Genomic DNA, 115,343 nt, shown 5'->3' on the forward strand with positions numbered 1-115,343 from the left:
CGATGTTCAGCGGACGTACGGTGCGAGTGTCGCGGCCGTCGATACGTGGCTTGCCGTTAACGATGTTTTCGCGAACGGTGCGGTATTCGATTTCACCGAATGCAGCTTTGACGTCGCTGGAAGAAGGCTGGCCTTCCTCACCGGACAGCTTGGCCACAACCTGATCCTTCAACTCGCCCAGGCGAGCGTAACGGTCGGCCTTGACGGTGATGGTGTAGGCATCGGAGATCGCTGCGCCGAACTCGGAGCGGATAGCGCCCAGCAGTTCAGTCGCTTCAGCTTGTGGAGCCCAGGTCCAAGTCGGCTTGGCAGCTTCGGCAGCTAGTTCTTTAACAGCGTTGATCACAACCTGGAACTCGTCGTGAGCAAACAGTACCGCGCCCAGCATCTGGTCTTCGGTCAGCTCTTTGGCTTCCGATTCAACCATCAACACGGCTTCCGAAGTACCGGCAACGACCATGTCCAGGCTCGAAGCTTTCTGTTGTTCGTAAGTCGGGTTCAGCAGGTAGCCGGTGCTTTCGTGGAACGCAACACGGGCAGCGCCGATTGGACCATCGAAAGGAATACCGGAGATGGCCAGGGCAGCTGAGGTACCGATCATCGCAGCGATGTCCGGATCGGTCTTCTTGCTGGTGGAAACGACGGTGCAGACAACCTGCACTTCGTTCATGAAGCCTTCTGGGAACAGCGGACGGATCGGACGGTCGATCAGTCGGGAAGTCAGGGTTTCTTTCTCGGAAGGACGGCCTTCGCGCTTGAAGAAACCGCCAGGGATCTTACCGGCAGCGTAAGTCTTTTCCTGGTAGTGAACGGACAGAGGGAAGAAGCCCTTGCTTGGGTCCGCGTGCTTGGCGCCAACAACAGTCACCAATACGGTGACGTCGTCGTCAACGGTGACCAGCACTGCGCCGGAAGCTTGACGGGCGATACGGCCTGTCTCGAGGGTAACGGTCGACTGACCGAACTGGAATTTTTTGATAACCGGGTTCACGGTGTCCTACCTTCTTTGTGGCTCTTGGGGAACTTGTCTTCTTGCGAAATTCTTGGGCAATGTCGGGAATCGGCCCGAGCCTGGTCCAGGGTAAAACGTGTATCCAGATAAAACTTGAGGCTGGGAGCCTGCCATGGGCCAGCGGGAATCCCACTGACACACGGCAGACAACCAACCTCTAGCGCAATCGCTTATTAGCGACGCAGACCCAGGCGACCGATCAGAGCCTGATAACGACCCAGATCCTTGCCTTTCAGGTAGTCCAGCAGCTTACGGCGCTGGTTTACCATGCGGATCAGACCACGACGGGAGTGGTGATCTTTACCGTTGGCCTTGAAGTGACCTTGCAGCTTGTTGATGTTGTGGGTCAGCAGTGCAACTTGCACTTCTGGCGAACCAGTGTCACCAACAGCTTGCTGATAGTCAGCAACGATTTGTGCTTTTTCTTGAACGTCGAGAGCCATGAGGCAATCCTTTTTTCAGGAAACCACCCAAAGGGCAGTTTCAACAGGCCAGGGACAAATCCCTGTATCTAAAAATGAGTGTTGACCGTGCCTGTTAACAGCCACACTCGTCCGGTCATTCTGACCGAATCAGTCGACGTGGCGCGATGCGCCCGTCTTCGCTCACTTCACCGATACCGATAAAGCGACCGTTATGATCCTGTACCCGCACCATACCGAACTTCGGAGCGTCCGGAGCGCGTACCGGCTGGCCGTTTAGCCAATAGAACGCGCTGTGCTCCGAGAAGTGCAGCAATGGCCAGTCCAGCAAACCGCTGTCCGATGGCATCAGGAAGCGATCAACTGCTTCATTGCCGCCTTCGGCATGTACTGCTTCCAACTCTTCCAGCGTGACCGTCTGGGCAAGGCTGAAAGGCCCTGCCTGCGTGCGTCGCAGCTCTGCAACGTACGCGCCGCAACCGAGCTTTTCACCAATATCTTCCACCAGGGTACGGATATAGGTGCCTTTGCTGCAGTCCACAGCCAAGCGGGCAGTGTCGCCCTCACAGGCGAGCAATTCCAAGCGCGCAATAGTAACAGAACGCGGTTCGCGCTCCACTACTTCGCCCGCACGTGCCAGCTTGTAAAGAGGCTGCCCATCACGCTTGAGCGCCGAGTACATCGGTGGTATCTGACTGATTTCCCCACGAAAACCGGGTAAAGCAGCTTCAATATCAGCACGACCAACGGTCACGTCGCGAACCTGCAAAACATCACCCTCGGCATCGGCCGTGGTGGTGGTCTTGCCCAGTTGCATCAGGGTTTCGTAACCCTTGTCGGAATCGAGCAGGTATTGCGAGAACTTGGTGGCCTCACCAAAGCACAACGGCAATACGCCGGTGGCCAAGGGATCGAGGCTGCCGGTATGCCCGGCCTTCTCGGCGTTCAGCAACCAGCGAACCTTCTGCAATGCGGCATTGGAGGTAAAACCAATGGGCTTGTCGAGCAGAATGATGCCGCTGACGTTGCGACGGATACGTTTGACCTGAGCCACCGCTTACTCCTTGGCGTCTTCAGGTGTGGACGGGTGCTGGCTGTCTTCCGCCACGGCGCGCTCGATCAGTGCCGACAGGTGCGCACCACGCACGACGCTTTCGTCGTAGTGGAAGTGCAACTGGGGCACGCTGCGCAGCTTCATTTCACGGGCCAACTGCATGCGCAGGAAGCCTGCGGCGGAGTTGAGCACCTTGATGCTTTGCGCGATTTCTTCGCTGCTGTCCTGGCCCATCACGGTGATGAAAATCTTGGCGTGACCTACGTCACGGCTCACTTCAACAGCGGTGATGGTGACCAGGCCAACGCGTGGGTCTTTGACTTCGCGACGGATCAGTTGGGCCAGCTCGCGCTGCATCTGATCGCCGATTCGCTGGGTACGGCTGTATTCTTTTGCCATGTCTTGTTACCTGTTACTGCCACACGGTGAAACCCGTGGGGTCTGAAAGCGGCAAACGCCCGGCCTGACAAAAGCCAGACCGGGCGTTGCGTTTAGAGTCCGGACACGGCGCGGGGCATTTGCATGCCCACACGCTGTGTGGCTCCTGAAGTGCGCGAGTTAGAGGCTGCGAGCAACCTGAACCTTCTCGTAGACTTCGATCTTGTCACCAGCTTTGACGTCGTTGTAGCTCTTGACGCCGATACCGCATTCCATGCCGGCACGTACTTCAGAAGCGTCATCCTTGAAGCGGCGCAGGGATTCCAGCTCGCCTTCGAAGATAACGATGTCTTCACGCAGTACACGGATTGGACGGTTACGGTGCACAGTGCCTTCGATAACCATACAGCCGGCAATCGCACCGAATTTCGGCGAACGGAACACGTCACGCACCTCGGCAACACCCAGGATGTTCTCCCGGACGTCACTGCCAAGCATGCCGGTAAGGGCTTTCTTGACGTCTTCGATGATGTCGTAGATGACGTTGTAGTAACGCATGTCCAGGCCTTCCTGCTCGACGATCTTGCGAGCGCCAGCATCGGCACGCACGTTGAAGCCGAACAGTACAGCGTTGGAAGCCAGTGCCAGGTTGGCGTCGGACTCGGTGATACCACCGACACCGCCACCGACAACACGCACTTGCACTTCGTCGTTACCCAGGCCGTTCAAGGCGCCGTTCAACGCTTCGAGGGAACCACGGACGTCAGATTTGAGGACGATGTTAAGCGTCTTCTTCTCTGCCTGGCCCATGTTCTCGAAGATGTTCTCCAGCTTACCGGCGTGAGCACGGGCCAGTTTGACTTCGCGAAACTTGCCTTGACGGAACAGAGCCACTTCACGGGCTTTCTTCTCGTCGGCAACTACGCTCATCTCGTCGCCAGCGTCCGGAGTACCGTCCAGGCCGAGGATCTCGACAGGGATGGAAGGACCGGCTTCTTTGATTGGCTTGCCGTTCTCGTCGAGCATGGCACGTACACGGCCATAGTTCGAACCGACCAGCACCATGTCGCCTTGGCGCAGGGTACCGTCTTGAACCAGTACGGTTGCAACCGGGCCACGACCTTTGTCGAGACGCGATTCAACCACAACACCGCGACCCGGGGCCGATGGCGTTGCTTTCAGTTCGAGTACTTCAGCTTGCAGCAGGACCGCTTCGAGCAGTTCGTCTACACCGGTACCGACTTTCGCCGAGACCGAGACAAATGGCGTATCACCGCCCCACTCTTCGGAAGTCACGCCGTGAACCGACAGTTCGCTACGGATGCGATCAAGATCGGCGCCCGGCTTGTCGATTTTGTTCACTGCAACAACCAGTGGAACACCAGCAGCCTTGGCGTGCTGGACAGCTTCAATGGTCTGCGGCATCACGCCATCGTCTGCTGCAACGACCAGGATCACGATGTCAGTTGCCTTGGCACCACGGGCACGCATTGCGGTAAACGCGGCGTGACCTGGGGTGTCGAGGAAAGTGACCATGCCGCGTTCGGTTTCAACGTGGTACGCGCCGATGTGCTGGGTGATACCGCCGGCTTCGCCAGCAGCTACCTTGGCACGACGAATGTAGTCGAGCAGCGACGTCTTACCATGGTCAACGTGGCCCATTACGGTCACGACTGGCGCACGGGAGAACGTCTCACCTTCAAACTTCAAGGACTCGGCCAGGGAGTCTTCCAGAGCGGTATCGCTGACCAGGGTCACTTTGTGGCCCAGTTCTTCGGCTACCAGCTGAGCAGTTTCCTGATCAAGCACCTGGTTGATGGTCGCTGGGGTACCCAGTTTGAACATGAACTTGATGATTTCAGCAGCCTTGACCGACATCTGATTGGCGAGATCGCCAACAGAAATGGTCTCGCCGATCTGCACATCACGCACGACAGGGCCTGTTGGGCTCTGGAAACCGTGGGCGTTGCGTTTTTTCAGCTTGGCCTTGCCGCGACCACCGCGACGGAAGCTATCGCTTTCTTCGTCGGTAGTACGTGGGGCAACGCGTGGAGCGGGCGCTTTCTCTTTGACCGAGGCACGATGTGGAGCGTTTTTACGCTCGCCATCGCCACCACCACCGCGACGATTGTTATCGTCGGCACGTGGCTTGTCCGGACGACGAGGTTCGTCGCGCTTGCGAGCGTCTGCTGCTGGAGCAGGTGCGGCGGCAACCGGAGCGGCCTCACGCACAGCTTCAACAGGTGCGCTAGGCGCGGCGACCGCTTCAGTACCAGCAGGTTGCGCAGCAGCAGGCTGGCGACGCGCTTCTTCTTCGGCGCGACGCTTGGACTCTTCTTCAGCCTTCTGACGAGCAGCATTTTCTACTGCGCGACGTTCTTCCAGTTCGCGTTTGCGCTCGGCTTCGATTTCTTCCGGGCTGCGCTGTACGAAGACTTTCTTCTTGCGTACTTCAACGCTGATGCTCTTGCTACCAGCAACACGCAGTGTGCTGGTGGTTTTGCGCTGCAATGTAATCTTGCGCGGTTCTTCCACTTTCGCCTTGTGGCTGCTCTTCAAGTGAGTCAGCAAAGACTGCTTCTCACTGTCGCTCACACCTTCATCGGCGGCGGTGTGCGGCAGACCTGCCTCACGCATCTGCTGCAACAGGCGCTCTACCGGTGTTTTGACCTCATCGGCCAGTTGTTTCACCGTGACTTGCGTCATGCACTTCTCTCCTCAGGCCGCGCCTAGTTACTCGAACCAATGGGCTCGGGCGGCCATGATCAACTTGCCGGCACGATCATCGTCAATGCCGTCGATGTCGAGCAGATCGTCAATAGACTGCTCGGCCAGGTCTTCGCGGGTAATTACGCCGCGCACCGCCAGTTCCATCGCCAAATCCTTGTCCATACCCTCAAGCGAGAGCAGGTCTTCGGCCGGATGGGCGTCTGCCAGCTTTTCCTCAGTAGCGATGGCTTTAGTCAACAAACGATCCTTGGCCCGAGCGCGAAGCTCGTTGACGGTGTCTTCGTCAAAGCCGTCGATGTTGAGCATTTCTTCCAACGGTACGTAGGCAATCTCTTCCAGGCTGGTGAAGCCTTCATCTACCAGCACCTGTGCCAGGTCTTCGTCGACTTCCAGCTCGTCGATGAAGTTGCGCAGGATGTCGCCGGTTTCAGCTTGCTGCTTAGCCTGGATGTCCGATTCGGTCATCACGTTCAGGGTCCAACCGGTCAGTTGGCTGGCCAGACGCACGTTCTGACCACCACGACCAATGGCCTGAGCCAGATTGTCTGCGCCAACGGCGATGTCCATTGCATGGGCATCTTCGTCAACGATAATTGCCGCCACTTCAGCTGGCGACATGGCGTTGATCACAAACTGCGCCGGGTTATCGTCCCACAGCACAATATCCACACGCTCACCACCCAATTCGCCCGACACTGCCTGGACGCGTGAACCACGCATACCAATGCAAGCGCCCTGCGGGTCGATGCGTTTGTCCTTGGAACGGACCGCGATCTTGGCGCGCGAACCCGGGTCGCGGGACGCAGCCATGACTTCGATCAGGCCTTCGGCGATCTCCGGCACTTCGATACGGAACAGCTCGATCAGCATTTCCGGCGCGGTACGCGACAGGATCAACTGAGGGCCGCGGTTCTCGGTGCGGATTTCCTTGAGCAGCGCACGCAAACGCACGCCAACACGGAAGGTTTCGCGAGAGATGATGTCTTCGCGGGCCAGCAACGCTTCTGCGTTGTTGCCCAGGTCGACGATCACGTTGTCGCGGGTGACTTTTTTCACGGTGCCGGAGATGATTTCACCCAGGCGCTCGCGATAAGCGTCAACGACTTGAGCGCGCTCGGCTTCGCGAACCTTCTGCACGATGACCTGCTTGGCGGTCTGTGCAGCAATACGGCCGAATTCGATCGATTCGATCTTTTCTTCGACGACATCACCGACCTGAGCCCCAGGGTGCGTTTCGGCAACCTTGCTTGGCCAGGTTTCGATGGCCGGATCATCAAGGTCGGCTTCTTCGACGACCGTCCAGCGACGGAAAGTCTCATAGGCACCGGTGTGGCGGTTGATTTCCACACGCAGATCCACTTCGTCTTCAAAACGCTTTTTGGTAGCAGTGGCCAGGGCCAGCTCCAGCGCTTCAAAAATCACGTTTGCCGGTACGCCCTTTTCATTGGATACCGACTCAACAACCAGCAGTACTTCTTTGCTCATCGTACGCCTCGCCTTTCGCAAGCCATTGGATCCGCGGGATCCGCGTCTCAGTCAAAACTGGGAATAATGTTGGCCTTGTCGATCATATCGATCGGCAACAGGAATTCATGGTCTTCTACCTGCACCACGACATCCTGTTCTTCTACACCGCGCAGAAGGCCCTGAAAGTTGCGTCGCCCTTCGAACGGGGAACGCAGCTTGATCTTCACTTGTTCACCGGCAAATTTTGCAAACTGATCAATAGTGAACAGTGGGCGTTCCATGCCTGGCGAGGAAACTTCGAGGGTATATTCAACGGAGATTGGATCTTCAACATCCAGGACACCGCTGATCTGACGGCTGACAATGGCACAATCGTCCACCAGCACACCGCCCTCTTTATCGATATAAACGCGCAACATTGAGTGGCGACCTTGAGCCGAAAACTCAATACCCCAGCATTCATAGCCTAGGGCCACGATCACCGGGGCCAACAAGGCCTGCAACTCTTCTAGCTTGCTCGACACCTGAACCCCCTCGTGCATGTATGTGCATGCTGTGCAAAATAAAAAAATGGGCGAAACGCCCATCCTTGAAACGCCGTCGAATAGCGGCGTTGAAAGTGTCCAGCTAACAAAAAGCCCCTTAAAAGGGGCTCCGCTAAAACTGGTTGCGGGGGCCGGATTTGAACCGACGACCTTCGGGTTATGAGCCCGACGAGCTACCAGACTGCTCCACCCCGCGACAAAGCTGGGGCGGAAGTATACGACCGATCCCTTACAGGGTCAATGTAACCTTCCACCTACAAGAAAGCCCGCAACAGCGGGCTCTCCTGATAATTGGTACCGAGAAGGGGACTCGAACCCCTACACCCTATGGGCACAACCACCTCAAGGTTGCGTGTCTACCAATTCCACCACCTCGGCAATACAGCGTTTACAACCCTTCTTACTTTTGCTCTTGAGCTGGAGGTACGTCAGTCGCTGGAGTAGCCGACTTTTGCTCTTGAAGCACCGGGACATCATCAGAAGCCGGTTTTGCTTTTGGTACTTCCAACACTGCTGGGTTTGGCAAACCTACTTGAGTCAGCACATGAGCCTTCTCTTTAGCAAAGTAACCTAACCCTAAGCTGGTTATGAAGAAACCGGCGGCAAGTATAGCAGTAAACTTACTAAGAAAGGTAGAGGAACCTTGGCTTCCGAACACAGTATTTGAAGCACCTGCACCGAAAGACGCACCAGCATCCGCACCTTTACCCTGTTGCAACAAAACCAGGGCAACTACGCCCAGGGCAGCCAACAGATGAAAAACGACTACGACTGTTTCCAGCATTTTTTCAGTTTCCCGCGGCGCGACAAATCGCACCGAACTCATCTGCATTCAGGGAAGCTCCACCAATGAGCCCCCCATCGATATCCGGCATGCCGAACAGTTCGACCGCATTGGCCGCCTTCACGCTGCCGCCGTATAGAAGCCGCACACCTTGTGCGACCTCAGAATTCTCTGCCGCCAACTGTGCGCGAATGGCTGCGTGCACATCCTGCGCCTGTTGCGGTGTAGCAGTCAGCCCGGTGCCAATGGCCCAGACCGGCTCGTAAGCAATTACTGCCTTTGCAAACGCACCAACACCCAGCTCCTCGATGATGCTGCCCAGCTGACGCGAGACAACTTCAAGAGTCTTGCCCGATTCGCGTTGCTCAAGGGTCTCCCCTATGCACAACACCGGAATCAAGCCACAAGCCTGTGCCGCTGCAAACTTGCGATTGAGTGTCCCATCACGTTCGCCCATCATCTGACGGCGCTCGGAGTGCCCGACAAGCACATAGGAACAACCCGCATCTACCAACTGACTCGGCGAAATCTCACCGGTCAAAGCACCTTGCATGGGCTCCACCGCAGAATTCTGCGCGCCGACCTGGATCGACTTACCTTTCAAGCCATCAACCACCTGGTTGATATGCAAGCAAGGCGGGAAAACCGCAATATCAACACCGCTAGGCAAGGCCAAGTGACGAAGGCCATTGATCAGCTCAGCGACACTGGCGCGGGTACCGTGCATCTTCCAGTTACCAGCTACCATAGTGCGACGCATGCTGTACCCCGTCGGTCAAAGTGGGCGCAGATGTTACCCAACCACATCATCACTGGCAAGCCGAATTCAGGCGCAAATTTCAGTTACCAGTTTTGCCAGGTCTTCGGCATGGCCGCGAACCTGTGTTTCGTCCTCACCTTCGACCATGACGCGCACCAGAGGCTCCGTGCCGGACTTGCGCAGCAACACCCGCCCACGCCCCGCCATTGCCAGGGTCACGCGCTCGCAGGCGTCTTTGACCGCAGGGTGTTCGATCGGGTTTTCGCCACCGGCGAAACGCACATTGAGCAAAACCTGCGGGCACTTACGCAGAGCCTGTCGCGCCTGAGCGAGGCTCTCCTCACGACGACGCAAGGACAGCAACACCTGCAACGCGGCAATAATTGCATCGCCAGTCGTCGTGTGCTGGAAGCAAACCACATGCCCCGAGTTCTCACCGCCCACCTGCCAGTTACGCTCCAGCAGCTCGGCGATTACATAGCGGTCACCGACATTGGCGCGAACGAAGGGAATTCCAAGATCTGCCAAGGCCAGTTCCAGGCCCAGGTTACTCATCAGAGTGCCAACGACGCCGCCCTGCAACTTGTCACGCTCATGCAGGTCGCGAGCAATGATGAACAACAAATCATCACCATCCACGACAGCCCCAGTGTGATCCACCATCAGGACACGATCACCATCCCCGTCAAAAGCAATACCGAGATCAGCATGCTCAGCCAGGACGGCCGCCTGCAGTTGCTCCATATGGGTGGAGCCGCAGTTTTCGTTGATGTTCAAACCATTCGGCTGAGCCGACAGCACGGTCACATCGGCGCCCAGCTCCTTGAATACACTCGGAGCCACTTTGTAGGTCGCACCATGAGCGCAATCGACAACAATCTTCAGCCCGGCAAAATTGGTACTGGTCGGCACGCTGCTCTTGCAAAATTCGATGTAGCGGCCAGACGCGTCGTTGATGCGCGAGACCTTGCCCAGCTTGCTGGACTCGACCACCGTCATCGGTGCATCCAGCAGCTCTTCGATCATCAGCTCAATCGCATCCGGCAGCTTGGTGCCCTGCCCCGAGAAAAACTTGATGCCATTGTCATCATGAGGGTTGTGCGAGGCACTGATCACGATACCGGCTTCAGCGTGGAAGGTACGCGTCAGGTAAGCGATCGCCGGCGTCGGCATTGGCCCCAGCAGCATTACGTCGGCACCGGCTGCGGACAAGCCCGCCTCAAGCGCGGACTCAAACATGTAACCGGAAATACGGGTGTCCTTGCCCACCAGAATGCGGCAAGCGCCCATGCTGCGGAACGCCATACCTGCCGCCCAACCCAGCTTGAGCATGAAATCAGGCGTAATCGGAAATTCGCCGACCCGACCACGGATACCGTCGGTGCCAAAATATTTTTTAGTCATAAGTGCTCCATCGTTCTTATTCGGCTGATTCTACGGCGGCAAGCATACGCACCACATCGACCGTCTCGGCGACGTCATGCACACGCAAGATACGCGCGCCCTTGGTAACCGCGAGCGCTGCCAGAGCAAGGCCACCGTACAACCGCTCACCCACCGGTCGACTCAATGCGAGCCCTATCATGCTCTTGCGCGAAACACCGACCAACAGGGGCCGACCAAGCGCATGCAAGGCCTGCATATGTTTGAACAGACTTAAATTGTGCTGAAGGGTTTTGGCAAAGCCAAACCCAGGATCAAGGATGATTTTTTCGGCAGCAATTCCAACCTTGGCGCACTGAGCGATCCTTTCAGCAAGAAACCCACTCACTTCACCAACGAGATCGTCGTAGTGTGGACTGTCTTGCATATTGCCGGGCTCTCCCAGCATATGCATCAGGCATACAGGCAGACCGGTTGCCGCTGCCGCATCCAGGGCACCGTCTCGCTGGAGGGAGCGCACATCGTTGATGAGCCCCGCACCCAGGCGCGCCGTCTCGCGCATCACGGCCGGAGTCGATGTATCCACCGAGATGATCACGTCCAACTCACGAGCAATGCGCTCGACGATAGGCGCCACTCGCTCCAACTCCTCGAGAGGAGAAACAACGCGAGCACCAGGGCGAGTCGACTCACCACCGACATCAATCAAGGTCGCGCCCGCCGCCACCATCGCCTCGGCATGACGCAATGCCGCATCGAGTTGACTGAAGCGGCCGCCGTCGGAAAAGGAATCGGGGGTTACATTAAGAATGCCCATGACATGTGTATGGGCCAAATCAAGAACCCGGTTGCCGCAAGGCAACCGGGTTGAGGACAACGCAGAAGTCATTTCAAACCTTAGTGGTCAGCTGCCGGACCGCCGATCGGGGCTTCAGGGCGCTCGTTCTGAACTACTGGCGGAGTGCCAGAAGTGCCCGAACCACCTTCCCAATCGCGAGGCTCACGAGGCGTGCGACCCGCCATGATGTCGTCGATCTGGTCGGCATCAATGGTCTCGTACTTCATCAACGCATCAGCCATTGCATCCAGCTTGTCGCGATTGTCGGTCAGGATCTGTTTGGCCGTGCCGTAGCACTGGTCAATGATGCTGCGCACTTCGGAGTCGATCAGCTTGGCCGTTTCACCCGAGAAGCTGGCAGCTTGACCGCCACCGCCACGACCCAGGAACACTTCGCCTTCTTCTTCGGCATACATCAAAGGCCCGAGTTTTTCAGACAAGCCCCATTTGGTCACCATGTTCCGTGCAATCTGGCTGGCACGCATGATGTCGTTGGAGGCACCGGTGGTTACGCCATCGAAGCCAAGGGTCATCTCTTCAGCAATTCGGCCACCATACAGTGAGCAGATCTGACTGATCAGCGCACGCTTGGAGAGGCTGTAACGATCCTCTTCAGGCAGGAACATGGTGACACCCAACGCCCGACCACGAGGAATGATCGACACCTTGTAAACCGGGTCATGCTCAGGCACGACACGACCAACAATGGCGTGACCGGCTTCGTGATAAGCGGTGTTCTGCTTCTCTTTCTCGGACATAACCATGGATTTGCGCTCAGCGCCCATCATGATCTTGTCTTTTGCCAGTTCGAACTCTTTCATTTCAACGATGCGCTTGCCGGTACGGGCAGCGAACAGCGAGGCCTCGTTCACCAGGTTGGCCAAGTCAGCACCGGAGAAGCCTGGAGTACCACGGGCAATGACGGCCGGAGCCACGTCGTCGCCCATCGGCACTTTGCGCATGTGCACTTTCAAAATCTGTTCGCGACCACGGATGTCCGGCAGACCCACTACCACCTGGCGGTCGAAACGGCCTGGACGCAGCAGCGCAGGGTCCAGTACGTCCGGACGGTTGGTTGCGGCGATGACGATAATGCCGTCATTCATTTCAAAGCCGTCCATCTCCACCAGCAACTGGTTGAGAGTCTGCTCACGCTCATCGTGACCACCGCCCATGCCCGCACCACGATGGCGACCAACAGCGTCGATTTCGTCGATGAAAATGATGCATGGGGCGTGTTTCTTGGCCTGTTCGAACATATCGCGAACACGGCTGGCACCGACACCGACAAACATCTCGACGAAGTCAGAACCAGAAATAGTGAAGAACGGCACCTTGGCTTCGCCGGCAATCGCCTTGGCCAGCAAGGTTTTACCGGTACCCGGAGGACCCACCATCAGCACGCCGCGAGGAATGCGGCCGCCCAGACGCTGGAACTTGCCCGGGTCACGCAGGAACTCGACCAGCTCGCCAACTTCTTCCTTCGCTTCATCACAACCCGCGACATCCGCGAGGGTGGTCTTCACCTGATCCTCGGAGAGCAGGCGTGCCTTGCTCTTGCCGAAGCTCATCGGCCCGCCCTTGCCTCCCGCACCACCCTGCATCTGGCGCATGAAGAACATGAACACGGCGATAATCACCAGGATCGGGAAGCTGGCCACCAGGAGCTGGGTCCAGATGCTCTGCTGCTCAGGCTGCTTGCCTTCAACGACTACATGGTTATCCACCAGGTCGCCGATCAGACCGTTGTCCTGAATTGCCGGACGAATGGTCTTGAAGCTGTCGCCATCGTTGCGTTTGCCGGTAATCACGTAGCCATCAACCGCTACGCGCTCGACCTTGCCATCCTTAACTTGCTGGATGAAGTCGGAATAGTTGAGGGTCTGCGGCTCGTTAGGGCTGGAGAAGTTGTTCATCACCGTCACCAGGACAGCCGCGATGATCAACCACAGGATCAGATTCTTTGCCATATCGTTCAATTAACTACCCTCTGAAGCAAGCTCCGCTACTGGCGCGCGCTTCGCATGATATTCACCGGCCTAACTTACTACATTACCTACAACTCTGGCAGGCGCCGTCTGTAACCCTTTGTGAAACTTTGACTACACAATATTCGTAAAGCTTCATGACGAAAGCGATATAAAAAAACCTATCGCCTTCCTCGAATTCCTCAAAAACGCTCTTCACTCGCCGCACCTTCAACACCGCGGAAGCCGCGGCACAGCAGGTATTGCTCACGAGACCTGTCCCGGGAAGAGTCAGGCTTGCGCGTTTGCACCTTGTCGAACAACTTGCGGATGTTCTTGTGGTACTCGTCAAAACCTTCGCCCTGGAAGACCTTCACCAGAAAATCACCACCAGGACGCAAAACCCGACCTGCCAAATCCAGCGCCAGCTCACAAAGGAACATCGCGCGCGGCATATCAACAGCCGGTAATCCACTCATATTGGGGGCCATGTCGGAAATCACAAGGTCTACCTGCGAATTTCCCACAGCTTCAAGGATCTGTGCGAGCACCGTGTCCTGGGTGAAATCACCATGAACAAAGGTCACATCCGGGATGCTGTCCATTTCCAGGATATCGGAAGCGATCAAGCGGCCTTGCCCACCAATCAGACGACTGGTCACCTGGGACCAGCCACCAGGGGCTGCGCCAAGATCGATAACGCTCATGCCTGGACGAATCAATTTGTCCTTGTCCTGGATCTCCAGCAGCTTGTAGCTGGCCCGGGAACGGTAGCCGTCCTTTTGCGCCTTTTTGACGTAAGGGTCGTTGAAATGCTCTTGCAGCCACTTAAGACTAGTTTTGGAACGGGCCACGGGCCACCTCGAAAATAAAACGGGTCGTGATTAACTGGGCGGTCCCGGACTCGCTCGGGTAAACTGGCCGCCGCTTTTTACAAGATCAGACGCAGGGGTCAGATTATGCCGCTCACTCAAGAGCAGAAGAAACAGTACAAATCCATTGGCCACCATCTGAAACCAGTTCTGATTGTGGCAGACAACGGTTTGACTGAAGGTGTGTTAGCCGAACTTGAACGCGCATTGGGCGATCACGAACTGATCAAGATCAAGGTCAACATCCTTGACCGCGAAGCGCGTTTGGCCGCCATTGCAGAACTGTGCAAGGTCGGCAAAGCGGATCTGGTTCAGGTCATCGGCAAGATGGCGCTGCTGTATCGCAAGAACTTCAGCGTCAACAAGCAACTGTCAAACGTACACCGCTTCAAATAGCTTTCAAATGACAACAAGGGTCACGGGCGTGCTTCGCGCGCCCTGCCACTCCATCCCGGCGCAGGCTGTATAACCAGCACCAGGCCGGAGAACCCTAGCACAAGATAGCTGAATAGCTGCCAGCGCAACGCTTCCGGCAGCCAAACATGCACCACGCAAAACATTGCACATGCATACAGCGCCATCAACAGCAGTTGGCCGCGAATATCCCGCCACAAACTCCCCAAGCCTTCGGCCTTGATCAGCACCAGCACCTGGAGCGTCACGCACGCCGCTGCAAAACCCACCAGCAACGCACTGAGCAATCCATCGAGCTCATCGATCAGCAACGGCGCCAGGCCAATCAGGCCCAACACCGGCAGTACACCAATGTGCAATAGCCACAGGCCACCCACCCAAAGCATCTGGGCGAGCTGCCAAAGCATGGCGCCCGCACGAAGCGGGCGCCGCCTTTCAGACGTGACGAACTTCGACAATCTCGTACTCGATCACGCCACCAGGCGTCTTGACGGACACCACGTCACCCTCTTCCTTGGCAATCAAGGCACGCGCGAGTGGTGACCCGACGGAAATCTTGCCGAGTTTAAAGTCAGCCTCGTCCTCACCCACGATGTGGTAAACGACGCGCTCATCCGTCTCGACGTTGGCGATTTCGACGGTGGTGCCGAAAATCACTTTGCCGGTGTGCGGGATGGTCGTGACGTCGATGATCACCGCATTCTGCATACGGCCTTCGATGTCACGGATCCGCGCCTCGACCATACCTTGCTGCTCACGAGCAGCATGGTATTCAGCGTTTTCCTTCAAGTCGCCCAGCTCGCGGGCCGTACCGATGTCCTGGCTCAGCTTTGGACGTACGACCTTGGTCAGGTGGGCGTGTTCCTCTTCCAGGGCCTTGGCGCCCTGGACGGTCATAGGGTATTTGATCATGCCTTCAATCCTGCGTGTAGATCCTGCAAGCGACGCACGGTCTTTTCCGGACCGAACTTGAGCGCTTCGCAGATAGCTTCGCCTGCAGCAATGGTGGTGGTGCAGTAGATCTTGTGCTGCAAGGCATTACGACGAATGGAGTAGGAATCCGCGATCGACTGGCGACCTTCGGTGGTGTTGATGATCAGGGTAACTTCGTCATTCTTGATCATGTCGACCACATGCGGACGGCCTTCCGTCACCTTGTTCACGCGACGCACTTTCAGGCCGGCAGCTTCGATCAGCTTGGCGGTCCCGGCGGTGGCCACGACTTCAAAGCCCAAGTTGATCAGATCACGGGCCACGCCTGCAACCAGCGGCTTGTCGTCGTCACGCACACTGATGAATGCAGTACCACCGGTCGGCAGCACTTCACTGGCACCCATCTGGGCCTTGGCGAATGCTTCACCGAAAGTGTCACCCACACCCATCACTTCACCGGTGGACTTCATCTCTGGGCCCAGGATCGGGTCCACACCAGGGAATTTGGCGAATGGGAACACCGCCTCTTTCACGCTGTAGAAGTTAGGAATGATTTCCTTGGTGAAGCCGATTTCCTTCAGGGTCTTACCCGCCATCACGCGGGCAGCGATCATGGCGAGGGACACACCGATGCACTTGGATACAAATGGCACGGTACGCGAAGCACGCGGGTTGACTTCGATGACGTAGATGTCTTCGCCTTGCAGCGCCAACTGAACGTTCATCAGGCCGACAACGCCCAGTTCCAGGGCCATTTTCTTGACCTGTTCACGCATCTCGTCCTGGATGTGCGCCGGCAGCGAGTAAGGCGGCAGCGAGCATGCGGAGTCACCGGAGTGAACGCCCGCCTGTTCGATGTGCTGCATGATCGCGCCGATCACTACGTCGGTGCCATCGCAAACCGCATCCACGTCCATTTCGATGGCGCAGTTGAGGAAGTGGTCCAGCAGCACCGGGCTGTCGTTGGACACTTTCACCGCATCACGCAGGTAACGCTTGAGTTCTTCTTCTTCGTAAACGATTTCCATCGCACGGCCGCCCAATACGTAGGACGGACGCACCACCAGCGGGTAACCGATCTTGCTGGCTGCACGGATGGCTTCGTCTTCGCTGCGCACGGTAGCGTTAGGCGGCTGACGCAGGTTCAGGCGCTCAACCATTTGCTGGAAGCGCTCACGGTCTTCGGCACGGTCGATGGCGTCAGGGCTGGTGCCGATGATCGGCACACCGGCAGCTTCCAGGGCGCGAGCCAGTTTCAGCGGGGTTTGGCCGCCGTACTGGACGATCACGCCTTTTGGCTTCTCGACGCGGCAGATTTCCAGCACGTCTTCCAGCGTTACCGGCTCGAAGTACAGACGGTCGGAGGTGTCGTAGTCAGTGGAAACAGTTTCCGGATTGCAGTTGACCATGATGGTCTCGTACCCGTCTTCACGCAGGGCGAGGGCGGCGTGTACGCAGCAATAGTCAAACTCGATGCCCTGGCCGATACGGTTTGGACCGCCACCCAGGATAATGATCTTGTCACGCCCCGACGGCGCAGCCTCGCACTCTTCCTCATAGGTGGAGTACAGGTAGGCGGTGTCGGTTGCGAACTCGGCCGCGCAGGTGTCAACGCGCTTGTAGACCGGGAAGATGTCCAGCTTGTGGCGATGCGTGCGCAGGTTCTTCTCGGTCACACCCAGCAGCTTGGCCAAACGCTGGTCGGAGAAACCTTTGCGCTTGAGGCGGAACATCAGGTCGCGGTCGATAGAGGACAGACCGAGGGTCTTGACCTTCTCTTCTTCCTTGATCAGATCTTCGATCTGTACCAGGAACCACGGATCGATCATGTTCATGCCGAAGATATCTTCGACGGTCATGCCGGCACGGAATGCGTCAGCGACGTACCAGATGCGCTCAGCACCAGGTACGGTCAGCTCGCGCTTGAGCACACTCATGCTTTCCGGATTGCTCAGGTCGAGCTTCTCGTCCAGGCCGCAAACGCCTACTTCCAGGCCACGCAGGGCTTTCTGCAGGGATTCCTGGAAGGTCCGGCCGATGGCCATGACTTCACCAACCGACTTCATCTGAGTGGTCAGCCGTGCGTCGGCTTTCGGGAATTTCTCGAATGCAAAGCGCGGCAGCTTGGTCACAACGTAGTCGATGGACGGCTCAAAGGACGCCGGTGTAGCGCCGCCAGTGATTTCGTTTTGCAGCTCGTCCAAGGTGTAACCGATCGCCAATTTGGCAGCGATACGCGCAATCGGGAAGCCGGTAGCTTTCGATGCCAGCGCCGACGAACGCGATACACGCGGGTTCATCTCGATCACAACCATACGACCGGTGTCCGGGCAGATACCGAACTGAACGTTGGAGCCGCCGGTTTCAACGCCGATCTCACGCAATACCGCCAACGAGGCGTTACGCATGATCTGGTATTCCTTGTCCGTCAGGGTCTGTGCTGGAGCAACGGTGATCGAGTCACCCGTGTGCACGCCCATCGGGTCGAAGTTTTCGATGGAGCAGACGATGATGCAGTTGTCCTTCTTATCGCGGACAACCTCCATTTCGTACTCTTTCCAGCCGATCAGGGATTCGTCGATCAGCAGTTCTTTAGTCGGCGACAGGTCCAGGCCACGCGCGCAGATTTCTTCGAACTCTTCACGGTTGTAAGCAATACCGCCACCGGTGCCGCCCATGGTGAAGGATGGACGAATGATGCACGGGAAGCCCAGCTTTTCGAGTACCGCGTTGGCCTCTTCCATGCTGTGGGCGATACCGGAACGCGGGCAGTCAAGGCCGATGGACTTCATGGCCTTGTCGAAACGCGAGCGGTCTTCAGCCTTGTCGATGGTGTCGGCATTCGCGCCGATCATCTCAACGCCGAACTTTTCCAGGACGCCTTCGCGCTCCAGGTCCAGGGCGCAGTTCAGTGCAGTCTGGCCGCCCATGGTTGGCAGCAGTGCATCTGGACGCTCTTTTTCGATGATCTTGGCAACGGTCTGCCACTTGATCGGCTCGATGTAGGTGGCGTCGGCCATGTCCGGGTCGGTCATGATGGTGGCCGGGTTGGAGTTCACCAGGATGACGCGGTAGCCCTCTTCGCGCAGGGCTTTACAGGCCTGGGCACCGGAGTAGTCGAATTCACAGGCCTGGCCGATCACGATCGGGCCAGCGCCGAGAATCAGGATGCTTTTTATGTCTGTACGTTTTGGCATGGGTTTGTCACTCAAATCCGCAGGTCAGTCGGCAAGCCGTCTTGAACACTCTTTGAAGAGCCTGCGGGGGCCACCGAGGTTCGGGGCCGCCCGCAAGCCAGTCCGTCAGCGTCGCTTGGCCATTTCATTGATGAAACGGTCGAACAGCGGCGCTACGTCGTTCGGGCCCGGGCTTGCTTCAGGGTGGCCCTGGAAGCTGAACGCGCTCTTGTCGGTGCGCTCGATGCCTTGGAGAGAGCCGTCGAACAGCGACTTGTGAATCGCACGGACATTGCCCGGCAAGGTCGCTTCATCCACTGCAAAGCCGTGGTTCTGGCTGGTGATCATTACAACGCCAGTGTCCAGGTCTTGCACAGGGTGGTTGGCACCGTGGTGGCCGTGACCCATTTTGAGGGTTTTGGCGCCGGAGGCCAGGGCCAGCAGTTGGTGACCGAGGCAGATACCGAACACCGGAATCTCGGTTTCCAGCACTTCCTTGATCGCCTTGATGGCGTAGTCGCAAGGCTCAGGGTCACCCGGGCCGTTGGACAGAAACACACCGTCCGGCTGCAGGGCCAGCACGTCGCTGGCCGGGGTTTGCGCCGGCACCACGGTTACGCGGCAACCGCGCTCGACCAGCATGCGCAGGATGTTGTACTTGATGCCGTAGTCGTAGGCGACTACGTGGTATTGCAGGTCAGCAGCAGCGATGGTCTCGTGGCTGTCGGTCTTCAAGTCCCAGACAGTGGAGCGCCACTCATACTGCTTTTTGGTGCTGACTTCTTTCGCCAGGTCCATGCCTTTCAGGCCAGGGAAGCCTTGCGCTGCAGCGATCGCCGCCGCTTCGGAAATATTGTCACCCGCCATGATGCAGCCGTTCTGCGAGCCTTTTTCACGCAAGATGCGTGTCAGGCGGCGCGTATCGATACCGGCGATCGCCACAACGTTATTGGCTTTCAGGTAATCGGACAGCGACATCGTGTTACGCCAGTTGCTCGCAACCAGTGGCAGGTCACGAATCACCAGACCGGCCGACCAGACACGATCAGACTCGACGTCTTCCGGTGTAGTACCGGTGTTGCCGATGTGCGGATAGGTCAGGGTAACGATCTGTTGGGCGTAGGAAGGATCGGTAAGGATTTCCTGATAGCCGGTCATGGCAGTGTTAAACACCACCTCTCCAACGGTTTGACCGTCGGCTCCAATGGCTTCGCCGCGAAAAATGCTGCCATCAGCAAGGGCGAGTATGGCTGGCTTAGTCAAGAAGACCTCCCGTAAATAAAGCCTGAAAGGGCGATCGCAGGTTGTAAAAAAGCGGAGTGACGTATGGACACGTCACCCCGCTTCTTCACTGAATTATTCTGCGCGCTTTTAGTGGACACACTAAAGCTGTAGCTTACAGAAAAAGGCTTTTTTGGTCCACCGCTAATGAGCCTTAAAGGCAGGGGAATGCGACAGGACGTCGCTTAGCGGTTAAAAACGGGGCCTCAGGATAATCCTGAGGCCCCGTTTTAGCTACTGATTAGTGCAGATCCAGCACATCGCGCATGTCATACAGACCAGGCTCGCGACCTTCCAACCAGAGCGCGGCACGTACCGCGCCCTTGGCAAACGTCATGCGACTGGACGCTTTGTGTGTAATCTCCAAGCGCTCGCCTTCGGTAGCGAACAGTACGGTGTGATCGCCAACCACATCGCCACCGCGAACGGTGGCAAAGCCAATGGTGTCACGCGCACGCGCACCGGTATGGCCTTCACGCCCGTAAACAGCAACTTTCGACAGGTCACGCCCCAGCGCATCGGCGATAGCCTCGCCCATGCGCAGCGCGGTGCCAGACGGCGCATCGATCTTGTGGCGGTGATGCGTCTCGATAATCTCGATATCCGCATCCTCACCGAGCACACGAGCCGCCATATCGAGCAGCTTGAGCGACAGGTTCACACCGACACTGAAGTTGGCAGCGAAGACCACCGGGATACCTTTGCCCGCCTCGACCAACAACTGCTTCTGCTCGGCACTCAGGCCCGTAGTGCCGATTACCATGGCCTTACCCGCCTTGCGGCAGAACGCCAGGTTTTTCAGCATTACCTCTGGCAGAGTGAAGTCGATGAGCACGTCGAAATCGTCAGCCACCTTCTCCAGATTGCCCGACAACGAAACGCCAATGCGCCCTAACGAGGCCAACTCACCGGCATCCGCACCCGTCAACGTGCTGCCGGGACGAACAATCGCCGCGGTCAACCCGCAAGCCGGTGAGCGCTGCTGCACCGCCTCGACCAGCGTCTTGCCCATGCGCCCGGCAGCGCCCATTACGGCTATACGTCGCATATTCACTTCCTTACAGGTCGCCGAAGAAGCGCTTCACGCCATCGAAAAAGCCCGTGGTTTTCGGCGAATGGGAGTCATCACCTTCCAACGAGCTGCGGAACTCTTCAAGCAATTCACGCTGACGACGGCCCAGATTAACCGGAGTCTCCACCGCTACACGGCACATCAGGTCACCAGCACCGCCACCGCGCACCGGGGCAACGCCTTTGCCACGGATACGGAACTGCTTGCCGGTCTGCGTCCCCTCAGGAATCTTGAGCTTGACTCGACCATCAAGCGTCGGGATCTCCAGCTCACCACCCAATGCAGCATCGACAAAGCTGATCGGCACTTCGCAGAACAGGTGCTTGCCATCGCGCTGGAAAATCGAGTGCTCGCGCACATTGATCACCACATACAGGTCGCCTGTAGGACCACCCTGAGTCCCCGCCTCGCCTTCGCCCGACAGACGAATGCGATCACCTGTGTCCACACCCGCCGGCACTTTCACCGAGAGGGTCTTGTACTCTTCGACACGGCCTTCGCCGTGGCAGGAATCGCACGGATCGGAAATGATCTTGCCCTGGCCATGGCAACGCGGGCAGGTCTGCTGCACCGAGAAGAAGCCCTGCTGCATACGCACCTGGCCGATACCGCCGCAGGTTGGGCAAGTGATCGGAGAGGAGCCTTTCTTGGCGCCCGAACCGTCGCATGGCTTGCAATTGACCAGCGTCGGCACACGGATATTGACGGTGGTGCCGCGTACGGCCTCCTCCAGATTCAGCTCCAGGGTGTAACGCAAGTCGCTGCCACGCTGGGCACCGCCGCGTTGGCCGCCACGGCCACCACCGAAGAAGTCGCTGAATACATCACCGAAAATATCGGAAAAGTTCTGACCACCAAAACCGGCACCGCCGCCACCCATGCTTGGGTCGACACCGGCATGACCATACTGGTCGTAGGCCGCACGCTTGTTGGGATCAGACAGGCATTCGTAGGCCTCGTTGGCCTCTTTGAACATCTCTTCGGATTCTTTGCTATCCGGATTACGGTCCGGGTGGTGCTTCATCGCCAGGCGACGGTAAGCCTTTTTCAGGTCCGCCTCGCTGGAACCGCGCTCAACACCCAATACTTCGTAATAGTCACGCTTTGCCATAAGTCTTTGCACTCTTAAGGACGTTCGGCCAGACCCTCCTGAGCCTTGCCAAACTCGTTGAGCCCCAATACAGGCCCGGACCCAACTCACGTCAATTCAACGATCCTGGTCATTACTGTTTTTAGCCAGGGACCCGGCCAAAAACGCGGCGACTTTCGCCCGGGAAGCAGGAGCATTCCCAGTCACACCGCCAACATCCGACCCTTGTCGCATGTTGTAAAAATTCGCATACCCCAGACACGCCAACGCGGGAGCAAGCTCCCGCGCGGCGACATCCTACCAGTCACCGCTTGATAGCGGTCAACCGGGCGACCAACTTACTTGTGGTCTTTGACTTCTTCGAACTCGGCATCGACAACGTCGTCGTGCTTGGCTTCAGGCTCTGCGTGTTGTGCAGCACCTTCTGCCGGCTGGCCTTGCTCGGCGTACATTTTCTGAGCAACTGGCGCGGAGACTTTCGACAGCTCCTCAACCTTGGCTTCGATGGCAGCCTTGTCGTCGCCTTTAACAGCGGCTTCCAGGGCAACCAAAGCGGCTTCGATTGCAGTTTTCTCTTCGGCGGTCACTTTATCGCCTGCTTCAGCGATCATTTTGCGCGTCGAGTGAACCAATGCATCACCCTGGTTACGGGCACCGGCCAGCTCTTCAAACTTCTTGTCAGCCTCGGCATTGGTTTCAGCATCACGAATCATCTGTTGAATTTCTTCATCAGACAGACCGGAGTTGGCCTTGATAGTGATCTTCTGCTCTTTGCCAGTGGCCTTGTCTTTAGCACCTACGTGCAAGATGCCGTTGGCGTCGATGTCGAAGGTCACTTCAATTTGTGGCACGCCACGTGGTGCTGGTGGAATCTCAGCCAGGTCGAACTTGCCCAAGGACTTGTTCTGAGCGGCTTGCTTACGCTCACCTTGCAGTACGTGAATGGTCACGGCGCCCTGGTTGTCGTCGGCAGTCGAGAACACTTGCGATTTCTTGGTAGGAATCGTGGTGTTTTTCTCGATCAGCGCGGTCATCACGCCACCCATGGTTTCGATACCCAGGGTCAGCGGGCTGACATCCAGCAGCAGCACGTCTTTCACGTCGCCGGCCAGTACCGCACCCTGGATAGCAGCACCCATGGCAACGGCTTCGTCCGGGTTCACGTCTTTACGTGCTTCTTTACCGAAGAACTCGGTGACCAGCTTCTGAACCAGTGGCATACGGGTCTGACCGCCTACCAGGATCACGTCGTTGATCGAACCAACGTCGATACCCGAGTCTTTCAGCGCGATGCGGCAAGGCTCGATGGTGCGTTGAACCAGGTCTTCAACCAGCGCTTCCAGCTTGGAGCGCGAGATCTTCACGTTCAAGTGCTTAGGACCGGTAGCGTCTGCAGTGATGTACGGCAGATTCACGTCGGTCGACTGAGCGGAAGACAACTCGATCTTGGCTTTCTCGGCAGCTTCTTTCAGGCGCTGCATCGCCAGCGGGTCACCCTTGAGGTTCATGCCGCTTTCTTTCTTGAATTCGTCAACGAGGTAGTCGATCAGACGAATGTCAAAGTCTTCACCACCCAGGAAAGTGTCACCGTTGGTGGCCAACACTTCGAACTGGTGCTCGCCGTCAACTTCAGCGATCTCGATCACGGAGACGTCAAACGTACCGCCACCCAGGTCGTAAACGATCACGGTGTGGTCGCCCTTGGCCTTGTCCATACCGTAAGCCAGAGCAGCTGCGGTCGGTTCGTTGATGATACGTTTTACGTCCAGACCGGCGATGCGGCCGGCGTCTTTGGTCGCCTGGCGCTGGCTGTCGTTGAAGTAGGCCGGAACGGTAATCACCGCTTCGGTCACTGCTTCACCGAGGTAGTCTTCGGCAGTTTTCTTCATCTTTTTCAAGATTTCAGCCGAGATTTGCGGCGGCGACATTTTCTGGCCGTTTACTTCAACCCAAGCGTCACCGTTGTCAGCCTTGGCGATTTTGTAAGGGACCATCTTGATGTCTTTCTGTACGACTTCTTCGTCGAACTTACGACCGATCAGACGCTTCACCGCATACAGGGTGTTGTGCGGATTGGTCACAGCCTGACGCTTGGCCGACTGACCGACGAGGATTTCACCGTCGTTGGCGTAAGCAACGATCGACGGCGTGGTACGCGCGCCTTCGGCGTTTTCGATAACTTTTGCAACGCCGTTTTCCAGCACGGAGACGCAGGAGTTGGTAGTCCCCAGGTCGATACCGATAATTTTGCCCATGATTTACTCTCCCGAAACATGAATTTGGTTGCCGCAGCAGTGGTGGCTAACTGCGGTAGCACTTAAACGCTTGACTTATAAATGGGGGCCTTGCGGCGGATTTCAAGCCTGCTCATCAATAGAAGGTGCAACAGGTGCAGGAGCCTTGCTCACCACCACCATTGCCGGGCGCAGCAAGCGACCGTTGAGCTGATAACCCTTCTGGAACACTTTCAATACGCTGTTCGGCTCAAGGTCATGGCTTTCCTGCATGGCCATAGCCTGGTGATGCTCTGCATTGAACGGCTCGCCGCCTTGCGGATCGATGGCCTCCAACTGATAACGCTTCAGGGTGTCCTGGAACATTTTCAGGGTCAGCTCGATCCCTTCGCGCATCGGGCGAATGTTTTCGTCGGCCGGGTTGGACAATTCAAGGCCACGTTCCAGGCTGTCGATAATCGGCAGCAGGTCATTGGCGAATTTTTCCAACGCGAATTTGTGAGCCTTTTCGACATCCTGCTCGGCGCGGCGGCGGACGTTCTGCAGATCGGCAGCAACACGCAAAGACTGATCCTGCGCAGCGGCCAATTGCTCTTCGAGCACTTGCACACGAGTTGCCAGTTCATCACCGGCAGCCGAATTGGCGTCTGGAGTTTGCGTATCCTGCGTCTGTTCGTCAGCCATAGATTTCTCCTTTCAAAATCATGCGCGAACTAAACTCGCGCTTCTGTTCCGGTATATGGGGCCACAATTTCCAGGTTCAAGGGCGCAGGCGCTTCCATAAGCCTTTCACTTGCGCCAGATCAATTTCCGAGCAGTCATTCCCAATTGCGCTAATAAAGTCATTCGATCAAGCAAATTGAGCTAAGCGCCAGGATTGTCAGCCCTAAACAAAACACTGTATAAATAACCAGACCTAACGCCTGGGAGCGGCCGTCATGCTCGTGCACCTGTCTGTACATAACTACGCCATCGTTGAACATCTGGATCTCGAACTGGATCGCGGGATGAGCGTAATCACAGGCGAAACCGGCGCCGGTAAATCGATCATGCTCGACGCCTTGGGCCTGACCCTTGGCGACCGTGCCGATAGCGGCGTGGTGCGCCCAGGTGCGGACAAGGCCGATATCCTGGCCACCTTTGACCTGGCAGACATTCCCGAAGCCGAAGCCTGGCTGGCCGAGCGCGACCTTAACAATGAAGGCCCATGCATCCTGCGCCGAGTCATCACCGCAGAAGGACGCTCACGCGGCTACATCAACGGCACGCCTTGCCCCCTTGGCGACTTGAAAGCCCTGGGCGAGTTGCTGATCGATATCCACAGCCAGCATGAACACCAATCCCTGCTGAAAACCGACACCCATCGCCGTTTGCTCGATGAGTACGCCGGTGCCACCGATCTGGCCCGACAAGTACAACTTGCCGCCCAGCGCTGGAGACAGACGCGCCAGGAGCTGGAGCGGCTCTCCAACTCCGGCGACGAACAACGCGCTCGTCACCAACTGCTCAGCTATCAGCTCGAAGAGCTCGAAAGCCTGGGCCTGGGCGAAACCGAGCTGGAGCAGTTGGAACAGGAACACAAGAACCTGACCAACGCCGAAACCCTGCTGGGTATCTGCCGGCAAGTGGTGGAGCAATGCAGCGAAAGCGATTCCGGCAACGTGCTCAATGCACTGACCGCCAGCCTCAATCGCCTGTCCAGCGTGAACAATGCATCCGGCTCGCTGAACGAAGCCACAACGTTACTGACCAGCGCACAGATCCAGGTTGAAGAAGCCGTGGGAGAGCTCAACCGCTTTCTCGACCACTTCGATGCCGACCCAGCCCGCCTGCAGGAAATAGAGGAGCGCCTGGATACCATCTACACCCTGGCGCGCAAACATCGCATTCAGCCGACCGAAGTGGCGACGATGCAGCAAAAGCTGCTGGATGAAATCGAAACCCTCAACGCCAACGACGAATCCATTGAGCGACTGGGCGACGAACTCGCCTCTTTCGCCCGACATTACCAAGAAAAGGCCCGCGAGCTGAGCGACCTGCGCCAGCAAGCAGCCACAAGCCTGGCCAGCGCCGTAGAGCAGGAAATTCAGCGCCTTGGCATGCCTGGCGGGCGCTTTACCATCGAACTGCGCACCAACACCAGCAATGAACTACAACCTCACGGCCTGGAACAGGTGGAACTGCTGGTGAGTGCCAACCCTGGGCAGCCGCTCAAGGCACTGGCGAAAGTGGCGTCCGGTGGCGAACTGTCGCGGATCAGCCTGGCGATCCAGGTGATTACCGCCCAGACATCACGGGTACCCACGCTGGTATTCGATGAAGTGGACGTTGGTATTGGCGGGCCGACCGCAGAGATTGTTGGCCAATTGTTGCGCCGACTAGGGGATCGTGGCCAGGTACTGACGGTGACTCACTTACCGCAAGTGGCTGCTCAAGGGCATCAGCATTTGTTTGTGCATAAAGTAAGGGGCAGCGATGCGACGCACACGGCCGTGTCCAAGCTGAACAAGTCGGAACGTGTAGAAGAAGTGGCGCGGATGCTGGGCGGTATCGACCTGACCAAGGAGTCCCTGGCCCACGCGAAGAAAATGGTCGTGGCTACCAAGGCCTGAACCGAGCATTTTTTGCTCTCTTTTCTCTACTATAGAAAGCACGAAGGCGACCCTAGGGTCGCCTTCAATCGTTTCGCAGAGCAAATCTGCGTCGATTTTTACTTTTTCTTACGGATGTACAGCACCAGATTATGGTCCACCAAATCGAACCCATGCTGCTCAGCGATAGTGTGCTGGAGCTTCTCGATTTCCGGACTGGTGAACTCGATAACCTCATTGGTATCCAGGTCAACCATGTGGTCGTGATGACCGCCGTCAGCCAATTCGAACACTGCATGACCGCCGTCGAAATTATGACGAACCACCAGCCCTGCGGCTTCAAACTGGGTCAGCACACGGTAAACCGTGGCCAGGCCAACGTCCTCGTTAGACTCCATCAGCGCCTTGTAAACATCTTCGGCACTCATGTGGCGCTGCTCAGCAGAATCGAGCATTTGTAGAATCTTGACTCGTGGCAGAGTCACTTTAAGACCGGCTTTGCGTAGTTCGCTATTTTCAACCATGGTTAGCTTTCTCGCGGATGCTGCTTCGCAGCTTCTCTTAATACGGGTATGATCGGCGTTTACGTTGTCCCAGCCAAGATAGTGGAAGTCGCCCACCGATGCAAAACACCAAGCTCTTGCTAACCAGTTTCACCCTTGTGGGACTGCTCGCACTCGCCGGTTGTTCATTCCCCGGGGTTTACAAAATCGACATCCAGCAGGGCAATGTCGTCACGCAGGACATGATAGACCAGTTACGTCCGGGAATGACCCGACGGCAAGTACGGTTTATCATGGGCAACCCCCTGCTGACCGACACTTTTCATGCCGATCGCTGGGATTATCTCTACAGCATCCAGCCAGGTGGCGGTGAGCGCCAGCAGGAACGCGTCAGCGTCATCTTCAATGGCAATGACCAGCTTGTCAGCCTGTCCGGTGACTTCATGCCCGGTGTAAGCCGTGATGAAGCCTTGCTGGGCAAGGACAACGGCACCAATGTGACTGCGCCCGCGCAGGAAGCAGAGAAGCCGAAGTCAGAGGTACCGGCCAAGCCAGGCTCGTTGCTGGATCAGATCCAGAAGGACGTGGATGGCGTGCAAACCGTTCCGGTCCCGACGCCACAGCCTCTGGACACCGCCCCGCAATAATTTTGCGGCGCGCAACAAAAAGCCCGGCATGCCGGGCTTTTTGTTGCCTGTCGATTGGCAGCGTTATGAAGGTTGTTGCCTGGCCATCGCGGCCTTGGCCGCGCGCAGCCTGCGCACTTCCTTGGGGTCTGCCAGCAACGGCCGGTAAATCTCAATTCGATCACCCGGCTGCACAGCACGCACATCCGCGTCCGCAACCAACTTGCCAAAAATCCCCAAAGGGCAATCAGCCAATACCAGCCCCGGAAATTGCGCGGCAATGCCCGATGCCTGCACCGCCACCCTCAGGCTTGTGCCCGCAGGCACCGTCACCGCCAACAAAACCTGGCGATCCTCGGCGGCATACACCACTTCAATCTCAACCATGCAGTTGCTTGGCCCGCTGACAGAATGCATCGACCAGCGTATTAGCCGCCTGGTTAAACAATGGCCCCAACGTCGCGCGCACAATTGGGCCTGCATAATCAAATGACAGGTCGAGGCTGATCTTGCAGGCCTTGTCGGTCAGTGCCTTGAACACCCACACCCCATGCAACTGGGTGAATGGCCCTTCCTGCAGATTCATTTCAATGGATTTCCCAGGCACCAGCACATTGCGCGTAACAAAGTGCTGGCTAAGACCGCCCTTGGCCACCCCAACACTGGCAACCATGTGCTCATCACTGCCTTCCAGTACCTCGGCGGTGGAGCACCAGGGCAGGAATTCCGGGTAACGCGCAACGTCGTTGACCAGGTCATAGAGCGCCTGCGCCGGATAAGGCAGTAAGGCCGAACGTTGAATATGCGTCGTCATGTGAGCGTTATTTCCACTGCTGAAGCAAACATCGCGAAAGAACAGCCCGATCCGCGAGAGAAAAAAACCTAAGAACTGCCCGTATTGTCCGGGATTCGTCCAACACGCTCAAGCACGCAGGTTGACCGTAGCCGACACGCTCGCAACTCCCTATAATGCCGCCCCTATGGCTAAACAAAAGAAACACCCTACAGGGACCATCGCGCAAAATAAAAAGGCGCGACACGATTACTTCATCGAACATCGGTTCGAGGCTGGTCTGGTCCTGGCCGGCTGGGAAGTAAAGAGTCTGCGCGCCAGCAAGCTGCAACTGGTCGACAGCTACGTATTGCTCAAGGATGGCGAGGCATGGCTGCTGGGCAGTCATATCACCCCGCTGACGACCGCGAGCACCCACGTAATCGCCGACCCGGTGCGCACGCGCAAGCTATTGCTCAACGCCCGCGAACTGGAAAAGCTCGCTGCCGCCGTACAGCAGAAAGGCTATGCCTGCATCTGCCTGTCCTGGTACTGGAGCAAGCACCTGGTCAAGTGCGAGATCGCGCTCGGCAAGGGCAAAAAGGAATACGACAAGCGCGACACCGAGCGCGAACGCGACTCCAATCGTGAGCTGCACCGCGCCGTGCGCAACAAGGGCAAGGAAGAGTAATCCTTGTGACACTGTAGCCTCGGGTGACTCACCCCGGGCTACATGCCTTTACGCCGCTCCGCCCGCGCCACGCGCTGAACTTCCTGACGCACCTCCTCCAACACTTCCTGCACATACAACAGGTGACGTGTTGAGACTTCCCGCGCCTGCTCGGCACGCCCCTCGATAATTGCCAGGTACAAATCCCGGTGCTGACTGATCAGCATGTCACGGGTCTCCGTACGCTGCTGGTACATGCCGCCGATGTTGGTCACCACGTTCCGCTTGAGCAGATCAAACAGTCCGCGAATGGTGTGCAGCAACACAGCGTTATGACTGGCCTCAGCGATGGCCAAGTGAAACCGCGCATCCGCCGCGCCCTCTTCCACCCGGCTGACCTCATCAACACGCGTATAGCAATCCTGTAACGCTTCAAAAGCCGACGTCAGCCGCTCACGGTCGACCTCGGTAGCCCGCAACGCTGCGTAATAGGCACAGGACGCTTCTAGAGTCTGACGAAACTCGAGCAAATCACGCTGAGCCTCCGGGTTATTTTCCAGCAGGTGCAGCAGCGGATCACTGAAGGTAGACCCCAGAGAATCCGCCACATAGTTACCGCCACCCTGACGACTGACCAACAGCCCCTTGGCCGCCAGCTTCTGAATCGCCTCACGCAACGAAGGGCGCGACACGCCAAACTGCTCAGCCAAAGCGCGCTCGGCCGGCAAGCGCTCGCCCGACTTCAGCGTGCCCTCGAGGATCATGCCCTCGAGCTGCTCGACAATATCGTCAGACAAACGGCGCTGACGCACCTGATCAAACCCCATAACTCACTCTCCACAATCCCGACCACTCGCCGGGGCCTCTATTCTGGCCTATCGCCGCGCTTGCGGCACCTATCAGAACGCCTTCGATAGACCCGAGCAGGACACCTCGGCTACGTCGCTACGACCAAAGTTTCGTCAGCGGCAAATTGACACAGCCACGCCAACACTTTTACTCTAGCCAACAGCGGCTGTAAATTGGTCTTACCAATTATCCAAGCTGACTAAACAGTGCCTGACCAACAACAATTAGGGGCCACCCCACATGCAAACCTGGCAACAGCTCTACAGCCCGCTCGGCAGCCTCGGCCTGTCCGCACTGGCCGCCGTCATTCCGATCGTATTCTTCTTCCTCGCCCTGGCCGTGTTTCGCCTCAAAGGCCACGTCGCCGGGAGTATTACGCTGGCATTGTCGATCCTGGTGGCAATCTTCGCCTTCAAGATGCCGGTCGACATGGCGCTGGCCGCCGCCGGTTATGGTTTTGCCTACGGCCTGTGGCCCATCGCATGGATCATCGTCGCCGCCGTTTTCCTCTACAAACTGACCGTCAAGAGCGGCCAATTTGAAATCATCCGCAGCTCGGTCCTGTCGATCACCGACGACCAGCGCCTTCAGGTGCTGTTGATCGGTTTCTGCTTCGGCGCGTTCCTCGAAGGTGCGGCCGGTTTCGGCGCCCCCGTGGCGATTACCGCCGCACTGCTGGTCGGCCTGGGTTTCAACCCGCTGTATGCCGCCGGCTTGTGCCTGATCGCCAACACCGCGCCTGTAGCCTTTGGCGCGCTGGGTATTCCGATCATCGTCGCCGGCCAAGTAACCGGCATTGACTCCTTCAAAATCGGCGCCATGGCCGGCCGCCAACTGCCGTTGCTGTCGCTGTTTGTACCGTTCTGGCTGGTGTTCATGATGGACGGCCTGCGCGGCGTTCGCGAAACCTGGCCGGCGGCGCTGGTGGCAGGCTTGAGCTTTGCCGTCACCCAATATTTCACGTCCAACTTCATCGGCCCGGAACTGCCGGACATCACCTCGGCCCTCGTCAGCCTGGTAGCCCTGACCCTGTTTTTGAAAGTCTGGCAACCCAAGCGTGCCGCGGGCGCACAGATTGCGGGGGCCACCTCCGGCGCTGCGGTCACCGCCAGCATCGGCGGCTTCGGTCAGCCGCGCCAAACGCTCGCTTCGCCCTACGGCCTGGGGCAGATATTCAAGGCATGGTCGCCGTTCCTGATCCTGACCGTACTGGTCACCATTTGGACCCTCAAGCCATTCAAAGCGATGTTCGCTGCAGGTGGCGCGATGTACAGCTGGGTCTTCAACTTCGCGATCCCGCACCTGGATCAACTGGTCGTCAAGGTCGCCCCGATTGTCGCTAACCCGACGGCGATTCCGGCGGTGTTCAAGCTGGACCCGATCTCTGCAACGGGCACCGCGATTTTCTTCTCCGCGCTGATCTCGATGCTGGTGCTCAAGATCGATGTAAAAACTGGTCTGACCACTTTAAAAGAAACCTTCTACGAATTGCGCTGGCCCATCCTGTCCATCGGCATGGTGCTGGCCTTCGCCTTCGTCACTAACTACTCGGGCATGTCCTCGACCATGGCGCTTGTGCTGGCAGCCACGGGTGCAGCCTTCCCGTTCTTTTCGCCTTTCCTTGGCTGGCTGGGGGTTTTCCTGACAGGCTCCGACACTTCGTCCAACGCCCTGTTCAGCTCGCTGCAAGCCACCACCGCGCACCAGATTGGCGTTAATGACGTGCTGCTGGTCGCCGCCAATACCAGCGGCGGCGTGACCGGCAAAATGATCTCGCCGCAATCGATCGCCGTGGCGTGCGCCGCGACCGGCCTGGTAGGCAAGGAATCCGATCTGTTCCGCTTTACCCTCAAGCACAGCCTGTTTTTCGCCACCATCGTCGGGCTGATCACCCTGGCGCAGGCCTACTGGTTCACCGGTATGCTGGTGCACTGAGACCTGCGCGCAATAGGGTAAGAATCGACGCCGGAACACGGTTCCGGCGTCTGCTATTTCTGGAGGACCGATGAGCCTGCCTGCTGCTTTTCTGAGCGACGCCGCACAACTGATTCCAAAAAATCGCCGCTTCGACGACCCACTTTCCACCCTCGCCTTCGGCACCGACGCCAGTTTTTACCGACTGATCCCACAGCTGGTGATTCGCGTGGAATCGGAAGAGGAAGTCGTGGCGCTGCTGCAACTCGCCCAGCGTGACCGCGTCCCCGTGACCTTCCGCGCGGCGGGCACCAGCTTGTCCGGCCAAGCCATCAGCGACTCGGTGCTGATCGTGCTGGGTGACAATTGGAATGGCCGCGAGATTCGCGGGCAAGGCACGCAGATCCGCCTGCAACCCGGCGTGATCGGCGCGCAAGCCAATGCCTGGCTGGCACCGTTCGGGCGCAAGATCGGGCCGGACCCGGCGTCGATCAATGCCTGCAAAATTGGCGGCATTGTTGCCAACAATGCCAGCGGCATGTGCTGCGGCACCGCGCAAAACACCTATCACACCCTGGCAGGTATCCGCCTGGTACTGGCGGACGGTAGCCGTCTGGATACTGAAGATGCAGCCAGCGTCGCTGCATTTCGCGAACAGCACGGCGCACTGCTGCAGCGCCTGGCGAATCTGGGTCGCGAAACGCGGGCAAACGCTGCACTGGCTGCAAAAATCCGCCACAAATACCGTCTGAAAAACACCACAGGCCTGTCACTCAATGCTCTGGTGGATTTCGACGAGCCACTGGATATCCTCAGCCATCTGCTGGTGGGTTCCGAAGGCACCCTCGGCTTTATCAGCGCAGTGACTTACGACACCGTCATTGATCACCCGAACAAAGCATCGGCGCTGATTGTGTTCCCGGATGTCGAGACCTGCTGCAACGCGGTAACGGTGCTCAAAACTCAACCGGTGTCGGCCGTCGAGTTGCTGGACCGGCGCAGCATGCGCTCGGTACAGGACAAACCGGGCATGCCCGCTTTCGTACAGCAGCTATCGGAAAATGCCTGCGCACTGCTGATTGAATCCCGCGCCGCGTCGCCGGCGTTGCTGCATGAGCAACTGGGGCTGATCATGGCGTCCCTGGCTGCATTCCCTGTGGAAAAACAAGTCGACTTCACCGAAGACCCCGTAGAAAACGCCCGCCTGTGGGCTATCCGCAAAGACACCTTCCCGGCCGTTGGCGCGGTGCGTAAAACCGGCACCACGGTCATCATCGAAGACGTGACCTTCCCGGTCGAGCAACTGGCCACCGGTGTAAACCGCTTGATCGCGCTGTTCGACAAACATCACTACGACGAAGCCATCCTTTTCGGACATGCCCTGGAAGGCAATCTGCACTTTGTATTCACCCAAGGTTTCAACAGCAGCGAAGAAGTCGCACGCTATCAAGCGTTCATGGACGACGTCGCGCAACTGGTGGCGGTGGAATTTGGTGGCTCTCTGAAAGCCGAACACGGCACCGGCCGCAACATGGCGCCGTTCGTTGAGCTGGAATGGGGCAGTGATGCCTATCAGCTGATGTGGCAGCTCAAACGCCTGCTCGACCCTAACGGCATTCTCAACCCCGACGTGGTGCTCAGCGAAGACCCGCAAATCCACCTCAAGCACCTCAAACCATTGCCCGCGGCCGACGAGCTTGTGGATAAGTGCATCGAGTGTGGTTTCTGCGAGCCGGTCTGCCCATCGAAGGGCCTGACGTTGAGCCCACGCCAGCGCATTGTGATCTGGCGTGACATTCAGGCGAAGAAACGTGCGGGCGTCGATACCACCGAACTGGAAGCGGCCTATCACTATCAAGGCATCGACACCTGTGCCGCCACCGGGTTATGCGCCCAACGATGCCCTGTAGGCATCAATACCGGCGACCTGGTGAAAAAACTCCGCGCACGCGATGCCGACCGTACGAAGACCGCCGATTGGCTCGCCAGCCATTTCGCCACGGCCATGCAAGGTGCGCGCTTCACACTGCACGTCGCCAACGGTGCACGGATGCTCTTGGGCGCGCCACGCCTGGCCAAGCTGTCGGCCACACTGACCAGACTGTCCAAAGGGCAGATCCCGCAGTGGAGCAACGCCATGCCGCAGCCGGAAAAAGCCATTCGCTTCAGTCCGGCCGTGACAGACCCGCGCCCGCGCGTGGTCTACCTGGCGGCCTGTGTCTCACGCGCCATGGGCCCGGCAGCGGGTGATAAAGAGCAGATGTCGCTGTACGACAAAACCCGGGGTCTACTGGAAAAAGCCGGTTACCAAGTGGTCTTCCCCGACAACCAGGACAGCCTGTGCTGCGGCCAACCCTTTGCCTCCAAAGGCTACGCCGAACAGGCCGAGCACAAGCGCCAGGAACTGATCGGTGCCCTGCTCCATGCCAGCCGCGGCGGCCTCGACCCGATCTATTGCGACACCAGCCCCTGCACCCTGAGGCTGGTACAAGACCTCGGCGAAACGCGCCTGGACCTCTACGACCCGGTGCGCTTTATCCGCACCCACCTGATGGACCGCCTCGACTTCACGCCTCAGGAAGCCCCTATTGCTGTGCACGTCACTTGTAGCACTCAACACCTGGGCGAGAGCCAGGCATTGATTGATCTCGCGCGGCGCTGCGCCAAAACCGTGGTGATCCCGGAGGGCATCCACTGCTGCGGATTTGCCGGCGACAAAGGCTTCACCACGCCGGAACTCAACGCCCACTCACTGCGATCACTCAAGGACGCGGTGCAATATTGCAGCGAGGGCATCTCCACCAGCCGAACCTGCGAGATAGGCTTGAGCCAGCATGGCGGCATCGATTACCACGGGTTGGTGTATCTCGTGGACCGGGTCACCCAGGCCCGCACACATTAAACCTGCAAAAAAACAGAACCCCTGCGCGCCGGCGTAGTCATCTGCATAGGCCTCGGCGAACGAGGCTCATCAGTGATGTCGCTGGCAGCCGTTGAACGCCAGCAGCGTCGAGCCCTTTTTCGCAAGGAGATACCCTATGAAGCGTTCCGCTCTTGCTGGTTTGTTCGTTACCGCTGCGATCATGGCCTCCCCTGTTTTCGCTGCAGGTGAGCCTGACCTGTGCAGAATCAATCTGGACAAAATCAACAACGGCAAAGCATTGCTAGCCACCGACACCAGCGGCAAAAGCGGCGAAATCGACACCGCCGTCTCCCAAGCCAAGGCAGCCCACGCAGCCGGTGATGACAAGAAGTGCATCGAGATCACGTCCAAAGCACTGCAGGATATGCAGAACAGCGAAAAAGGCGGCCAATAAGCGCCTCACTCGGTCGCGGCCAACCTTCGGGTTGGCCTTCTGTGAGCGTTTGGCGTACACTGCACAGGCTTGTCACTCACTAAGAAACAACGAGTTACAAGCACGGGGCCGTTTAGGATTCGACGCCGGTCGCGAAACTTTAGGTGCATGCCGAGTTGGTAACAGAACTCGTAAATCCACTGTTGCAACTTCTTATAGTTGCCAATGACGAAAACTACGGCCAGGAATTCGCTCTCGCTGCGTAAGCAGCCTTAGCCCTGAGCTTCTGGTACCTTCGGGTCCAGCAATCACCAGGGGATGTCTGTAAACCCAAAGTGATTGTCATATAGAACAGAATCGCCGTGCAGTACGTTGTGGACGAAGCGGCTAAAACTTACACAACTCGCCCAAAGCACCCTGCCCTTCGGGTCGCTGAGGGTTAACTTAATAGAAACGGCTACGCATGTAGTGCCGACAGCGGAGTACTGGCGGACGGGGGTTCAAATCCCCCCGGCTCCACCAATTCGAAGCATCGACAAAACCCGCCTAGTGCGGGTTTTGTTGTTTCTGGAGGGTGGAAAGTCCAGCCGGCGGGCCTTCGGATTTTTCCTTCAAGATGTCCCGCTGTCAGTGAACCCGCCCCCCTCCACCCACGCGGCTACCTCCCCCATTCGCAGTAAAACCTGCCGCCGGGTTTAGCCACTCGGCAATATCACGGCCTGTAACACCCACATCCGCTCAGCACCTGCTGGACCGCGTTACGGCGGCTGTGCGTGAGGCCCTTTCGGGTGCACTGGGTTCCTTGATTCCTGATCTGCTAACCCGCGTAAAGTTGCCACCCTGTTTCGATCAGCAGGGCGAGACGCCTCACAGGCCTCGCCCGCTGGAATCCCCCCACACTTCCCATTAACCTGACCGCCTTTATCAGACAACCGGAAGTCCGATACCCGTGCTCAAGCCCTTCGCTGTCATCGCCCTCGCCTGCGCGCCCTTGCTCACCCACGCTGCCGACCTGGCAGGGGTGTGGAAAGGCACCTTGGGTAAATCCGCCGTTACGGCCTGTTTTAATGGTGCCCATGGCGCTAACGGCAGTTATTACTACCAGCGCATCCTCACCCCCATCCAACTGACTCAGGCCAACGCCAGTGAACCGTGGGCCGAAGAAGGCAACACGGGTTTCTGGCAGCTGGATGAGCCCCAAGGCGACACGCTGACGGGAACCTGGAGCAAAGCCCCGGGAGGCAAAGGCCTGGCATTGCTGCTGAAACGGGCGGATACGGAAAGCTGCGCCAGCGACGCCTATAACACGCCACTCGAGGCGGTGCCGCCTGCGGTGACGATGGAGAAGAAGTCCTTTGGCGAGCACGCCTACCAAGTGCACACCCAAGGTGGGCAGGTCACCTTGAAGCTCGAAGGCGAAGGGCCGGCTATCGAGAAGATCAACCGTGACCTCGCGCGGTTAGCGGTTAGCCCGGACGGCCAGGCCGACTTCTATCGTGAGCGGCGCAATGCACTGGACCAGAGCGGCGGCACGACCACCAGTGAGATCACGGTGGAACCGTTTTACTGGTCCTCGCAATGGATCACGGTGCGGTTCTACCGCTGGACCGCAGGCTATGGACGCGGCGGTATCAGTTGGGGCCTGCACAGTTGGAACCTGCAAACCGGCGACAGCGTCGACCCGTGGACGTGGCTCGGCGGGCAGCAGGAATGGTACGACGCCTACTCCGGCCAGGTGAAATTGCCCACCCCATTCAGCGACTGGCTGGCCAAGCAAACCACCACCGACGAAGGCTGCCCGGCGGTGACCAGCTACTCCACCTTCGACCTGAGCTTCAACACCCAAGGCCTGCAACTTTCAACGCCCGCCACCGGCGACGGCTGCGACAACGCGTTGAGTTTCACCTGGGCGCAATTGGAACCGGTGCTGACCGAGCCAGGCAAAGCGGCGCTGCCAAGCTTGAAACGGCCGTGAATACCCGGCTCAGCGAGCCTTACAAAAACCCCACATTCATTCACGAAATATTAAGAATCCGTTACATATACTAGCCGATCGCCACGGCCGTTCCCCCGAACGGCCCCTTGCCCCGGTAGCCAGAACCTATGACGCGTCCCGTTTCTCTGCTGCTCCTTCTCGTTGGTGTGTTGTTCTTCTTCGCCCTTGGCAGTCATGAGCTGCAAGGCTCCACCGAAGCCCGCGTTGCCGGGATCGCCATGGCCATGCACCTGGACAATGACTGGGTTATCCCACGCCTGTTTCGTGAGCCGTTCCTGGAAAAACCACCCCTGAGCCTTTGGTTGGATGCCGGAGCGATTCGCCTGTTCGGTGGCACAACGTGGGCGGTGCGCTTGGCGTCAGCGTTTGCCGGGCTGTTCAGCGTGATGCTGTTTTACGCAATGCTGCGCAAGTTCGGGCGGCCACAGACTATGGCGTTCTGCGCGGCGCTGATCCTCGCGACCATGGCCAGTTACTGGGGCAACGTGCGCGGCGTGGGTGAGGATTCATTGCTCAGCCTCGGTGTGACCACTGCGTTGCTGGCGTTCTACCAGGCCGTGCGGCCCGAGCGTCAAGGTTCCAGTGTTTGGGCGTGGGCGTTGTTTACCGTCGGGATGGCCATCGCGACGTTGAGCAAAGGCGTACTCGGCCTGGCGATGCCGGGCATTGTGATTTTTGTGTACCTGCTCAGCACCAGCGTAATGGACAAGCGCCTGCGCATCGGCGACTGGCTCAAGCCTGGGCTGTTCACGCTGCTGGCGCTGGTGCCGCTGCTGATCTGGCTGGGGTTTCTGTTCCAGCGTGGCGGCATGCAGGCCGTGGCCGAAGTGTTGTGGACCAACAGCGTTGGGCGTTTCAGCGGTTCGTTTGTCGAGGCTGGGCACTACGAGCCGTTCTATTACTACATTGCAAAACTGCCCGAGGCCTTCCTGCCCTGGAACATTCTGGTGTACCTGGGCCTGTGGCATTTCCGCAAAAGCCTGGTACGTAACCGCTACCGCCTGTTTTTCAGCGTGTGGCTGGTGGCGCAATTCACCCTGCTGACCCTGGCGTCCAGCAAGCGCGTGGTTTACTTGATGGCACTGACACCGGCAGCCGCCGTACTTGCAGCGGAATATGCAGGGGTGCTGTTGGAATGGCTCAAAGCGCATAAGCCGGCGCTGTACCGTTATCACCGCGGCGTGATCAGCGGTGTGTTCACGCTGTTGATCGTCAGTTACATGACGGCCGCCTTCTGGTTTGCACCAAAAGCTGACTTGCGCGAGTCCTTCGTACCGGTGGTCAGTCAGGCCAAGGCTTATCAAACCGAAGGCAAGGAGGTGGTGCTGTTCCAGCCCAACGAACGCATCGCCGGGGCCAGCGTGTTCTATCTGCAGGGCTATTTGCCGATCCTGCAAACCGAAGCTGAGCTGCGTAGTTTTCTTGCAGCCAAGCCCGGCAACATGGCGCTGCTGGACCGCCCCGAGCAACTGGCTGAGAAGGTCAGCGTGATCAAGCAGATGGCAATCGGTCGCCAGCCTTACTACTTCGTCGAGCAGTAAGGCCGGCGCCGGGCATCAGTGCTTGGTGACTTTGTCCAGGTAACCCATGGCGAACGCCGAGATCACGAAGGTCATGTGGATGATCACGTACCACATCAAATGCTGCGGATCGACGTTCTTGGCGTCCATGAAGATGCGCAGCAGGTGAATGGACGAAATCGCCACGATGGAGGCTGCCACCTTCATCTTCAGTGACGAGGAGTCCATGGTGCCCAGCCAGTTGAGTTTTTCCTTATCCTCATCGATATCCAGCTGCGAGACGAAGTTCTCATAGCCGGAGATCATCACCATCACCAACAAGCCACCGACCAGCGCCATATCGATCAACGACAGCAGCACCAGGATCAGTTCCGACTCGGCCATCGAGAACACGCTCGGCAGCAGGTGAATCACCTCCTGGAAAAATTTCAGCGCCAGCGCCAGCAACCCCAGGGACAGGCCGAAATAAATCGGGGCCAGTAGCCAACGCGAGGCGTACATAGCATTTTCAATAAAGCGTTCCATCGGATCTCACACAGCGTGGCTAAAAATGGCGGCGAGTATACCAGCCGCTACCAAACACCTGTAACCGCGAGAAAACTGACCTGGGCGGCATCTGTAAGAGAATTTTTCTGCTAGTGTCGAGTCCATTAACTCGGCTCGATGATGTCGGACAGGAAGATTCAGATGATGGATGTGCGATCCCCTTTGGCCACAATCGGCCTGTGTGCGGCGTTGCTGATGGCCGGCGGCTGCTCTCCCAAAGAAGAGCAGAAGCAGGTCACCCTCGAAGAAAAAACCGCGAAATTCGAACAGTCACTGGACACCATTCAAGACCCCAAACTCAGAGATGCCATCGCCGACCTCGGCGGCTCGCTGCTGTTGCTGGAGCGGGCGCGGGTCAAACTCGCCAACAAGCCCATCGAAGCCGAATACGGCGAAGACACTCTCGCCCTGCTCAAGCACTACCCCACGCCCCAAGCCTTGGTGGACACCTACATCAATGGCCTGTTCGTGCTGCGCAAAGCGTCACACTCCGACTACCTGACGGATTTGCAGCCGGTGTTCCCGTTCAACTTCAACACCCCGGACCAGTTCCCCTTCCCCCACGGCCAGGAATGGCAGTCGGTGACCTTGAGCAACAATAAAGTCATCCCCTTTCAGCCGGAATGGTCGGAAACCGATCCAGGCATCCAACTGAGCCCGAGCAGTTCGAACCTGACCAACCCCGATGACCTGACCGTGACTTACCCGTTCATCGAGGGTATCGAGACCGACAACAAGAGCCAGCCGCAGCCCGTCAGCCTCAAGGGCGCGGTTGAAGTGGTCGCGCCAGGCAAGGTGCTGACGTTCGACTTGTCGAAAAAAGACGTGGGCCACAAACGCACCGAGGGCAATATCACCCTCAACCTGCTGCTGCTTGAGAAAAACTACGCCGAGATCGAACTGACCAACAGCGAGCCGCTCGCACCGGAGGTCGGCGACGAATCACCGAACCCCTTACTGGTACAGGCACGTGACAGTACTGGGCAATTTCTCACCCGCTCGGGCTCGATCAACGAGAATGCTGCGCAAGTGGCGTTCTACGAGAAACAACTGGCCGAGATGCAAAAACAGACGACCTGGTCGGATGCCTTTGAAAAGCAACTGACGGACGAGCAAAAAGCCTTCGAACATAAACAAGGCAGCCACTACGCCAAGGTGTATTTCAATGGCCTGATCGACACCCTGCAGGTCGATGTACTGGACTTCTCCAAGGCCACGCTCACCCGCAAGGACCTCGACCTGCCGGTGATGCGCTTCGACAAGAACAGCCTGCAGAAGACCGTGCAAGCCCTGCCGATGCCGGTCACGGTGTATGACGACGGCGCCGCCAGTTGGCTCAAAGACGCCGCGATGACCGAAGATCAACTGAAAAAAAGCGTGACGATCAGCCAGTCGACCGAAGACGCCAGTGCCGCGAAAATCGTGTTTGACCACCCTTTCACGTTCAATGACGACCTGGTCGGCGCTGATCGCAACAGCGGCGAGTCGCCTATTACGTTCTTCACAGCGGACGACAAAGGCGAACGCGGCGAGCCCATCGAGTTGCCGACCGAAGCCTTCGAGTTGAATGCAGGCAGCGGCACGCTCACTTACGACCTCAACCTGTTCCCGGAAAACCCGGCCTTTGTGGTGGGCTCGGTACCGCTGTTCCTGGCCACGATCGAAAAAGCCACGATTGACGTGGGCAAGCTGCCTAAAGGCCTGTCGCTGAAGGACAACGCGCTGATTGTCGATCAAAAAGAGTTCCCCGCCGACAGCTGGCGTTTCTACGCCAAGGACGCGAGCGGCAACTACCTCAAGGAAATTCTCGGTGTGAGCCACCGCGCCGAGGAGTACGGCACGGCGCTGTTTGACGTGTTTTATTTCTACGGCCAGCCGACGACGCTGGAAAGCTACCAGCGCACCGACCTCGGCACCGTGCAATACGGTTTTGAAGTGAAGCTGGACAAACCCGAAAGCAAATAATGCTCAGTGATGGGTATCACTGACCGTCTGGGCTCGCCCACCATTGAGTTGTCGCAGATGTGCCTGCAAATGCAGGCACCAGATCTGCGGGTCATCGGCCAGCGCGTACCCGTGCAGGGTCAGGCTTTCAACAATCGATTGCAGGATGGTTTCTGCCACGAAGGGCCCATGAAACGGGCCTTGGGACTTGATGGTGGAAGGCTGTTCGCCGGTCATTCCAGCGGCAAACAACAACGTCCACATCCCGTTATCCCCCGCGAGAGGGCGAATGGAGCATTCGATACGGGTAACCAGGCCCAAACATTGGCGGGTAAGGCAAAGGTTGCGCGGCATGGCGGCGACCCTCGGTAGATCGGTGTTCAACCTCGCGCGTGGCGAAGCTGTCTCTGTCCAGCGACTCCTGTAGATATCCCTTAAGCTCAGAATAGAATAAAACCAGTACAAACCAAGGCTGTAGGGACCAACGGGCGTTGGCCCCTGAGAATGGAGTCAATTTAGTGGCGAATTCACCGCCGTTTCCAAATACTCCGCTGATCCAATGTGGGAGCGGGCTTGCTCGCGAATGCGGTCGGTCAGACACATTGTTAATGACTGATCCACCGCCTTCGCGAGCAAGCCCGCTCCCACACTGACCGCGTCACGACAATCAGCTCGGCTTGGCTTCCGCCAACGCCTGCTGCGCCAGCTCCTTCTCCGCTTCCTTCAAGTCGTCCTCGCTGATCATCTCGGCAATCGCGCGCAAACGCTCCACCACGCGCGCATTCACCGTGCCTTCCGGGAATTGCCCCTCTTCGTCCGGCTCACCGGCCGGCTCACCGACCAACAAGCTCAACGCCTCATCCGCCTGACGCACGGCGTAGATGTGGAACTGCCCGTCGCGCACGGCTTGCAGCACCTTCTCGTCGAGCATCAACGTGGCGACGTTGGCTTGCGGAATGATCGCACCCTGCTCGCCGGTCAACCCGCGCGCTTCGCACAGGCGGAAGAAGCCTTCGATCTTCTCGTTGACCCCACCCACCGCCTGCACTTCGCCAAACTGGTTGATCGAGCCGGTGATGGCAAAGCACTGCTTGAGCGGCGTCTTCGACAACGCCGAAATCAAGGTGCACGCCTCGCCAAGGGAGGCACTGTCGCCGTCCACATAACCGTAGGACTGCTCCAGCGCGATACTCGCCGAGATCGCCAGCGGGAATTCCTGGGCATAACGGCTGCCCAGGTAACCGGTAAGGATCATCACGCCTTTGGAGTGAATCGGCTGGCCAAGGTTAACCTCGCGCTCGATGTCGACGATGCCACTGCCGCCCGGGTACACCGTGGCGGAAATCCGCGCCGGTACACCGAAGGCCGAGTCGCCGACTTCCAGCACCGTCAGCCCGTTGCATTTGCCGACGGCCGCACCGGCGGTGTCGATCAGGATGACCCCGGCGAGCATGTCGTCGAGAATCCGCGCCGACACACGCCCGGTACGCGTGGCCTTGGCCTTGAGCGCGCGTTCGATATGCCCGGCATCGGTCATCTCATCGCCCGCCAGATGGCGAATGAAATCCGCCTCGCTCACCAGCTGGAACAAATCGCCGATACGCGCCGACAAACGCCCCTGGTGTTCCGCCAGGCGTGCGCTGTAGGTCGCCAGACGCGCCACTGCGTCCGACGTCAGCGGCGCCATGCCTTCTTCCGAGGTGCGGGTTTTGAGCAACTGGGCGAACTGCTCCAGGCTCTCGTCCACCATCGGGATGTCTTCGTCGAAATCCACCAGTACGCGGAACATCTCCTGGAAGTCCGGATCGGCATCCTGCAACGCGTAGTACAACTGGCGCGAACCGATAATGATGACCTTGACCTGCAACGGAATCATTTGCGGGTTGAGGGTCACGGTGGCCAGGCGGCCGAGCTCGCCCAGTGGCGATTCCATCTTCAGTTTGCGCGACTGCAGGGAACGCTTGAGGGCGTCCCACACAAACGGCTCGCTGAGCATTTTTTCGGCTTCCAGAATCAGGAAACCGCCATTGGCACGGTGCAAAGCGCCCGGACGCAGCTGGCGATACGTGGTGTAGAGCGCGCCCTGGTCGGTGCTGTATTCGATACGGCCGAACAGGTTGTCGTAGGTCGGGTGCGGCTCAAACACTACCGGCGCACCGCCGTTGACCGGGTGGCCGACCACCAGGCTCGGGCAATATTGCTCTTCGAGCAGCTTGCGGGCCTGGGCGTCGGTCTTGGCGTCGTCCACCAGTTGCTCGACCACGGTTTTGAGCAGGTACACCTGCATGGCTTGCAGGTAACCGCAAACACCCGCGTTTTCCGCGTACTTTTCCGACAGCGGCGCCAGCAAAGGTTGCAGGGCCAGGGTGATGGTTTCTTCGTTGAACTGACGCAGTTGGTTGTTGGATTCACGCTTCCACTGCGGCAGGCTCGCCAGTTCTTCGTTAAGGCGTTCTTCCAGTTCGGAAATATCCGTGTGGAAACGCTCGCGATCAGCCTCTGGCAGTTGCGAGAACTCCGCTTCGTCCAGCGCTTTGCCGTCGAGCATCGGGGTGAAGGCGATGTTGGAGCTGTCGCGGTACAGCGCCACGTCCTTTTCCAGGGCCAGGCGTTCGATCACGTCCAACGCCTTGTCGTAACGCTGGTTGAAGGCGCGGTCGATGGCGCTTTTGCGCTGTTGATAGGTCGGGTGTTCGAAAACAGCGGGGAACGTAGCGACCAGGTTGTCGACCAACCCATTGATGTCGGCAATGAAAGCCGCAGCAGCGCCGCCGGGCAATTCCAGGGCGCGCGGTTCGCGCGGCTCATCGAAATTATTCACATAGACCCAGTCCGCCGGGGTCTGCAGGCGTTTGCCTTCGGCCTTCAGGTAGCGTTTGACGAACGAAAAGCGGCCGGTACCCGGCTCGCCCATGACAAACACGTTGTAACCGGGGCGTGGCATGGCCACGCCGAACTGCAAGGCTTCAACCGCACGTTCCTGGCCAAGCACACCGCGAAAGGGCTCCAAATCATTAGTGGTCGAGAAGCTGAACTGTTCAGCGGAGAAAGGGCGAGTCAGCGCTTCAGGCGCTAGACGCAGGCTGGCAGCAACAGGATCAGGCATCGGGCTTCCTTACATCAGGCGGGGCAGATGACGGCATTCTGGCTCTCGGTTACGCGCTCTGGCAAGGCGCGCCTTTGGGAAAGCATAGACACGGGAGGCCTCCTACAAAAAAAACGCGACAACTCGGTTTGTTTTATAAAAAATAACGGAACCCCAGGAACGTGCCTAAACTCCAAACTGCGCGGGTTGGACTAATAACTGGCCCCTAGGGCGCTGCAACGCGCCTGAACCCTTGTCCATTGGTTTGCACACAAAGAGAACAAAGCTATGAAACGGATCCTTCTTGGTACTCTCTTCACCGTTGTCTCCCTCAATGCAATGGCTGAATCACCAGGTGGCCCGAACTGCGGTTGGGGCAACATGTTGTTCGAAGGCCAGCGCGGTACGCCAGCTCACTTCCTCGCTTCCACCACCAACGGCACCTCGGGTAACGCCACCTTCGGCATGACCTCGGGCACCAACGGTTGCAGCACCAACAGCGCCCTGACCTACGGCGGCAAGTCCTGGATTGCCATGAATGGCATGATGAACGAGCTGTCCGAAGACATGGCCAAGGGCAACGGCGAAGCGCTGACCACCTATGCCGTGGTACTGGGCGTTGCACCGGAAGATCGCGAGCACTTTGCTGCCGTGACCCACGAGCACTTCCAGCAAATCTTCAGCAAGGCTGACGTGACCGCTGACGACGTGCACAACAACACCCTGGCTGTACTGAAAAGCGATACCCGCCTGGCGAAATACGCTACCCAGGCTTAAGCTCGACCCGCCCGCGCCTTACGAGGCGCGGGTTTTACTTTTGGGCCCGCCTCCCCTTTGGGTCTCACTATTTCCGACTTAAGTTGCCCCTATGCTCAAACGCTTTGCCTGGTTGGCACTCTTCGCCTGCGCCCCGCTATACGCGGCCCCGCATATTGATGATCAACGTTTGCAGCAATTGGCCAACGATCCATTCTGGCTGTCTTTGGGCCATTACGAAGCCGGCAAGCTCAAAGGCTGGCGCAGCTATGTCAGCGACAAGAAATTCTTCCTCGCCCCCGATGGCGCCCACCACCCGGACGCCGAGCTCAAGGCCACCGTTGAAGCGCTGTATGCTCCGGCAAGCCTGGGTGAAAAACATGCCCAATGCGTTTACCCTGCACGCACCCGCTGGCTGAAGGAACAGTTGCACCTGACCGATCTGCCTGCCCTGGAGTGCAAAGAATTCACCCAATGGTTCAAGGACGTCGCGCCCCACAGCGCGGTAATGATCTTCCCGGCGGCCTACCTCAATAGCCCGTCGTCGATGTTCGGCCACACGCTGCTGCGCATCGACCAGGCTGACGTACAAAGCAACAACACCGCCCTGCTCAGCTACGCGATTAACTTCGGCGCCTATATCGAAGGCTCCGACAACAGCATTCTCTATGCCTGGAAAGGCCTGATGGGCGGCTATCCCGGCCTGTTCGCTCTGGTGCCGTACCAAGAAAAGCTCTCGGAATACCGTAGCCTCGAGAACCGCGACCTGTGGGAATACCGCCTCAACCTGACCCGGCTCGAGACCGAGCGCATGGTCAGGCACGTGTGGGAGCTCAAGCAGATCCAGTTCGACTACTTCTTCTTCGACGAAAACTGCTCCTACCGCCTGCTGGAACTGCTGCAAGTGGCGCGCCCGAGCCTGCGCCTGACCGAGCAATTCCCACTGACCGCAATCCCGACCGATACCGTAAAGGCGGTAAAAGAAGCAGGTTTGGTGGAGAAAATTGATTACCGCCCGTCGCGTGAACGTGAGCTGCTTGAACGCGCCAAACCGCTGGATGGCGACGAGCAACAATGGGTGCTGAAAGTCAGCGACGACCAGAAACAATTGCAGGCGCCGGCCTTCAAAGCCCTGCCCCGCGATCGCCAAGCGCTGATCATCGACGCCGCCTATCGCCTGGGCCGCTACCGCGCCAACGGCCTGGAGCGCGACACCGAACGCTCCCAACGCAGCTTCGAACTGCTGCGTGCGATCAACCAGAACCCCGCGCCCGACCTCAAAATCGAGCGCCCGGGCCTGCCCGAAGATGGCCATGAATCACGCACCTGGCAAGCCGGCGTCGGCACTCGTGGTAACAAAACTTTCGGCGAATACGGCCTGCGCATGGCCTACCACGACCTTAACGACAACGCCGAAGGTTTCCCCTTGGGCGCGCAGATTGAAATCCTGCAAATGAAACTGCGCCAGTACGAAGGCAATCACTGGCAACTGCAACAACTGGACCTGGCCACCATCCGCTCCCTGACCCCACGCAACGCCCTGTTGCAGCCTTGGTCATGGCAAGTCACCGGTGGCCTGGAGCGCGTGCCGGGTAAACACGACGACCAAACCCTGGTCTCTCACGTCAACGGCGGCGCCGGCGGCACCTGGCAACTGAGCGACGACATGCTCGGCTTCGCCCTCGGCACCGTGCGCGTGGAACACAACAACGATTTCAGCGAGGCCATCTCCCCTGCTGCCGGTTTCAACACGGGCCTGCTGTGGAAAAATCCGCTGGGGAATTTGAGCCTGGAAGCCAAAGGGGATTTCTTCACCAATGGTGAAGTGCGCCGTAGTGTGAGCCTGAACCAGCAGTGGGAATTGTCGCGCAACCTCGGCCTGCGCCTTAGCGCCCAGCGCGAATACAGCCACTTGTCGACACCCGTGAATGAAGTGATGCTTGAAGTGAAGTGGTACCACTACTGATCTGTAAGCCCCGGCGATGACCCAATGTGGGAGCCGGGCTTGCTCGCGAACGAGGTGTATCAGTAACGGCTAGGCTGACTGACCCGCCCCCATCGCAGGCAAGCCAGCTCCCACACTTGTTTTGTGCCAGGCCTGAATTCTGCGCCCGCCGCAGTTCAAAAATGTGGGAGCCGGGCTTGCTCGCGAATGCGGTGCATCAGTAACGGCCAGGCTGACTGACCCACCGCCATCGCAGGCAAGCCAGCTCCCACACTTGTTTTGTGCCTGGCCTGAATTCTGTGCCCGCCGCAGTTCAAAAATGTGGGAGCCGGGCTTGCCCTCGAATGCGATGTATCAGCAGCGGATAGTCTGACTGACCCACCGCCATCGCAGGCAAGCCAGCTCCCACAGTTGTTCGTGCCTGGCCTGAATTCTGCCCCCGCCGCAGTTCAAAAATGTGGGAGCCGGGCTTGCCCGCGAATGCGGTGCATCGGTAACGGCTAGGCTGACTGACCCACCGCCATCGCAGGCAAGCCAGCTCCCACACTTGTTTTGTGCCAGGCCTGAATTCTGTGCCCGCCGCAGTTCAAAAATGTGGGAGCCGGGCTTGCTCGCGATGACGGCCGTTCAGGCAATGATGTATTGATTGACCCACCGCATTCGCGAGCAAGCCCGCTCCCACATTTGGCTCGCGTATAGTCAGATGCACTGCATTTCCCGCCCAGTCAGGAGCTCCATCAACATGGCCGTTAACTGCACCACCCTTGAAGAAGTCCGCGCCAACATCGACCGCCTCGACCAGCAAATCGTCACCCTGCTCGCTGAACGCGGCCACTACGTTTCCCAGGCCGCTCGCTTCAAAAAAGACTCGGACGGCGTCAAGGCGCCGCAACGGGTTGAACAGGTGATCGCCAAGGTCCGGGGTTTATCGCAGACCGTGGGCGCCAACCCTGAGGTCACTGAGCAGGTGTATCGCGCGATGATTGCAGGGTTTATCCAGCAGGAGTTGGCTGAGCATGCCGCACTGGCGATCAACCAGGCGACATAACCCCTGTGGCGATTCGACAAGCCTGCTCGCCACAATGGCAGTGCCAGCCTTTAGGTGGCGGGCGTCATCGCTTGGGTCAGGTCGTCTACGACGGCCTTGCCCATCTCACACAGATAATGCGCAGCCCAGGCGTATTGTTCGCCGCGCACATCCATGGCGGCTTCCATCGCGAGTTTCTTGGAGTAGAAAAGCAAAGTGGAGGCGTGTTCCAGCGCTTCATCAATCGGCATGCCGGCATTGACGCGGAACAGCGGTTTTGCGTTTTCGCCGTAGTCGCCGAAGGTGACGACGCCTAGGGTGGCGATTGAGGACAGGGGTGGATCGGGGACGACTTTAGACATGGTTTTTCCTTAGGTTAATAAGTAAGAACCGCCACAGCACGTCGCTAAACATGGAGAGGTGGCAGCTGTACGCGGGTTAGCGAACCGGTAACCTAGGAACCCGGTAGACCCGAAGGTCTCCCGCGCACAGCCGCCATAACACGATAAGGCAGGCAAAAGCGCGAGCCAAAGGAGTTGAGGAAGTTGTACCTACGTTTCTCGGGTCGCTAAACCCAATCGCTGTTTTGCAGCGACCCGAGGAGGCTAGACACTCAAACCCTAAGGCACAATAGGCCAGGGATTCTCTAGGAAACGTCCTGCAATTTAAAGAGAATCGTCGTTGATGGCCCTTTAGCCCAACACCTTTCTCACCTCTCTTTCACACCGCCCCAACAAATCCCTGACTAGACTTCCCCTATCAGCCGGGAAACGGCCAGGGAGTACGCCATGTGGCGGTCTGCGGTAATGCTGTGCGCGGTAGTGTGGTTGTCGGGTTGCCAATCAACCCACCAGGAGTTGCTGGCCAAAGGTTATCCACCGGCCTTTGCCGATGGCTTTGATGACGGTTGCAGCAGCGGTCGCCAGGCCGCAGGGGTGATCAGCGGGGAGTTTCGCAAGAACGTACCGCGCTATCTGAAGGACCGCGAGTACGCTGAAGGCTGGGAAGATGGCTTTCGCCAGTGCAAGGCCATGCGCGAGAACGAAGAGTTGCGTGACTACAAGGACAACCACTGGGATGACCGTGAGCGTGCCTGGCAGCAAGAGAAAGACCGCGACGCAGGCAGGGCTTATCGCGCGCAATAGGTCGCTTTCAGACATCCAGCGAAACTAAAGCCCGGCGACTATGGCCCAAACTCCATAGAGGGAGAATGTCATGAGCCGAGCTTTTGTTAACGAGGACAACGCCGCCGCCCAGGCCGATCAGCCGGTGGAGCGCCAGGTCAGTGAACAACCCAATCGCCTGACCGCAAAAGGGTTGGCGCAGTTGCAGGCCAAGGTCGCGCAGTTACAGCAGGAATACAGCGTGGAGTCCGCCAAAGGCGAAACAGCCGATAAGCAGCGCCAAGCGGATCTTGAGCGGGATTTGCGCTACTTCAACCAGCGCGTGCAAAGCGCCCAAGTCGTGGCGCCGGCCACTTCCACCGACAAGGTGCAGATCGGCAGTTGGGTCACCTTCGCCAACGAGCAGGACGAGCAGCAGCGCATTCAATTGGTGGGGGAAGACCAGGCCGATGCCCACGCTAACCTCATCAATTGGGGCTCGCCTTTAGGCCGCGCATTGCTGGGCGCCCAGGTGGGCGACGAGGTGCTGTGGAAACGCCCCGTCGGCGATCAAATGATTGAAGTGCTGCAGGTCGAACCCGAGACTTAAACGATACCTTGCGCCAGCATCGCGTCAGCCACCTTCACGAAACCCGCGATGTTCGCGCCCTTCACATAATTGACCCGACCGTTTTCTTCACCGTAATGCACGCAGGCATGGTGGATCGACTGCATGATGCTGTGCAGCTTGCTGTCCACCTCGCCTGCCGTCCACAGCAGGCGCATGGCGTTCTGCGACATTTCCAGGCCACTGACGGCCACGCCGCCGGCATTGGATGCCTTGCCCGGCGCGAACAGAATGCCCGCCTCAATAAAGATATCCACAGCCTCAAGCGTGGTCGGCATATTGGCGCCTTCGGCCACGCAGATGCAGCCGTTGCGTAGCAACGTGCGGGCGGCGTCGGCGTCCAGTTCGTTCTGGGTGGCGCACGGCAGGGCGATGTCGCAGGCCAACTCCCAAGGGGCTTTGCCTTTGCGGAACTCCAGGCCAAAACGCTCGGCTAATTCACTGATGCGACCGCGCTGCACGTTTTTCAACGCCAGCAGGGCCGACCATTGCTCCTCGGTCAAACCGCTTTCGGCGTACAGGGTGCCTTCGGAGTCGGACAGAGAAATGACCTTGCCGCCCAGGTCCATGACCTTGCGTGCCGCGTATTGCGCCACGTTACCCGAGCCGGACACAGCCACGCGTTTGCCTTCAACTCGCTGACCACTGCGCTTGAGCATTTCTTCGGCGAAGTACACACAGCCGAAACCGGTGGCTTCGGGGCGAATCAGGCTGCCACCGTAAGTCATGCCTTTGCCGGTCAGCACGGAGGTGAATTGGTTGCTGAGACGCTTGTACTGGCCAAACAGGAAGCCGATTTCGCGGGCGCCCACGCCGATATCACCGGCCGGCACGTCCACGTCCGCACCAATGTGGCGGTACAACTCGCTCATGAACGCCTGGCAGAAACGCATGACTTCGGCGTCGCTCTTGCCCTTGGGATCAAAGTCCGAACCGCCTTTGCCGCCGCCCATGGGCAACGAAGTCAGCGAGTTTTTGAAGGTCTGTTCGAAAGCGAGGAACTTGAGCACGCCCAGGTTCACCGACGGGTGGAAGCGCAGGCCGCCTTTGTAGGGACCGATGGCGCTGTTCATCTGGATGCGGAACCCGCGATTGACCTGAACCTTGCCGTGATCATCCACCCACGACACCCGAAAGGTGATCGCACGTTCCGGTTCGCAGATGCGCTCCAGGATGCCCGAGGTCAGGTAGTGGGGGTTGGCTTCAAGAAACGGCCACAAACTGCGCAGGACTTCCTCTACGGCTTGGTGGAATTCCGGCTGGTCGGGGTCGCGTTTCTTGAGGCGGGCAAGGAAGGATTCGACAGATTCGATCATGGAAATGTCTCGGCAAATTGATTGTTTTTAAAGGAGATTGAGCCGGACCTTAGCAATTCATGTTGCACCTGAAAAGCGCAAAATGTCGCTTTTGTGAATTTAAATGGTGCATTAGATATAAATTATTGTGCTTTTTTGCACCATGAGAGGGATTTCAACTCAAGGCATGCACCAACCGTTAAAGCGCCTTCGCGAGCAAGCCCGCTCCCACATTTGATCGGGTTCCCACTTTGGAATGCGGTCGAATGTGGGAGCGGGCTTGCTCGCGAATGAATTCAACGCGGTCCACCTGAATAACGCGCACAAAAAAGCGGAGCCCGAAGGCTCCGCTTTTTTCAAACCAGCCCGACTCAGGCCAGTTTTTTGTGCCGTACACGGTGCGGCTGGGCAGCAGCTTCGCCCAAACGCTTTTTACGGTCCGCTTCGTACTCGGTGTAGTTACCTTCGAAGAACACTGCTTGGGAGTCGTCTTCGTACGCCAGGATGTGGGTCGCGACGCGGTCAAGGAACCACCGATCGTGAGAGATCACAATGGCGGCGCCCGGGAAGTCCAACAGGGCTTCTTCCAGGGAACGCAGGGTTTCAACGTCGAGGTCGTTGGACGGTTCGTCGAGCAGCAGGACGTTGCCGCCCTCTTTCAGGGTCAGGGCCAGGTGCAAGCGACCGCGCTCACCACCGGACAGGTCCTTGACGAACTTCTGTTGGTCGCCGCCCTTGAAGTTGAAACGGCCGACGTAGGTGCGCGACGGGATTTCATAGTTGCCGATGCGGATCTGGTCAGAGCCGTCGGAGATCTGCTGGAACACGGTCTTGCTGCCATCCAGGTCATCGCGGCTCTGGTCGACACAGGCCAACTGCACGGTTTCGCCGACTTCGATGGTGCCAGAATCCGGGGTTTCCTTGCCCATCAGCATGCGGAACAGCGTGGATTTACCCGCACCGTTACCACCAATAACGCCGACGATCGCGCCTTTTGGCATCGAGAACGACAGGTTATCGATCAACACGCGGTCGCCATAGCCTTTGGAAACGTTCTTGAACTCGATGACCTTGTCACCCAGGCGCGGACCCGCCGGGATGTAGATCTCGTTGGTTTCGCTGCGCTTCTGGAATTCCTGCGACTGCATTTCTTCAAAGCGTTGCAGACGTGCCTTGGATTTGGACTGGCGGGCCTTGGCGCCTTTGCGCACCCACTCCAGTTCTTCCTTCATGGCTTTTTCGTGAGCCGATTGCTGCTTGGATTCGGCGGCCAGACGGTCGGACTTGGCTTCCAGCCAACCGGAGTAGTTACCCTCGTAAGGAATACCGGCGCCACGGTCGAGCTCGAGGATCCAGCCGGCGACGTTGTCCAGGAAGTACCGGTCGTGCGTGATCGCAACCACGGTGCCCGGGAAGTCGTGAAGGAAGTGTTCCAGCCAGGCGACAGAATCGGCGTCCAAGTGGTTGGTCGGTTCGTCGAGCAGCAGCATGTCGGGTGCCGACAGCAGCAGGCGGCACAGGGCCACACGACGCTTTTCACCACCGGACAGGAATTCGACCTTGGCGTCCCACGCCGGCAGGCGCAGCGCATCGGCGGCGACTTCCAGCTGGCGCTCCAGGTTGTGACCGTCGCCGGCCTGCAGGATGGCTTCGAGCTTGGCCTGTTCGGCGGCCAGCTTGTCGAAGTCGGCATCTTCTTCGGCGTAGGCGGCGTACACCTCGTCCAGGCGGGCCTGGGCATTCTTGATCACGCTGACCGCTTCCTCGACCACTTCGCGCACGGTTTTGGTCGGGTCCAGGATTGGCTCTTGCGGCAGGTAGCCGATGTTCAGTTCGGGCATCGGGCGGGCTTCGCCTTCGAACTCGGTGTCGACGCCGGCCATGATTTTCAGCAATGTGGACTTACCCGAACCGTTGAGGCCGAGCACGCCGATCTTGGCGCCTGGGAAGAAGGACAGCGAAATGTTTTTCAGGATTTCCCGCTTCGGCGGAACAACTTTTCCCAGCCGATGCATGGTGAAGACGTATTGAGCCATGGTGAACCTAGCGTCAGTGACTGATGAGTTAAGCGGGCGAAGCCCGTGCAGGCCATGCGCCGCGCGGGCCGTTGATGGTGATCAATGCCTGCGTGCGAAAAAAGCCTGAAGTCTGGGGCTGGAACGCCCTCGCGTAACCGGCAAAGCTACCTGAATGCGCTTGGGCAGTCCAGCCAAGCGGGACTGGCACTTTGCCACAACTCAAGGCATGCTAGCCGCCCTCCGGGCGTCCGGCTTATAGTGCACGTCGCGCGCCAATCCAGCCAAACCGCAGGATCACAGCTTGTCCAAAGTCACGCCGCCCACTCCTCTGCGCGCCGCTCATATAGCGCCGGGAGCGCCCCTGCACGGCACCCTGAAAGGCGCATTGGCGACGCTTGTCCTTATGTTGCTCGCGTTATTGTTCTGGCAACTGCTGGACCAATTGCAGCAAAACCAGAAAAACCAGCAGCAATACACCATTGACTACAGCGCCGACCTGGCTGAACAGATCAGCCTGAACATGGCCCTGAGCGCAAAAATCGCCCTGAACCTGTTACCGATGGTCGAGCCGCCGCGCAACGACGAACAACAGCAAGCGCTGATGCGCACCTTGCAACGCTCGCTGCCGGAGCTGCGCAGTTTCGCCTTGCTGGCGCCAAGCGGCGCGTTGATCAGTGACAGCGCCAAAGACAGCCAGGACCGCGCCTGGCTTGAAGAGCTGGTACAGCGCAGCCACTCGCAACCTTATTACCTGAGCAACAATGTCGACGGCACCCTCATATATCTGTTGCTGCAGCAGCCCAGTGGCGGCTCAAAAATGTACTGGGCCCTGCGCCTGGAGCCTAGCTATCTGAGCAACCTCACCCGCCAGGATGGCCAGGGCCAGCGCCCAATGTGGGCCATCGAGAATCGCTTGAACCACCGCGTGGTCAGCCGCGATTCCGGCATGCCGGCACAGTGGGCGTCTGCGCTGACGCCGGATGAGCTGAATAAAAGCGTGTTGGTCACGCCCCTGAGCAAAAGTGACTGGCAATTGCGCGGGCTGTTCGACCGCGGCGCCGTGCTGGAGCAACTGCTGCCGGCGTTTATCGGCAAATGCCTGTTGGGCCTGGCCTTCTCGCTGATTCCGGTGATTGTGTTGCTCAATATGCGTCGCCGTCAGCGTCAGGTGCATGAAGGCCGCAGGCGTTATCAGGATATTTTCGAAGGCACCGGCGTGGCCCTGTGCGTGCTTGACCTGTCGGGCCTGAAGGTTTTTTTCGACAAGACCAAAGTGCAGACCCGCGAACAATTGCAGGCCTGGTTGCGCAACAACGCCGAAGAGCGCCAACAACTGCTCAAGGAGTTGCGCGTCACCGAGGTCAACCAAGTGGCCGTGCGCCTGCTGAACGTGAGTTCTTGCGAGCAAGCGTGGGAGCGGCTGATCGATGATTGCCCGCGCAACGCCACAGCCATCGGTTACCAGGTGCTGGAGGCCGTCCTGACCCAGCAAAAACAGCTGGAGTTGGAAATCCAGCTCAACGACGTCGTCGGCAATGATCAATACCTGTGGCTGGTGATGCGCCTGCCGGAGCAGCAAGACGACTTCAAGGCGGTGATCCTCAGCATCAGCGACATCACCAGCCGCAAGTTGATCGAGCTGTCGCTGGTCGAGCGCGAAAGCTTCTGGTCGGACGTGGTGCGTACCGTGCCCGATCACCTGTATGTGCAGGACGTGATCAGCCAGCGCATGATTTTCAGCAACCATCACTTGGGCCACACACTCGGCTACAACAAAGTCGAACTGCAGCAAATGGGTGAGTATTTCTGGGAAATCCTGCTGCACCCCGAAGACGCCGAGCATTACCACGACTTGCGCCAGCGGCAACGTGAAGTCGGCTACAGCACCCAATTGCAATGTCAGCTGCGCTTTCGTCACCGCAATAACCAATGGCGATGCTTCGATATCCGCGAGCAGGCCCTGGCCCGTGACAAATCTGCGCAGGTCACGCGGATCATCGGCGTGGCCAAGGACATTACCGATCAGATCGAAGCCAGCGAATCCCTGCGCGACAGCGAGCAACGCTACCGCATGCTGGCCGAAAGCATCAGCGACGTAATCTGCTCCACCGACAGCCACCTGGCCCTCAACTACGTCAGCCCGTCAGTCAGCGCCGTACTGGGTTATGACGTGGACTGGGTATTCAAGAACGGCTGGCAGTCGATCATTGCCAACCCCCAACAACTGAGCGGCATTTACAGCCTGGTGGAACACGTCAGCCGCGCGCTGGGCGACGTGGCCGCGTTGAACAAGCTGCGCGATGAAGTACAGACCCAGTTGTTCCTGTTCGACTGCCTGCGCGCCGATGGGCGCAAAGTGCCAATCGAGTTGCGCCTGGTGCTGGTGTGGGATGAGCATGGCGCGTTTGAAGGCATCCTCGGTGTGGGCCGCGATATCAGCCAGCAACGCCGCGCAGAGAAAGACCTGCGCATGGCGGCCACGGTATTTGAACACTCAACCTCAGCCATTTTGATCACTGACCCTGCGGGCTATATCGTGCAGGCCAACGAGGCGTTCAGCCGGGTCAGCGGCTATGCCGTGGCAGACGTGCTCGACCAGTTGCCAAACATGCTCACTGTCGATGAGCAACAGGAAGCTCACCTGCGCTACGTGCTCAAGCAACTGCACCAGCACAGCACCTGGGAAGGCGAAGTCTGGCTCAAACGACGCAATGGCGAGCATTACCCGGCCTGGGTGGGCATTACCGCCGTATTTGACGATGAAGGCGACTTGGCCAGCTACGTGTGTTTCTTCAGCGATATCAGCGAGCGCAAGGCCAGCGAACAGCGCATCCACCGTCTGGCGTATTACGACGCCTTGACCCACCTGCCCAACCGCACCCTGTTCCAGGACCGCCTGCACACGGCGCTGCAGTCGGCTGAGCGACAGAAGTCCTGGGTGGTGCTGATGTTCCTCGACCTCGATCGCTTCAAGCCGATCAACGATTCCCTCGGCCACGCCGCCGGCGACCGCATGCTCAAGGAGATGGCCACCCGCCTGCTGGGCTGCGTGGCCGAAGACGACACCGTGGCGCGCATGGGCGGTGACGAATTCACCTTGCTCCTGCAACCTCGAGTCAGCCGTGAGATGGCGCTGAACCGCGCGATCTCGGTGGCCGAGCAGATTCTGGCGAGCCTGGTGAAGCCGTTTGTACTGGAAGGCCGCGAGTTCTTTGTAACCGCCAGTATTGGCATCGCCTTGAGCCCGCAGGACGGCAACGAGCTGAGCCAACTGATGAAAAACGCCGACACCGCGATGTATCACGCCAAAGAGCGCGGCAAGAACAACTTCCAGTTTTACCAGGCTGATATGAACGCCAGTGCCCTGGAGCGCCTGGAGCTGGAAAGCGACCTGCGCCACGCCTTGGAACAGAACGAGTTCGTGCTGTATTACCAGCCGCAATTCAGCGGCGACGGCAAACGTTTGACCGGCGCCGAAGCCCTGCTGCGCTGGCGGCACCCGCGCCGAGGCCTGGTGCCGCCCGGGGACTTCATTCCCGTGCTGGAAGAGCTGGGGCTGGTGGTGGACGTGGGCGACTGGGTGATCAGCGAAGCGTGTCGCCAGCTCAAGAGCTGGCACCAGAACAAGGTGCGCGTGCCGAAAGTCTCGGTAAACATCTCGGCGCGGCAATTCTCGGATGGCCAACTGGGCGAACGCATCGCCACCATTCTCAAGGACACCGGCCTGCCCCCGGCGTGCCTGGAGCTGGAGCTGACCGAAAGTATCCTGATGCGCGAAGTCAACGAAGCCATGCAGATCCTCGCCAGCCTGAAAAACCTCGGCCTGAGCATTGCGGTGGACGACTTCGGCACCGGCTATTCGTCGCTCAACTACCTCAAGCAATTCCCCATCGATGTGCTGAAGATCGACCGCACCTTTGTCGACGGCCTGCCCTCTGGCGAGCAAGATGCGCAGATCGCCCGTGCCATTATCGCCATGGCCCACAGCCTGAACCTGGCGGTGATCGCCGAGGGCGTGGAAACCCATGAGCAGTTGGACTTCCTGCGTGAGCATGGCTGCGATGAAGTGCAGGGCTACTTATTCGGGCGGCCGATGCCGGCGAATCGGTTTGAAGCGCAGTTCAGCAATGATGCGCTGTTCATGTTCGACTGAATAAGAGCAGCGGCAAGTTGCAAGCTACAAGCAGCAAGAACGAGCGGAACTGCTTTTACTTGAGGCTTGTGGCTTGCAACTTGAAGCTGGCGCTTCATCGCCATGACTATGTTTCATATCCCTTCTAATAAGCGCTTGGGTTAGAATGCCCTCCTTTTCTGCCCCCGATCCTTGAGGACCGCCATGTTCAGCCGTGATTTGACTATTGCCAAGTACGACGCCGATCTCTTTGCCGCCATGGAGCAAGAAGCCGTGCGCCAGGAAGAGCACATTGAGCTGATCGCTTCGGAAAACTACACCAGCCCTGCGGTTATGGAGGCTCAAGGTTCGGTTCTGACCAACAAGTACGCCGAAGGCTACCCAGGCAAGCGCTACTACGGCGGTTGCGAGTACGTCGACGTGGTTGAGCAACTGGCCATCGATCGCGCCAAGGAACTGTTCGGCGCCGATTACGCCAACGTCCAGCCACACGCCGGCTCCCAAGCCAACAGCGCCGTGTACCTGGCCCTGCTGCAAGGCGGCGACACCATCCTGGGCATGAGCCTGGCCCACGGCGGTCACCTGACCCACGGCGCCAGCGTTTCCTCCTCCGGCAAGCTGTACAACGCCGTTCAATACGGTATCGATGCCAACGGCCTGATCGACTACGACGAAGTCGAGCGTCTGGCAGTTGAACACAAGCCAAAAATGATCGTGGCCGGTTTCTCTGCCTACTCGCAGATCCTGGACTTCCCGCGTTTCCGCGAAATCGCTGACAAAGTCGGCGCTTACCTGTTCGTCGACATGGCTCACGTAGCCGGTCTGGTCGCCGCAGGCGTCTACCCGAACCCGGTGCCTTTCGCTGACGTCGTGACCACCACCACGCACAAGACCCTGCGCGGTCCACGTGGCGGCCTGATCCTGGCTCGCGCCAACGCCGAGATCGAGAAGAAGCTGAACTCTGCCGTATTCCCAGGCGCCCAAGGTGGCCCGCTGGAGCACGTGATCGCCGCTAAAGCGATCTGCTTCAAAGAAGCCCTGCAGCCTGAGTTCAAGACTTACCAGCAGCAAGTCGTGAAAAACGCCAAGGCCATGGCCGGTGTGTTCATCGAACGCGGCTACGACGTTGTCTCTGGCGGTACTGAAAACCACCTGTTCCTGCTGTCGCTGATCAAGCAGGACATCTCCGGTAAAGACGCTGACGCCGCCCTGGGCAAAGCCTTCATCACCGTGAACAAAAACTCCGTGCCGAACGACCCACGTTCGCCTTTCGTCACTTCCGGCCTGCGCTTCGGCACCCCGGCTGTGACCACTCGTGGCTTCAAGGAAGCAGAGTGCAAGGAACTGGCTGGCTGGATCTGCGACATCCTGGCTGACCTGAACAACGAAGCCGTGATCGACGCGGTCCGTGAGAAGGTCAAGGCCATCTGCAAAAAGCTGCCGGTATACGGCGCTTGATTGCAGTTGCTTGAATGAAAAGCCCGGCCTTGCGCCGGGCTTTTTTATGCCTGAAAACCCTGCTTGCTCAACCTGCAATACAGTCACATGTGGGAGCGGGCTTGCTCGCGAAAGCGGTGGACCTGCCAGCTTATTTGTAACTGATACACCGTATTCGCGAGCAAGCCCGCTCCCACATTTTTTGATCGCATTTCAAGTCAGGGTTGATAGACCCGGGCAAAGCCCTCGCGAATCTTGTCTTCCGGCAATTCGTCAGCAATAAACACAATCACACTTTCGCGCTGCTCTCCCTCGGCCCATTCGGTATCCCAATCGAAACCGTAGAGTTTGAGCACGCCCTGGAACACCATGCGCCGGTCTTCCCCGGCAATATTCAGCACGCCCTTGTAGCGCAGCAGTTGCTTGCCGTGGTCTTCCAGCAACTCGTTCATGAACGCGCTGAGGCGGTCGATATCCAGCGGCTGGTCGGTGCGCAGCACCAGGCTTGAGATGCGGTCGATGGACGGCGCAGCGCTGACCGGGCGCAGGCTCATGCCGGCGTTGAGGTTGAAGCCGCGAACATCAAGCAACTCAGCCAGGTCGATGGCGCCGTGGTCGACCACCCGAATCGGCGCTCGGCGGTTGATACGGGTCAAGCGTTGGCTGAGGGCGTCGAAGGTCGCCTCATCCACCAGGTCGCGCTTGCTCACCAGCAAGCGGTCGGCGAAACCGATCTGGGCCTGGGCGATGGTCTGGGTCAGGTGATGCTCGGCGTGCGCCGCATCCACCAGGGTGATGATGCCGTCGAGGATGTAGCGCTCGCGCAGTTCTTCATCGATAAAGAAGGTCTGGGCCACGGGCGCGGGGTCCGCCAGGCCGGTGCACTCGATCACCAGCCGGTCGAAGGCAATCTCGCCGCTGTCCAGGCGTTCAAGCAGCAGGTACAGGGCTTTGGTCAGGTCGGTGTGGATGGTGCAGCACACACAGCCGTTGGACAGGGTCATGACTTGCACCGGTTCGGCGCCCAGCAGCTGGGTGTCGATACCGGCGTCACTGAATTCGTTTTCGATCACGGCGATTTTAAGGCCGTGCTCGGCTTTAAGCAGGTGGCGCAGCAAGGTGGTTTTGCCGGCGCCGAGGAAGCCGCTGAGGATGGTGACGGGGATGGGAGAGGACAAAGACAGTTCTCCTGATAACTGAAGGAACACAAAACAAATGTGGGAGCAGACCTATGTGGGAGCTGGCTTGCCTGCGATGCAGACAACTCGGTCCTCCCGTCAGACCGAGCTGATGCTCTCGCAGGCAAGCCAGCTCCCACACAAGCCCGCTCCCACATGGGATCACTGCAAGCCCAACTTACCGGGTTAGCAGCATTTAGGCCCACCCTTGCCACCGTAACGGGCTTCCTGGCGTTCCCGGAAGAACGCCTTGTAGTCCATCATCGGTTTGTCCGGGTGCTTGGTTTGCATATGCTCGACGTAGGTATCGTAGTCGGGCATGCCGACCATCAGGCGCGCGGCCTGACCGAGGTATTTACCGAGGCGACTGATGTCATTGAACATGGTTGCAATCCTCGATTACGCGTCCGGTACGGCCTGGAACGGGGCTTCTTTATCCGTACGCTCTTTGTTGCCCCAAGCGGCGACGCCGACTTTGAGCGCATAGAACAGGATGCTGAACACCACGAACAGGAACAGCGCCGTCAGCGTTGCGTTGGTGTAGGCGTTCCAGATCACGTGCTGCATCTGGTCGATGTTCTTGGCCGGGGCGAGGATCTGGCCGCCGGCCAGGGCATCGCTGTACTTCTTGGCCAGCGACAGGAAGCCGATCGCCGGGTTAGCGTCGAACAGCTTGATGAAGCCTGCGGTCACGGTGCAGATCAGCAGCCAGACAGCCGGCAACATGGTCACCCAGATGTAGCGTTGGCGTTTCATTTTGATCAGCACAACGGTGGCGAGCATCAGCGCGATACCGGCCAGCATCTGGTTGGAGATACCGAACAGCGGCCACAAGGTGTTGATGCCACCGAGCGGGTCGATCACGCCTTGGTACAGCAGGTAACCCCACATTGCCACGCAACCGGCGGTCGCAATCAGGTTGGCCGGCCAGGAGTCAGTCCGCTTGAGGGACGGCACGAAGGAGCCGAGCAGGTCTTGCAGCATGAAGCGACCCGCACGTGTACCGGCATCCACCGCCGTCAGGATGAACAAGGCTTCGAACAGGATCGCAAAGTGGTACCAGAATGCCATGGTGTTTTCACCCGGCAGCACACTGTGCAGGATCTGCGCGATACCCACCGCAAGCGTCGGCGCACCGCCGGCACGCGCCAGGATGGTGGTTTCGCCGATGTCATGCGCCACCGCCGTCAAGGCTTCCGGGGTAATCGCAAAGCCCCAGCTGCTGACGGTTTGTGCCACAGTCACCACATCCGCACCCACCACGGCAGCCGGGCTGTTCATGGCGAAGTACACGCCTGGCTCGATCACCGAAGCAGCAACCATGGCCATGATGGCAACGAACGACTCCATCAGCATCGCGCCGTAGCCGATGTAACGGGCGTTGACTTCGTTATCCAGCAGCTTGGGCGTGGTGCCCGAGGAAATCAGCGCGTGGAAACCCGAGACCGCGCCACAGGCAATGGTGATGAACAGGAACGGGAACAGGCCGCCCTTCCACACCGGGCCGGTGCCGTCGATGAATTGGGTCAGGGCCGGCATTTTCAGCACGGGCATGGTGACCAGGATGCCGATCGCCAGGGCGATGATCGTGCCGATTTTGAGGAAGGTGGAGAGGTAGTCCCGTGGTGCCAGGATCAGCCACACCGGCAGTACCGCCGCGACGAAACCGTAGCAGATCAGCATCCAGGTGATCTGGATTCCGGTGAAGGAGAAGGCCTTGGCCCAGACCGGGTCAGCGGCAATCTGCCCGCCCAGCCAGATCGAACCCAGCAGCAACAGCACGCCGATCACCGAGATCTCACCAATGCGGCCCGGGCGGATGTAGCGCATGTACACGCCCATGAACATCGCGATCGGGATAGTTGCCATCACCGTGAAGATGCCCCAAGGGCTCTCGGCCAGGGCCTTGACCACAATCAGCGCCAGCACCGCGAGGATGATGATCATGATCAGGAAACAGCCAAACAGCGCGATGGTCCCGGGAATGCGGCCCATCTCTTCGCGAACCATGTCCCCCAGGGAACGGCCGTTGCGACGGGTGGACAGGAACAGGACCATGAAGTCTTGCACCGCACCGGCCAGCACCACCCCGGCAATCAGCCACAGGGTGCCTGGCAGGTAGCCCATTTGCGCCGCCAGTACCGGGCCGACCAACGGGCCTGCACCGGCAATCGCCGCAAAGTGGTGACCGAATAGGATGTGTTTGTTGGTCGGCACGTAGTCCAGACCATCATTATTGAGCACTGCCGGGGTGGCCCGCAGTGGATCAAGTTGCATCACATTGTTAGCGATGAACAGACTGTAGTAACGGTACGCAACCAGATAGATGGCCACTGCAGCGACCACAATCCACAAGGCGTTGATCGCCTCGCCGCGGCGCAAGGCCACTACGCCCAGGGCGCACGCTCCTACGATTGCCAGCAGCAGCCAGGGTAGGTGGCGTAGCAGGCTATTATTATTTTTCATTTTTATATTCCAGCCAGGGTGGACAGAAAGGACAGCCAGCCCGAGTTTAGCGCTACTGGCCTCAAAGACCAGCCCCCTACGTTGGTCTAGAGCCTTCAGGGGGCAAAAAAGCGGAAAAACCGGCCCAATAGTGGCGCGGAGCTACAATCCCTCTATATCACCGAGGGTTTCACCATGACCGAGCAACCGTCTGATCGCCGCCGTTTTCGCCGAATAGCCTTTGATGCCAAGACCGAACTTCGGCAAAACGGCCAGGAATGGCCGGTGCAGTTAGTGGATTTGTCGCTGAAGGGCTTGTTGGTACAGCGCCCATCGCCTTGGCTGGGCAATGCCGCTGAACGCTTTGACGTGGATATCCACTTGGACCCTGAGACCGACGTGCAGATGCAGGTACGGCTGACTCACGAGGATCACAGTCAGTTAGGCTTTATGTGCGAACACATTGACTTGGACTCGATCAGCCACCTGCGGCGGTTGATCGAGCTAAACCTGGGCGATCAGGAAGAACTGGAGCGTGAGCTGGGGGCATTGTTAGAGATTTGAAAACCCTCTAACCCGGAGAGGCTACGGGTGTCTGAATAGATGCACTCACGCGTCAGCCTCGGCTACACCCTCATAAATAAAAGTCATATATTTAGATCAAATCATCATAAGCCCCCTCCTACACGAGCACCGAGAAACATATAAACCACCCACAAATACGACATACGTCATTTTAATTAAAACTGTAACAATTCGATCCACTTTGAATTCAGTGAAAAAAACAAGCAACGCCTCTCTTTTCTTTAAAAATCAATACCTCCAAAAATGAAATTATTTTCATGATTGACCATTAAGACGAAACGGTTCGCATACTTGATAAAAATGTAATTAATAAACTACATTTTACCTGCGTTTCCAGCCCGACCCTCTAACAGGACGTTAAAGTATGCTTATTGCCAAAGCTGAAATCTTCTTGACCGAAATCCCCTATAAAAACCCCTACCAAACCGCTACCAATATAACGCCGAAGGGGCGGCATATAGTGTTAAAGTTAACCACCGACACTGGCTTGGTAGGGTGGGGAGAGTCCGGAATTATCTCAAGACGCTATCCTGCTCAAGGCGATACTCCCGAAACCATGTTGGCCGTCCTTGAAAGTTATCTATGCCCGGCAATCATTGGCAAAGACCCTTGCGCATTCGAAGTTATCATGGGTCAACTCGACACGCTAATCAAAGGGCATCTATTTGCCAAGTGTGCGATTGATCATGCTCTTTTAGACCTCGCGGGCAAAGTGCTTAACGTTCCGGTTTGTAACTTGTTGGGTGGTGCATACAACCTCAGTTACACCGTCAGCCGAAGCTTGCCATTTGCCTCCGCCAGAGAGGTCACTGAGCGGGCAGTTCAACTACAGGCACTGGGTTACAACCGATTGACACTGAAAGGTTCCGGGGTACTGGAAGATGACTACGCTTGTTTTAAAGCGGTTAGACATGCGCTAGGAGATCGCTTTGAGCTCGAAGTAGACCCCAACTGCGCCTACGACGTCCCCACCGCCATCCAATTTATAAAGCGTATTGAGCAGTATGGCGTTTTCGCTGTCGAGCAACCAACGCCAGGTCATGACATCGCTGGGTTAGCGGAAGTAAAGCGCAATGTAGCGACGACTATCATTGCCGATGAAAGCCTGTTTACTCCTAGAGACCTCAAGGACATCATCAGCCTCAATGCAGCACACGCTATATGCTTGAAACCCTTTAAATCCGGAGGAATATTAGCCTCACGTCGACTGTGTGCCGCTGCTGAAGTTGCAGACCTACACGTCAGCACGGGCAGCATGCACCCCTTCGGTATTGGCACTGCAGCGCTTCATCATTTTGTTGCCACACTGAAAAATGTGGCAACCACTGGCTATGGATGTCCTGCCGAGAGGTTCGCCGATGATATTGTTGACGAAAGCGGTTATTCATTTTGCGACGGCAGAGTAACACTGGCTATCGACAAACCCGGACTCGGCGTTGAAGTCAACGAAGATAAACTGTTGACGTATTCGTCACACTGCAAAGTCGTCGAACACTCGATGCACTTCTAACCCTCAAGACAATGGATTGCGTGTGATGACATTTATTACGCTTGTCGACTCAACGTTGCGAGAAGGAAATCAAGCGCCAGGCGTAAAGCTGACCGTCAAGTCGACGCTGGCCATTGGCCGTGCGCTCGCGGACGCGGGCATCGACTTTATCGAAGCCGGTCACCCCTATGCATCAAAGCAGGAGTTTGACCGAGTCTCCTCACTGGTGAAGTCGAGACTTGCCAAAAACATATTGGCGCACTCGCGCGCGCATCGCGATGACATTGATGCTGTTTATGCAACGGGGGCTAACTGGATAGGGATATTTGCAGGCATTAACGAGGCCTCACAAAAATACAGGCTCAGAAAAACAAAAGAAGAGATACAAGAACTTGTCCGGCGCAGCGTCCTGTATGCAAAATCGCTAGGGTTGAACGTGCGATACACCATTGAGGACGCCTCGAGAACTGATCCAGAAGATTTGATCGAAACCTATAAAATCGCCGAAGCCGCTGGCGCCGACCGTATCTGTTATGCAGACTCACTGGGCATCTGTGAACCCTTTAAGGTTCGATCCACCGTACAGCTGATTAAACAGACATTACCCCACATGGACCTGGAAGTGCATTTCCATGACGACAGAGGTTTGGCCATGGCAAATACACTGGCATCCGTCGAAGCAGGTGCCACCTTTGTATCCTGTACCGTGAATGGCATTGGTGAACGCTGCGGTATCACTGAGACCTGCCTACTGATTACAAATCTTCATTTCAATTCAATATTGTGTAGCGGCAAAAGCCAGAAGGTATTGAAGCTCAGCAGTCTTGTATCAAAAGCCATGGGTGACACCTTTGATCGCCGTCGCCCGATCATTGGTGAATATAGCTTTGTGCACACCGCAAAACTTCATCTGACCGCCAATACCAGGGACCGCAATTGCTACCATTGGGTAGACCCCCTCTACTTGAGCGAATAACAATTAATGCACTTCATCAGGGAGGCAGGCCCATCAATATGATTGAGCATGAGTGGCTGACAGGCGCTGGGTTGGTGATGTTAGGTGTTATAACGGGTTTTATCGGGACCAATACGGGGGGCAGTGTATTTCTGACAGTACCGGTGATGATCTGGCTCGGAATACCCCCACAGGCTTCGATAGCGACAGCCCGCCTGGCTTCGGTAGGGACGATGTTTGCAGGTTTAAGACACTTTCATAACAAGGGAAAAGTGGATTACAGGCTAGCGGCCCCTGCTGCCGCACTTGGGTTGGCCGGCGCCTTGGTCGGTGCCAGTCTGCTCGTGCAAATAGATCCCGCGCTGCTGCATAAAATCATTGGCGGCCTGACACTGCTACTGGTGGCGCTTTCACTCATCAGGAAGCCCCACGCGCCGGCGACCACCCCGTCATCGCTCAGACGCTTTTGCGGCTATGTTCTATTCGTTCCCGTGGGCATGATTGGAGGTTTATTCGGCGGGCAGGCCAAATTATCAACTTATTTGTACATTATATTTTTTAAAAAAACGATCAGTGAGTCAATTGGCACTCGCAAGGTGGGAGGCCTTATCCTTTCAGTCGGCTCGTTAATAATATTCGGTGTTAGCGGCATCATTAATTGGCAGTACGGATGTTGCCTGATTATAGGCACGCTATTTGGCGCCAATGCGGGCGCCAAGTTTGCTCTACAGAAAGGCGATAAGTGGATGGAAAGCGCGTTCAACGTCGTCGTCATTGCCCTGGCGTTGAAAATGCTCTTCTGGTAGTGGCTCTCTCACGGAAAAAACGACAGTTCAGGGGAACGCCGCACGCGCAGGGAAATCATTTTCGTTTTCCCAGTAGCCCGCCTTCTGACTCGACTCAGCCTGCCATTGCCCGTCGACAAAACGATAGGTCGTATAGCGGGTTGCGAAATCGTCGTCGCCGTCACCGTCCATGAAGGACGACACTTGCAGTAGCTCATCCGCGCCAGCGTTGGCCGGCGTAGCAATCTGCCACGCGGCTTTGCCGGTCTGGGCCAGGGTCAGAGGCTCGACCTTACCGTCGGCGCCCTTATAGCTCATCGGCTTGAGTTGCTGTTTGGCCGGCAGCAGCAGTTGAGTCGCCGGGCCGCTGTAACTGCCCATCGGTGCCGTCTGGTCGATGATCAAAAAGTACACGGGTTCCGGCAGGCCTTTGAGCGGAGCCTTCTGGACCTTGGCCAAGGGATAGCCAAGATCGTCGTGCGCCAGCATCGTGCCGGAGGCCGACAGTAAGCGTACCTGAGCGTTGAGCAACGGGTTCTCCACCAGATCGCCGGGCTCGTCAAACGAGTCCTCATCCAGGCCATTGCCCCAACTGTCCTTGTGCAACTGCGCGCTGATGCGCTGGTCTTCCAGCACCTGCAACACGCTGCCGTCTTCCGTCGCCAACTTCTGGGCCAGGCGGTAACCGGCCGGCAGTGTGGCCGACTCAGCCAAGGCAATGCCCGGTAACCCGAGCAAGGCCACGAACAGGGCACATACCCCCCAACGATGGGTCTGTTGCATTGCGCTCATCCCTGATTGCTCCACGTTTATTCGAAAAGTGCATCCAACGCCTGCTCCAGGCGCGTGACCGCAATAACCTGCAAGCCCGGCGGCGATTCTTTCGGCGCATTGCCCTTGGGCACAATTGCGCGCTTGAAACCGTGCTTGGCCGCTTCTTTCAAGCGTTCCTGGCCACTCGGCACCGGGCGCACCTCGCCCGACAGGCCGACTTCACCGAACACCAACAAGTCATGGGGCAGCGGCCGATTGCGCAGGCTGGACATCACCGCCGCCATCAAGGCCAGGTCGGAGGCGGTTTCCAGCACCTTGACCCCGCCAACCACGTTGAGGAATACGTCCTGGTCATGGGTGGGAATGCCGCCGTGACGGTGTAGCACAGCGAGCAACATCGCCAGGCGGTTCTGATCCAGACCCAGCGTGACCCGGCGCGGGTTGGCCAAGTGGCTGTCATCCACCAGCGCCTGCACTTCCACCAGCATTGGCCGAGTGCCTTCCCACGTCGCCATCACCACACTTCCCGGAACTTCTTCCTGGGCACGTGTGAGAAAAATGGCCGACGGGTTAGAGACTTCTTTCAAACCTCGGTCGGTCATGGCGAACACGCCCAACTCATTGACTGCGCCAAAGCGGTTCTTCACCGCCCGCAGCAATCGCAAGCGGCCATCGGATTCGCCTTCGAAATACAGCACAGTGTCGACCATATGCTCAAGCACCCGTGGCCCGGCCAGCGCGCCTTCTTTGGTCACATGGCCGACCAGGAAGATCGCCGTGCCGCTTTGCTTGGCATACCGCACCAGCAGCGCCGCGCTTTCACGCACCTGGGATACGCCGCCAGGTGCCGACTGCAACTGCTCGGTGAAAATCGTCTGGATCGAGTCGATCACCATGACCTTGGGCTTTTCGATGCGGGCCGTGGCGATGATGCTTTCGATGCAGGTTTCGGTCATTACCCGCAGTTGATCCTGGGGCAGGCCCAGGCGACGGGCGCGCATGGCCACTTGCTGCTGGGATTCTTCGCCGGTGACGTACAGCGCCGGCATGCGACTGGCGATGCTGCACAGGGTTTGCAACAGGATGGTTGATTTACCGATGCCGGGGTCGCCACCGATCAGCACCACCGAACCGTCCACCAGGCCACCGCCGAGCACGCGGTCCAGCTCACCGGAAGCCGTGGAGAAACGCGGGATCTCTTCAACACTGACTTCGGCCAAGGTCTTGATCTGCGCCTGTTGCCCGGTCCAGCCCGCTCGGCCGGTGGGGGCTGCGGCGCCGCCGCTTTCGATCATGGTTTCAGTCAGGGTGTTCCACGCGCCACACTCGGAGCATTGGCCGGCCCACTTGGGAAAGGTCGCGCCGCACTCCGTGCAGCCGTACATGCGCTTGGCCTTTGCCATTTGAGAACCTCCAACCGAAAAACCGCGATGATAGCTCAGCGCGGCGCCGGGGTCCGGATTTCACCACTGGCTAATCGTGAAGCACTGTTGCCGATCGGGTCCTCGGCGTTGAGGTCGGCGCCCTTGGCTTTTAATTCATCCATCAGCTCGATGCGCTTGAACAGCCCGGCGTACATGGCGGCGGTCTGCCCGGCGCCGTTGCGCTGGTCGGGGTTGCAGTTGGTGGCCAGCAGCCGTTGGGCGATTTTCAACTCACCTTTGAAGATTGCCCCCATCAACGCCGTATTGCCGCGTTTGTCCTGCACGCAGGCGTCGGCGCCGGCGTTGAGCAGGCGCTCCACGAAAGACCCCTGGCCGTGGTAGGCGGCAAGGATCAGCGCGGTGTAACCCTTGTCGTCCTGGGTATTGAGGCTGTAGCCGGATTCGATGAAGGTGTTGAGCATATCGACATCGCCACGGCGGGCGGCGTCGAAGTAGTAGTCCTGTAACTGCGCCTTGAGCGCGACCGGGTCGGGGGCCTCGGCATGGGCGACGAAGGCGAGCATTGCCATCAGTAAACCGAGAGAGATTCGCATGGGTTTTCTCCTAACAGGGGGTCGACACCCTGATCTGGGCGTCGACCGGAACCAACGTCAGTCAGTCAGTTTTTCTGCCAGCGCTTTAACGCGAGCCAGGTCACCTTTGGCGACCTTGGTCACACCCGTGCCGTACTCCGGGTCAGCTTTATAGAGGAACGACAGGATGATGTGCTTGCTCTCATCATCAGTCGTCGCCAGCGAGCCGCCGAAGTTTTCGATCAGGTCCTGACGCTCTTTCTTGCTGTAGGTGCGGTACAAGTCACCGGCCTGCTTGAAGTTCTGCTCACGCTGGATCTTCGCCTGCTGGGTGCTACCCGACAGCGCCGACTGGCTGTAGCGCTCGGTTTGCGGCTCTTCGCGTGGCAACAGCCGGCTTGGCTGGTAGTTCACGCCGGTGGTGGTTTTGCCGAAGTTCATCGCGCCGTCCTGGTTACCGTTGTTGACGGTGACGCGGGGTGCGTTGATCGGCAGTTGCAGGGCATTCGGCCCCAGGCGGTACATCTGGGTGTCGGCGTAGGAGAACACCCGGCCTTGCAGCAAGCGGTCTTCCGACGGTTCGATGCCCGGGACCAGGTTGGCCGGGGCCATGGCCACTTGCTCGGTTTCCTGGAAGACATTCGCCGGGTTGCGGTTCAACACCATCTGCCCGACTTTACGCTCCGGCACGTTCGGCCAGATCTTGGTGGCGTCCAGCGGGTCGAAATCAAACTTGGCCAAGTCCTCGGGTTTAAGCACTTGCACATACAGGTCCCACTTGGGGAAGTCGCCCTTGTTGATGTGGGTAACCAAGTCATTGGTCATGTGGCTGTAGTCACGCCCTTGCACCTCGGTAACTTGCTTGGGATCGAGGTTCTTGATGCCTTGCAGGCTCTTCCAGTGGAACTTGACGTAGTGCACTTCGCCTTTGGCGTTGATCAACTTGTAGGCATGTACGCCGTTGCCGTCCATTTCCCGATAACTGGCCGGGGTGCCGGAGTCTGAGTACAGCTCGGTCAGCGTACGGGTGGACTCGGGAACATGGGAGAAGAAGTCAAAGCGACGGGAGTCGTCGTCCAGGTTAGTGCGTGGGTCGGGTTTGAACGCGTGCACCATGTCCGGAAACTTAATGGCGTCACGGATGAAAAACGTCGGGAAGTTGTTTCCTACCAGGTCCCAGTTGCCTTCGGCGGTGTAGAACTTGGTGGCGAAGCCGCGCGGGTCACGCAGGGTTTCTGGAGAGTGGTTGCCGTGGACCACGGCCGAGAAGCGCACGAATACCGGCGTCGCTTCACCTGCGGCGAAGACCTTGGCTTTGGTCAGGTCGCTGAGGTTGTCGGTGACGGTGAAGGTACCGTGGGCGCCGGTGCCACGCGCGTGCACCACACGTTCCGGGATGCGTTCACGGTCGAAGCGCTGCAGTTTTTGAATAAGCTGCACGTCCTGCAGCAGCACCGGGCCATTGGCCCCGGCCGTTTGGGAGTTCTGGTTGTCACCCACGGCAGCGCCGTTATCGCGGGTCAGGTTGGCGGCTTGTACAGAGAGGGAAAGCAGGCTGGCGGTCACCAGTGCCAACGCGTATCGCGCTGAAACCGGCCCGCGGCTCATTGGAGTATTCATCGAGGTGTCCTCTGGTTTTTTTGTGCACATTCAGTTGTGCTTGCCAGAGGCTAGTGACCTGCGAGTCAGAAGATAAATAGAAAAACACCACCGGTACGATTAAGAAAAAAGTGTGGTAACCCACTGAAACAGCGAGTATTTCGCGCGCGATTGGTGGCACTTTGCAAACTATTTGCGATTTAATGTGTCGATAAAAATTGACAGTGTTAACGGTTGTGTCGCGCAAGCCGCCTACGACTGAATTACACTGACCTCCACCCTTCTCATCTGTAACAAGGAATAACCTATGGGCGTGATCAGTGAGTTCAAGGCCTTCGCGGTCAAAGGTAATGTGGTCGATATGGCCGTCGGTATCATCATCGGCGCCGCCTTCGGCAAGATTGTTTCCTCGTTTGTAGGCGACGTGGTCATGCCGCCCATCGGTCTGCTGATCGGTGGCGTGGACTTCGCTGACCTGGCCGTGCAACTCAAGGCGGCGCAAGGCAGTGCTCCGGCCGTGGTACTGGCTTACGGCAAATTCATCCAAAGCATTATCGACTTCGTGATCATCGCGTTTGCGATCTTCATGGGCGTAAAAGCGATCAACCGCCTCAAGCGTGAAGAGGCCGTGGCGCCGACCCTGCCGGCAACGCCGAGCAAAGAGGAAGAGTTGCTGACGGAGATCCGTGATCTGCTCAAGGCTCAGAACAACAAGCCGCTTTAAATCGGTGGACCCAGAAAGGCGCCTATTGCAGGCGCCTTTTTTTTACCAATAATTTTCCACCGCCACTTGCCCTGGGCGCCGGCTCAGGCTCAGTTGCATGTCGCGTTGTTTGAGCAGTTGCCGTGTGTCATCGACCATCTGCGGGTTGCCGCAAATCAGCACGCGGGAGAATTCGGGGGTCAGCGCGACGCCAGCAGCGCGTTCCAGTTCGCCATTCTCGATCAGCGTGGTAATGCGCCCGTTCAGCGCCCCGGGATGCTGTTCACGCGTAACGATGGGGATGTAGACGAGTTTATGGGCGTATTCGGCCAGGTACTCTCGCTCACCCAACGCTGCAATCAGGTGCTGATACGCAAGCTCTTTGGCCTCGCGGGCGCTGTACACCAGAACGATACGCTCGAATTTCTCCCAGGCCTCGAAGTCCTGCAGGATCGACAGAAACGGCGCCACCCCGGTACCGGTGCCCAACAACCACAGGTCGCGCCCGTCCACAAAGCGGTTCAGGGTCAGGAAGCCTGTGGCCTGGCGCTCCACCATCAAGGTGTCACCCACCTGTAGCCGGCTCAACTCACTGGTGAACTCGCCCTCCGGAACAACAATAGAGAAGAAGTCCAGGTGCTCGTCAAACGGCGACGACACGATGGAGTAAGCACGCCATACGGTACTCCCATCCGCCTTGCTCACCCCCAGGCGCACAAACTGGCCGGCAGTAAACCGAAAGCCCGGATCGCGTGTGGTGCGCAGGGTAAACAGGCTAGGGGTCAGCGATTGCACGTCGAGCAACGTCTGGCGGGTAAATTTCTCAGCACTGGCCGTCATGGGGGTCTCCGTTCAACAGGTACCCCTAGTGTCCCCCAAAGTCGCACAGGGAAACACCGTTGGTTTGTACTGGCATTACCGTTGACCCGGATGCTTACAGACAGAGGGGAACGTAAAATTATTACATTCCAAAGACATTTAAGCGCAGGACGGGCATTAAATTACCAACTAATCATTTAGCTATTTCCCAACTTCCAATACGCCATTAGATGACACAGTCAATCTAACTGATATCAATCCAATATCGTCAGCAACCTGTTAAAACAAATGAGATTTTCTTACTAACAACTAAACTTACACAAAAAACTCACTGCTGTACAACTTCATGAAGTGTAAAGACGAAGGCCACATGACATTTTTTTCACCTCTCCATGCAGCCTTTATCCTACACTCCTTTCCGTGCCTCATTGGGAGCCAGGAAGTGCCCGGGCAATAACAACAAGTATGGAGAGTTACCGATGGTCAACTGGCGCAACACGAGGATCCCAAAACTTGAAGGCGAGGATAAGATCACCACTATTTATGAGATGGTCGTGAATCACACCTATCAGCTCGGCTTTGAATATTGCTCATTTACGATGAGTTCCCTACAACCCACCCTTCAAACAAAACAGTTTCACTTAAACAACTATCCAAATGAATGGAACAGCGTTTACAAGCAAGCGAACTTCTTTGATATAGACCCAGTAGTAGCCCACTGCAAACGTAGCGTAATGCCTATCGTGTGGGACGAAAAAACGTTCAGCACCACGCCACACTTATGGTCGTTGGCCCAATCGTTTGGCGTGCATTTTGGTTGGACTCAGGCAGTACACGACTTCCAGGGCGTGTTCAGCATGCTGACCCTGGGCCGAAGTACCGGCGAAGTCAGTCCGCAAGAGCTTTACGAGAAAGCCGGCCAGGCACTGTGGCTTTGCCACGTATTGCACGCGGCGGTGGCACAAAAACATGCCGATAAACCGAGTATTACGCCGCCTTGCAAATTGACTCCACGGGAAACGGAAATCCTCAAATGGTCAGCCATGGGCAAGACGGCGTCGGACATTGCCACGATCCTGTGTCTGTCAGAACGTACCGTGGGTTTTCATATCAGCAGCTGCCTCAAAAAATTGGGCGTCAATAACAAGATCGCTGCCGTGCTCTGTGCCTCCAAAGCGGGCCTGTTTTAACCGGCGTACAAACACCGCATGTAATCCCACCGAAAAAAAAGTAACATTTACGGCCTATTCTGAGTGTTGAAGCCGCGCCTAGGTGCCGCCTCGCCGTTCACTCAGTTGCCGTTCACACGGATAGTTGCGCCGGTTGCCCGCACCCGCCGCCGCCCATCGTTGACCCAGAGCCTCCCCCGCCATGCCCCTGCTTGACAGCCCCTTCGCCCAGCTCGATCTGATCCGCCAGCCAGAGCAACACAATGACCCGCTGCAGGCTTTCGATGCCGCCGACGAGTACCTGCTCAACTACCTGGCCGAACAGCCGCATGGCGCCGCAACCCGCGTACTGGTGCTCAATGACAGCTTCGGTGCCGTGGCGGCCAGCCTGGAAGGCAAGGTTCAGGTGACGTCCAGCGGCGACTCGTATCTGGCAGCCCAGGGCCTGGAGAAAAACCTGGTGCGCAATGGCAAGGCGTTTGATGCAGTACCGTTCGTGCCCGCCAGCCAGGTGCCGACCGGGCCGTTCGACCGCGTACTGATCCGCGTGCCGAAGACCCTGGCCTTGCTGGAAGAGCAACTGATTCGCCTGCAAGGGCAGTTGGCGCCGGGCGCCGAGGTGATCGCGGGCGCTATGATCAAGCACCTGCCACGGGCTGCAGGCGAGCTGCTTGAGCGCTACATCGGGCCCATGCACGCCTCACTTGCGGTCAAAAAAGCCCGGCTGCTGATTGCCACCGTCGAAGATCGCCCGGTTGCCGCCTCGCCCTACCCCACTCGCTACGCCTTGGACGCACCGGCCATCGAGTTGCGTAACCACGCCAACGTGTTCTGCCGTGAAGGCCTGGACATCGGCACCCGCGCCTTCCTCCCGCACCTGCCGAAAAACCTGGGCAGCGCTCGCGTCGCCGACCTGGGCTGCGGTAACGGCGTGCTGGCGATTGCCAGTGCACTGCAAAACCCCGACGCGCAGTACACGCTCGTGGATGAATCCTACATGGCCGTGCAGTCGGCGCTCGAGAATTGGCAGGCGGCACTCGGGGCGCGAGAAGTCATCGTTCGCGCCGCTGATGGCCTCGCCGGCCAGGAACCGCAGTCCCTGGACGTGGTGCTGTGCAACCCGCCGTTCCACCAGCAACAGGTGGTCGGCGACTTCCTTGCCTGGCGCATGTTCCAGCAGGCGCGGGAGGCCCTGGTGGTCGGTGGCGCGCTTTACATCGTGGGTAACCGCCACTTGGGCTATCACAGCAAGTTGGCGCGTTTATTCCGTGGCGTTGAGCAAGTGGCCGCCACGCCTAAGTTCGTGATTCTCAAAGCGCGCAAATAAAAAACCCCGCCTTTCTCGCAAAAGGCGGGGTTGAAAGCCGGGCCGCAAGGCCCGGAACGGGATGTCAGTGAGTCGTCAGGCCGGCCGCGCTCATGAACATACGCATCAGGCTGGCCACGACGAACAGGGCCAGCACACTGCCGGTCCAGATCATCGCCAGCCACCCCAGGCGCCGCCACAACGGCTGTTTTTCGGCCTGTTCGATCTCGTGCAACGTAGGTTTGCCGGGCATGTTACGACCCTCCTAGTGATAACCGTCTTCGTGGGTGACCTTGCCGCGGAACACGTAGTAGCTCCAGAAGGTGTAGCCCAGGATAAACGGGATGATGAACAGCGTGCCCACCAGCATGAAGCCCTGGCTTTGCGGCGGCGCGGCGGCGTCCCAGATCGAGACAGACGGTGGAATGATGTTCGGCCACAGGCTGATCCCCAGGCCGCTGTAGCCGAGGAAGATCAGTACCAGTGTCAGCAGGAACGGCGTGTAGTGCGCATTACGCGCCACTGCGCGGATCAAACCGTACATGGTCACCAGCACCAGGATCGGCACCGGCAGGAACCAGAACAGGTTCGGCAGGGTGAACCAGCGCGAGGCGATTTCCGGATGCGCCAGCGGCGTCCACAGGCTGACGATACCGATCACCGCCAACACCACAAAGGCCAACGGCCGCGCCAGGTTGTGCATCTGCTCCTGCAACTTGCCTTCAGTCTTCATGATCAGCCAGGTGCAACCGAGCAAGGCATACGCGACCACCAGGGCCACGCCGCAGAACATCGTGAACGGCGTGGCCCAGTCGAGTGAGCCGCCGGCAAACTGGCGATTCACCACCGGGATGCCGTCGATAAATGCCCCCAGCGCCACGCCCTGGAAGAACGTCGCCGCGATGGAGCCGCCGATGAACGCCTTATCCCACAGGTGACGCTTATGGTCCTTGGCCTTGAAGCGGAACTCGAAGGCCACGCCCCGGAAGATCAGCCCGATCAGCATCAGGATCAGCGGCAGGTACAACGCCGACAACACCACCGAATAGGCCAGCGGGAACGCGCCGAACAACGCCGCGCCCCCCAGGACCAGCCAGGTTTCGTTGCCGTCCCAAACCGGGGCGACGGTGTTCATCATCACGTCACGGTCGACTTTGCCCGGGATAAACGGGAAGAGAATGCCGATGCCCAGGTCGAAACCGTCCATGACCACGTACATCATGATGCCGAAGATGATGATCACGGCCCAGATCAGCGGAAGATCAATACCCATCTCAATTCCCCTTGTGCTGGATGTGAGTGTGGTCGTCATCGCTGCCATCATCGGCCGCAGACAACGGACGGGCCGGTGTGCGTTTCTGCCCAGGGCCACCATGGGTTGGCTCGGAGCCTTCGTGAGTCTGAGGCCCTTTGCGCACCAGACGCATCATGTAGCCCAACCCGGCGCCGAACAGCGCGAAGTACACCACCACGAACAACACCAGGGTAATGGTCATCTGCGCCAGGCTATGCCCGGAGGATGCATCCGCCGTGCGCATCAACCCGTAGACCACCCAGGGCTGACGACCGATTTCGGTGGTGAACCAGCCGGCGAGAATCGCGATCAGGCCGGACGGGCCCATCCACAACGCCAGGTACAGGAACGGCCTGGAGGTGTACATCTTGTCGCCGCGGCGCAGCCACAGGCTGAACAAACCGGTGAAGATCATCAGGAATCCCAGACCGACCATGACCCGGAACGACCAGAACACGATGGTCGAGTTGGGACGGTCTTGCGGCGGGAAATCCTTGAGCGCCGGCACTTGCTTGTCCAGGGAGTGGGTCAGGATCAGGCTGCCCAGGTACGGGATTTCGACGGCGTATTTGGTCTTCTCGGCTTTCATGTCGGGCCAGCCGAACAGGATCAGCGGCGTCGGCTCGTTGCCGATATTTTCCCAGTGACCTTCAATCGCGGCGATTTTCGCCGGCTGATGCTTCAGCGTGTTCAGGCCATGGAAGTCGCCAATCACCGCCTGGATAGGCGCGACGATCAAAGCCATCCACATCGCCATCGACAACATGGTGCGGATCGCCGGGTTGTCCTTGCCGCGCAGCAAGTGCCAGGCCGCCGAGGAACCGACGAAGAACGCCGTGGCCACAAACGCTGCCGTGGCCATGTGCGCCAGGCGATACGGGAATGACGGGTTGAAGACGACGGCGAACCAATCGGTCGGTATCACGCGGCCGTCCACGATTTCGAAGCCCTGGGGTGTCTGCATCCAACTGTTGGACGACAGGATCCAGAAGGTCGAGATCAACGTACCGACGGCCACCATCACCGTGGCAAAGAAGTGCAGTTTGCGCCCGACCTTGTTCCAGCCGAACAGCATCACACCGAGGAAACCGGCCTCGAGGAAGAAGGCTGTCAGCACTTCATAGGTCAGCAACGGCCCGGTAACGGCGCCGGCGAAGTCCGAGAAGCGGCTCCAGTTGGTGCCGAACTGGTAGGCCATGACCAGCCCGGAGACCACACCCATGCCGAAGTTGACGGCAAAGATCTTCGACCAGAAATGGTAGAGGTCACGGTAGGTGTCGTTGTGAGTCTTGAGCCACAAGCCCTCGAGCACCGCAAGGTAACTGGCCAGGCCGATGGTGATCGCCGGGAACAGGATGTGGAACGAGATGGTGAACGCGAATTGAATTCGGGCGAGATCTAGCGCCTCCAAACCGAACATAAGTTTTCCTCTGTCAGGTAATACCGGCTGCTGGCTGGGAGCCTGCACCCACTGCCCCCACGGATATGGAGTGTGGCGAATTTCAATTCGTTTCTTTTTTTACCCATCACGCAGGGATTCTGGCCTTTCGGCCGCCAGAACAATCCCGGGGCCGGTTTTGATCTGGATCAAGCATTGCTGAAAGAGTAGTCCCATTTTGGCTGTAGGAAGGCGTGGTCTTTTGCCGCGTGACAGCTTGTCTCAGCCCGGCGCCCAGCAAACCCTTGCAACTATTTGTTACAGCTTGATGCTAACCTCGGTGCTCCCTCCGCTCCGAACCTGTATTCCCGATGCCTAGTGAACCTGCGTTGCTGTTGCGTCACCACCGCCCTTTCATCGCGTTCTGGCTGGCACGGATCTTCACCGCCAGCGGCTTCCAGATGCTCACCGTGGCCATCGGCTGGAACCTCTACCAATTGACCGGTAACGTGCTGGACCTGGGTTTGGTCGGCCTGGTGGAATTCGTACCGCGCGTACTGTTCATGTTGCATACCGGGCACGTGGCCGATCGCTATGAACGGCGCAAGGTCGCCGCCATCTGCCAAACCGTGCAGGCACTGATTGCGTTGTCCCTGGCCATCGGCGGCCTGACCGGCAACGTCACCCGCGAAATGATCTTTATCCTGGCCTTTCTGCTCGGCGCCGCACGCTCGTTTGAAATGCCCACTACCCAGGCGCTGCTGCCGAGCATCGTGCCCAGCGCACTGTTTCCGCGAGCCGTGGCCTCCTCACAATCGGCGCAACAACTGGCAACCATCGTCGCGCCGGCGCTCGGCGGTTTGCTGTACGCATTCGGCAGCGTGTGGGTGTATGGCCCAACGGTGGCGCTGTACCTGATTGCCTGCGTGCTGACCCTCAACCTGCCCGCCCGCCAGACCCCACTGAACAAAGCCAAGGCCACCCTGGACTCGCTGTTGGCCGGGGTTCGCTTTATCCGCAGCCGCCCGGACATCCTCGGTGCCATCTCCCTCGACTTGTTCGCCGTGCTGCTGGGCGGCGCCACGGCGTTGCTGCCGGTGTTCGCCAAAGACATCCTGCTGACCGGCGCCTGGGGCCTGGGCCTGCTGCGTTCGGCACCGGCGGTGGGCGCGTTGTTGATGTCGCTGTGGCTGGCGCGGTTCTCGGTGGACCGCCAGGTCGGTCGCGTGATGTTTACCGCTGTGGGTGTGTTCGGCGTGGCAACCATCGCGTTCGGCCTGTCGACTTCGTTCTGGTTTTCCCTGGCCGTGCTGGTGGTGCTCGGCGCGGCGGACATGATCAGTATGGTGATCCGCGCCTCCTTTGTGCAGCTGGAAACCCCCGATGAAATGCGCGGGCGCGTCAGTGCGGTCAACGGGCTGTTTATCGGCGCTTCGAATCAGTTGGGCGAGTTCGAGTCCGGCATCACCGCCCATTGGTTCGGCACCGTGCCCGCCGTGGTCATGGGCGGGATCGGTACGCTGCTGGTGACGGGCGTGTGGATCAAGCTGTTCCCGTCCCTGGCCAACCGCGACCGCATGCATGTGCCGGTGGAAGAGGCCAAAGTCTAAGTCCCACCACCTGATTTGATGCTGGAATGCAGTAAAGGTTGGCGGCGGGATTGCTCGCGAATGCGCAGTGTCAGTCACCTAATGTATTGACTGATGCACCGCATTCGCGAGCAAGCCCGCTCCCACATTTTGATCTTCGGTGGTTTGACGGTTTGCGCTAAAGCACCTTGTCCAGGGTGATGGGAAAGTCCCGTACCCGCTTCCCGGTGGCGTGATAAATCGCATTCGCGACCGCCGCCGCGACCCCGACAATGCCGATCTCACCCACGCCCTTGGAACCGAGCGCGTTGACGATCTCGTCGTGCTCTTCGACAAAAATCACATCAATGTCGCCGATATCGGCATTTACCGGGATGTGATACTCGGCCAGGCTGTGGTTCATATTGCGCCCCAGTTGGTGGTCGGTCTGGGTTTCTTCGTGCAGCGCCATACCAATGCCCCACACCACACCGCCCAGGATCTGGCTGCGCGCCATCTTCGGGTTGACTACGCGCCCGGCGGCAATGGCGCTGACCACGCGACGCACCTTGATCGTGCCAAGGTCTTCGTCTACCTGAACTTCGACAAACACCGCCGAGTGAGTAGCGCTCGCATAGCCTTGACGCTTTTTGTCCGGCTCGCTGTCGACCTGCACTTCCAATGCCTCTTCGCCACTGTCTTTGACCAATTGTGCCAACGACACACTCACGTCCCCGGTGTGCAACTGGCCGTCTTCAAAGCGCACGGTTTCTGCATCCTTGAAGACCGGGTAAGTCTGCCGGGCAATGGCCAGCAGTTTGCCAGTCAACGCTTCGCACGCTTGTTGCACGGCGGTGCCGACGGACGACACGGTAAACGAGCCGCCCTGCAACGGCGCGGTGGGCAATGACGAATCCCCCAGCAAAAAGCGGATATCCGCCATCGCCACACCGCTGGCCTGGGCGGCAATCTGGGTCATGACCGTATAAGTGCCGGTGCCGATATCGGTGGTGGCGCTGCTCACCGTCAATTGGCCCTTCGCGTCGATCCGCGCCTTGGCGCTGGCCTTCATCTGCAAGGCTTCCCACACACCACCGGCCATGCCCCAGCCGATCAACTGGTTGCCGTCGCGCATGCTGCGCGGTTCCGGGTTGCGCTGGGCCCAGCCGAAGCGCTCGGCGCCTTCGCTGTAGCACTCGCGCAAGGCTTTGCTCGACCAGGGTTTGTCCTCGTTCTGGTTACGTTCGGCATAGTTGATCAGCCGCAGTTGCACCGGGTCGATGCCCAAGGCGCAGGCCAGTTCATCCATGGCGCACTCCAGGCCGATCACGCCCAGCGCAGCCCCCGGCGCCCGCATGTCCAGCGGGGTAAATACGTCCAGAGGCACCAGTTTGTAAGTCAGCTGCACGTTGTCGCAGTGGTAGAGCATGCCGCTCCACTCCACTACGTGTTCACTGAAGTCTTCGAAACGGGAAGTCTGGCCAATCGCGGTATGCCCCAACGCCAGCAGACGGCCATTGGCAGCGGCGCCCATCTGCAAGCGCTGCAAAGTGCGCGGCCGGTAGCCGAACGTGAACATCTGTTGCCGGGTGAGCGTGACACGCACCGAGCGCTTGAGCGCCAATGCCGCCATTACCGCCAGCGGCAACTGGTATTGCGGGCGCAGGCCCGAACCGAAGGCGCCACCGACGAACGCAGCGAAGATGCGCACCTGGCTTTTATCCAGACCAAAGATTTTTTGCACATACGCCTGGCAGTTCTGCGGGCCTTGGGTCTTGTCGTGGATATGCAGGGTGCCGTCCGGCTGATACAGCACGGTGCTGGCGTGGGGCTCCATCGGGTTGTGGTGTTCGATGGGCGTGCTGTAGTGCACATCGAGGTTGACGGCAGCAGCGGCCCATTCCGCCTGGAAGTTACCGCGTGGCGCGGGCGGCGTTTGCGGTGATGGGTGCGCCTGTTCCTGCATGGCCAGCAAGTCGGTTTCAAAGGCTTCGCTTGCGTACTCGATCTGCACCAGCGAACCGGCGTGCCGCGCCAGCTCCAGGTTGTCGGCGATCACCAACGCCAATGGCTGGCCGCTGTAGAGCACACGGTCGTTATACAAAGGCCGAAACGGCGAGCCGTCCGCCGCGTCGGCGTCGGCGAACGCGTCATCGTAGCTGGCGAGTTTCGGCCGGTTGAGATGATCGAGCACCATGACCACGCCCGGCAGCGCCAGGGCTTTGGAGGCATCGATCCTGACGACCCGGCCTTTGGCGATGGTGCTGGAGACCACGCTGGCATGCAGCAAGCCCTGGTCGGGAAACTCACCGGCATACCGCGCTTGACCTGTGACCTTGAGCAGACCGTCAACGCGATCCATGGGTTTACCGATAGCCGTCATGACCGTTCTCCTGCGATGGCAGCGTCGCTGAGGGCGCGAATAATTGCGCGGCGCGCCAGCTTTACCTTGAAGGCGTTGTGCTCCAACGGCTCGGCGTCTTGCAGCAAAGCGTCGGCGGCGTTGCTGAAGGTTTCGCGGCTGACGGTCTGACCGATCAGCGTGACTTCCACTGCGCGGTCGCGCCACGGTTTGTGAGCCACACCGCCAAGGGCCAGGCGGGCATCGACGATGGTCTCACCGTCCAGTTCCAGGGCAGCGGCGACGGACACCAAGGCGAATGCGTAAGACGCACGGTCGCGAATTTTCAGGTAGTGGCTGTGGTTGGCCAGATGGTCGGCTGGCAGCTCGATGGCGGTAATCAGCTCATCATCGGCCAGCAAGTTATCGCGCTGCGGCGTATCGCCGGGCAGCCGATGGAAGTCAGCAAATTCAATGACCCGCGCCCCGCCGCGCCCTTCCACGTGAACCCGCGCCGCCAGTGCCGCCAGGGCCACACACATGTCCGAGGGGTGCGTGGCCACACAGTGCTCGCTGGCGCCGAGAATCGCATGGATGCGGTTCAAGCCGGTGCGCGCCGGGCAACCACTGCCCGGTTCGCGCTTGTTGCAGGGCACGCTGGCGTCATAAAAGTAATAGCAACGGGTGCGCTGCAGCAGGTTGCCACCGGTGCTGGCCATATTGCGCAATTGCGGTGAAGCACCGGCGAGGATGGCCTGGGACAGCAACGGGTAACGCTGTTCGATCAGCGGGTGCCAGGCCAGGTCGGCATTGCTCACCAAGGCACCGATCATCAGGCCGCCCTCAGCGGTCTCTTCAACGCCTTGCAGCGGCAGGCCGGTGATATCGATCAGGTGTTCTGGGCGGCTGATGTTTTCTTTCATCAGGTCGAGCAGGTTGGTGCCACCGGCAATGAAGCGCGACGCCGCACTGCTCAGGTGCACCGCTTCGTGCACATCGGCCGGCTTGCTGTACTGGAAGGGGTTCATTGCTCACCTCCCTTTGCGCGGCAGGCGGGCAAGGCTTCTTCTATGGCATCGCGGATGTTGCTGTAGGCGCCGCAGCGGCACAGGTTGCCGCTCATCAGTTCCTGAATTTGCGCCGTATCGTGGGCACGGCCCTCATTGGCCAGGCCAACAGCCGAGCAAATCTGGCCGGGGGTGCAGTAGCCGCACTGGAAAGCGTCATGCTTGATAAAGGCCTGCTGCATCGGGTGCAACACGTCGCCGTCGGCCAGGCCTTCTACAGTGGTCAGCTCCGCGCCGTCGCACATCACCGCCAGGGTCAGGCAGGCGTTCACGCGTTTACCGTCGCGCAACACCGTGCAGGCGCCGCATTGGCCGTGGTCGCAGCCTTTTTTACTGCCGACCAGGTCAAGTTGCTCGCGCAGCAGATCCAGCAAGGTGGTCCAGGGCAACACGTCCAGCTGGCGGTCCTGGCCATTGAGGCTCAGGCGTATGGAGTGGGTGGCGAACGGTGGGGCCGCCGCACCATTGGGAATTGCGCTCATAAACACCTCACGGGTTGGTGTACATCCGCGGCGTTCAGGGAAATCGCCGTCTCAGGGGTACGACTTCCCGGGGTATCGAGCGTTCAAGGAGATTGATCAGCGGATGTTGAGCAGGGTCTTCAGCGGGGTTTGCGCGCCATTGATCGAGGAATTGCTGTATTCGAACCAGCCGGGCGCTTCGACATTCACGTCGAATACATAGATGTAGCCCATCACCGTGCCCGCACCATTACAGGTCTGGCTGATATTGCCCACCTGGCATACCGGCGTGCGTTGCCCGTTCAATTCTGCACCATCGAAACGGCCCATCGGGCTTTTGCCCAGGCCGACTTCCATCACTGAAACCTTGGTGGGCCCACGGTGCGTGCACATCTGTGTGCTGCTCGCCCGCTCCGGGATCGTTTCAGCGCAACCGGCAGACTCGACCTTGAACACCCGCACCTCGCTCAAGGCCGGTGCAGTCGCGCCCCAAGCCGGTGCCACCAGCCCAAGGCCGATAACGGCGAACAGAGCTAGACTGCTGGCGTTGGCTTTTTTCATGCTGTTAACGACCCTGTATTAAACGTCGGCGCAGTATGCCTCAAGCCCATGGACCATCAAAACCAAGCCCATACGCCATTGGCCTCCGGCTGCTGGTATGATGCGCCGCTTTTTCCGATCCTCTCTGAAACCACACGCGCTTGGCGCAGTTTGTGCTTTGACTTAGAGGTCAACAAATAACGACGCAAAATAGCGTCACAGGGAGCCGGCATGCTGGAAAAGCTGTTTCAACTCAAAGCACACAACACCAACGTGCGCACCGAGATTCTCGCGGGTATCACCACCTTTTTGGCCATGGCCTACATCCTGTTCGTGAACCCGAGCATCCTCGGCGAAACCGGCATGGATAAGGGCGCGGTGTTTGTCGCAACCTGCCTGGCCGCCGCCATCGGTTCGACCGTGATGGGCCTGATCGCCAACTACCCGATCGCACTGGCGCCGGGCATGGGCCTCAATGCCTTCTTTACCTACACCGTGGTCCTGCACATGGGCCACACCTGGCAAGTGGCGCTGGGCGCGGTATTCATTTCGGCGGTGTTGTTCTTCCTGCTGTCGATCTTCCGCATCCGTGAGTGGATCATCAACAGCATCCCGCTGCCCCTGCGCTCGGCGATTGCAGCCGGTATCGGCCTGTTCCTGGCGCTGATCGCCCTGCACAACGCCGGCATCGTCGTCAGCAACCCGGCTACCATGGTGGGCCTGGGCGACCTGAAACAACCGGCACCGATCCTCGCCACCCTCGGTTTCGCGCTGATCGTGGCGCTGGAAGCCCTGGCCGTGCGCGGCGCCGTACTGATCGGCATCCTCGCGGTGACTATTGTGTCCATCGCCATGGGTTTCACCCCGTTCGGCGGCGTGACGTCGATGCCACCGTCCCTGGCCCCCACCTTCCTGCAGCTGGATATCAAAGGCGCACTGGATATCGGCTTGGTCAGCGTGATTTTCGCTTTCCTGTTCGTGGACCTGTTCGACAACTCCGGCACCCTGATCGGCGTTGCCAAGCGCGCCGGCCTGATGGGCAAAGACGGCCACATGCCGAAAATGGGCCGTGCGCTGATCGCCGACAGCACCGCGGCCATGGCCGGTTCGCTGCTGGGCACCTCGACCACCACCAGCTACATCGAATCCGCTGCGGGCGTGAGTGCCGGTGGCCGCACCGGCCTGACCGCCGTCGTGGTCGCGATCCTGTTCCTGCTGGCGCTGTTCTTCTCGCCACTGGCTGCCAGCGTTCCAGCCTTCGCGACCGCGCCTGCGCTGCTGTTCGTGGCCGTGCTGATGACCTCGGGCCTGGCCGAAATCGACTGGGATGACATTACTGTTGCAGCGCCGGTGGTGATCACCGCCCTGGCGATGCCCTTCACTTACTCCATCGCCAACGGCATTGCCTTCGGTTTCATCGCCTGGACCGCCATCAAGCTGCTTTCGGGCCGCTACCGTGAGCTGAACCCGGCACTGGTGATCCTGTCGATTCTGTTTGTGATCAAGCTGGGCTGGTTCAACGCATGACTTTTGACGCCACAAGCTACACCGCTCAACTGCAAGACAAGGTCACGCGCCTGCGTGACCTGCTGGCACCCTTCGATGCGCCCGAGCCGCAGGTCTTCGATTCGCCGTTGCAGAACTTCCGCCTGCGGGCGGAGTTCCGCCTGTGGCGCGAAGGCGGTGAACGCCACTACGCGATGTTTTCCCAGGACGACAAACGCACGCCGATCCTGATCGAAGAATTCCCCATCGCCAGCCAGCGCATCAACCTGTTGATGCCGCAACTCAAGGCTGCCTGGCAGGCCAGCGCCGCCCTGAGCCACAAGCTGTTCCAGGTGGAGTTCCTCACCACCTTGGCCGGCGACGCGATGATCACCCTGTGTTATCACCGCCCGCTGGACGAGCATTGGCACACGGCTGCGAACAAGCTCGCTGCCGACTTGAATGTCAGCATCATCGGCCGCTCCAAGGGCAAGCGCGATGTTATCGGCCACGACTACGTGGTTGAAAAGCTCGAAGTCGGCGGCCGCACATTCAGCTATCGCCAACCCGAAGGTGCGTTTACCCAGCCCAACGGCACGGTGAACCAGAAAATGCTCAACTGGGCGTACGACGCCTTGGGTGATCGCCCGGATGATTTGTTGGAGCTGTATTGCGGCAATGGCAACTTCACGCTGCCTTTGGCTACCCGCGTACGTAAAGTGCTGGCCACCGAAATCAGCAAAACCTCGGTAAACGCGGCCCTGAGCAACCTCGATGAAAACGCGGTGGATAACGTCACCCTGGTGCGCCTCTCCGCCGAAGAACTCACCGAAGCACTTAACGAAGTGCGTCCGTTCCGCCGCCTGCACGGCATCGACCTGAAAAGCTACGAATTCGGAAGTGTCTTCGTCGACCCGCCGCGTGCGGGCATGGACCCGGACACCTGCGAACTGACCCGACGCTTCGACAACATCCTGTACATCTCCTGCAACCCGGAGACCCTGGCTGCGAACATCGCGCAATTGCACGACACGCACCGGATTACCCAGTGTGCGATGTTTGACCAGTTCCCGTGGACGCACCATATGGAATCCGGCGTGTTGTTGACCCGACGTTAAACACGCTCACGTGTCCTTTCGTGGCCGGCCGCCCTTCTTGCCATTGGCTCGGGCGGCGGCGGACTTCGCGGCACTGCTTTTACGCCCGTTACGCGACGCCACCATGCTTGCAGCCAGGTCCATCAAGGGCTGGCTCGTAGCAATCAGGCCACTGATGGAGACGTGCAGGTCACGGGCTTCACAGCACAGCGCCTTGCCACCAAACCCGACCTCCAGTTGCTGAAAGTCCTGCGCAGAAAACCCTTCGAACTCCGCGAGCCCGGCCACCGGCAGCACGATACGGCTGCCATCGCCGAAGCCGATGGAGATGCAGTTGTCTTCGTAACGCACATCACTGGCATTGGCGTACAAGCGCTTCAGCTTGCGCCCACGCACGATGGCCTTGTCGATATCAGCCTCAGTGATCGGTACATCAGGCAAGATTTTGGCTTTTACGATTTTTTTCATAAATCAATCTCCACACAACCTGGCGCCCTCACCAGATTCAAAATGGTTCTCTGCCCAACAACATCGTGTCGGGCATTGGCGATCACATAAACACCACGCCGAATGACTAACCCTGGCACTAACTCATCAGCGTCCCAGTCCCAGGAATGGTTCTCCAGGCAGACCGTTTGCAGCTTTTGCCACCAGATCCTTCGTGCCCGCGCCAAATAATGCGGTTGCATGAGGGCCTGGCGAATACCTTCCAGAATCGCGCCCGCTGGCCAGCATCGTTCGGGGTTCACATCCCACAACGCCACGCCTCCATCCAGAAAGCTGAAACGAAAGCGCGCATCCCATGCCTCTCCCCTGACATGTACGTGAGGCGGGCAATGCTCGTCCCTGAGAAAAACCGCAATTACATATCCTTTGTAAGCCCCTACTTTCATCGTAACCCATCCGTTAGGTTATTTTCTGTCAGGAAACACTTTTCCTCCTGCAGCCCGATAGCCGGCTGCGTGATCAGGGAGGTTTTTCACAGGTTAGTCGCGAAGGAGGAAGCGTCGAATACCGTCTTGTAACCGCGCATGGCGAGGTCTTGAAATCCTCTTTTACTGATTAACAGTTCGATAATCGAACACATCCGCTGCCACTAATTGACCAAATTAACCATCCGGTACATTTTATCCCCACAACCAATAATAACTGTGGAGATCCTCCCCTATGCCGCCCATCGTGCTGGTGCTCAACGGCCCCAACCTCAACCTGCTCGGTACCCGCGAGCCCGCTACCTACGGCCATGAAACACTGGCCGACGTGGCTGCGCTGTGTGGCCGCAGCGCCGAAAAACTAGGGCTGAAAATCGAATTCCGCCAGACCAACCACGAAGGCGAATTACTTGACTGGATCCACGGTGCCCGCGCCCGCTGCGCGGGGATCGTGATCAACCCGGCGGCCTGGACCCACACCTCCGTGGCGATTCGCGACGCACTGGTCGCCAGTGAAGTGCCAGTGATCGAAGTGCATTTATCCAATGTGCATGCGCGCGAGGCGTTTCGGCATCACTCTTTTGTCTCACCCATCGCCAAGGCGGTACTCGCCGGGTTTGGCAGCCACGGCTATCACCTGGCCCTGGAACACTTCAGCCACACCTTGAAGGGATGAGCCCGATGAAACCGCGCATCCTCGCCGGCCTGATCGGCTCGGGCATCCAGGCCTCCCGCACCCCCGCCTTGCATGAGCAGGAAGGTGACGCCCAAGGCTTGCGATATTTGTACCGCCTGATCGATCTGGAACCACTGCAACTGAGCATCAGCGCCCTGCCCGACCTGCTGAACGCGGCCGAGGTGATGCAGTTCACCGGGTTGAACATTACCTACCCGTGCAAGCAGGCGATCCTGCCGCTGCTCGATGAATTGTCCGACGAGGCCCGGGGCATTGGGGCGGTTAACACGGTGGTATTCAAGGCGGGTAAACGCATCGGCCACAACACCGATTGCCTGGGGTTCGCCGAAGGTTTTCGCAGGAACTTGAATGACGTTGCCCGCCACCGTGTCGTCCAGATGGGTGCCGGCGGTGCCGGTGCAGCGGTGGCTCATGCGCTGCTGGCCGAAGGCGTGGAGCACTTGAGCATTTTCGACGTGGACGCCAGCCGTGCCCGAGACCTTGTGGATAACCTTGCGCAGCGTTTCGGGGCCAGTCGCGCCCAGGTCGGCAACCACCTGGAAAACGCCATGGCCGAGGCGGATGGTTTGGTCAACACCACGCCGATGGGCATGGCCAAGCTACCCGGCACGCCGGTACCGCCGGCCCTGTTACGGGCTGAGTTGTGGGTCGCGGAAATCGTGTATTTCCCACTGGAAACCGAGCTGCTACGCAGCGCCCGCGCCTTGGGCTGCCGCACGCTGGATGGCGGCAATATGGCGGTGTTTCAGGCGGTGAAGGCGTTTGAGTTGTTCAGTGGCGAAGCGCCGGATGCGCAAAGGATGTTGGCGCATTTTCAGAGCATGAACACCTCGCAGTAGAAACCCAATTCAAATGTGGGAGCGAGCTTGCTCGCGAAAGCGGTGTATCAGTCGCCGGAGGTATGGACTGATACTGCGCATTCGCGAGCAAGCCCGCCCCACATCCGGTTCTGCGGTGTCCTCAAGCCTGCAGGTAACGCATCACCGATTCACAAATCATCTCGCGATGCCGCTGTTTGACGAGCTCATCCGACAGCTCGATCTGAAAGATCTCACTGAACGTATGACGATTGGACACCCGGTAAAAGCTGAATGAGTTGATCAGCAAGTGCACGTCCAACGGATTCAATCCTTGGCGAAATACGCCCATCTCAGCACCCCGCCGCAACGTAGCCCCCAACCCTTCGAGGATGTTGCTGTTCATTGCCTTGATCGAATCCGAGCGCTTTACGTACTCGGCGTTGTTGATATTTTCGATGCTGACAATGCGCACGAAGTCCACGTTCTGGTCGTGGTGATCAAAGGTGAACTCCACCAGCCTGCGAATCGCTTCGCGCGGTTCCAGGGCCGTGAGGTTCATGCGGGTTTCCGTGTTGCGAATATCGCCGTAGAGCTTTTCCAGCACCTCGACGTACAACTGCTCCTTGCTGCCGAAGTAGTAATAGATCATGCGTTTTGAGGTGTGGATACGCTCAGCAATCGCATCCACGCGAGCGCCGGACAGGCCCTGTTGAACAAACTCGACGATGGCTTCCTGCAGGATATTTTCGCGGGTCTTTTCCGGATTGTTCTTACGACTCTTGCGCGGTGCGTCTGACACCGCGGGGAGATCGGGACTCGAGGTCATGGTGCGCTCACGGCCATTGTTATGCAGGCCATGATTATGGGCCGCGGCGCCCTCTGAAGGAAGCACCTGTCAGCCGTTACAACCGAGCCTGGCGTGCCGCGCCGCTGCGGGACTTGGCCATCGCTGCCAGGCGCACCGCCACGTTGGCCGCGCCATAACCGGCGTAGCCATTTTTGCGTTGGATGATCTCAAAGAAAAACCGCCCTTCGAACGGCTCGGTGTAGACATGAAACAACTCACCGCCCTGGGCGTCACGGTCGTACAACACGTTGTAGTACGCCAGTTCGCTAAGGAACTCGTCGTCGAAATCAAACCGCGCCGCCAGGTCGTCGTAGTAGTTGAGCGGGATATCCAGCAACGGCACGCCCGCCTCTTTGGCGCGGCTCACCTCGGCGAAAATGTCCGCACAGTCGAAGGCAATGTGATGCACACCCGAGCCGCGATAACTCGACAGCGCGTGGGAAATCGCGGTGTTGCGGTTCTCGGAAATATTCAACGGCAAGCGAATCGAACTGCAGCGGCTGCGTAACGCGCGGCTTTTTACCAAACCGTAGGGGTCGGGGAGCACCACTTCGTCATCGGCTTCAAAGTCCAGCAGGCTCTTGTAGAACAGCACCCAGCTGTCGAGGCTGTCGGCCGGCAGCGCCATGGCCATATGGTCGATACGCAACAGGCCCCCACTTGAGGCGGTGGTCGGTTGCAGGTTGAAGTCGGTGTCGTAAAGCCCGCCTTCACTCGGGTCTACCAGGTAAATCAGGCTGCCGTCCGGCGCACGTACGGCCGCCAATTCAAGCTCGTTGGGGCCGACCAGTCCGCGATAGGGCTGGCCCTTGTAGGCCACCGCCCGCTCCAACGCTTTAGCGCTGTCCTTGACCCGAATCGCCGTGGCGCATAAAGAAGGCCCATGGGCTTCGAAGAAGTTATGGGCGAAGGAATAGGGTTCACAGTTGAGAATCAGGTTGATATCACCCTGGCGCAACAGGCTCACACTCTTGGAACGGTGCTGCCCGGCCTTGACGAACCCCAGGCGTTCCAGCCAGTGGGTCAGCTTGGCGCCGAGGCTTTCATCCACGGCGAACTCGAGGAATTCGATGCCGTCGTATTCGCTGGCGGCCGGGGTTTCAAACAAAATATCCACCGGCGCAGCCGGTTGTTCCTGTGCCAGGCGCTGACGGGTTTTCTCTTCCAGGTACAGCAGCGAACGCAAGCCATCCGCCGCGTTCGCTCGGGTCGGCGCCGCGCGAAAACCATCATTGAAAATTTCCAGGGACAACGGCCCGGTGTAACCCGTCTTGATAATCGGCGCCAGGAACCCTGCCAAATCAAATTCGCCCTGCCCTGGGAAACAGCGGAAATGTCGACTCCACTCCAGCACATCCATGGCCAGGATCGGTGCGTCGGCCATTTGCACAAAAAAGATCTTGTCGCCGGGGATCTCGGCGATGGCGCTTGGGTCGCCCTTCAGCGACAGCGTGTGGAAGCTGTCGAGCAACACGCCGAGGCTTGGGTGATCGACCTGACGCACCAGGTTCCACACCTGCTGCCAGGTGTTCACGTGCTTGCCCCAGGCCAGTGCTTCATAACCAATACGCAGGCCACGGCGGCCGGCGTGCTCCGCCAAAAGGCCAAGGTCATCCAGTAGAATGCGTTCATCGCCCACGCAATCGGCCGAGGCATTGCTGCACACCAGCACCAGGTCGGTGCCCAGCTCCTGCATCAAATCGAACTTGCGCTCGGCGCGCTCCAGGTTGCGTGCCAGGCGATCACGGCGGCAGCCTTCAAAGTCGCGAAACGGCTGGAACAACGTGATGGCGATGCCGAGGTCGGCACACATTTGTTTAACTTCCCGCGGGCTGCCGTCGTAATACAACAGGTCGTTCTCGAAGATCTCAACCCCATCAAACCCGGCGGCGGCAATGGCTTCGAGCTTTTCCGGCAGGGTACCGCTCAAGGAAACGGTGGCAATGGAACGTTGCATGGGGCGACTCCCGGCAGTTGTTATTTGCGGCAAATTATTCGCCCCTAGCCTACACGCAGCAATTAAAATGTACGAACCGGTTAGTTTTTCGTGCGATTACCGAACACTATGCCCGTTTGGCGAATTGACGGTTTTTTAACCGCTGCGCACCATCGACGACGCAACCTTCAAAGAAAAAAAGACCCAGAACACACCATAAAAATTTCAAAAAACGGGTACGACCTCATGCCTCTGCAAAACTCCGCCCTGGCCGCGCGCCCGGGCAACCCGCACGCCGGCATCGGCGACAAAATCCGTGGCGCACTGGCCGTGGGTAAAACTCGCTGGGGCATGCTGGCCCTGGTGTTCTTCGCCACCACCCTCAACTACATCGACCGCGCCGCCCTGGGCGTGATGCAACCGATCCTGGCCAAAGAGATGAGCTGGACGGCGATGGATTACGCCAACATCAACTTCTGGTTCCAGGTCGGCTACGCCATCGGCTTTGTGCTGCAGGGTCGCTTGATCGACCGCGTCGGCGTGAAGCGCGTGTTCTTCTGCGCAGTGCTGTTATGGAGCCTGGCAACCGGCGCCCACGGCCTGGCCACCTCGGCCGTCGGCTTTATGGTGTGCCGCTTTATCCTCGGGCTGACCGAAGCCGCCAACTACCCGGCTTGCGTCAAGACCACACGGTTGTGGTTCCCGGCCGGTGAGCGCGCGGTGGCCACCGGTATCTTCAACGCCGGCACCAACGTGGGCGCAATGATGACGCCGATGCTGCTGCCGCTGATCCTCCATGTATGGGGCTGGCAGGCAGCGTTCCTGTGCATGGCATCGCTGGGCGCAATCTGGCTGGTGTTCTGGGGTTTGAAGTACTACAACCCGGAAGACCATCCAACGGCCAAACAATCCGAATTGGACTACGTGCAACAGGAATCCGAACCGGAACAACCGAGCGTGCCTTTCAGCCGCATCCTGCGCATGCGCGGCACCTGGGCCTTCGCCCTGGCCTATGCGATGACCGCCCCGGTGTTCTGGTTCTACCTGTATTGGCTGCCGCCGTTCTTGAACCAGCAATACAACCTGGGCATCAACGTGACCCAGATGGGTATTCCGCTGATCATCATTTACCTGACAGCCGACTTCGGCAGCGTGGGTGGGGGGATTCTGTCGTCATTCCTGATCGGCCGTGGGATGAATGCGATCAAGGCGCGGCTGTTGTCGATGCTGCTGTTTGCCTGCTGCATCGTCGGCGTGATCATGGCGGCCGGCTCCAGCCAGTTGTGGGTCGCGGTGTTTGCGATCTCCCTGGCCATCGGCGCGCACCAGGCCTGGACCGCCAACATCTGGAGCCTGGTGATGGACTACACGCCCAAGCACATGATGAGCACGGTGTTCGGTTTCGGCGGTATGTGCGCAGCCATCGGCGGCATGTTCATGACCCAGATCGTCGGCCATATCCTTACGGTGACGAACAACAACTACACCGTGCTGTTCACCCTGATCCCGGCGATGTACTTCATCGCGCTGACCTGGATGTACTTCATGGCGCCGCGCAAGATTCCTACCGTCGACGTTTGACTCACCGACGCCGCTGCTGCCAGGCAGCGGCCAACCCACTCATGCAGATCACCCCGATGCCGACCACCGTGGTCAAGTCGGGGGTATGGTTGAACACCAGCCAGCCCAACAACCCCGCAAACACGATCTGGCAATAGCCGAACGGCGCCAGCAAGGCCGGCGCCGCGAAGCGGAAGGCCTGGGTCAACATCAAGTGCGCCGTCATCCCGCAGCTGCCCAGCGCCAGCATCAACACACCGTGCCACAGCGTAGGGAGCTGCCAGAAGAACGGCACCAGCGCGCTCATCACCAAGGTATTGCACAGGCCAGCGAAGAAATTGCTGGTGGTCGGGGTGTCGTATTTGCTCAAGATGCGTGTGAGCAGTTGGTAGAAACAGAAGAACAGCGCCGAACACAGGGGCAGCAACACCGCCGGTGTGAACAACTCGCCGCCCGGGTGGATGATGATCAGCACGCCGACAAACCCGCAGATCACCGCCAGCCATTGGCCACGCGTCACACGTTCACCGAGCAACGGTACCGACAGCGCCGTCACCAGGATAGGCGCCAGGAAGTTCACCGCCGTGGCTTCCGCCAACGGGATGTAATGCAGCGCCGCGGTAAAGAACAGGCTCGTGCCCAACAGGCACAAGGCCCGCACCACCTGCATCCCCGGGCGCTTGCTGCGCAGCACACGCAAGCCCGATTGCGGCAGGAAGATCCCGGCCATCAGCAAGGTGTGCACCAGGTAACGCGCCCACACCACCATCACAATCGGATAGAACCCGGCCAGGTACTTGGACAAGGCGTCGTGGCTGGAAAACAGAAACGTCGCCACCACAATCAGCAGGATGCCTTTGAAAGGATGGTTGACGCCGGAAAGGGGTGTGCTGACAGTCATTTAATTCTCTTGCATGGCGGGCTGAACGCTGAGCACTGAACGCGGTAGCACTCAACCCGGTAATCTAGCAGCCGGGCCGAAGTCTGCCCCAAGAGCATAACCAAACACCGTGCGAACAGCGCACTAAATCACGGGATTTGAGTCCAACGCTGCACGTTAGCCCGCGCGTTGCACACTTTTTAACCAAGGCCTTGCCGCTATGAAAAAGACACTCTTTGTTCTTTCTGCCCTTGCCCTGCTCACCGCCTGTAACAAGGAACCCAAGGAAGCCCCGAAACCTGCGCCCGCCTCCGTGCAAGCCACGCTGGTACCGGCGACCCCGCCCACCGATAAATGGGTCGGCACGTGGATGGGCGTCGAAGGCCTGAACCTGAGCATCGCCAAGGACGACAGCATCGGCCGTGGCCACTACCTTCTCACCATGAAGTACGGCCTCGACGCCGACGACTCAGGCACCTTCAAGGGTGAAGCCAACGAAGAAGGCATCACGTTCACTCGCCCGGACGGCCCGCAACTGCTGCGCGCCGGCGACGGTGAAGCCACCGGCCTGAAATGGCTGGCGGATAAAAAAGACTGCCTGGTGGTCGATACCGGCGAAGGTTATTGCCGCGACTGACCCGGTTTTGCTGACACAACTTTCATCTGGCGCCCGTGCCGACACCGACTGACAGCAGCGATACTACGCAGCTCTCGTTACTTGTCGGACAGCCGGGCTGGCGCCATTCATACGCACCAACAACACTGTTCTGAAAAAAGTGTTCCACAGGTTTATCGAGAGGATTGCCCCATGCTATGGAAAAAAGGCCGACGCAGCGACAACGTGGTGGATGCCCGCGATGACAGTGGAGGCGGTGGTGGCGGCATGCGTTTTGGTGGCGGCAAGGGCCTGAGCCTTACGGCGATTGTGCTGATTGTCGGCATCGGCTGGCTGACCGGCCAGGACCCGATGCAGATCCTCGGCCAATTGACCGGCCAGATGGAACAAGCGCCCTCGGTGAGCACCCAATCGCAACAGGCTCCGCCGGCCAATGATCAGCAGGCTGACTTCGTCCGAGCGATTCTGGGGGACACGGAAGACACCTGGGGCCAGGTGTTCCAGGAAAATGGGTTGGCCTACAAGAACCCGAAACTGATTCTGTTCCGTGGCCGGGTGAATTCCGCCTGCGGTGGCGCCACCTCGGCCAGCGGCCCGTTCTATTGCCCGGCCGACCAGCAAGTGTATCTGGACCTGGATTTCTTCCGGGAAATGTCGCAACGCTTCAAGGCCTCCGGCGAGTTCGCCCAGGCCTACGTGATCGCCCACGAAGTCGGGCACCACGTGCAAACGCTGCTGGGCATCTCGGCCAAGATCCAGGCTGCGCGCCAACAGGGCCGGCAGATGCAAGGCGATGGCGGCCTGTTGGTACGCCAGGAGTTGCAAGCCGACTGTTTCGCCGGCGTGTGGGCCAACCGCGCGCAAAAACGCCTGAACTGGCTGGAGCCCGGCGATATTGAAGCAGCACTGAATGCGGCCAACGCCATCGGCGACGACCGTTTGCAGCAACAGGGTCAAGGGCGCGTCGTGCCAGACTCGTTTACCCACGGCACCTCGGCACAGCGCGTTCGCTGGTTCAAAACCGGCTTCGCCCAGGGCCAGATCTCTCAATGCGACACTTTTACAGCGAAGAGTCTTTAAATGAATAAACGATTGGGATTGCTGTTCGGCGTGTTAATCACGTGTTCCTCCTTCACCTGGGCCGCCGAGAAAGACCACGGCGTCAAGGTGGTCAGCCCCGATCGTTTTCACTTGGATGCGGGCGATCTCAGTCTCGGCTTGAGCCAGGACTGGGGCAAGCCGCTGCCTCAGGTAACCCGCGCACTGATCATCGTGCACGGTCGCCTGCGTAACGCGCAGACCTACCTGAAAAGTGGCGAAGATGCCGCCGAACACGCCGGGCTGGCCGCCAGCACACTGGTGATCGCACCGCAGTTTCTGAATGAGTCGGATGTAAAACGCAACCACCTGGGCAACCCAGTGCTGCGCTGGAACGGCAATGACTGGATGGCCGGCGCGCCGTCGACCGGCCCGGGCCAGGTCAGCTCCTACGGCGCACTTGACCAGATCATCAAGCACCTGGGCAACCGCAAGCTGTTCCCGGCGCTGAAAGAAATCGTCGTCGCCGGCCACTCCGGCGGTGGCCAAGTGATACAGCGTTTTGCGCTCACCGGGCACGACCACCCGCTGCTGCAAACCGAAGGTATCAGCCTGCGTTATGTGGTGGCCAACCCATCGTCCTACGCCTACTTCAGCCCGCAGCGTCCGGTAAAGTTTGATGCGGCCAGCTGCCCGGGCTTCAACGACTGGAAGTACGGCATGCAAAACCTGCCGGACTACGCCAAGGGCCAGAGTGCGCAGCAGCTTGAGCAGGCTTACGTGTCACGCGACATTACCTACCTGCTGGGCCAGCAGGACACCGACCCGAACCACCCGGCGCTGGATAAAAGCTGCGAAGCCGAAACCCAGGGCGGGTATCGGCTGATTCGTGGGCATAACTACTTTGATTACCTCAAAGCGCGTCATCCGCAGCTGAGTCACAAACTGGTGGAAGTACCGGGAGTCGGGCACGACGGGGACAAGATGTTTACCTCGCCGGAGGGCGAGAAGGTGTTGTTTGCGAAGTAACTGACACGACCGGCTTAAAAATGTGGGAAAGGGCTTTTTGTGGGAGCTGGCTTGCCTGCGATGCGCACACCTCGGTCTGTCAGCCATACCGAGGTGATCCTATCGCGGGCAAGCCCGACTCCCACACAAGCCCCCTCCCACATTTGATGTGTGATGCCAGGTTTAGATCATCTGGCGCAGGGCGGCGCAATCTTCAGCATGCCAATCTGCCAACTCCGGCCACGGGTTTTCCGGCACGTTCACCAACACCGTCCTGGTCCCGGCCGCCCGGCCGCAGTCCAGGTCAAAGCGGTAATCCCCGACCATCACCATCTCGCTCGGCTCCACCTCCCAAGCCGTCGCCAGTTTCAGCAAACCACCCGGATTCGGCTTGGGCGGCGCATCTTCACGCCCCAGCACATCCTCGACAGCAAAGCAGTCCGCCAGACCAATCGCTTCCAGCGTGATATGCGCCAACTCCCGCGCATTGCGGGTCAGGATGCCCAGGCGATAGCCCCGCCCGGCCAATTCACGCACCAGTTCCACTGCGCCGTCTGCGGCAACCGAGCCAACGGCCAGCGCCCGCTCATGCTCCAGCAACCATGCATGCTTGGCCGCCGCCACCTCTGCCGGCAACGCCGCGAGGTGGGTGAGAATGTCATCCTCGGGCGGAATCTCCAGCGCCACGCGAATGGCCGCAAAATCATGCACGGCCACCGTGAGGGTGCCGTCCATATCAAAGACCCAGTGCTTAACGTCCGCCAGGCTCATGCCCAATCCTTGCGATGGCGAATCAAGCCTTCCTGGGTGACCGAAGCCACCAGTTGCCCGGCGCGGTTGTACACGCTGCCCCGCGAGAAACCACGCGAGTTGCCGGCCCACGGGCTGTCCATCGCGTACAGCAACCAGTCATCGGCGCGCAGGTCAGCGTGGAACCACAGCGCATGGTCGAGGCTGGCGACTTGCATGTCTTTTTGCCACACCGTCTTGCCGTGGGGCAGCAGCGAGGTGGTCAGCAGACCGAAGTCCGACGCATAGGCCAACAGGTATTTATGCAGCGCCGGCGAGTCGGCCAAGGCACCGTCGGCCCGGAACCACACGTACTTGACCGGGTCGGACGGTTGCGGGTTGAACGGGTCTTTCTCGGTGACCGGGCGCACTTCGATGGGCTTGGGGCACAGCAACTTTTCGCGCATGTGCTCAGGGATCAGGTGCGCGCGCTGTTTGGTCAGCTCCAGTTCCGACGGCAGGTTCTCCGGGCCAACGACCACCGGCATGGTGGTCTGGTGCTCGAAGCCTTGTTCGTCGTACTGGAACGAAGTGGTGCAGGTAAAAATCGGGTTGCCCTTCTGGATCGCGGTGACGCGGCGCGTGCTGAAGCTACCGCCATCGCGCACACGGTCTACCGAATACACCACCGGCAATGCGGCGTCGCCGGGACGCAGGAAATAACCATGCAAGGAATGCACGTGCCGCGCTTCTTCTACGGTCTGGCTGGCAGCCGACAACGACTGGCCGAGCACCTGGCCGCCGAACAGTTGGCGAAAGCCCAGGTCCTGGCTGCGGCCGCGAAAGAGGTTTTCCTCGATCGGCTCCAGGGTCAGCAAGTCCACCAGATCTTCCAATACTTGGCTCATAGAGCAACTCCTACAACAATCGATAGGGCATTCCGGGCTGCTTATCCGTGCAGCGTGTCCAACCATTGGGCGCGGGTGATGCGGTACAAAACATGATGGCGCAGCGGGTCATCGGCTGCGACCTTGGGGTGTTCAAAATCTGCCTGGGGATCGTAATGCATACCGATGGCCTGCATGACTTTTTGTGATGGCAGATTGGTTTCGGTGGTGAAGGACAGGATTTCATCCAGTTGCAGCCGATCGAAACCACAGCGCAGTGCGGTCCAGGCTGCCTCGCTGGCGTAGCCCAGGCCCCAGTGCTCACGGGCCAGGCGCCAGCCGATCTCGACGGCCGGCACAAAGTCGGCTTCGAAATTGACATTTTGCAGCCCGGTGAGGCCGATAAACTCGCGCGTGTCCTTGCGCTGCAAGGCCCAAAAGCCAAAGCCGTATTCGGCAAAATGGCCGCGAATCCGCCCAATCAGCGCGGCGCTTTCCAGATGGCTCAGCTTGGCCGGGAAATAACGCATCACCTGCGAGTCGGCGCACATGCGCGCAAATTCCGGCAGGTCGCTGTCGCGCCATTGGCGCAGCACCAGACGTGCGCTTTCCAACTCGAGTATCGGCTCCATGGGTCCCCTCCCTTGCCATGTGCGTGAGTGTACAGCGCTGGTAAGATCCTTCGCAGGTTCCCGTCAGAAAATCCCATGCCATTGCCACTGATCTACCACGACGACTACAGCCCCGAGTTCCCAGCGGACCACCGGTTCCCTATGGATAAGTTTCGCCTGTTGCGCGACCACCTGGTGGACAGCGGCCTGACCGAGGACAGCCAACTGCTGCGACCGGAGCTGTGCCCGGCAGAGATTCTGGCCCTCGCCCATGAACCTGGGTATATCGAACGCTACATGAGCGGCGAGTTGTCCCGCGAAGACCAACGCCGCCTTGGCCTGCCCTGGAACGAAGCCCTGGCCCGACGCACTGTGCGCGCGGTCGGCGGCTCGATACTGGCCGCCGAACAGGCGCTGGAACACGGCCTGGCCTGCCACCTGGCGGGTGGCACTCATCACGCCCATTACGATTACCCGGCCGGCTTTTGCATCTTCAACGACCTCGCGGTGATCAGCCATTACCTGCTGGCCAGCGGGCGGGTCAACCGCATACTGATCTTCGACTGTGACGTGCACCAGGGCGACGGCACCGCACGCATCCTTCATGACACGCCGGATGCAATCACCGTGTCGCTGCACTGCGAAAAAAACTTCCCCGCCCGCAAGGCCCAGAGCGACTGGGACATCCCGCTGCCCATGGGCATGGGCGATGCCGACTACCTCAAAACCGTGGACGACGCGCTCAACTACCTGCTGCCGCTCTACCAGCCGGACCTGGTGCTCTACGACGCCGGTGTCGATGTGCATAAAGATGACGCCCTCGGTTACCTCAAGCTGACAGACGCAGGCGTCGCCGCGCGTGATGAAAGCGTGATGCGCCACTGCCTGGGTCGCGACATCCCGGTCATGGGCGTGATCGGTGGTGGTTACAGCAAGGACCGCCCTGCCCTGGCCCGCCGCCACGGCATCCTGCATCACAGTGCACAGCGGGTGTGGACGTCATCCGGTTGTCATTGAAGTGTGGGCGTTACCCACAATGCCTGTGGAACGGCCTGTGGATAACTTGAGCGTAAGGGCCTGAAAGCGAGTAACCGCATGGCTTGTAGGAAAGTGTACGTTTTTTGATCAGGCAGTGATGCCGACGTCGGGTAGAATGCTCGGCCTATTCAGCGACCGTAGCCTTGCCCATGCCTCAGACACCGTCTCAACACGTCACTATCATCGGCGGCGGCCCTGCCGGGCTGATGGCCGCTGAAGTCTTGAGCCAGGCGGGCGTGCAGGTTGACCTGTATGACGGCATGCCGTCGGTGGGGCGCAAATTCCTGCTGGCGGGCGTGGGCGGCATGAACATCACCCACTCCGAGGCGTACCCGGCGTTCCTGTCGCGCTATGCCGAACGCGCACCCCAGATGGCGCCGTTGCTGCGAGGGTTTGGTGCCGAGGCGTTGTGCGAATGGATTCATGGCCTGGGCATTCAAACCTTTGTCGGCACCTCCGGGCGCGTGTTTCCTACCGACATGAAGGCGGCGCCTCTGCTGCGCGCCTGGCTCAAGCGCCTGCGCGACCAAGGCGTGGTTATCCACACCCGCCATCGTTGGCTGGGCTGGACGGCCGACGGTGGTTTACTTATCCACAGCCCGGAGGGTGAGAAAACTGTCCACAGCGATGCAGTGTTGCTGGCCTTGGGCGGTGGCAGCTGGTCGCGCCTGGGCTCCGATGGCGCCTGGCTCAAATTGCTGGAAGACAAAGGCGTGCCCTACGCGCCTCTGCAACCGAGCAATTGCGGCTTCGAGGTGTCAGCCTGGAGCGAATTGATGGTCAGCAAATTCGCCGGCGCGCCGTTGAAAAACGTCGCCATCGGCCTAGGGGATGACAAGCCTCGGCTGGGGGAATGTGTGGTCACTGCCATGGGTATCGAGGGCAGTTTGATCTATGCGCTGTCGGCACCGATTCGTGAAGCAATCAACCGCACGGGCTCAGCCACCGTGCATATCGATCTGCTGCCAAGCAAGCCGTTGGACAAAGTCCAGGCTGCCTTGGCCAAACCGCGTGGTTCGCGCTCGATGAGCAAGCATTTGCACAGCCAGTTGGGGTTGGATGGGGTCAAAGCGGCGCTGTTGCGTGAGTTGGCACCGGCGGAGCATTTCAATGATCCGGCGCAGTTGGCGGTGGATATCAAAGCATTGCCGCTGACCTTGATAAAAACCCGGCCGATGGATGAAGCCATCAGCACGGCCGGTGGCGTGCCGTTCGAGGCGCTGGATGAGCGGTTGATGCTCAAGCAATTGCCGGGCGTGTTTTGTGCGGGGGAGATGCTGGATTGGGAAGCGCCGACCGGCGGCTACCTACTGACAGGGTGCTTTGCCAGCGGGCGAGCGGCTGGGCGAGGGATGTTGGAGTGGCTTAAGCACTGAGGTCTGTAGCGAACTCAAAGCCGCCTTCGCGAGCAAGCCCGCTCCCACACTTGGAATGCATTTCAAATGTGGGAGCGGGCTTGCTCGCGAAGAGGCCCTCAATAACGCCTCAAATCTTATTTTTTCTTACGCGGCCCAGTATTAAACACCGGCACCTTACGCACCGGCTTGATCGACGGCTCAGCCGGCGCTGCATCCCCACTGTCCACCCACTTACCCAAATTGCGCTTACCGCCGCCGCCGCCCGACGCCTTAGGCTTCTTCGGTTTCTTCGGCTTCTTCACCACTTGCCCACTGGCATCGGTATCCGGTACGCGGTGCTCAGGCTCGAAATCCGCCTCCATCTTGCGGGTCAGTGTCTGACGCGTCAGCATCTCGATGGCTGACAGCATGTTCACTTCATCGGCACACACCAGGGAAATTGCCTCACCGGTGTTGCCCGCGCGGCCGGTACGGCCGATACGGTGGATGTAGTCCTCGGCCACGATCGGCAAGTCAAAGTTGACCACCAGCGGCAAGTCTTCGATATCCAGGCCACGGGCCGCCACGTCGGTGGCCACCAGAATCTGCACGTCGCTGGATTTGAAACGGTCCAGTGCGCGCTGGCGGGTGGCTTGGGGTTTGTCGCCGTGGATGCCGTCGGCATTGATGCCCAGGCCTTGCAGCTTATCCACCAGCGCATCCACGCCATTACGGGTCTTGGCGAACACCAGCACCTGCTTCCAGCGGCCTTTGCGCATCAGGTGCACAAACAGCTCTGCCTTGCGCTTCTTGTCCACCGGCACCACCCATTGCTTCACGGTGTTGGCGGCGACGTTGCGCGGGCTGACTTCGACGGTCAGCGGGTCATTGAGCATCTGCCCGGCCAGCAGGCGGATCTCATCGGAGAAGGTCGCGGAGAACAGCAACGTCTGGCGCTTTTTCGGCAGCATGCGGTAGATGTTCGCCAGCTCTTCGGAGAAGCCCAAGTCGAGCATGCGGTCGGCTTCATCCAGCACCAGGGTTTGCAGCTGGTTGAGTTTCAGCGCGTTCTGGCGGAACAGGTCGATCAGGCGGCCAGGCGTGGCCACCAGAATGTCGACGCCCTTGCGCAGCTTCATCATCTGCGGGTTGATGCTCACGCCGCCGTACACCGCATAGGTGGTCAGCGGCAGGTGTTGGGCGTACTCGGCGACACTGGCGTGAACCTGCTCGGCCAGCTCGCGGGTCGGGCACAGGATCAGCGCGCGCGCCGAGTTGGCGGCGACTTTCGGCCCTTCCATGGTCAGCAATTGCAGGAGCGGCAGGGCGAAACCGGCGGTCTTGCCGGTGCCGGTCTGGGCCGCGGCCATCAGGTCTCGACCGGCCAGCACCGCCGGAATGGCTTGCGCCTGCACCGGCGTCGGGGTCTGGTAGCCAAGCGTCTCAAGGGCGCGCAGCAAGGGTTCGATCAGGCCAAGGGTGGCGAAAGTCATGTGTTTACCGTAGGAAAAATTCAGCGCATAGGCGTATGCGCGGCAGTTTACCTTATTTCCGGCTTCGGCTTTCGCCACTGGGGCAGGCTGATCAACAGCACGGCGCTGATGATCACCAACATCGCCAAGGCTTCTTCCATGCCGATGGTCTCGCCGACGAACACAATGCCCAACAACACCGCGACGGCCGGGTTCACATAGGCATAGCTGGTCGCTGCCGCCGGGCGCACGTGCTTGAGCAGGTACATATAGGCATTGAAGGCGATGATCGAGCCAAACACGGCCAGGTACGCCAAGGCCAGCCAGCCCTCAACCGGCGGGATGGAATGCAGTCGCTCACCGGTCAGCGCACTGCCCACCAGCAACAAGACACCCGCAATCATCATCTCGGCCGCGCTGGCCATGGCGCCCGGCGGCAGCGGCAAATGCCGGCTCCATACCGAACCGAAGGCCCAGGAGGCGGCGGCAAACAGTAGCAACATGGCACCCGTCGGGCTCGATTGCAGGTTGGAGCCCATGTTAAGCATCGCGATGCCGATAATCCCCAGCACCACCCCGGCCCACTCCAGACGTGTATTGCGCGCGCCCCAGAAATACCCGCACAACAAGGTGAACAACGGCACCGTCGCCACCGCCAGCGCGGCCACACCGGAGGCCACCCCCGTGTGCTCGGCCACCGTCACCGCGCCATTACCAAAGGTCAGCAGCAAAATGCCGATCTTGGCGGCGGCCTTCCACTGCACCCACGTCGGCGCAGGCGCCCCGCGCCAACGCAAATAACCATACATCGCCAACCCCGCCACCAAAAATCGAATCCCGCCCAGCATCAGCGGCGGCCAGTATTCCACGCCGATTCGAATCACCAGATAGGTAGAACCCCAGATCACATACAGCGCAAAAAAGGCGGCGATCAACGGTAAGGGAAAGCGACGTGGGCCAGGCATTGGGTAGCTCTGCGGCAGGAAATTGGAGGCTTATTCTAGAAAAGCAGCACGCTAAACATAAGTTACAAAACCTGTTTAAAGCGCCCATACACTTTTCAAAGCATGGTTATGAAGGCTATAACCCGTGGATTCGAAAGCCACGCATGACCGGAGCCTTATCATGGACAAATACGACCGCATGCTCCTCAGCGCCCTGCTTAAAGACGGACGCGCTTCCTATGCCGAACTGGCCCGCACGGTAAACCTCTCCGCGCCGGCCGTGGCCGAGCGCGTGGCCAAGCTGGAAGCCAGCGGCGTAATCACCGGGTATCAGGCCAAGGTGGACCTGTCCAAAATCGGCTTGCCGATCCAGTGCACGATCGAACTGCGCTTGACCAACAACGGCAGCCAGAAAGTGTACGACGCACTGGCTGAAATCCCTGAACTGACCGAATGCCACCGAGTGACGGGCGACCCGTGCGTGATCATGCAGGCGGCGGTGGGGTCGATGCCGGAGCTGGAGAACCTGATCAACCGGGTGGCGAAGTTCGGGTTCAGCAAGACCTCGATTATTTTGTCCAGCGCGATAGAGCGGCGGGTGCCGTTGGGGCAGTTGGAGGCCAATGGGAAAAATGGCGGCTGATACACCGCCATCGCGGCGATGCGGCGACCCGACAAGCCCGCTCCCACAGTAGATTGCATCCAGCCCTGGCGAGCTCGGTCAAATGTGGGAGCTGGCTTGCCTGCGATAGCGTCAGCGGCCTCACTGCAAAATTGAGCGCTGAACGATCAAGTCGACAATCTGCTTGATGCTCGTGATGTGATCCCAATCCTCCTGAGTCGCCTGCAGGTTGAATTGCCACTTGATCTGCATGACGAAGCAGGTCAAATCGTCATCGATGATCTTGAAGTCATGGATGAAATCCGTATTTTCCGTCACTTGGCTTCGGTCAATAAAACCAATGATATCGACGAACAGTTGGATCACTTTTTCTGTGATCTCGGCTCTGGTAGGGCTACCTTCCACTTCTCGCCTCATAGGCACACTTACCAATACTGATTAAGTCAAAAACGGCTAACCCCACAGCAACGAAGGGAATGCCCCGCCCAATAATGCCAAATACCCGGACGGTGCCAAACGTTGCTTTTGCCATCCTAGCCATTGTTGGTTGCCTGATCAGTGTACGAGGGAAAAAGCGCATTCCAATGAGGCTGGCCAGGTTCGTCGTTTTACTGGAGCCAACGTGGACCCAAGTTCCCACGGCGATTTTGCTGATCGGTATGCCCGCCGCGCCAGTAAGAGCCGTTGCCGCCGTCAAACCGTAGTGTTGCTGTGTACATTTCCAGAGGTCGTCAACAGTGGTGTCAGGCACAGTGGAGTCCGCCTGAATGGGCCTGAGTAACGTGTAACTGGCGCCATGAGTCCAACCTGGCGAATGAGGTAAAAGCATGACTGCCGGGCAGCTTGTCATTGTGTTTCCCAAATGAAACGCCATGCTGGAAGTTGAGCCGAAATCGATGCCATTTTGCGCGAGTTCAAATTGGCTTTGCATGATTGCGGTGTGTAGATCGCTTTCCTGCATGACGTAGTTCCTTTACGTAAATGACAGGCGGGATGTTAGGTCGCAGCAAAGGGCGATGGAGGGGCGGAGGGAAAAATCAGAAAGGTCCGACAGTGCAATAGGGACTCCCCTACTGACTATTCAGAAAGAGCGTAAAAGGCCCCACAAACAGCTGATGTTTTAGTGGCCAGCAAGACTGATCCCTTTTATTTGCGGGAGGTTTCCGAGCGCCATTTCACGCCTTGTTCCGGCTGAATTCCGCCGCTAGTCTTCACCACGTCATCGGCCCTTCGGTGACCGGAAGTGCAAGCCGAAATTGGCGGAAGGAGAGCGTCAAAAGTCCCGGAGATTCAACATGGTCAAAGCAACCTCTGCTTCAACTGATACCCAGACAAACTTCCTCAGCGAAGACGCCCTACTCAACCGCCGAGCCATCGACTACTACCTCAAAGCTTCCGCCCCGGACGCGCCCAACTTTGTGCTGAATGACAACCTGAGCTTCGAAGACGCCCTCGCCCATGCGGCCGACTTGCTGCATTGCGCGGTGGAGACGGCGCACGGGTCGGCTGAGGCGATGAATCCGCAACAGCGGGCGGTGATGCATTTGGTAGGGATGGCGAAGGACGTGGTGGGTCGGGCGTTGGAGTGTGTGCAGCCGCGATAGGCACCGCATAACTCATGTGGGAGGGGGCTTGCTCCCGATTACAGTGTGTCAGTCACTGGATGATTGGCTGACACACCGCTATCGGGAGCAAGCCCCCTCCCACATTTGAAACGTCTGTGTTCTTGGGCGGGTGGCCGGTTTAGAACCCGCGATGCTTCTTCAGGTGTTCATTGATCTTCGCCGCCGGCACTTTCTGCAAGGTGCACAGCAGGTCGTGGGACAGTTCGCGCAACCCATGCGTACCGCGCAACTGCTCGGCCAGGTGCGCCGTGAGGTTGGCCGCCATCTCCGCATCCGCCATCGCCCGGTGAGCCTTGCCGGTGTGGGGCAGTTGGGCGTAGCTGTTGAGGGTGCCGAGTTTGTGGTTCGGCGCCGCCGGCATCAGGCGACGGGCCAGCAGCAGGGAACAGGCGAATTTTTGCAGGCGGGTGCGGCGGATCAGGCCCAGTTCGAAGTCCCAGAACTTCTGGTCGAACGCAGCATTGTGCGCCAGCAGTGGCGTGGTGCCGACGAACTCGTTGACTTCATTCATCACCCGCTCGGCCGGAGGCGCGCTGCGCAACATGGCGTTGCTGATGCCGGTGAGTTGTTCGATAAAGCCCGGCACACGCACGCCGGCATTCATCAGGCTCTGGTAGCGGTCCACGATCTGGCCGCGCTCAAGGATGACCACCGCGATTTCCGTAGCCCGGCAGTGGCTGCTCGGGGTGATGCCGGTGGTTTCAAAGTCGATGACCGCTATACGTTCCAAACCTGTTCCAACTCCGTCTATCAATTTAGTGGGCCGCCGCGCTTATTTGAGCAGCAGCGCGCCTTCGATCGGCACGTAGCGGCTGGCAGCGCGTATCAGCGAGTTGGCCGTCAGGCCCGGCACGCCGTAGGCCACGGCTTCGACACCATGCTTTTGGATGATGCGGTCGAGCAGCATGTCGAAATCACCGTCGCCGGAGGCCAGCACCACTTCGTCGACGTGGTCGGCGGCGTCCATGATGTCGAGGGTGATGCCCACGTCCCAGTCGCCTTTGGCCGAGCCGTCGGCGCGCTGGATGTACGGCTTGAGTTTTACCGTAAAGCCCAGGTTGCGCAGGATCTGCTGGAATTGCTGCTGCTTGCTGTCGCCACGGTCGATGGCATACGCATACGCCTCGACGATCTGCCCGCGCGCGCTGATGTCAGCCCACAGGGCGGCGTAGTTGAAGTGGCAGCCATACGCCTGGCGCACGGTGTAATAGAGGTTTTGTACATCGGCGAACACCGCAATTTTCTTCACCGCACTTCCCCATGGCTGCCGCTTGGACCTCGAACGCAAAGGTCCGCAAAGGCGCCAGTATGCCAGCCATGGGAAAGTTTCAGCGAAAAATCAGCCTGGGGCGACGAAGCGCCCCGGTTGAGTGCGGGTCAGACGAAGGAGTCGTCGTCGCCAAAAGAGGAGGAATCGTCGGAGTAGTCGCTGTCAGCGAAGCTGTCGGAGGCGTTGTCACTGCCCCAGTTGTCATTGCCGGCAAACTTCTGGTCGTCGTTGCCCCAGTTGCTGTTGTCGCTGGCAGGCGCCGGCTCTTCGCGGATGATTTCTTCCACCACTTGCGGCTGTTGCGAGTTGTGGTTGAACAGGCTGCTGATGCCTTCGGCCAGCATTACGCCACCCGCCACACCGGCGGCGGTTTTCAGCGCGCCACCGAGGAAGCCACTGCCAATGGGCGCAGCAGGCGCTTGTTGCGGCTGTTGGTAGTTCTGCTGCGGCGCACCGTAGTTCTGCTGTTGCGGCGCGGGCTGGCCGAATGATGGCCGCGCCGGCTCACGCCAGCCGCCACCGGAAGACGTCGGGGCGCTTTGCGCAGGCTGGGCGTCACGGGAACTGCCGCCAAAGATGCTCGACAGGAAACCACCGCTGCTCTGCGCAGGCTGCGCCGCCTGGGATTTGGCTTGTTGCAACTCGTCCTGCAATTGCTGGATCTGTTGCGCCTGTTGCTTGTTCTGCGCGTCGAGGCTCTTGATCGCGTGCTCTTGCACCAGGATCGACTGGGTCATGTAGTACCCGGCGGCCGGTTGGCGAGTCATGTGCTCCTTGATCCGCGCTTCGGCCAGGGCGTCGCGGGGGGCTGAGTCCGTTTCGGCTTGCTGCAACCGTGAAAACAGTCCATCGATCAGGGTTTGCTCTTCGCTGTTCATGGCGACCTCGTTAGATTGCCGGTAGAAATCATGGGCCTGCCCAGGGTCAGGCAAGCTACGTAACAGTTATGGGGCTGTTACTAGACGTTTCAATGGTCTTTACGAAAGGTTTACGTTTGCTTACCTCTCGTCATGATCGGTTAAAGTGTTGGCCTTGCTTTTAGGCCTGTGATGAACCTGATGAATCCGTTAGAAGTATTGCGCGACTCTTTCCGTTTCACCCAACGCAACCTGGGCGCCATCGTCCAGCTGTGCCTGCCGCTGGTGATTCTCGAAGCCCTGCTGCAACAGGTGCTCGACCACACGCTGGGCCCGGATGCCTTCCCCGGCTACAGCGTGGTGGTGGGGTTGTTGGTGTACCCGCTGTACACAGGCGCCTTGATCCTGTTTCTGGACGCGCGCACCCGTGGCGAGTCGCCGAGTACTAAAGACGTGTGGGCCATGGCCCTGACCCTGTGGCCACGCTTCGCCCTGCTCACGGCCATCAGTACGCTGCTGATATTGCTGGGCCTGTCGTTGTATTTCCTGCCGGGCCTGTGGCTGATGGTGGTGCTGGCGTTTGCCGAGTACCTGCTGGTGCTGCGCGGCCTGTCGGCGCTGGAGGCGATGAAGGAAAGTTTTCGCCTGACTCGCGGGCATTTCTGGCGAATTCTGGTGTGCCTGCTGTGCGTGATGACGCCACTGTGGCTGCTCAAGGGCGCCAGCGTGGCGGCGTATCCCCATCCCGCGCCGCTGCTGGGCGTGCTGATCGACAGCGCCCACAGCTTCCTGCAATTGTTTACCAGCGTGGTGCTGTTCCGTTTATTCATGCTGATCGGTGGCGACGCCGACGCGCGGTGATATGCTCCGTGCCACCTCTGAAACGCTATAAGCCGAGCCAATGACCCGTTTATTGCGCATCACCCTGTTGAGCCTGTTGATCATCGCGGGCCTGCTCACGGCACTGATCTACAGCCTGACCTGGCGCCCCGCCGACAAGCAAACCCTGCCCGTGAGCTGCGTCGCGCCCCGTGCGCCGACCCTGCTGCCCGGGCAGGCGCTCAAGGTCATGACCTGGAACGTGCAATACCTGGCCGGCAAGAACTACGTGTTCTGGTACGACACCGCAGACGGCAGCGGCCCGGACGACCGCCCGACCGTGGAAGACATGGCCTCGAGCCTGGACGAAGTGGCCCGGGTGATCCGCGACGAACAACCCGACATCCTGCTGTTGCAGGAGCTCGACGAAGGCGCCAAATCGTCCCACTACCAGGACCAGGTGGCCCTGCTTCAGGAACGCCTGGTCGACCTCTACCCGTGCAGCGCCCAGGCCTTCGACTGGAAAGCCGATTTTGTGCCCAACCTGCATATCTTCGGCAGCGTCGGCCGCAAACTGGTGACCCTGAGCCGTTACCAGATCGAACACGCCGAACGCCTGCAACTCCCGGTGTCGCCGGCCAACTTCATCAGCCGCCAGTTCCAACCCAGACCGGCCTTGTTGCTGACCTATTTGCCGCTGAGCGATGGCGGCCAACTGGCGGTGCTCAATACCCGGCTGGATGGCGACATGCCTGGGCGGTCGGCAGTGCAAGCACAAGCGAAAGCCACGGTGAAGTTGCTGGACAAGTTCGAAGGCCGTGGCACGCCATGGCTGATCGGCGGGGACTTCAACTTGCTGCCATTGGGGCAATTCCTGCGCCTGGACGCGGTTAAGCGCGGCCAGTATTCGCCGGACAGTGAGCTGCATTTGCTGTGGGACAAATACCCGATGATCCCGAGTAACAGTGAATCCAGTGGAATTGACCGTGAGAAATGGCTGACGAATTTTCCGAATGATCCGAGCGTAGAGGGTCCGGATCGTACGTTGGATTATCTGTTCTACAGCCCTCGGATCAAGCGGGTGGAGGCTAAAGTGCGGCAGGCGGATACGTTGCGCATCTCCAATCACTTGCCGGTGATTGCCCGCTTCCTGCTGCCGGCTGCGCAATAACCAACACCTAAACCTCTGTGGAAAGCTGGCTTGTGTGGGAGCTGGCTTGCCTGCGATAGCATCGCCTCGGTGAACCCGATAGACCGAGTCGTCTGTATCGCAGGCAAGCCCGCTCCCACATTTGATCTCCACACGACCTACTTGCGGGGTTTGATCCGGGCGGTTGGTTCGGCCACCAACGGGTCATCCGGCCAGTAATGCTTCGGATAACGCCCCTTCAAGTCCTTCTTCACCTCGACATACGTGCTGCGCCAGAAGTTCGCCAGGTCCTGCGTCACCTGCACCGGCCGTCGCGCCGGGGACAGCAGGTGCAGCTTGACCACCTGGCGCCCACCGGCAATGCGCGGCGTGTCCGCCAGGCCGAACAACTCCTGCAAGCGCACCGCCAGAATCGGTGGTTGTTCGCTGTAGTCCAAACGCACCGAAGAGCCCGACGGCACTTTCACATGCTGCGGCGCCAGCTCGTCCAGGCGTTGGGGCAGCGGCCAGGGCAGCAGGTTGTGCAGGAAACTGGAAATATCCAGGTTGGCGAAATGGCTCAGGCGCGAGACTTTGCCCAGATACGGCATCAGCCAGTGCTCCAGGCTGGCAAGCAACGCCTTGTCACTGATGTCGGGCCATTCGCTGGTTTTACCGGCGTCCAAGTGGCGCAGCAGCATGACGCGGGCCTGCCATTGGCGCAGTTCAGGCGTCCACGGCAGCAGCTCCAGGCCTTTGCGGCGCACGAGGTTGACCAGTGCCTGGCTGCGGGCGGACTCGTCCAGCCCCGTCAATGGTTCACGGCTCAGCACCAGTTCGCCGACTTTGCGCTGGCGTTCAGCACGCAAGACGCCTTCGCGTTCATCCCAATCCAACTGGTCGACGTTGCGCACTTGCTCGGCGAGCACCGTGTCGAACAGCGCCGGATCGAAGTCCGACGCGAGGTAGATGCGTTCTTCACGCTGGCCCTGCCGGCTGCCGAGGTCGGCGATAACCAACCAAGGTTGTTTCATCAGGCTGTCGGCTTCGGCGAACAGCGCGGCGCGGCCGTTGGCCAGGCGGTACTCGGCGCCACCGGGGCGACGTTGCTGGGCGACACGGTCCGGGTAGGCCAGCGCCAACAAGGCGCCGAGCCAGCGCGGGTGGTCGGGGTCGGCCACGGCTTGAATCGCCGGGCCGCGTAAATAGCCACGGTATTGCCGCGCCAGTTGCTTGGCCCGCTGCACGCCACCTTGGGTGCCGCGCGCACGTTCTTCACCGGACATCAAGGCCAGGCGGCTGTGCAAGTCAGCACCGCCACCGCGCAAGATATCGCGCTCACCTAACAGCGCGGCCACATCACACGCTGTCGACGCCAGCCCCAGGTCCTGCCCGCGCAGCAGCAGATGGGCGATACGCGGATGGGCCGGCAACTCGGCCATTTTCTGGCCATGGGCGGTCAGTTTGTCGTCATTCAAGGCGCCAAGGCGCACCAGCAGATCCTGGGCCTGGGCATACGCGGCAGTCGGCGGCACATCCAGCCACACCAACTGCGTGGGCGTGACGCCCCAGCGCGCCAACTGCAAGGCCAGGCCTGCGAGGTCGGCGGCGAGGATTTCCGCGCTGCCGTACGCAGCCAGACCTTCGTGCTGGTCCTCGGACCACAGGCGATAACACACGCCCGGCTCCAACCGCCCCGCCCGGCCGGCGCGCTGAGTAGCGCTGGCACGGGAAATACGCTGAGTGTCGAGACGGGTCATGCCGCTACCTGGGTCGAACCGCGGCACCCGCGCCAGCCCGGCGTCGATCACTACGCGCACACCGTTGATGGTCAGGCTGGTCTCGGCGATGTTGGTGGCCAGCACGACCTTGCGTTTACCCGCCGGCGCCGGGTCGATGGCGGCGCGCTGGGCATTAAGGTCGAGCTCGCCATGCAGCGGGCACAGCAGCACATCACTGCGATCCCCCAAAGCGTCGGCCAGTTGCTGGTTAACCCGGCGAATCTCCGCCTGCCCCGGCAAAAACACCAGCACGCTGCCGGTTTGGTCATGCAGGGCTTCGAGGATGGTCTGCACCACACGCGGTTCGATGAATTCACCGGACTGGTACGGCCGCCCCCAGCGCATCTGCACCGGGAACATGCGCCCTTCACTGCGCAGGATCGGCGCGTCATCCAGCAGCCCGGCCAGGCGCTCGCCTTCGAGGGTGGCGGACATCAGCAGGATTTTCAGCGGCTGTTCATCACGAAACAGGTCGCGGCCGTTCAGGCTCAGGGCCAGCGCCAGGTCGGCGTCGAGGCTGCGTTCTACGACATTGCCACTTGCACGGCTTTGTCAAAATAATGAAACTATAGATATCACAAGGACTTAAGGCAATCAGGACTGTGGAAAAAAAACTGACAATCATCAAAGGATCGCTTGCTCTGGTGAACTATCCGTTCACTACCCTCCCCCAAGACGTACTAGTCCTTATGACCCGCTCCTACGCCCCGATCGCCCTTGACGGGATGGGCCAGTTGATCAAGCTGTTCGATGCGTACTGCAACATCACGAAGACGGCAGTCACGTACGTTGGGATGTCTTCGCCAGGCTTTGAACGCACCATCCGAGGATTCTTGGGAGCTATGTCAGATGACGCCTTCGTAGACGTAACTCCTGCCCTTCGAACTTTATATGCCAGGGAATTCGTACGGCTCATCCACGAGATGTCAAAAGAGGTGCCTCTACTTCCAACTTTTGAAGGTAAGGACGGCTGGCCTAAGCCCAACGCCGGATACTGGGCTGTTGCCAAGGAAAATCTCGACGCCCATGCCGTCAGGTTCTGGAATGGCTGGCCTGTCGAAAGCGCAAACGGCAAGACCAGCTATATCTCATTCGCCAATCTTTGGATCTCGCACGGCCCGGAATTTACCGAGGAGGTATACAAAGCCCTATGCCAGTGGACAATCAAGATGCGGCGTCCAAGATGCAGTGAGTTCAGTGCATTTCTCAACTTTGTATCAGAGAGGGCTGATAGCTGGCCCGTCGAGACATTCAGAGATCCGATTCAGATCAAGCATCTCTTTTTGGGTTTCATGGTTTGGTATTTCAACGAACAACTTTCCCAAGGTAATGATCTTGCGTCGGCGACCAAGTCTTATGCCGCGTTCATCAACCTAGTCACATCAACAATGCTCGCTGGAGGTACTTGGGTTAAACCTTTTGCGGGCTCCTTGCCAAAGCCAAAAATCATGCATGTGGCAGGGGCGGACACCAATAAAAAGAAGAACAGTAAGGGCGAGGTCATCAAGGCCAAACTAATTACTGAAATTCCTTACCAAGTAACAGATACACAAGCCATCGAACTTCTGTTCAAGAAGATCAAGGCTGACAACGATATTCTCTACCGATGGGCCAATGCCAAAGCCTGGAAAACCTCGAACAACAAAAAAGCCAGAGACCGTCTAGCTAAGTCAGGAAATTCGGAAAAGATCATCTATGCGACACACTCTCAGCCTGAGGAACTCAATCCTGCTGACCTGTGCGCCGCCTTTAATAAGCACGGCTTTGACTACGTCAAAAGAGACTTCTCCAAGCGCTTCGGGAAAAATATCAATAGGGAGTTCCTAAACAGCTTTCTCAATGTTCCGACGCCAGATGATCTGTATCCATACAAGCTTCTCTTGGTACATGCGTACCCTTGTATTACGCAATCGTATATCGATAACTTAGAGCTTTATAACGAGCAGGGTCATCTCACTGGGTTCGTGAAACTGGAAGGATATTACCAGCTCACCGGCTACAAAGACCGGAAAGGGGGAAAGCTCAGTGAGATCAAGATCAAGCTGAAGCCTCGGGATGCTGTGCGGGTGAGGCAGTTGATCAGGGCTACGCAGCCCCTGCGAGAATATCTAAAGGCTCAAGGCGATGATGCCTGGCGGTATCTGTTCATCGCCTGCTCCCGCGGCCTGACACAACCGACGAAAATGACGCCGACGAACTGGAGCGCCGGCACACTGGCGACGCGCTATCAGCATCTTGCTGATGAATTCTCTGAATACCTAAAGCTTTCTCGGAAAGAGGTAGAGGAATACATCTGCCGGATCTCGATCACGTCACTGAGGGCAACCCGAGCGGTTCTCATCTATATCGAGAGCAACAGCATCACGGAGACGGCTAAGGCGCTGGGACATTCCGAGGTGTCGCCTGACTTATTGAGCAGCTATCTTCCTGAGCCGATCCTCGCATTTTTCCAGACCAGATGGATCCGAGTTTTTCAGAGGGGGATCATTTGCATGGCGATGAAGGACAGCAAGTATCTACTGAAGGTCTCGAATTTCCAGAGTATGGATGAGCTTCACACCTTCCTTGAAAACAATGCATTGAAGGACATCCCCGAAAGCATGCGTGACCCGGAAGCGTTGAAGAATCCGAATCTGGCCAATTCATCTGCCCGGGACAAAGAAGCCGCTGACCGGGTCGTCATCTCTCTGGATGTCGGAATTCTGACCGCCTTGCTCTCGATTGAGGAGGCAGTGCGCATCTCCGCGCGCCGCGATGAGATCAGTGCCAAGGCCCTATATTGGGCGAAACTTACCAACCTTCTGGTCAACGACATCACAGAAGGAAACGAGTTTGATCTCCAGGACTACCTGGCAACTGCACGTACCCAAATTGACTCTGCCCAGATGGAGAACCTGATCTATGCTGTTGCCGCCTGAACTCGCCTTTCTCTCACCACTGCTCAGGTCGCCTCGCGAGGAGTATAAGTCAGCAGTTTGGCTAATGAATGATTTCGATAGCCCAGTGTGGCTGTATTCTTTTGAGTACAAGAAAAGCCCCAAAGAGCTGGACTGGAACGTCATAATGTCTGACGGCAGTTCACTGCTTCACGAAAAAAACAAAGCGACTCTGGAAGGGTTTAGGTATTTCCTCACCTCTTGCACTCGCAACGACAGTGACACTGGTGAAACTAACGACCTTAAGGGGCAACAAGCAAGGCAGTTCTGGCGTGCCTGTCACATCATTGACTTCTTACTCCTCAATGACGCCAGGTACCAAATATGCAAGTATGGCCTGACCGGATTAACGGGCGGCAACCTTATTGAATTGCTGGATACATTCTCGAAGAATACCTCCATATCCGAGTCCGTCTACAAATGGACTCCGACACTCAGGGAATACTGCTATAAACTTCTTAAAGAGACCAGCGAAAGTGAGATTCTTGAGACCCTCAAGGCACGCCCTCAGCTTCTGATCCTGACTAACGAACAAAAAGACGAGGATGAATTGGGCATCCCGCTTGATCTTATCCCTCCGATCAGGGCTTGCTTGTACATAAACGGAATGTACGGAACCCCTCAGGTTGACTATGGTCATCAACCCAACACGGTGAAGATGTCTCAAGCCTTTTATCCACAGTCTCTGTGGGGCAAGAGTCAGTCCAAGACTGTACATCATATTTTGGGGTTCAACGACGATACGTCAATGTTCACTAGAGAGTACCCTGGAGTACCGGCACACACCGGCGCCAACTCGGTAATGCGCGACCAAACATACTTCGGCTATCGGTCGAGCCTGTATAACCTTGGCACCCTCCACGAGATTGGACTACCCGCCCCTCAGGTTTCAGCCTTAGTGGAGGCGGACGC

The 115,343-nt window shown here is 58.8% G+C and carries 102 protein-coding genes, 2 tRNA genes, 1 other RNA gene and 1 pseudogene (2 of these 106 cut by a window edge); 42 read left to right on the forward strand and 64 right to left on the reverse strand.

What is annotated here, in order from left to right; genetic code table 11:
- The 15 genes from pnp to rlmE form a co-directional block, all read right to left on the reverse strand.
- Positions 1-991: the beginning of a polyribonucleotide nucleotidyltransferase gene (pnp, locus tag ACDZ94_RS03615; RefSeq protein ID WP_053258071.1), read on the reverse strand. 1,115 nt of this gene lie to the left of the window's left edge; 991 of the gene's 2,106 nt are visible here — the first part of the coding sequence; its start codon is at positions 989-991; its stop codon lies off the left edge, out of view.
- A 194-nt stretch (positions 992-1,185) separates the two neighbouring features.
- Positions 1,186-1,455: a 30S ribosomal protein S15 gene (gene rpsO / locus ACDZ94_RS03620; RefSeq protein WP_003176135.1), complete on the reverse strand. Its 270-nt coding sequence runs from the start codon at positions 1,453-1,455 to the stop codon at positions 1,186-1,188.
- Between the two features lie 115 nt (positions 1,456-1,570).
- Positions 1,571-2,488: a tRNA pseudouridine(55) synthase TruB gene (gene truB / locus ACDZ94_RS03625; protein WP_025857114.1), complete on the reverse strand. Its 918-nt coding sequence runs from the start codon at positions 2,486-2,488 to the stop codon at positions 1,571-1,573.
- Positions 2,489-2,491: 3 nt separating this feature from the next.
- On the reverse strand, positions 2,492-2,887 hold the full coding sequence (gene rbfA, locus ACDZ94_RS03630) for a 30S ribosome-binding factor RbfA (RefSeq protein ID WP_016973761.1): 396 nt from the start codon (positions 2,885-2,887) through the stop codon (positions 2,492-2,494).
- A 159-nt stretch (positions 2,888-3,046) separates the two neighbouring features.
- Entirely contained in the window at positions 3,047-5,572 is a 2,526-nt protein-coding gene (gene infB / locus ACDZ94_RS03635) for a translation initiation factor IF-2 (RefSeq protein ID WP_064454173.1), read from the reverse strand.
- A gap of 27 nt (positions 5,573-5,599) precedes the next feature.
- The gene (gene nusA, locus ACDZ94_RS03640; RefSeq protein ID WP_003212187.1) at positions 5,600-7,081 is read right to left on the reverse strand and encodes a transcription termination factor NusA; all 1,482 of its coding nucleotides are present in this window, start codon (positions 7,079-7,081) and stop codon (positions 5,600-5,602) included.
- A 47-nt stretch (positions 7,082-7,128) separates the two neighbouring features.
- Positions 7,129-7,587 (reverse strand): ribosome maturation factor RimP, encoded by a 459-nt coding sequence (gene rimP, locus ACDZ94_RS03645; protein WP_159442625.1) that lies wholly within the window; start codon positions 7,585-7,587, stop codon positions 7,129-7,131.
- Between the two features lie 140 nt (positions 7,588-7,727).
- Positions 7,728-7,804: transfer RNA gene (locus ACDZ94_RS03650), tRNA-Met, on the reverse strand.
- A 96-nt stretch (positions 7,805-7,900) separates the two neighbouring features.
- A tRNA-Leu gene (locus ACDZ94_RS03655) sits at positions 7,901-7,986 on the reverse strand.
- Positions 7,987-8,008: 22 nt separating this feature from the next.
- Positions 8,009-8,392 carry a preprotein translocase subunit SecG gene (gene secG / locus ACDZ94_RS03660; RefSeq protein WP_010206600.1) on the reverse strand — a complete coding sequence of 128 codons (384 nt, stop codon included), beginning with the start codon at positions 8,390-8,392 and terminating at the stop codon, positions 8,009-8,011.
- 4 nt (positions 8,393-8,396) lie between these two features.
- Entirely contained in the window at positions 8,397-9,152 is a 756-nt protein-coding gene (gene tpiA, locus ACDZ94_RS03665) for a triose-phosphate isomerase (protein WP_064454174.1), read from the reverse strand.
- Between the two features lie 66 nt (positions 9,153-9,218).
- Entirely contained in the window at positions 9,219-10,556 is a 1,338-nt protein-coding gene (glmM, locus tag ACDZ94_RS03670) for a phosphoglucosamine mutase (RefSeq protein WP_064454175.1), read from the reverse strand.
- A gap of 16 nt (positions 10,557-10,572) precedes the next feature.
- A complete protein-coding gene (gene folP, locus ACDZ94_RS03675) occupies positions 10,573-11,424 on the reverse strand; it encodes a dihydropteroate synthase (protein WP_064454176.1) in 852 nt (283 codons plus the stop codon).
- Between the two features lie 8 nt (positions 11,425-11,432).
- The gene (gene ftsH, locus ACDZ94_RS03680; protein ID WP_017478564.1) at positions 11,433-13,343 is read right to left on the reverse strand and encodes an ATP-dependent zinc metalloprotease FtsH; all 1,911 of its coding nucleotides are present in this window, start codon (positions 13,341-13,343) and stop codon (positions 11,433-11,435) included.
- A 200-nt stretch (positions 13,344-13,543) separates the two neighbouring features.
- A complete protein-coding gene (gene rlmE / locus ACDZ94_RS03685) occupies positions 13,544-14,194 on the reverse strand; it encodes a 23S rRNA (uridine(2552)-2'-O)-methyltransferase RlmE (protein WP_015885924.1) in 651 nt (216 codons plus the stop codon).
- Between the two features lie 105 nt (positions 14,195-14,299).
- On the opposite strand from rlmE, the gene ACDZ94_RS03690 reads away from it, so the two are divergent.
- A complete protein-coding gene (locus ACDZ94_RS03690; protein ID WP_017139256.1) occupies positions 14,300-14,608 on the forward strand; it encodes a YhbY family RNA-binding protein in 309 nt (102 codons plus the stop codon).
- A gap of 20 nt (positions 14,609-14,628) precedes the next feature.
- On the opposite strand, the gene ACDZ94_RS03695 is transcribed toward ACDZ94_RS03690, so the two are convergent.
- From ACDZ94_RS03695 to grpE, 8 genes are all read right to left on the reverse strand, one after another.
- Complete coding sequence (locus ACDZ94_RS03695; RefSeq protein WP_064454177.1) at positions 14,629-15,033, reverse strand: hypothetical protein; 405 nt, start codon at positions 15,031-15,033, stop codon at positions 14,629-14,631.
- 28 nt (positions 15,034-15,061) lie between these two features.
- On the reverse strand, positions 15,062-15,538 hold the full coding sequence (gene greA, locus ACDZ94_RS03700) for a transcription elongation factor GreA (protein ID WP_064454178.1): 477 nt from the start codon (positions 15,536-15,538) through the stop codon (positions 15,062-15,064).
- The gene (gene carB / locus ACDZ94_RS03705; RefSeq protein ID WP_064454179.1) at positions 15,535-18,756 is read right to left on the reverse strand and encodes a carbamoyl-phosphate synthase large subunit; all 3,222 of its coding nucleotides are present in this window, start codon (positions 18,754-18,756) and stop codon (positions 15,535-15,537) included. Before carB ends, greA begins: the two co-directional genes overlap by 4 nt.
- Positions 18,757-18,861: 105 nt before the next feature.
- Positions 18,862-19,998, reverse strand: coding sequence for a glutamine-hydrolyzing carbamoyl-phosphate synthase small subunit (gene carA, locus ACDZ94_RS03710; RefSeq protein ID WP_064454180.1), 1,137 nt, complete (start codon positions 19,996-19,998; stop codon positions 18,862-18,864).
- 259 nt (positions 19,999-20,257) lie between these two features.
- Complete coding sequence (dapB, locus tag ACDZ94_RS03715; RefSeq protein WP_432751087.1) at positions 20,258-21,064, reverse strand: 4-hydroxy-tetrahydrodipicolinate reductase; 807 nt, start codon at positions 21,062-21,064, stop codon at positions 20,258-20,260.
- Between the two features lie 10 nt (positions 21,065-21,074).
- A complete protein-coding gene (dnaJ, locus tag ACDZ94_RS03720; RefSeq protein ID WP_053258081.1) occupies positions 21,075-22,199 on the reverse strand; it encodes a molecular chaperone DnaJ in 1,125 nt (374 codons plus the stop codon).
- Between the two features lie 317 nt (positions 22,200-22,516).
- Entirely contained in the window at positions 22,517-24,433 is a 1,917-nt protein-coding gene (gene dnaK, locus ACDZ94_RS03725) for a molecular chaperone DnaK (RefSeq protein WP_128587658.1), read from the reverse strand.
- Positions 24,434-24,535: 102 nt separating this feature from the next.
- A complete protein-coding gene (gene grpE, locus ACDZ94_RS03730; RefSeq protein WP_053258083.1) occupies positions 24,536-25,096 on the reverse strand; it encodes a nucleotide exchange factor GrpE in 561 nt (186 codons plus the stop codon).
- 254 nt (positions 25,097-25,350) lie between these two features.
- Between grpE and recN the strand changes: the two genes are divergently transcribed.
- Positions 25,351-27,024: a DNA repair protein RecN gene (recN, locus tag ACDZ94_RS03735; protein WP_064454184.1), complete on the forward strand. Its 1,674-nt coding sequence runs from the start codon at positions 25,351-25,353 to the stop codon at positions 27,022-27,024.
- Positions 27,025-27,122: 98 nt separating this feature from the next.
- Here recN and fur read toward each other — a convergent pair whose 3' ends face one another.
- Positions 27,123-27,527 carry a ferric iron uptake transcriptional regulator gene (gene fur / locus ACDZ94_RS03740; protein ID WP_053258085.1) on the reverse strand — a complete coding sequence of 135 codons (405 nt, stop codon included), beginning with the start codon at positions 27,525-27,527 and terminating at the stop codon, positions 27,123-27,125.
- Positions 27,528-27,625: 98 nt separating this feature from the next.
- Here fur and ACDZ94_RS03745 point away from each other — a divergent pair, with 98 nt between their 5' ends.
- Entirely contained in the window at positions 27,626-28,153 is a 528-nt protein-coding gene (locus tag ACDZ94_RS03745; RefSeq protein WP_053258086.1) for an outer membrane protein assembly factor BamE, read from the forward strand.
- A 63-nt stretch (positions 28,154-28,216) separates the two neighbouring features.
- Here ACDZ94_RS03745 and ACDZ94_RS03750 read toward each other — a convergent pair whose 3' ends face one another.
- Complete coding sequence (locus ACDZ94_RS03750; RefSeq protein WP_432751088.1) at positions 28,217-28,519, reverse strand: RnfH family protein; 303 nt, start codon at positions 28,517-28,519, stop codon at positions 28,217-28,219.
- Entirely contained in the window at positions 28,512-28,946 is a 435-nt protein-coding gene (locus ACDZ94_RS03755; RefSeq protein ID WP_049711477.1) for a type II toxin-antitoxin system RatA family toxin, read from the reverse strand. The genes ACDZ94_RS03750 and ACDZ94_RS03755 overlap by 8 nt, the downstream gene beginning before the upstream one ends.
- A 166-nt stretch (positions 28,947-29,112) precedes the next feature.
- Here ACDZ94_RS03755 and smpB point away from each other — a divergent pair, with 166 nt between their 5' ends.
- Positions 29,113-29,595 carry an SsrA-binding protein SmpB gene (gene smpB / locus ACDZ94_RS03760; protein ID WP_003176160.1) on the forward strand — a complete coding sequence of 161 codons (483 nt, stop codon included), beginning with the start codon at positions 29,113-29,115 and terminating at the stop codon, positions 29,593-29,595.
- Between the two features lie 38 nt (positions 29,596-29,633).
- On the opposite strand, the gene ACDZ94_RS03765 is transcribed toward smpB, so the two are convergent.
- A complete protein-coding gene (locus ACDZ94_RS03765; RefSeq protein ID WP_053258089.1) occupies positions 29,634-30,401 on the reverse strand; it encodes a GntR family transcriptional regulator in 768 nt (255 codons plus the stop codon).
- A 262-nt stretch (positions 30,402-30,663) separates the two neighbouring features.
- On the opposite strand from ACDZ94_RS03765, the gene ACDZ94_RS03770 reads away from it, so the two are divergent.
- The 6 genes from ACDZ94_RS03770 (at position 30,664) to ACDZ94_RS03795 (ending at position 39,170) form a co-directional block, all read left to right on the forward strand.
- Positions 30,664-32,358, forward strand: a complete 1,695-nt coding sequence (locus ACDZ94_RS03770; RefSeq protein WP_064454186.1) for a lactate permease LctP family transporter — start codon at positions 30,664-30,666, stop codon at positions 32,356-32,358.
- Between the two features lie 70 nt (positions 32,359-32,428).
- On the forward strand, positions 32,429-35,239 hold the full coding sequence (locus tag ACDZ94_RS03775) for an FAD-binding and (Fe-S)-binding domain-containing protein (RefSeq protein WP_432751089.1): 2,811 nt from the start codon (positions 32,429-32,431) through the stop codon (positions 35,237-35,239).
- A gap of 136 nt (positions 35,240-35,375) precedes the next feature.
- Complete coding sequence (locus ACDZ94_RS03780) at positions 35,376-35,654, forward strand: hypothetical protein (RefSeq protein ID WP_221295667.1); 279 nt, start codon at positions 35,376-35,378, stop codon at positions 35,652-35,654.
- Positions 35,655-35,758: 104 nt separating this feature from the next.
- Positions 35,759-36,155, forward strand: a transfer-messenger RNA (tmRNA) gene (ssrA, locus tag ACDZ94_RS03785).
- A 427-nt stretch (positions 36,156-36,582) separates the two neighbouring features.
- The gene (locus ACDZ94_RS03790; protein WP_432751090.1) at positions 36,583-37,608 is read left to right on the forward strand and encodes a hypothetical protein; all 1,026 of its coding nucleotides are present in this window, start codon (positions 36,583-36,585) and stop codon (positions 37,606-37,608) included.
- Between the two features lie 128 nt (positions 37,609-37,736).
- Positions 37,737-39,170, forward strand: a complete 1,434-nt coding sequence (locus ACDZ94_RS03795; protein WP_407017095.1) for an ArnT family glycosyltransferase — start codon at positions 37,737-37,739, stop codon at positions 39,168-39,170.
- Between the two features lie 15 nt (positions 39,171-39,185).
- Here ACDZ94_RS03795 and ACDZ94_RS03800 read toward each other — a convergent pair whose 3' ends face one another.
- On the reverse strand, positions 39,186-39,674 hold the full coding sequence (locus tag ACDZ94_RS03800) for a TIGR00645 family protein (protein WP_064454204.1): 489 nt from the start codon (positions 39,672-39,674) through the stop codon (positions 39,186-39,188).
- Positions 39,675-39,836: 162 nt separating this feature from the next.
- Between ACDZ94_RS03800 and ACDZ94_RS03805 the strand changes: the two genes are divergently transcribed.
- Positions 39,837-41,660 (forward strand): hypothetical protein, encoded by a 1,824-nt coding sequence (locus ACDZ94_RS03805; RefSeq protein ID WP_432751091.1) that lies wholly within the window; start codon positions 39,837-39,839, stop codon positions 41,658-41,660.
- Between the two features lie 3 nt (positions 41,661-41,663).
- Here the strand turns inward: ACDZ94_RS03805 and ACDZ94_RS03810 are convergent, their stop codons facing one another.
- Together ACDZ94_RS03810 and ACDZ94_RS03815 are read right to left on the reverse strand one after the other, a co-directional pair.
- Positions 41,664-41,993 carry a hypothetical protein gene (locus ACDZ94_RS03810; RefSeq protein ID WP_262666305.1) on the reverse strand — a complete coding sequence of 110 codons (330 nt, stop codon included), beginning with the start codon at positions 41,991-41,993 and terminating at the stop codon, positions 41,664-41,666.
- A gap of 313 nt (positions 41,994-42,306) precedes the next feature.
- Positions 42,307-44,745 carry a Lon protease family protein gene (locus tag ACDZ94_RS03815; RefSeq protein ID WP_064454206.1) on the reverse strand — a complete coding sequence of 813 codons (2,439 nt, stop codon included), beginning with the start codon at positions 44,743-44,745 and terminating at the stop codon, positions 42,307-42,309.
- Positions 44,746-45,012: 267 nt separating this feature from the next.
- Between ACDZ94_RS03815 and ACDZ94_RS03820 the strand changes: the two genes are divergently transcribed.
- The 3 genes from ACDZ94_RS03820 to ACDZ94_RS03830 all read left to right on the forward strand — a co-directional run bounded on the left by ACDZ94_RS03820 (position 45,013) and on the right by ACDZ94_RS03830 (position 48,473).
- Positions 45,013-45,501 carry a DUF3015 domain-containing protein gene (locus ACDZ94_RS03820; protein ID WP_017139294.1) on the forward strand — a complete coding sequence of 163 codons (489 nt, stop codon included), beginning with the start codon at positions 45,013-45,015 and terminating at the stop codon, positions 45,499-45,501.
- Positions 45,502-45,592: 91 nt separating this feature from the next.
- Positions 45,593-47,446, forward strand: a complete 1,854-nt coding sequence (locus tag ACDZ94_RS03825) for an Lnb N-terminal periplasmic domain-containing protein (protein ID WP_432751092.1) — start codon at positions 45,593-45,595, stop codon at positions 47,444-47,446.
- 721 nt (positions 47,447-48,167) lie between these two features.
- Positions 48,168-48,473, forward strand: a complete 306-nt coding sequence (locus tag ACDZ94_RS03830) for a chorismate mutase (RefSeq protein WP_432751093.1) — start codon at positions 48,168-48,170, stop codon at positions 48,471-48,473.
- A 50-nt stretch (positions 48,474-48,523) separates the two neighbouring features.
- Here ACDZ94_RS03830 and ACDZ94_RS03835 read toward each other — a convergent pair whose 3' ends face one another.
- Complete coding sequence (locus tag ACDZ94_RS03835; RefSeq protein WP_262666306.1) at positions 48,524-48,814, reverse strand: DUF3077 domain-containing protein; 291 nt, start codon at positions 48,812-48,814, stop codon at positions 48,524-48,526.
- Between the two features lie 426 nt (positions 48,815-49,240).
- Between ACDZ94_RS03835 and ACDZ94_RS03840 the strand changes: the two genes are divergently transcribed.
- Both ACDZ94_RS03840 and ACDZ94_RS03845 read left to right on the forward strand, forming a co-directional pair.
- Complete coding sequence (locus ACDZ94_RS03840; protein WP_221295672.1) at positions 49,241-49,597, forward strand: hypothetical protein; 357 nt, start codon at positions 49,241-49,243, stop codon at positions 49,595-49,597.
- Between the two features lie 70 nt (positions 49,598-49,667).
- Entirely contained in the window at positions 49,668-50,165 is a 498-nt protein-coding gene (locus ACDZ94_RS03845; RefSeq protein WP_064454211.1) for a GreA/GreB family elongation factor, read from the forward strand.
- On the opposite strand, the gene gdhA is transcribed toward ACDZ94_RS03845, so the two are convergent.
- Complete coding sequence (gdhA, locus tag ACDZ94_RS03850) at positions 50,162-51,499, reverse strand: NADP-specific glutamate dehydrogenase (RefSeq protein WP_064454212.1); 1,338 nt, start codon at positions 51,497-51,499, stop codon at positions 50,162-50,164. The two genes, ACDZ94_RS03845 and gdhA, sit on opposite strands and share 4 nt — an antisense overlap.
- Positions 51,500-51,849: 350 nt before the next feature.
- On the reverse strand, positions 51,850-53,514 hold the full coding sequence (ettA, locus tag ACDZ94_RS03855) for an energy-dependent translational throttle protein EttA (protein WP_221295673.1): 1,665 nt from the start codon (positions 53,512-53,514) through the stop codon (positions 51,850-51,852).
- A gap of 283 nt (positions 53,515-53,797) precedes the next feature.
- Between ettA and ACDZ94_RS03860 the strand changes: the two genes are divergently transcribed.
- Both ACDZ94_RS03860 and glyA read left to right on the forward strand, forming a co-directional pair.
- Entirely contained in the window at positions 53,798-57,649 is a 3,852-nt protein-coding gene (locus ACDZ94_RS03860; protein WP_432751094.1) for a sensor domain-containing protein, read from the forward strand.
- A 183-nt stretch (positions 57,650-57,832) separates the two neighbouring features.
- The gene (gene glyA, locus ACDZ94_RS03865) at positions 57,833-59,086 is read left to right on the forward strand and encodes a serine hydroxymethyltransferase (protein ID WP_064454215.1); all 1,254 of its coding nucleotides are present in this window, start codon (positions 57,833-57,835) and stop codon (positions 59,084-59,086) included.
- Between the two features lie 197 nt (positions 59,087-59,283).
- Here glyA and yjiA read toward each other — a convergent pair whose 3' ends face one another.
- The 3 genes from yjiA to ACDZ94_RS03880 all read right to left on the reverse strand — a co-directional run bounded on the left by yjiA (position 59,284) and on the right by ACDZ94_RS03880 (position 62,709).
- On the reverse strand, positions 59,284-60,243 hold the full coding sequence (gene yjiA, locus ACDZ94_RS03870; protein ID WP_064454216.1) for a GTPase: 960 nt from the start codon (positions 60,241-60,243) through the stop codon (positions 59,284-59,286).
- A gap of 186 nt (positions 60,244-60,429) precedes the next feature.
- A complete protein-coding gene (locus ACDZ94_RS03875) occupies positions 60,430-60,627 on the reverse strand; it encodes a YbdD/YjiX family protein (protein ID WP_003176208.1) in 198 nt (65 codons plus the stop codon).
- Between the two features lie 15 nt (positions 60,628-60,642).
- The gene (locus ACDZ94_RS03880; RefSeq protein ID WP_064454217.1) at positions 60,643-62,709 is read right to left on the reverse strand and encodes a carbon starvation CstA family protein; all 2,067 of its coding nucleotides are present in this window, start codon (positions 62,707-62,709) and stop codon (positions 60,643-60,645) included.
- Positions 62,710-62,883: 174 nt separating this feature from the next.
- Here ACDZ94_RS03880 and ACDZ94_RS03885 point away from each other — a divergent pair, with 174 nt between their 5' ends.
- The 4 genes from ACDZ94_RS03885 (at position 62,884) to ACDZ94_RS03900 (ending at position 66,523) form a co-directional block, all read left to right on the forward strand.
- Positions 62,884-63,252: a PilZ domain-containing protein gene (locus tag ACDZ94_RS03885; protein WP_432751095.1), complete on the forward strand. Its 369-nt coding sequence runs from the start codon at positions 62,884-62,886 to the stop codon at positions 63,250-63,252.
- Positions 63,253-63,637: 385 nt separating this feature from the next.
- Entirely contained in the window at positions 63,638-64,783 is a 1,146-nt protein-coding gene (locus tag ACDZ94_RS03890) for a mandelate racemase/muconate lactonizing enzyme family protein (RefSeq protein ID WP_432751096.1), read from the forward strand.
- A 25-nt stretch (positions 64,784-64,808) separates the two neighbouring features.
- On the forward strand, positions 64,809-65,738 hold the full coding sequence (locus ACDZ94_RS03895; RefSeq protein WP_221295677.1) for a LeuA family protein: 930 nt from the start codon (positions 64,809-64,811) through the stop codon (positions 65,736-65,738).
- 38 nt (positions 65,739-65,776) lie between these two features.
- A complete protein-coding gene (locus tag ACDZ94_RS03900) occupies positions 65,777-66,523 on the forward strand; it encodes a sulfite exporter TauE/SafE family protein (protein WP_432751097.1) in 747 nt (248 codons plus the stop codon).
- Between the two features lie 27 nt (positions 66,524-66,550).
- Here the strand turns inward: ACDZ94_RS03900 and ACDZ94_RS03905 are convergent, their stop codons facing one another.
- Genes ACDZ94_RS03905 through katB form a run of 4 tightly spaced genes read right to left on the reverse strand, consistent with a single transcriptional unit; the run spans position 66,551 to position 70,853 of the window.
- Positions 66,551-67,285, reverse strand: coding sequence for a hypothetical protein (locus tag ACDZ94_RS03905; RefSeq protein WP_221296146.1), 735 nt, complete (start codon positions 67,283-67,285; stop codon positions 66,551-66,553).
- 26 nt (positions 67,286-67,311) lie between these two features.
- Positions 67,312-68,679, reverse strand: coding sequence for a DNA repair protein RadA (radA, locus tag ACDZ94_RS03910; RefSeq protein ID WP_053258110.1), 1,368 nt, complete (start codon positions 68,677-68,679; stop codon positions 67,312-67,314).
- A gap of 35 nt (positions 68,680-68,714) precedes the next feature.
- Positions 68,715-69,254 carry an ankyrin repeat domain-containing protein gene (locus ACDZ94_RS03915; protein WP_221295678.1) on the reverse strand — a complete coding sequence of 180 codons (540 nt, stop codon included), beginning with the start codon at positions 69,252-69,254 and terminating at the stop codon, positions 68,715-68,717.
- 57 nt (positions 69,255-69,311) lie between these two features.
- Complete coding sequence (katB, locus tag ACDZ94_RS03920) at positions 69,312-70,853, reverse strand: catalase KatB (protein ID WP_432751098.1); 1,542 nt, start codon at positions 70,851-70,853, stop codon at positions 69,312-69,314.
- 286 nt (positions 70,854-71,139) lie between these two features.
- Between katB and mscL the strand changes: the two genes are divergently transcribed.
- Positions 71,140-71,556: a large-conductance mechanosensitive channel protein MscL gene (mscL, locus tag ACDZ94_RS03925; protein WP_064454222.1), complete on the forward strand. Its 417-nt coding sequence runs from the start codon at positions 71,140-71,142 to the stop codon at positions 71,554-71,556.
- A 42-nt stretch (positions 71,557-71,598) separates the two neighbouring features.
- Here the strand turns inward: mscL and ACDZ94_RS03930 are convergent, their stop codons facing one another.
- On the reverse strand, positions 71,599-72,375 hold the full coding sequence (locus tag ACDZ94_RS03930) for a ferredoxin--NADP reductase (protein WP_407017092.1): 777 nt from the start codon (positions 72,373-72,375) through the stop codon (positions 71,599-71,601).
- A gap of 458 nt (positions 72,376-72,833) precedes the next feature.
- On the opposite strand from ACDZ94_RS03930, the gene ACDZ94_RS03935 reads away from it, so the two are divergent.
- Positions 72,834-73,544 carry a helix-turn-helix transcriptional regulator gene (locus ACDZ94_RS03935; protein ID WP_221295680.1) on the forward strand — a complete coding sequence of 237 codons (711 nt, stop codon included), beginning with the start codon at positions 72,834-72,836 and terminating at the stop codon, positions 73,542-73,544.
- A 181-nt stretch (positions 73,545-73,725) separates the two neighbouring features.
- A complete protein-coding gene (locus ACDZ94_RS03940) occupies positions 73,726-74,850 on the forward strand; it encodes a methyltransferase (RefSeq protein ID WP_064454225.1) in 1,125 nt (374 codons plus the stop codon).
- Between the two features lie 64 nt (positions 74,851-74,914).
- On the opposite strand, the gene ACDZ94_RS03945 is transcribed toward ACDZ94_RS03940, so the two are convergent.
- From ACDZ94_RS03945 to ACDZ94_RS03955, 3 genes are read right to left on the reverse strand one after another with little or no spacing between them, the layout of a single operon-like run.
- Positions 74,915-75,082 carry a DUF2474 domain-containing protein gene (locus tag ACDZ94_RS03945; RefSeq protein ID WP_064502999.1) on the reverse strand — a complete coding sequence of 56 codons (168 nt, stop codon included), beginning with the start codon at positions 75,080-75,082 and terminating at the stop codon, positions 74,915-74,917.
- A 12-nt stretch (positions 75,083-75,094) separates the two neighbouring features.
- Positions 75,095-76,102 (reverse strand): cytochrome d ubiquinol oxidase subunit II, encoded by a 1,008-nt coding sequence (cydB, locus tag ACDZ94_RS03950; RefSeq protein WP_064454226.1) that lies wholly within the window; start codon positions 76,100-76,102, stop codon positions 75,095-75,097.
- Between the two features lies 1 nt (position 76,103).
- On the reverse strand, positions 76,104-77,543 hold the full coding sequence (locus ACDZ94_RS03955; protein ID WP_064454227.1) for a cytochrome ubiquinol oxidase subunit I: 1,440 nt from the start codon (positions 77,541-77,543) through the stop codon (positions 76,104-76,106).
- A gap of 329 nt (positions 77,544-77,872) precedes the next feature.
- On the opposite strand from ACDZ94_RS03955, the gene ACDZ94_RS03960 reads away from it, so the two are divergent.
- Positions 77,873-79,111: an MFS transporter gene (locus tag ACDZ94_RS03960; protein WP_262666312.1), complete on the forward strand. Its 1,239-nt coding sequence runs from the start codon at positions 77,873-77,875 to the stop codon at positions 79,109-79,111.
- Positions 79,112-79,268: 157 nt separating this feature from the next.
- On the opposite strand, the gene ACDZ94_RS03965 is transcribed toward ACDZ94_RS03960, so the two are convergent.
- The 4 genes from ACDZ94_RS03965 to ACDZ94_RS03980 all read right to left on the reverse strand — a co-directional run bounded on the left by ACDZ94_RS03965 (position 79,269) and on the right by ACDZ94_RS03980 (position 83,499).
- Positions 79,269-81,452, reverse strand: a complete 2,184-nt coding sequence (locus ACDZ94_RS03965; RefSeq protein ID WP_262666313.1) for a xanthine dehydrogenase family protein molybdopterin-binding subunit — start codon at positions 81,450-81,452, stop codon at positions 79,269-79,271.
- Positions 81,449-82,438, reverse strand: coding sequence for an FAD binding domain-containing protein (locus tag ACDZ94_RS03970; RefSeq protein WP_064454230.1), 990 nt, complete (start codon positions 82,436-82,438; stop codon positions 81,449-81,451). The genes ACDZ94_RS03965 and ACDZ94_RS03970 overlap by 4 nt, the downstream gene beginning before the upstream one ends.
- On the reverse strand, positions 82,435-82,959 hold the full coding sequence (locus ACDZ94_RS03975) for a (2Fe-2S)-binding protein (RefSeq protein ID WP_064454231.1): 525 nt from the start codon (positions 82,957-82,959) through the stop codon (positions 82,435-82,437). Before ACDZ94_RS03975 ends, ACDZ94_RS03970 begins: the two co-directional genes overlap by 4 nt.
- Positions 82,960-83,055: 96 nt before the next feature.
- Positions 83,056-83,499: a DUF4879 domain-containing protein gene (locus tag ACDZ94_RS03980; RefSeq protein WP_064454232.1), complete on the reverse strand. Its 444-nt coding sequence runs from the start codon at positions 83,497-83,499 to the stop codon at positions 83,056-83,058.
- A gap of 210 nt (positions 83,500-83,709) precedes the next feature.
- Here ACDZ94_RS03980 and ACDZ94_RS03985 point away from each other — a divergent pair, with 210 nt between their 5' ends.
- Both ACDZ94_RS03985 and trmA read left to right on the forward strand, forming a co-directional pair.
- Positions 83,710-85,005, forward strand: coding sequence for an NCS2 family permease (locus ACDZ94_RS03985; protein WP_064454233.1), 1,296 nt, complete (start codon positions 83,710-83,712; stop codon positions 85,003-85,005).
- On the forward strand, positions 85,002-86,081 hold the full coding sequence (gene trmA, locus ACDZ94_RS03990; RefSeq protein WP_064454234.1) for a tRNA (uridine(54)-C5)-methyltransferase TrmA: 1,080 nt from the start codon (positions 85,002-85,004) through the stop codon (positions 86,079-86,081). The genes ACDZ94_RS03985 and trmA overlap by 4 nt, the downstream gene beginning before the upstream one ends.
- 6 nt (positions 86,082-86,087) lie before the next feature.
- Here trmA and ACDZ94_RS03995 read toward each other — a convergent pair whose 3' ends face one another.
- Together ACDZ94_RS03995 and ACDZ94_RS04000 are read right to left on the reverse strand one after the other, a co-directional pair.
- On the reverse strand, positions 86,088-86,528 hold the full coding sequence (locus ACDZ94_RS03995) for a DUF2442 domain-containing protein (RefSeq protein WP_432751099.1): 441 nt from the start codon (positions 86,526-86,528) through the stop codon (positions 86,088-86,090).
- A complete protein-coding gene (locus ACDZ94_RS04000) occupies positions 86,525-86,953 on the reverse strand; it encodes a DUF4160 domain-containing protein (RefSeq protein WP_262666317.1) in 429 nt (142 codons plus the stop codon). Before ACDZ94_RS04000 ends, ACDZ94_RS03995 begins: the two co-directional genes overlap by 4 nt.
- 274 nt (positions 86,954-87,227) lie before the next feature.
- On the opposite strand from ACDZ94_RS04000, the gene aroQ reads away from it, so the two are divergent.
- Both aroQ and ACDZ94_RS04010 read left to right on the forward strand, forming a co-directional pair.
- Positions 87,228-87,668, forward strand: a complete 441-nt coding sequence (gene aroQ, locus ACDZ94_RS04005) for a type II 3-dehydroquinate dehydratase (protein ID WP_017253796.1) — start codon at positions 87,228-87,230, stop codon at positions 87,666-87,668.
- Between the two features lie 5 nt (positions 87,669-87,673).
- A complete protein-coding gene (locus tag ACDZ94_RS04010) occupies positions 87,674-88,528 on the forward strand; it encodes a shikimate dehydrogenase (RefSeq protein WP_432751100.1) in 855 nt (284 codons plus the stop codon).
- A 121-nt stretch (positions 88,529-88,649) separates the two neighbouring features.
- Here ACDZ94_RS04010 and ACDZ94_RS04015 read toward each other — a convergent pair whose 3' ends face one another.
- The gene (locus ACDZ94_RS04015) at positions 88,650-89,315 is read right to left on the reverse strand and encodes a TetR/AcrR family transcriptional regulator (protein WP_064454237.1); all 666 of its coding nucleotides are present in this window, start codon (positions 89,313-89,315) and stop codon (positions 88,650-88,652) included.
- A 76-nt stretch (positions 89,316-89,391) separates the two neighbouring features.
- Positions 89,392-91,293, reverse strand: a complete 1,902-nt coding sequence (gene quiC, locus ACDZ94_RS04020; protein ID WP_262666319.1) for a 3-dehydroshikimate dehydratase QuiC — start codon at positions 91,291-91,293, stop codon at positions 89,392-89,394.
- Between the two features lie 225 nt (positions 91,294-91,518).
- On the opposite strand from quiC, the gene ACDZ94_RS04025 reads away from it, so the two are divergent.
- On the forward strand, positions 91,519-92,853 hold the full coding sequence (locus ACDZ94_RS04025; RefSeq protein WP_064454239.1) for an MFS transporter: 1,335 nt from the start codon (positions 91,519-91,521) through the stop codon (positions 92,851-92,853).
- Position 92,854: 1 nt separating this feature from the next.
- Here the strand turns inward: ACDZ94_RS04025 and ACDZ94_RS04030 are convergent, their stop codons facing one another.
- Positions 92,855-93,733, reverse strand: coding sequence for a DMT family transporter (locus ACDZ94_RS04030; RefSeq protein WP_262666320.1), 879 nt, complete (start codon positions 93,731-93,733; stop codon positions 92,855-92,857).
- 199 nt (positions 93,734-93,932) lie between these two features.
- On the opposite strand from ACDZ94_RS04030, the gene ACDZ94_RS04035 reads away from it, so the two are divergent.
- The 3 genes from ACDZ94_RS04035 to ACDZ94_RS04045 all read left to right on the forward strand — a co-directional run bounded on the left by ACDZ94_RS04035 (position 93,933) and on the right by ACDZ94_RS04045 (position 96,395).
- Positions 93,933-94,349, forward strand: a complete 417-nt coding sequence (locus ACDZ94_RS04035; RefSeq protein WP_064454241.1) for a membrane lipoprotein lipid attachment site-containing protein — start codon at positions 93,933-93,935, stop codon at positions 94,347-94,349.
- A gap of 171 nt (positions 94,350-94,520) precedes the next feature.
- On the forward strand, positions 94,521-95,408 hold the full coding sequence (gene ypfJ / locus ACDZ94_RS04040) for a KPN_02809 family neutral zinc metallopeptidase (RefSeq protein WP_064454242.1): 888 nt from the start codon (positions 94,521-94,523) through the stop codon (positions 95,406-95,408).
- The gene (locus tag ACDZ94_RS04045; RefSeq protein WP_432751101.1) at positions 95,409-96,395 is read left to right on the forward strand and encodes an alpha/beta hydrolase; all 987 of its coding nucleotides are present in this window, start codon (positions 95,409-95,411) and stop codon (positions 96,393-96,395) included. It begins immediately after the preceding gene.
- 162 nt (positions 96,396-96,557) lie between these two features.
- Here ACDZ94_RS04045 and ACDZ94_RS04050 read toward each other — a convergent pair whose 3' ends face one another.
- The 3 genes from ACDZ94_RS04050 to ACDZ94_RS04060 are packed head-to-tail and all read right to left on the reverse strand — an operon-like array spanning position 96,558 to position 98,622.
- Positions 96,558-97,145 carry an HAD family hydrolase gene (locus tag ACDZ94_RS04050; protein ID WP_262668053.1) on the reverse strand — a complete coding sequence of 196 codons (588 nt, stop codon included), beginning with the start codon at positions 97,143-97,145 and terminating at the stop codon, positions 96,558-96,560.
- Positions 97,142-98,011 (reverse strand): acyl-CoA thioesterase II, encoded by an 870-nt coding sequence (gene tesB, locus ACDZ94_RS04055; RefSeq protein ID WP_064454245.1) that lies wholly within the window; start codon positions 98,009-98,011, stop codon positions 97,142-97,144. The genes ACDZ94_RS04050 and tesB overlap by 4 nt, the downstream gene beginning before the upstream one ends.
- A gap of 41 nt (positions 98,012-98,052) precedes the next feature.
- Positions 98,053-98,622 (reverse strand): GNAT family N-acetyltransferase, encoded by a 570-nt coding sequence (locus tag ACDZ94_RS04060; RefSeq protein ID WP_064454246.1) that lies wholly within the window; start codon positions 98,620-98,622, stop codon positions 98,053-98,055.
- A 75-nt stretch (positions 98,623-98,697) separates the two neighbouring features.
- Here ACDZ94_RS04060 and ACDZ94_RS04065 point away from each other — a divergent pair, with 75 nt between their 5' ends.
- Positions 98,698-99,618 carry a histone deacetylase family protein gene (locus ACDZ94_RS04065; RefSeq protein WP_262666321.1) on the forward strand — a complete coding sequence of 307 codons (921 nt, stop codon included), beginning with the start codon at positions 98,698-98,700 and terminating at the stop codon, positions 99,616-99,618.
- Positions 99,619-99,788: 170 nt separating this feature from the next.
- Complete coding sequence (locus ACDZ94_RS04070; protein ID WP_432751102.1) at positions 99,789-101,015, forward strand: TIGR03862 family flavoprotein; 1,227 nt, start codon at positions 99,789-99,791, stop codon at positions 101,013-101,015.
- Between the two features lie 116 nt (positions 101,016-101,131).
- Here the strand turns inward: ACDZ94_RS04070 and ACDZ94_RS04075 are convergent, their stop codons facing one another.
- Entirely contained in the window at positions 101,132-102,469 is a 1,338-nt protein-coding gene (locus ACDZ94_RS04075; protein WP_262666323.1) for a DEAD/DEAH box helicase, read from the reverse strand.
- Between the two features lie 47 nt (positions 102,470-102,516).
- Positions 102,517-103,413 (reverse strand): drug/metabolite exporter YedA, encoded by an 897-nt coding sequence (yedA, locus tag ACDZ94_RS04080; protein ID WP_221295690.1) that lies wholly within the window; start codon positions 103,411-103,413, stop codon positions 102,517-102,519.
- A 160-nt stretch (positions 103,414-103,573) separates the two neighbouring features.
- Between yedA and ACDZ94_RS04085 the strand changes: the two genes are divergently transcribed.
- Positions 103,574-104,035 carry an Lrp/AsnC family transcriptional regulator gene (locus ACDZ94_RS04085; protein WP_053258144.1) on the forward strand — a complete coding sequence of 154 codons (462 nt, stop codon included), beginning with the start codon at positions 103,574-103,576 and terminating at the stop codon, positions 104,033-104,035.
- A 120-nt stretch (positions 104,036-104,155) separates the two neighbouring features.
- Here ACDZ94_RS04085 and ACDZ94_RS04090 read toward each other — a convergent pair whose 3' ends face one another.
- The gene (locus tag ACDZ94_RS04090; protein ID WP_064454251.1) at positions 104,156-104,419 is read right to left on the reverse strand and encodes a hypothetical protein; all 264 of its coding nucleotides are present in this window, start codon (positions 104,417-104,419) and stop codon (positions 104,156-104,158) included.
- Positions 104,409-104,975, reverse strand: coding sequence for a hypothetical protein (locus ACDZ94_RS04095; protein ID WP_221295691.1), 567 nt, complete (start codon positions 104,973-104,975; stop codon positions 104,409-104,411). The genes ACDZ94_RS04090 and ACDZ94_RS04095 overlap by 11 nt, the downstream gene beginning before the upstream one ends.
- A gap of 334 nt (positions 104,976-105,309) precedes the next feature.
- Between ACDZ94_RS04095 and ACDZ94_RS04100 the strand changes: the two genes are divergently transcribed.
- On the forward strand, positions 105,310-105,618 hold the full coding sequence (locus tag ACDZ94_RS04100) for a DUF3077 domain-containing protein (protein ID WP_432751103.1): 309 nt from the start codon (positions 105,310-105,312) through the stop codon (positions 105,616-105,618).
- 139 nt (positions 105,619-105,757) lie between these two features.
- Here ACDZ94_RS04100 and ACDZ94_RS04105 read toward each other — a convergent pair whose 3' ends face one another.
- The 3 genes from ACDZ94_RS04105 to ACDZ94_RS04115 form a co-directional block, all read right to left on the reverse strand.
- The gene (locus ACDZ94_RS04105) at positions 105,758-106,369 is read right to left on the reverse strand and encodes a 3'-5' exonuclease (RefSeq protein WP_221295693.1); all 612 of its coding nucleotides are present in this window, start codon (positions 106,367-106,369) and stop codon (positions 105,758-105,760) included.
- Between the two features lie 42 nt (positions 106,370-106,411).
- Complete coding sequence (locus tag ACDZ94_RS04110) at positions 106,412-106,888, reverse strand: NYN domain-containing protein (RefSeq protein WP_053258147.1); 477 nt, start codon at positions 106,886-106,888, stop codon at positions 106,412-106,414.
- 128 nt (positions 106,889-107,016) lie between these two features.
- A complete protein-coding gene (locus ACDZ94_RS04115; RefSeq protein WP_432751104.1) occupies positions 107,017-107,787 on the reverse strand; it encodes a DUF2076 domain-containing protein in 771 nt (256 codons plus the stop codon).
- A gap of 180 nt (positions 107,788-107,967) precedes the next feature.
- Between ACDZ94_RS04115 and ACDZ94_RS04120 the strand changes: the two genes are divergently transcribed.
- Positions 107,968-108,627, forward strand: coding sequence for a YciC family protein (locus tag ACDZ94_RS04120; protein WP_432751105.1), 660 nt, complete (start codon positions 107,968-107,970; stop codon positions 108,625-108,627).
- A 40-nt stretch (positions 108,628-108,667) separates the two neighbouring features.
- Positions 108,668-109,756, forward strand: coding sequence for an endonuclease/exonuclease/phosphatase family protein (locus ACDZ94_RS04125; protein WP_064454255.1), 1,089 nt, complete (start codon positions 108,668-108,670; stop codon positions 109,754-109,756).
- 137 nt (positions 109,757-109,893) lie between these two features.
- Here the strand turns inward: ACDZ94_RS04125 and hrpB are convergent.
- Positions 109,894-112,020 (reverse strand): annotated as a pseudogene (gene hrpB, locus ACDZ94_RS04130) (ATP-dependent helicase HrpB); the annotation flags it as partial.
- A 77-nt stretch (positions 112,021-112,097) separates the two neighbouring features.
- On the opposite strand from hrpB, the gene ACDZ94_RS04135 reads away from it, so the two are divergent.
- Both ACDZ94_RS04135 and ACDZ94_RS04140 read left to right on the forward strand, forming a co-directional pair.
- A complete protein-coding gene (locus ACDZ94_RS04135; protein WP_432751106.1) occupies positions 112,098-114,413 on the forward strand; it encodes a hypothetical protein in 2,316 nt (771 codons plus the stop codon).
- On the forward strand, positions 114,397-115,343 hold the 5' portion of the coding sequence (locus ACDZ94_RS04140; protein WP_432751107.1) for an integrase. Its footprint extends 1,156 nt past the window's final position; 947 of the gene's 2,103 nt are visible here — the first part of the coding sequence; it begins with the start codon at positions 114,397-114,399; its stop codon lies off the right edge, out of view. Before ACDZ94_RS04135 ends, ACDZ94_RS04140 begins: the two co-directional genes overlap by 17 nt.

Source organism: Pseudomonas sp. UBT, from assembly GCF_050915955.1.
Taxonomy (GTDB): Bacteria; Pseudomonadota; Gammaproteobacteria; order Pseudomonadales; family Pseudomonadaceae; genus Aquipseudomonas; species Aquipseudomonas antarctica_A.

Bases quoted from the DNA above. Each gene is read 5' to 3' on its own strand.
- ACDZ94_RS03935 (WP_221295680.1), top strand. From the start codon at position 72,834: ATGGTCAACTGGCGCAACACGAGGATCCCAAAACTTGAAGGCGAGGAT.
- ACDZ94_RS03900 (WP_432751097.1), top strand. From the start codon at position 65,777: ATGATTGAGCATGAGTGGCTGACAGGCGCTGGGTTGGTGATGTTAGGT.
- ftsH (WP_017478564.1), bottom strand. From the start codon at position 13,343: ATGGCAAAGAATCTGATCCTGTGGTTGATCATCGCGGCTGTCCTGGTG.
- ACDZ94_RS04035 (WP_064454241.1), top strand. From the start codon at position 93,933: ATGAAAAAGACACTCTTTGTTCTTTCTGCCCTTGCCCTGCTCACCGCC.
- gdhA (WP_064454212.1), bottom strand. From the start codon at position 51,499: ATGATCGAATCTGTCGAATCCTTCCTTGCCCGCCTCAAGAAACGCGAC.
- glmM (WP_064454175.1), bottom strand. From the start codon at position 10,556: ATGACTAAAAAATATTTTGGCACCGACGGTATCCGTGGTCGGGTCGGC.
- ACDZ94_RS04085 (WP_053258144.1), top strand. From the start codon at position 103,574: ATGGACAAATACGACCGCATGCTCCTCAGCGCCCTGCTTAAAGACGGA.
- ACDZ94_RS03810 (WP_262666305.1), bottom strand. From the start codon at position 41,993: ATGCCGCGCAACCTTTGCCTTACCCGCCAATGTTTGGGCCTGGTTACC.
- ACDZ94_RS03775 (WP_432751089.1), top strand. From the start codon at position 32,429: ATGAGCCTGCCTGCTGCTTTTCTGAGCGACGCCGCACAACTGATTCCA.
- ACDZ94_RS03960 (WP_262666312.1), top strand. From the start codon at position 77,873: ATGCCTAGTGAACCTGCGTTGCTGTTGCGTCACCACCGCCCTTTCATC.
- ACDZ94_RS04065 (WP_262666321.1), top strand. From the start codon at position 98,698: ATGCCATTGCCACTGATCTACCACGACGACTACAGCCCCGAGTTCCCA.
- nusA (WP_003212187.1), bottom strand. From the start codon at position 7,081: ATGAGCAAAGAAGTACTGCTGGTTGTTGAGTCGGTATCCAATGAAAAG.
- ACDZ94_RS03940 (WP_064454225.1), top strand. From the start codon at position 73,726: ATGCCCCTGCTTGACAGCCCCTTCGCCCAGCTCGATCTGATCCGCCAG.
- ACDZ94_RS03800 (WP_064454204.1), bottom strand. From the start codon at position 39,674: ATGGAACGCTTTATTGAAAATGCTATGTACGCCTCGCGTTGGCTACTG.
- ACDZ94_RS03825 (WP_432751092.1), top strand. From the start codon at position 45,593: ATGCTCAAACGCTTTGCCTGGTTGGCACTCTTCGCCTGCGCCCCGCTA.
- ACDZ94_RS03895 (WP_221295677.1), top strand. From the start codon at position 64,809: ATGACATTTATTACGCTTGTCGACTCAACGTTGCGAGAAGGAAATCAA.
- dnaK (WP_128587658.1), bottom strand. From the start codon at position 24,433: ATGGGCAAAATTATCGGTATCGACCTGGGGACTACCAACTCCTGCGTC.
- ACDZ94_RS04070 (WP_432751102.1), top strand. From the start codon at position 99,789: ATGCCTCAGACACCGTCTCAACACGTCACTATCATCGGCGGCGGCCCT.
- rpsO (WP_003176135.1), bottom strand. From the start codon at position 1,455: ATGGCTCTCGACGTTCAAGAAAAAGCACAAATCGTTGCTGACTATCAG.
- ACDZ94_RS04125 (WP_064454255.1), top strand. From the start codon at position 108,668: ATGACCCGTTTATTGCGCATCACCCTGTTGAGCCTGTTGATCATCGCG.
- ACDZ94_RS03965 (WP_262666313.1), bottom strand. From the start codon at position 81,452: ATGACGGCTATCGGTAAACCCATGGATCGCGTTGACGGTCTGCTCAAG.
- ACDZ94_RS03955 (WP_064454227.1), bottom strand. From the start codon at position 77,543: ATGTTCGGTTTGGAGGCGCTAGATCTCGCCCGAATTCAATTCGCGTTC.
- ACDZ94_RS03805 (WP_432751091.1), top strand. From the start codon at position 39,837: ATGATGGATGTGCGATCCCCTTTGGCCACAATCGGCCTGTGTGCGGCG.
- ACDZ94_RS04000 (WP_262666317.1), bottom strand. From the start codon at position 86,953: ATGAAAGTAGGGGCTTACAAAGGATATGTAATTGCGGTTTTTCTCAGG.
- ACDZ94_RS03770 (WP_064454186.1), top strand. From the start codon at position 30,664: ATGCAAACCTGGCAACAGCTCTACAGCCCGCTCGGCAGCCTCGGCCTG.
- ACDZ94_RS03820 (WP_017139294.1), top strand. From the start codon at position 45,013: ATGAAACGGATCCTTCTTGGTACTCTCTTCACCGTTGTCTCCCTCAAT.
- ACDZ94_RS03830 (WP_432751093.1), top strand. From the start codon at position 48,168: ATGGCCGTTAACTGCACCACCCTTGAAGAAGTCCGCGCCAACATCGAC.
- ACDZ94_RS04060 (WP_064454246.1), bottom strand. From the start codon at position 98,622: ATGGAGCCGATACTCGAGTTGGAAAGCGCACGTCTGGTGCTGCGCCAA.
- ACDZ94_RS03970 (WP_064454230.1), bottom strand. From the start codon at position 82,438: ATGAACCCCTTCCAGTACAGCAAGCCGGCCGATGTGCACGAAGCGGTG.
- ypfJ (WP_064454242.1), top strand. From the start codon at position 94,521: ATGCTATGGAAAAAAGGCCGACGCAGCGACAACGTGGTGGATGCCCGC.
- greA (WP_064454178.1), bottom strand. From the start codon at position 15,538: ATGATCAAATACCCTATGACCGTCCAGGGCGCCAAGGCCCTGGAAGAG.
- tesB (WP_064454245.1), bottom strand. From the start codon at position 98,011: ATGAGCCAAGTATTGGAAGATCTGGTGGACTTGCTGACCCTGGAGCCG.
- ACDZ94_RS04030 (WP_262666320.1), bottom strand. From the start codon at position 93,733: ATGACTGTCAGCACACCCCTTTCCGGCGTCAACCATCCTTTCAAAGGC.
- ACDZ94_RS04115 (WP_432751104.1), bottom strand. From the start codon at position 107,787: ATGAACAGCGAAGAGCAAACCCTGATCGATGGACTGTTTTCACGGTTG.
- trmA (WP_064454234.1), top strand. From the start codon at position 85,002: ATGACTTTTGACGCCACAAGCTACACCGCTCAACTGCAAGACAAGGTC.
- ACDZ94_RS03795 (WP_407017095.1), top strand. From the start codon at position 37,737: ATGACGCGTCCCGTTTCTCTGCTGCTCCTTCTCGTTGGTGTGTTGTTC.
- quiC (WP_262666319.1), bottom strand. From the start codon at position 91,293: ATGCAACGTTCCATTGCCACCGTTTCCTTGAGCGGTACCCTGCCGGAA.
- secG (WP_010206600.1), bottom strand. From the start codon at position 8,392: ATGCTGGAAACAGTCGTAGTCGTTTTTCATCTGTTGGCTGCCCTGGGC.
- recN (WP_064454184.1), top strand. From the start codon at position 25,351: ATGCTCGTGCACCTGTCTGTACATAACTACGCCATCGTTGAACATCTG.
- ettA (WP_221295673.1), bottom strand. From the start codon at position 53,514: ATGGCTCAATACGTCTTCACCATGCATCGGCTGGGAAAAGTTGTTCCG.
- ACDZ94_RS03845 (WP_064454211.1), top strand. From the start codon at position 49,668: ATGAGCCGAGCTTTTGTTAACGAGGACAACGCCGCCGCCCAGGCCGAT.
- ACDZ94_RS03840 (WP_221295672.1), top strand. From the start codon at position 49,241: ATGTGGCGGTCTGCGGTAATGCTGTGCGCGGTAGTGTGGTTGTCGGGT.
- radA (WP_053258110.1), bottom strand. From the start codon at position 68,679: ATGGCAAAGGCCAAGCGCATGTACGGCTGCACGGAGTGCGGCGCGACC.
- ACDZ94_RS04095 (WP_221295691.1), bottom strand. From the start codon at position 104,975: ATGCAGGAAAGCGATCTACACACCGCAATCATGCAAAGCCAATTTGAA.
- ACDZ94_RS03695 (WP_064454177.1), bottom strand. From the start codon at position 15,033: ATGCTTTGGCAGCTCGCCCAGATGCTTTGGGTGGGTGGCCTGTGGCTA.
- ACDZ94_RS03765 (WP_053258089.1), bottom strand. From the start codon at position 30,401: ATGGGGTTTGATCAGGTGCGTCAGCGCCGTTTGTCTGACGATATTGTC.
- ACDZ94_RS03780 (WP_221295667.1), top strand. From the start codon at position 35,376: ATGAAGCGTTCCGCTCTTGCTGGTTTGTTCGTTACCGCTGCGATCATG.
- ACDZ94_RS03880 (WP_064454217.1), bottom strand. From the start codon at position 62,709: ATGAAAAATAATAATAGCCTGCTACGCCACCTACCCTGGCTGCTGCTG.
- cydB (WP_064454226.1), bottom strand. From the start codon at position 76,102: ATGGGTATTGATCTTCCGCTGATCTGGGCCGTGATCATCATCTTCGGC.
- katB (WP_432751098.1), bottom strand. From the start codon at position 70,853: ATGAATACTCCAATGAGCCGCGGGCCGGTTTCAGCGCGATACGCGTTG.
- ACDZ94_RS03750 (WP_432751088.1), bottom strand. From the start codon at position 28,519: ATGGTTGAGATTGAAGTGGTGTATGCCGCCGAGGATCGCCAGGTTTTG.
- ACDZ94_RS04075 (WP_262666323.1), bottom strand. From the start codon at position 102,469: ATGACTTTCGCCACCCTTGGCCTGATCGAACCCTTGCTGCGCGCCCTT.
- ACDZ94_RS03835 (WP_262666306.1), bottom strand. From the start codon at position 48,814: ATGTCTAAAGTCGTCCCCGATCCACCCCTGTCCTCAATCGCCACCCTA.
- ACDZ94_RS04050 (WP_262668053.1), bottom strand. From the start codon at position 97,145: ATGAGCCTGGCGGACGTTAAGCACTGGGTCTTTGATATGGACGGCACC.
- ACDZ94_RS03915 (WP_221295678.1), bottom strand. From the start codon at position 69,254: ATGCGAATCTCTCTCGGTTTACTGATGGCAATGCTCGCCTTCGTCGCC.
- yedA (WP_221295690.1), bottom strand. From the start codon at position 103,413: ATGCCTGGCCCACGTCGCTTTCCCTTACCGTTGATCGCCGCCTTTTTT.
- folP (WP_064454176.1), bottom strand. From the start codon at position 11,424: ATGACTTCTGCGTTGTCCTCAACCCGGTTGCCTTGCGGCAACCGGGTT.
- dapB (WP_432751087.1), bottom strand. From the start codon at position 21,064: ATGCGACGTATAGCCGTAATGGGCGCTGCCGGGCGCATGGGCAAGACG.
- ACDZ94_RS03885 (WP_432751095.1), top strand. From the start codon at position 62,884: ATGACCGAGCAACCGTCTGATCGCCGCCGTTTTCGCCGAATAGCCTTT.
- ACDZ94_RS03745 (WP_053258086.1), top strand. From the start codon at position 27,626: ATGCAAAACACCAAGCTCTTGCTAACCAGTTTCACCCTTGTGGGACTG.
- ACDZ94_RS04015 (WP_064454237.1), bottom strand. From the start codon at position 89,315: ATGACCTCGAGTCCCGATCTCCCCGCGGTGTCAGACGCACCGCGCAAG.
- ACDZ94_RS04010 (WP_432751100.1), top strand. From the start codon at position 87,674: ATGAAACCGCGCATCCTCGCCGGCCTGATCGGCTCGGGCATCCAGGCC.
- ACDZ94_RS03930 (WP_407017092.1), bottom strand. From the start codon at position 72,375: ATGACGGCCAGTGCTGAGAAATTTACCCGCCAGACGTTGCTCGACGTG.
- ACDZ94_RS03945 (WP_064502999.1), bottom strand. From the start codon at position 75,082: ATGCCCGGCAAACCTACGTTGCACGAGATCGAACAGGCCGAAAAACAG.
- ACDZ94_RS03875 (WP_003176208.1), bottom strand. From the start codon at position 60,627: ATGTTCAATGACATCAGTCGCCTCGGTAAATACCTCGGTCAGGCCGCG.
- carB (WP_064454179.1), bottom strand. From the start codon at position 18,756: ATGCCAAAACGTACAGACATAAAAAGCATCCTGATTCTCGGCGCTGGC.
- ACDZ94_RS03980 (WP_064454232.1), bottom strand. From the start codon at position 83,499: ATGAAAAAAGCCAACGCCAGCAGTCTAGCTCTGTTCGCCGTTATCGGC.
- smpB (WP_003176160.1), top strand. From the start codon at position 29,113: ATGGCTAAACAAAAGAAACACCCTACAGGGACCATCGCGCAAAATAAA.
- ACDZ94_RS03755 (WP_049711477.1), bottom strand. From the start codon at position 28,946: ATGACGACGCATATTCAACGTTCGGCCTTACTGCCTTATCCGGCGCAG.
- ACDZ94_RS03985 (WP_064454233.1), top strand. From the start codon at position 83,710: ATGCTGGAAAAGCTGTTTCAACTCAAAGCACACAACACCAACGTGCGC.
- aroQ (WP_017253796.1), top strand. From the start codon at position 87,228: ATGCCGCCCATCGTGCTGGTGCTCAACGGCCCCAACCTCAACCTGCTC.
- dnaJ (WP_053258081.1), bottom strand. From the start codon at position 22,199: ATGGCAAAGCGTGACTATTACGAAGTATTGGGTGTTGAGCGCGGTTCC.
- grpE (WP_053258083.1), bottom strand. From the start codon at position 25,096: ATGGCTGACGAACAGACGCAGGATACGCAAACTCCAGACGCCAATTCG.
- ACDZ94_RS03815 (WP_064454206.1), bottom strand. From the start codon at position 44,745: ATGCCTGATCCTGTTGCTGCCAGCCTGCGTCTAGCGCCTGAAGCGCTG.
- ACDZ94_RS03975 (WP_064454231.1), bottom strand. From the start codon at position 82,959: ATGAGCGCAATTCCCAATGGTGCGGCGGCCCCACCGTTCGCCACCCAC.
- rbfA (WP_016973761.1), bottom strand. From the start codon at position 2,887: ATGGCAAAAGAATACAGCCGTACCCAGCGAATCGGCGATCAGATGCAG.
- ACDZ94_RS03690 (WP_017139256.1), top strand. From the start codon at position 14,300: ATGCCGCTCACTCAAGAGCAGAAGAAACAGTACAAATCCATTGGCCAC.
- mscL (WP_064454222.1), top strand. From the start codon at position 71,140: ATGGGCGTGATCAGTGAGTTCAAGGCCTTCGCGGTCAAAGGTAATGTG.
- infB (WP_064454173.1), bottom strand. From the start codon at position 5,572: ATGACGCAAGTCACGGTGAAACAACTGGCCGATGAGGTCAAAACACCG.
- tpiA (WP_064454174.1), bottom strand. From the start codon at position 9,152: ATGCGTCGCACTATGGTAGCTGGTAACTGGAAGATGCACGGTACCCGC.
- ACDZ94_RS04120 (WP_432751105.1), top strand. From the start codon at position 107,968: ATGAATCCGTTAGAAGTATTGCGCGACTCTTTCCGTTTCACCCAACGC.
- ACDZ94_RS03995 (WP_432751099.1), bottom strand. From the start codon at position 86,528: ATGAAAAAAATCGTAAAAGCCAAAATCTTGCCTGATGTACCGATCACT.
- glyA (WP_064454215.1), top strand. From the start codon at position 57,833: ATGTTCAGCCGTGATTTGACTATTGCCAAGTACGACGCCGATCTCTTT.
- ACDZ94_RS04045 (WP_432751101.1), top strand. From the start codon at position 95,409: ATGAATAAACGATTGGGATTGCTGTTCGGCGTGTTAATCACGTGTTCC.
- ACDZ94_RS03905 (WP_221296146.1), bottom strand. From the start codon at position 67,285: ATGCAACAGACCCATCGTTGGGGGGTATGTGCCCTGTTCGTGGCCTTG.
- ACDZ94_RS04100 (WP_432751103.1), top strand. From the start codon at position 105,310: ATGGTCAAAGCAACCTCTGCTTCAACTGATACCCAGACAAACTTCCTC.
- ACDZ94_RS03890 (WP_432751096.1), top strand. From the start codon at position 63,638: ATGCTTATTGCCAAAGCTGAAATCTTCTTGACCGAAATCCCCTATAAA.
- fur (WP_053258085.1), bottom strand. From the start codon at position 27,527: ATGGTTGAAAATAGCGAACTACGCAAAGCCGGTCTTAAAGTGACTCTG.
- ACDZ94_RS04025 (WP_064454239.1), top strand. From the start codon at position 91,519: ATGCCTCTGCAAAACTCCGCCCTGGCCGCGCGCCCGGGCAACCCGCAC.